The organism is Actinomadura sp. NPDC023710 (assembly GCF_040639875.1).
GTDB lineage: Bacteria > Actinomycetota > Actinomycetes > Streptosporangiales > Streptosporangiaceae > Spirillospora > Spirillospora citrea.
Window position 1 is genome coordinate 1 of record NZ_JBFAGB010000032.1, and the last position, 115,343, is coordinate 115,343.

At 70.6% G+C, this 115,343-nt stretch carries 97 protein-coding genes, 2 tRNA genes and 1 riboswitch; of the genes, 68 read left to right on the forward strand and 31 right to left on the reverse strand.

Annotation, left to right across the window (positions count from 1 at the left end; translation table 11 throughout):
- Window positions 1-94: 94 nt before the first annotated feature.
- The 10 genes from AB0H37_RS31365 to AB0H37_RS31410 form a co-directional block, all read right to left on the reverse strand.
- Window positions 95-1,756: a glycoside hydrolase family 13 protein gene (locus AB0H37_RS31365; protein ID WP_360616596.1), complete on the reverse strand. Its 1,662-nt coding sequence runs from the start codon at window positions 1,754-1,756 to the stop codon at window positions 95-97.
- A gap of 81 nt (window positions 1,757-1,837) precedes the next feature.
- Window positions 1,838-3,133, reverse strand: a complete 1,296-nt coding sequence (locus AB0H37_RS31370) for a cytochrome P450 (protein WP_360616597.1) — start codon at window positions 3,131-3,133, stop codon at window positions 1,838-1,840.
- Window positions 3,134-3,182: 49 nt separating this feature from the next.
- On the reverse strand, window positions 3,183-4,232 hold the full coding sequence (locus AB0H37_RS31375; protein ID WP_360616598.1) for a ketoacyl-ACP synthase III family protein: 1,050 nt from the start codon (window positions 4,230-4,232) through the stop codon (window positions 3,183-3,185).
- Between the two features lie 93 nt (window positions 4,233-4,325).
- Window positions 4,326-5,186 (reverse strand): methyltransferase, encoded by an 861-nt coding sequence (locus AB0H37_RS31380; RefSeq protein WP_360616599.1) that lies wholly within the window; start codon window positions 5,184-5,186, stop codon window positions 4,326-4,328.
- A gap of 219 nt (window positions 5,187-5,405) precedes the next feature.
- Window positions 5,406-6,488, reverse strand: a complete 1,083-nt coding sequence (locus AB0H37_RS31385) for a methyltransferase (protein ID WP_360616600.1) — start codon at window positions 6,486-6,488, stop codon at window positions 5,406-5,408.
- Window positions 6,489-6,611: 123 nt separating this feature from the next.
- A complete protein-coding gene (locus AB0H37_RS31390; protein WP_179837914.1) occupies window positions 6,612-6,884 on the reverse strand; it encodes an acyl carrier protein in 273 nt (90 codons plus the stop codon).
- A gap of 38 nt (window positions 6,885-6,922) precedes the next feature.
- Window positions 6,923-8,092 (reverse strand): beta-ketoacyl synthase N-terminal-like domain-containing protein, encoded by a 1,170-nt coding sequence (locus AB0H37_RS31395; RefSeq protein WP_360616601.1) that lies wholly within the window; start codon window positions 8,090-8,092, stop codon window positions 6,923-6,925.
- Complete coding sequence (locus AB0H37_RS31400; RefSeq protein ID WP_360616602.1) at window positions 8,089-9,366, reverse strand: beta-ketoacyl-[acyl-carrier-protein] synthase family protein; 1,278 nt, start codon at window positions 9,364-9,366, stop codon at window positions 8,089-8,091. The genes AB0H37_RS31395 and AB0H37_RS31400 overlap by 4 nt, the downstream gene beginning before the upstream one ends.
- A 672-nt stretch (window positions 9,367-10,038) precedes the next feature.
- Entirely contained in the window at window positions 10,039-11,916 is a 1,878-nt protein-coding gene (locus AB0H37_RS31405; protein ID WP_360616603.1) for a hypothetical protein, read from the reverse strand.
- A 129-nt stretch (window positions 11,917-12,045) separates the two neighbouring features.
- A complete protein-coding gene (locus AB0H37_RS31410; protein WP_360616604.1) occupies window positions 12,046-13,716 on the reverse strand; it encodes a prenyltransferase/squalene oxidase repeat-containing protein in 1,671 nt (556 codons plus the stop codon).
- A gap of 386 nt (window positions 13,717-14,102) precedes the next feature.
- Between AB0H37_RS31410 and AB0H37_RS31415 the strand changes: the two genes are divergently transcribed.
- The 8 genes from AB0H37_RS31415 to AB0H37_RS31450 all read left to right on the forward strand — a co-directional run bounded on the left by AB0H37_RS31415 (window position 14,103) and on the right by AB0H37_RS31450 (window position 26,313).
- Complete coding sequence (locus tag AB0H37_RS31415; RefSeq protein WP_329098134.1) at window positions 14,103-14,309, forward strand: hypothetical protein; 207 nt, start codon at window positions 14,103-14,105, stop codon at window positions 14,307-14,309.
- A 54-nt stretch (window positions 14,310-14,363) separates the two neighbouring features.
- Window positions 14,364-15,896, forward strand: coding sequence for an AarF/UbiB family protein (locus AB0H37_RS31420; RefSeq protein WP_360616605.1), 1,533 nt, complete (start codon window positions 14,364-14,366; stop codon window positions 15,894-15,896).
- A gap of 175 nt (window positions 15,897-16,071) precedes the next feature.
- On the forward strand, window positions 16,072-16,545 hold the full coding sequence (locus AB0H37_RS31425; protein ID WP_360616606.1) for a nuclear transport factor 2 family protein: 474 nt from the start codon (window positions 16,072-16,074) through the stop codon (window positions 16,543-16,545).
- A gap of 394 nt (window positions 16,546-16,939) precedes the next feature.
- Complete coding sequence (locus AB0H37_RS31430) at window positions 16,940-19,363, forward strand: cellulase family glycosylhydrolase (protein ID WP_360616607.1); 2,424 nt, start codon at window positions 16,940-16,942, stop codon at window positions 19,361-19,363.
- Window positions 19,364-19,428: 65 nt separating this feature from the next.
- Window positions 19,429-20,955 (forward strand): beta-N-acetylhexosaminidase, encoded by a 1,527-nt coding sequence (locus tag AB0H37_RS31435; protein ID WP_360616608.1) that lies wholly within the window; start codon window positions 19,429-19,431, stop codon window positions 20,953-20,955.
- Between the two features lie 245 nt (window positions 20,956-21,200).
- Entirely contained in the window at window positions 21,201-24,017 is a 2,817-nt protein-coding gene (locus AB0H37_RS31440; RefSeq protein WP_360616609.1) for a sugar-binding domain-containing protein, read from the forward strand.
- A gap of 248 nt (window positions 24,018-24,265) precedes the next feature.
- Complete coding sequence (locus AB0H37_RS31445; protein ID WP_360616610.1) at window positions 24,266-25,414, forward strand: beta-propeller fold lactonase family protein; 1,149 nt, start codon at window positions 24,266-24,268, stop codon at window positions 25,412-25,414.
- A 395-nt stretch (window positions 25,415-25,809) separates the two neighbouring features.
- A complete protein-coding gene (locus AB0H37_RS31450; RefSeq protein WP_360616611.1) occupies window positions 25,810-26,313 on the forward strand; it encodes a recombinase family protein in 504 nt (167 codons plus the stop codon).
- On the opposite strand, the gene AB0H37_RS31455 is transcribed toward AB0H37_RS31450, so the two are convergent.
- Window positions 26,295-26,380 (reverse strand) — tRNA-Leu (locus AB0H37_RS31455). The genes AB0H37_RS31450 and AB0H37_RS31455 overlap by 19 nt on opposite strands.
- A gap of 112 nt (window positions 26,381-26,492) precedes the next feature.
- Between AB0H37_RS31455 and AB0H37_RS31460 the strand changes: the two genes are divergently transcribed.
- The 3 genes from AB0H37_RS31460 to AB0H37_RS31470 all read left to right on the forward strand — a co-directional run bounded on the left by AB0H37_RS31460 (window position 26,493) and on the right by AB0H37_RS31470 (window position 30,738).
- On the forward strand, window positions 26,493-27,812 hold the full coding sequence (locus tag AB0H37_RS31460) for a M20/M25/M40 family metallo-hydrolase (protein ID WP_329098152.1): 1,320 nt from the start codon (window positions 26,493-26,495) through the stop codon (window positions 27,810-27,812).
- Window positions 27,813-27,891: 79 nt separating this feature from the next.
- Window positions 27,892-28,599 carry a hypothetical protein gene (locus AB0H37_RS31465; protein WP_360616612.1) on the forward strand — a complete coding sequence of 236 codons (708 nt, stop codon included), beginning with the start codon at window positions 27,892-27,894 and terminating at the stop codon, window positions 28,597-28,599.
- Between the two features lie 135 nt (window positions 28,600-28,734).
- Window positions 28,735-30,738, forward strand: a complete 2,004-nt coding sequence (locus AB0H37_RS31470) for a chaplin (protein ID WP_360616613.1) — start codon at window positions 28,735-28,737, stop codon at window positions 30,736-30,738.
- 212 nt (window positions 30,739-30,950) lie between these two features.
- Here the strand turns inward: AB0H37_RS31470 and AB0H37_RS31475 are convergent, their stop codons facing one another.
- Window positions 30,951-31,136, reverse strand: coding sequence for a DUF5703 family protein (locus AB0H37_RS31475; RefSeq protein ID WP_141580137.1), 186 nt, complete (start codon window positions 31,134-31,136; stop codon window positions 30,951-30,953).
- A gap of 254 nt (window positions 31,137-31,390) precedes the next feature.
- Between AB0H37_RS31475 and topA the strand changes: the two genes are divergently transcribed.
- The 9 genes from topA (at window position 31,391) to AB0H37_RS31520 (ending at window position 43,537) form a co-directional block, all read left to right on the forward strand.
- Entirely contained in the window at window positions 31,391-34,081 is a 2,691-nt protein-coding gene (topA, locus tag AB0H37_RS31480) for a type I DNA topoisomerase (protein ID WP_179837901.1), read from the forward strand.
- Window positions 34,082-34,109: 28 nt separating this feature from the next.
- Window positions 34,110-36,179 (forward strand): dTMP kinase, encoded by a 2,070-nt coding sequence (tmk, locus tag AB0H37_RS31485; RefSeq protein ID WP_360616614.1) that lies wholly within the window; start codon window positions 34,110-34,112, stop codon window positions 36,177-36,179.
- Window positions 36,180-36,198: 19 nt separating this feature from the next.
- The gene (locus tag AB0H37_RS31490; protein WP_329098161.1) at window positions 36,199-37,338 is read left to right on the forward strand and encodes a DNA polymerase III subunit delta'; all 1,140 of its coding nucleotides are present in this window, start codon (window positions 36,199-36,201) and stop codon (window positions 37,336-37,338) included.
- Window positions 37,339-37,472: 134 nt separating this feature from the next.
- On the forward strand, window positions 37,473-39,188 hold the full coding sequence (locus tag AB0H37_RS31495) for a S8 family serine peptidase (protein ID WP_360616615.1): 1,716 nt from the start codon (window positions 37,473-37,475) through the stop codon (window positions 39,186-39,188).
- Window positions 39,189-39,288: 100 nt separating this feature from the next.
- Window positions 39,289-39,768: a low molecular weight protein-tyrosine-phosphatase gene (locus AB0H37_RS31500; RefSeq protein WP_329098166.1), complete on the forward strand. Its 480-nt coding sequence runs from the start codon at window positions 39,289-39,291 to the stop codon at window positions 39,766-39,768.
- Entirely contained in the window at window positions 39,758-40,609 is an 852-nt protein-coding gene (locus tag AB0H37_RS31505) for a fructosamine kinase family protein (RefSeq protein ID WP_360616616.1), read from the forward strand. The genes AB0H37_RS31500 and AB0H37_RS31505 overlap by 11 nt, the downstream gene beginning before the upstream one ends.
- Before the next feature lie 103 nt (window positions 40,610-40,712).
- Window positions 40,713-41,696 (forward strand): hypothetical protein, encoded by a 984-nt coding sequence (locus AB0H37_RS31510; RefSeq protein WP_360616617.1) that lies wholly within the window; start codon window positions 40,713-40,715, stop codon window positions 41,694-41,696.
- A 49-nt stretch (window positions 41,697-41,745) separates the two neighbouring features.
- Window positions 41,746-42,579, forward strand: coding sequence for a regulatory iron-sulfur-containing complex subunit RicT (gene ricT, locus AB0H37_RS31515; RefSeq protein ID WP_360616654.1), 834 nt, complete (start codon window positions 41,746-41,748; stop codon window positions 42,577-42,579).
- Between the two features lie 220 nt (window positions 42,580-42,799).
- On the forward strand, window positions 42,800-43,537 hold the full coding sequence (locus AB0H37_RS31520) for a hypothetical protein (protein WP_360616618.1): 738 nt from the start codon (window positions 42,800-42,802) through the stop codon (window positions 43,535-43,537).
- A gap of 2 nt (window positions 43,538-43,539) precedes the next feature.
- Here AB0H37_RS31520 and AB0H37_RS31525 read toward each other — a convergent pair whose 3' ends face one another.
- The 4 genes from AB0H37_RS31525 to AB0H37_RS31540 all read right to left on the reverse strand — a co-directional run bounded on the left by AB0H37_RS31525 (window position 43,540) and on the right by AB0H37_RS31540 (window position 47,562).
- On the reverse strand, window positions 43,540-44,556 hold the full coding sequence (locus AB0H37_RS31525) for a hypothetical protein (protein WP_360616619.1): 1,017 nt from the start codon (window positions 44,554-44,556) through the stop codon (window positions 43,540-43,542).
- Window positions 44,557-44,572: 16 nt separating this feature from the next.
- Complete coding sequence (locus AB0H37_RS31530) at window positions 44,573-44,818, reverse strand: hypothetical protein (protein WP_360616620.1); 246 nt, start codon at window positions 44,816-44,818, stop codon at window positions 44,573-44,575.
- Between the two features lie 416 nt (window positions 44,819-45,234).
- Entirely contained in the window at window positions 45,235-46,197 is a 963-nt protein-coding gene (locus tag AB0H37_RS31535) for a hypothetical protein (RefSeq protein ID WP_360616621.1), read from the reverse strand.
- A gap of 219 nt (window positions 46,198-46,416) precedes the next feature.
- Window positions 46,417-47,562, reverse strand: a complete 1,146-nt coding sequence (locus tag AB0H37_RS31540; protein ID WP_360616622.1) for a hypothetical protein — start codon at window positions 47,560-47,562, stop codon at window positions 46,417-46,419.
- A 236-nt stretch (window positions 47,563-47,798) separates the two neighbouring features.
- Between AB0H37_RS31540 and AB0H37_RS31545 the strand changes: the two genes are divergently transcribed.
- The gene (locus AB0H37_RS31545; RefSeq protein WP_179837889.1) at window positions 47,799-48,476 is read left to right on the forward strand and encodes a S1 family peptidase; all 678 of its coding nucleotides are present in this window, start codon (window positions 47,799-47,801) and stop codon (window positions 48,474-48,476) included.
- Here AB0H37_RS31545 and AB0H37_RS31550 read toward each other — a convergent pair.
- Window positions 48,473-49,870: an MFS transporter gene (locus AB0H37_RS31550; RefSeq protein ID WP_360616623.1), complete on the reverse strand. Its 1,398-nt coding sequence runs from the start codon at window positions 49,868-49,870 to the stop codon at window positions 48,473-48,475. The genes AB0H37_RS31545 and AB0H37_RS31550 overlap by 4 nt on opposite strands.
- Window positions 49,871-50,000: 130 nt before the next feature.
- Here AB0H37_RS31550 and AB0H37_RS31555 point away from each other — a divergent pair, with 130 nt between their 5' ends.
- Complete coding sequence (locus tag AB0H37_RS31555) at window positions 50,001-50,828, forward strand: GNAT family N-acetyltransferase (protein ID WP_360616624.1); 828 nt, start codon at window positions 50,001-50,003, stop codon at window positions 50,826-50,828.
- A 2-nt stretch (window positions 50,829-50,830) separates the two neighbouring features.
- Here the strand turns inward: AB0H37_RS31555 and AB0H37_RS31560 are convergent, their stop codons facing one another.
- From AB0H37_RS31560 to AB0H37_RS31570, 3 genes are all read right to left on the reverse strand, one after another.
- Window positions 50,831-51,913: an acyl-CoA desaturase gene (locus AB0H37_RS31560; protein ID WP_360616625.1), complete on the reverse strand. Its 1,083-nt coding sequence runs from the start codon at window positions 51,911-51,913 to the stop codon at window positions 50,831-50,833.
- A 10-nt stretch (window positions 51,914-51,923) separates the two neighbouring features.
- Window positions 51,924-52,991 (reverse strand): ferredoxin reductase, encoded by a 1,068-nt coding sequence (locus AB0H37_RS31565; RefSeq protein ID WP_360616626.1) that lies wholly within the window; start codon window positions 52,989-52,991, stop codon window positions 51,924-51,926.
- A gap of 230 nt (window positions 52,992-53,221) precedes the next feature.
- Window positions 53,222-53,956 carry a DUF427 domain-containing protein gene (locus tag AB0H37_RS31570; RefSeq protein ID WP_360616627.1) on the reverse strand — a complete coding sequence of 245 codons (735 nt, stop codon included), beginning with the start codon at window positions 53,954-53,956 and terminating at the stop codon, window positions 53,222-53,224.
- Between the two features lie 93 nt (window positions 53,957-54,049).
- Here AB0H37_RS31570 and AB0H37_RS31575 point away from each other — a divergent pair, with 93 nt between their 5' ends.
- The 4 genes from AB0H37_RS31575 to AB0H37_RS31590 all read left to right on the forward strand — a co-directional run bounded on the left by AB0H37_RS31575 (window position 54,050) and on the right by AB0H37_RS31590 (window position 58,407).
- Complete coding sequence (locus AB0H37_RS31575; RefSeq protein WP_360616628.1) at window positions 54,050-55,222, forward strand: efflux RND transporter periplasmic adaptor subunit; 1,173 nt, start codon at window positions 54,050-54,052, stop codon at window positions 55,220-55,222.
- Window positions 55,219-55,938 (forward strand): ABC transporter ATP-binding protein, encoded by a 720-nt coding sequence (locus tag AB0H37_RS31580; protein WP_329098221.1) that lies wholly within the window; start codon window positions 55,219-55,221, stop codon window positions 55,936-55,938. Before AB0H37_RS31575 ends, AB0H37_RS31580 begins: the two co-directional genes overlap by 4 nt.
- An 88-nt stretch (window positions 55,939-56,026) precedes the next feature.
- Window positions 56,027-57,280 (forward strand): ABC transporter permease, encoded by a 1,254-nt coding sequence (locus AB0H37_RS31585; RefSeq protein WP_329098223.1) that lies wholly within the window; start codon window positions 56,027-56,029, stop codon window positions 57,278-57,280.
- Between the two features lie 464 nt (window positions 57,281-57,744).
- Window positions 57,745-58,407 (forward strand): hypothetical protein, encoded by a 663-nt coding sequence (locus tag AB0H37_RS31590; RefSeq protein WP_360616629.1) that lies wholly within the window; start codon window positions 57,745-57,747, stop codon window positions 58,405-58,407.
- Between the two features lie 566 nt (window positions 58,408-58,973).
- Here AB0H37_RS31590 and AB0H37_RS31595 read toward each other — a convergent pair.
- A complete protein-coding gene (locus tag AB0H37_RS31595) occupies window positions 58,974-60,461 on the reverse strand; it encodes an MDR family MFS transporter (protein WP_360616630.1) in 1,488 nt (495 codons plus the stop codon).
- Window positions 60,462-60,591: 130 nt separating this feature from the next.
- Here AB0H37_RS31595 and AB0H37_RS31600 point away from each other — a divergent pair, with 130 nt between their 5' ends.
- The 3 genes from AB0H37_RS31600 to AB0H37_RS31610 all read left to right on the forward strand — a co-directional run bounded on the left by AB0H37_RS31600 (window position 60,592) and on the right by AB0H37_RS31610 (window position 62,971).
- A complete protein-coding gene (locus tag AB0H37_RS31600; protein WP_329098229.1) occupies window positions 60,592-61,257 on the forward strand; it encodes a TetR/AcrR family transcriptional regulator in 666 nt (221 codons plus the stop codon).
- Window positions 61,258-61,349: 92 nt separating this feature from the next.
- On the forward strand, window positions 61,350-62,831 hold the full coding sequence (locus tag AB0H37_RS31605; protein WP_360616631.1) for an alpha/beta hydrolase: 1,482 nt from the start codon (window positions 61,350-61,352) through the stop codon (window positions 62,829-62,831).
- A 64-nt stretch (window positions 62,832-62,895) separates the two neighbouring features.
- Window positions 62,896-62,971, forward strand: a tRNA-Thr gene (locus AB0H37_RS31610).
- 55 nt (window positions 62,972-63,026) lie between these two features.
- Here the strand turns inward: AB0H37_RS31610 and AB0H37_RS31615 are convergent.
- Window positions 63,027-65,684 (reverse strand): LuxR C-terminal-related transcriptional regulator, encoded by a 2,658-nt coding sequence (locus AB0H37_RS31615; protein ID WP_360616632.1) that lies wholly within the window; start codon window positions 65,682-65,684, stop codon window positions 63,027-63,029.
- 106 nt (window positions 65,685-65,790) lie between these two features.
- On the opposite strand from AB0H37_RS31615, the gene AB0H37_RS31620 reads away from it, so the two are divergent.
- The 6 genes from AB0H37_RS31620 (at window position 65,791) to AB0H37_RS31645 (ending at window position 68,537) form a co-directional block, all read left to right on the forward strand.
- Window positions 65,791-66,333, forward strand: coding sequence for a cysteine dioxygenase family protein (locus tag AB0H37_RS31620; RefSeq protein WP_360616633.1), 543 nt, complete (start codon window positions 65,791-65,793; stop codon window positions 66,331-66,333).
- Between the two features lie 13 nt (window positions 66,334-66,346).
- Window positions 66,347-66,856 (forward strand): pyridoxamine 5'-phosphate oxidase family protein, encoded by a 510-nt coding sequence (locus AB0H37_RS31625; protein ID WP_329098258.1) that lies wholly within the window; start codon window positions 66,347-66,349, stop codon window positions 66,854-66,856.
- Window positions 66,857-66,867: 11 nt separating this feature from the next.
- Window positions 66,868-67,305: a VOC family protein gene (locus AB0H37_RS31630; RefSeq protein WP_360616634.1), complete on the forward strand. Its 438-nt coding sequence runs from the start codon at window positions 66,868-66,870 to the stop codon at window positions 67,303-67,305.
- Entirely contained in the window at window positions 67,302-67,481 is a 180-nt protein-coding gene (locus AB0H37_RS31635; protein ID WP_360616635.1) for a hypothetical protein, read from the forward strand. The genes AB0H37_RS31630 and AB0H37_RS31635 overlap by 4 nt, the downstream gene beginning before the upstream one ends.
- Before the next feature lie 33 nt (window positions 67,482-67,514).
- Entirely contained in the window at window positions 67,515-67,919 is a 405-nt protein-coding gene (locus tag AB0H37_RS31640) for a VOC family protein (RefSeq protein ID WP_360616636.1), read from the forward strand.
- 84 nt (window positions 67,920-68,003) lie between these two features.
- Window positions 68,004-68,537: a DinB family protein gene (locus AB0H37_RS31645; RefSeq protein WP_360616637.1), complete on the forward strand. Its 534-nt coding sequence runs from the start codon at window positions 68,004-68,006 to the stop codon at window positions 68,535-68,537.
- A gap of 159 nt (window positions 68,538-68,696) precedes the next feature.
- Here the strand turns inward: AB0H37_RS31645 and AB0H37_RS31650 are convergent, their stop codons facing one another.
- Window positions 68,697-69,071 carry a MarR family transcriptional regulator gene (locus AB0H37_RS31650; protein ID WP_179837871.1) on the reverse strand — a complete coding sequence of 125 codons (375 nt, stop codon included), beginning with the start codon at window positions 69,069-69,071 and terminating at the stop codon, window positions 68,697-68,699.
- A gap of 102 nt (window positions 69,072-69,173) precedes the next feature.
- On the opposite strand from AB0H37_RS31650, the gene AB0H37_RS31655 reads away from it, so the two are divergent.
- The gene (locus AB0H37_RS31655) at window positions 69,174-70,625 is read left to right on the forward strand and encodes an MFS transporter (RefSeq protein WP_360616638.1); all 1,452 of its coding nucleotides are present in this window, start codon (window positions 69,174-69,176) and stop codon (window positions 70,623-70,625) included.
- Between the two features lie 398 nt (window positions 70,626-71,023).
- Here AB0H37_RS31655 and AB0H37_RS31660 read toward each other — a convergent pair whose 3' ends face one another.
- Window positions 71,024-73,444: a VIT domain-containing protein gene (locus tag AB0H37_RS31660; RefSeq protein WP_360616639.1), complete on the reverse strand. Its 2,421-nt coding sequence runs from the start codon at window positions 73,442-73,444 to the stop codon at window positions 71,024-71,026.
- Window positions 73,441-74,232 (reverse strand): MerR family transcriptional regulator, encoded by a 792-nt coding sequence (locus AB0H37_RS31665; RefSeq protein ID WP_329098267.1) that lies wholly within the window; start codon window positions 74,230-74,232, stop codon window positions 73,441-73,443. The genes AB0H37_RS31660 and AB0H37_RS31665 overlap by 4 nt, the downstream gene beginning before the upstream one ends.
- A 551-nt stretch (window positions 74,233-74,783) precedes the next feature.
- Between AB0H37_RS31665 and AB0H37_RS31670 the strand changes: the two genes are divergently transcribed.
- Window positions 74,784-75,992: a sigma-70 family RNA polymerase sigma factor gene (locus tag AB0H37_RS31670; protein WP_360616640.1), complete on the forward strand. Its 1,209-nt coding sequence runs from the start codon at window positions 74,784-74,786 to the stop codon at window positions 75,990-75,992.
- A 176-nt stretch (window positions 75,993-76,168) separates the two neighbouring features.
- Window positions 76,169-77,395 (forward strand): NlpC/P60 family protein, encoded by a 1,227-nt coding sequence (locus AB0H37_RS31675; RefSeq protein ID WP_360616641.1) that lies wholly within the window; start codon window positions 76,169-76,171, stop codon window positions 77,393-77,395.
- Between the two features lie 143 nt (window positions 77,396-77,538).
- Here AB0H37_RS31675 and AB0H37_RS31680 read toward each other — a convergent pair whose 3' ends face one another.
- A complete protein-coding gene (locus AB0H37_RS31680; protein WP_179837865.1) occupies window positions 77,539-78,030 on the reverse strand; it encodes an inorganic diphosphatase in 492 nt (163 codons plus the stop codon).
- Between the two features lie 218 nt (window positions 78,031-78,248).
- On the opposite strand from AB0H37_RS31680, the gene dacB reads away from it, so the two are divergent.
- From dacB to AB0H37_RS31735, 11 genes are all read left to right on the forward strand, one after another.
- A complete protein-coding gene (gene dacB, locus AB0H37_RS31685; protein ID WP_329098272.1) occupies window positions 78,249-79,568 on the forward strand; it encodes a D-alanyl-D-alanine carboxypeptidase/D-alanyl-D-alanine-endopeptidase in 1,320 nt (439 codons plus the stop codon).
- Between the two features lie 140 nt (window positions 79,569-79,708).
- Window positions 79,709-80,818, forward strand: coding sequence for a zinc-dependent metalloprotease (locus tag AB0H37_RS31690; protein WP_329098507.1), 1,110 nt, complete (start codon window positions 79,709-79,711; stop codon window positions 80,816-80,818).
- Between the two features lie 65 nt (window positions 80,819-80,883).
- The gene (gene tilS / locus AB0H37_RS31695; protein ID WP_360616642.1) at window positions 80,884-81,879 is read left to right on the forward strand and encodes a tRNA lysidine(34) synthetase TilS; all 996 of its coding nucleotides are present in this window, start codon (window positions 80,884-80,886) and stop codon (window positions 81,877-81,879) included.
- A gap of 123 nt (window positions 81,880-82,002) precedes the next feature.
- On the forward strand, window positions 82,003-82,566 hold the full coding sequence (gene hpt / locus AB0H37_RS31700) for a hypoxanthine phosphoribosyltransferase (RefSeq protein WP_329098277.1): 564 nt from the start codon (window positions 82,003-82,005) through the stop codon (window positions 82,564-82,566).
- A 381-nt stretch (window positions 82,567-82,947) separates the two neighbouring features.
- Window positions 82,948-84,951 (forward strand): ATP-dependent zinc metalloprotease FtsH, encoded by a 2,004-nt coding sequence (ftsH, locus tag AB0H37_RS31705; protein WP_179837861.1) that lies wholly within the window; start codon window positions 82,948-82,950, stop codon window positions 84,949-84,951.
- Between the two features lie 32 nt (window positions 84,952-84,983).
- Window positions 84,984-85,589, forward strand: a complete 606-nt coding sequence (gene folE, locus AB0H37_RS31710; RefSeq protein ID WP_179839116.1) for a GTP cyclohydrolase I FolE — start codon at window positions 84,984-84,986, stop codon at window positions 85,587-85,589.
- Between the two features lie 155 nt (window positions 85,590-85,744).
- Complete coding sequence (gene folP / locus AB0H37_RS31715; RefSeq protein ID WP_229810660.1) at window positions 85,745-86,656, forward strand: dihydropteroate synthase; 912 nt, start codon at window positions 85,745-85,747, stop codon at window positions 86,654-86,656.
- Window positions 86,653-87,090: a nuclear transport factor 2 family protein gene (locus tag AB0H37_RS31720; protein ID WP_179837860.1), complete on the forward strand. Its 438-nt coding sequence runs from the start codon at window positions 86,653-86,655 to the stop codon at window positions 87,088-87,090. Before folP ends, AB0H37_RS31720 begins: the two co-directional genes overlap by 4 nt.
- Window positions 87,087-87,452, forward strand: coding sequence for a dihydroneopterin aldolase (gene folB, locus AB0H37_RS31725; RefSeq protein ID WP_329098281.1), 366 nt, complete (start codon window positions 87,087-87,089; stop codon window positions 87,450-87,452). The genes AB0H37_RS31720 and folB overlap by 4 nt, the downstream gene beginning before the upstream one ends.
- Window positions 87,449-88,036, forward strand: coding sequence for a 2-amino-4-hydroxy-6-hydroxymethyldihydropteridine diphosphokinase (gene folK / locus AB0H37_RS31730; protein ID WP_179837858.1), 588 nt, complete (start codon window positions 87,449-87,451; stop codon window positions 88,034-88,036). Before folB ends, folK begins: the two co-directional genes overlap by 4 nt.
- Window positions 88,033-88,545 carry a DUF3180 domain-containing protein gene (locus tag AB0H37_RS31735; protein ID WP_179837857.1) on the forward strand — a complete coding sequence of 171 codons (513 nt, stop codon included), beginning with the start codon at window positions 88,033-88,035 and terminating at the stop codon, window positions 88,543-88,545. The genes folK and AB0H37_RS31735 overlap by 4 nt, the downstream gene beginning before the upstream one ends.
- Before the next feature lie 68 nt (window positions 88,546-88,613).
- Here the strand turns inward: AB0H37_RS31735 and AB0H37_RS31740 are convergent, their stop codons facing one another.
- Entirely contained in the window at window positions 88,614-89,762 is a 1,149-nt protein-coding gene (locus AB0H37_RS31740) for an NADH-quinone oxidoreductase subunit D (protein ID WP_179837856.1), read from the reverse strand.
- Between the two features lie 358 nt (window positions 89,763-90,120).
- Between AB0H37_RS31740 and AB0H37_RS31745 the strand changes: the two genes are divergently transcribed.
- From AB0H37_RS31745 to AB0H37_RS31755, 3 genes are all read left to right on the forward strand, one after another.
- On the forward strand, window positions 90,121-90,501 hold the full coding sequence (locus AB0H37_RS31745) for a PH domain-containing protein (protein ID WP_360616643.1): 381 nt from the start codon (window positions 90,121-90,123) through the stop codon (window positions 90,499-90,501).
- 269 nt (window positions 90,502-90,770) lie between these two features.
- Window positions 90,771-92,027 (forward strand): PH domain-containing protein, encoded by a 1,257-nt coding sequence (locus tag AB0H37_RS31750; RefSeq protein WP_360616644.1) that lies wholly within the window; start codon window positions 90,771-90,773, stop codon window positions 92,025-92,027.
- Between the two features lie 210 nt (window positions 92,028-92,237).
- Window positions 92,238-93,446, forward strand: coding sequence for a cytochrome P450 (locus AB0H37_RS31755; protein ID WP_360616645.1), 1,209 nt, complete (start codon window positions 92,238-92,240; stop codon window positions 93,444-93,446).
- 291 nt (window positions 93,447-93,737) lie between these two features.
- Here AB0H37_RS31755 and AB0H37_RS31760 read toward each other — a convergent pair whose 3' ends face one another.
- Window positions 93,738-94,793, reverse strand: a complete 1,056-nt coding sequence (locus AB0H37_RS31760) for an SAM-dependent methyltransferase (RefSeq protein WP_360616646.1) — start codon at window positions 94,791-94,793, stop codon at window positions 93,738-93,740.
- 112 nt (window positions 94,794-94,905) lie between these two features.
- Here AB0H37_RS31760 and AB0H37_RS31765 point away from each other — a divergent pair, with 112 nt between their 5' ends.
- The 12 genes from AB0H37_RS31765 to lysX all read left to right on the forward strand — a co-directional run bounded on the left by AB0H37_RS31765 (window position 94,906) and on the right by lysX (window position 108,285).
- The gene (locus AB0H37_RS31765; protein ID WP_360616647.1) at window positions 94,906-96,075 is read left to right on the forward strand and encodes a sensor histidine kinase; all 1,170 of its coding nucleotides are present in this window, start codon (window positions 94,906-94,908) and stop codon (window positions 96,073-96,075) included.
- Window positions 96,076-96,151: 76 nt separating this feature from the next.
- Window positions 96,152-96,841, forward strand: coding sequence for a response regulator transcription factor (locus AB0H37_RS31770; RefSeq protein ID WP_329084853.1), 690 nt, complete (start codon window positions 96,152-96,154; stop codon window positions 96,839-96,841).
- Window positions 96,842-97,001: 160 nt separating this feature from the next.
- Window positions 97,002-97,325 (forward strand): chaplin family protein, encoded by a 324-nt coding sequence (locus AB0H37_RS31775; protein ID WP_179837850.1) that lies wholly within the window; start codon window positions 97,002-97,004, stop codon window positions 97,323-97,325.
- Between the two features lie 250 nt (window positions 97,326-97,575).
- A complete protein-coding gene (locus AB0H37_RS31780; protein WP_229810657.1) occupies window positions 97,576-98,349 on the forward strand; it encodes an ABC transporter ATP-binding protein in 774 nt (257 codons plus the stop codon).
- A complete protein-coding gene (locus AB0H37_RS31785; RefSeq protein ID WP_360616648.1) occupies window positions 98,349-100,844 on the forward strand; it encodes an FtsX-like permease family protein in 2,496 nt (831 codons plus the stop codon). The genes AB0H37_RS31780 and AB0H37_RS31785 overlap by 1 nt, the downstream gene beginning before the upstream one ends.
- Window positions 100,845-100,951: 107 nt before the next feature.
- The gene (locus tag AB0H37_RS31790; RefSeq protein ID WP_360616649.1) at window positions 100,952-101,977 is read left to right on the forward strand and encodes a DUF2520 domain-containing protein; all 1,026 of its coding nucleotides are present in this window, start codon (window positions 100,952-100,954) and stop codon (window positions 101,975-101,977) included.
- 105 nt (window positions 101,978-102,082) lie between these two features.
- Window positions 102,083-102,943, forward strand: coding sequence for a pantoate--beta-alanine ligase (panC, locus tag AB0H37_RS31795; RefSeq protein ID WP_329084859.1), 861 nt, complete (start codon window positions 102,083-102,085; stop codon window positions 102,941-102,943).
- Window positions 102,943-103,359, forward strand: a complete 417-nt coding sequence (gene panD / locus AB0H37_RS31800) for an aspartate 1-decarboxylase (RefSeq protein ID WP_329084862.1) — start codon at window positions 102,943-102,945, stop codon at window positions 103,357-103,359. Before panC ends, panD begins: the two co-directional genes overlap by 1 nt.
- A gap of 90 nt (window positions 103,360-103,449) precedes the next feature.
- On the forward strand, window positions 103,450-105,081 hold the full coding sequence (locus tag AB0H37_RS31805; protein WP_360616650.1) for an L-aspartate oxidase: 1,632 nt from the start codon (window positions 103,450-103,452) through the stop codon (window positions 105,079-105,081).
- Window positions 105,078-105,935 carry a carboxylating nicotinate-nucleotide diphosphorylase gene (gene nadC / locus AB0H37_RS31810; RefSeq protein WP_360616651.1) on the forward strand — a complete coding sequence of 286 codons (858 nt, stop codon included), beginning with the start codon at window positions 105,078-105,080 and terminating at the stop codon, window positions 105,933-105,935. The genes AB0H37_RS31805 and nadC overlap by 4 nt, the downstream gene beginning before the upstream one ends.
- A gap of 14 nt (window positions 105,936-105,949) precedes the next feature.
- Window positions 105,950-106,732 (forward strand): type III pantothenate kinase, encoded by a 783-nt coding sequence (locus AB0H37_RS31815; RefSeq protein WP_179837844.1) that lies wholly within the window; start codon window positions 105,950-105,952, stop codon window positions 106,730-106,732.
- Between the two features lie 98 nt (window positions 106,733-106,830).
- A complete protein-coding gene (gene lysX / locus AB0H37_RS31820; RefSeq protein ID WP_218936416.1) occupies window positions 106,831-108,285 on the forward strand; it encodes a bifunctional lysylphosphatidylglycerol synthetase/lysine--tRNA ligase LysX in 1,455 nt (484 codons plus the stop codon).
- Here lysX and AB0H37_RS31825 read toward each other — a convergent pair.
- On the reverse strand, window positions 108,272-109,498 hold the full coding sequence (locus AB0H37_RS31825) for a cytochrome P450 (protein WP_360616652.1): 1,227 nt from the start codon (window positions 109,496-109,498) through the stop codon (window positions 108,272-108,274). The two genes, lysX and AB0H37_RS31825, sit on opposite strands and share 14 nt — an antisense overlap.
- A gap of 55 nt (window positions 109,499-109,553) precedes the next feature.
- Window positions 109,554-110,675, reverse strand: a complete 1,122-nt coding sequence (locus AB0H37_RS31830; RefSeq protein ID WP_329084872.1) for a LacI family DNA-binding transcriptional regulator — start codon at window positions 110,673-110,675, stop codon at window positions 109,554-109,556.
- Window positions 110,676-111,064: 389 nt separating this feature from the next.
- Here AB0H37_RS31830 and AB0H37_RS31835 point away from each other — a divergent pair, with 389 nt between their 5' ends.
- Entirely contained in the window at window positions 111,065-111,295 is a 231-nt protein-coding gene (locus AB0H37_RS31835) for a LuxR C-terminal-related transcriptional regulator (RefSeq protein WP_021591725.1), read from the forward strand.
- 583 nt (window positions 111,296-111,878) lie between these two features.
- Here AB0H37_RS31835 and AB0H37_RS31840 read toward each other — a convergent pair.
- A complete protein-coding gene (locus AB0H37_RS31840) occupies window positions 111,879-112,874 on the reverse strand; it encodes an NlpC/P60 family protein (protein WP_329084883.1) in 996 nt (331 codons plus the stop codon).
- A gap of 3 nt (window positions 112,875-112,877) precedes the next feature.
- A riboswitch (cyclic di-AMP (ydaO/yuaA leader) is annotated at window positions 112,878-113,084 on the reverse strand.
- Between the two features lie 264 nt (window positions 113,085-113,348).
- Between AB0H37_RS31840 and AB0H37_RS31845 the strand changes: the two genes are divergently transcribed.
- Genes AB0H37_RS31845 through AB0H37_RS31855 form a run of 3 tightly spaced genes read left to right on the forward strand, consistent with a single transcriptional unit; the run spans window position 113,349 to window position 115,306 of the window.
- Window positions 113,349-113,876, forward strand: a complete 528-nt coding sequence (locus AB0H37_RS31845) for an amino-acid N-acetyltransferase (RefSeq protein ID WP_179839111.1) — start codon at window positions 113,349-113,351, stop codon at window positions 113,874-113,876.
- A 1-nt stretch (window position 113,877) separates the two neighbouring features.
- On the forward strand, window positions 113,878-114,675 hold the full coding sequence (locus AB0H37_RS31850) for an RDD family protein (RefSeq protein ID WP_360616653.1): 798 nt from the start codon (window positions 113,878-113,880) through the stop codon (window positions 114,673-114,675).
- Between the two features lie 7 nt (window positions 114,676-114,682).
- The gene (locus AB0H37_RS31855) at window positions 114,683-115,306 is read left to right on the forward strand and encodes an RDD family protein (RefSeq protein ID WP_229810654.1); all 624 of its coding nucleotides are present in this window, start codon (window positions 114,683-114,685) and stop codon (window positions 115,304-115,306) included.
- The last annotated feature ends 37 nt before the right edge of the window (window positions 115,307-115,343 follow it).

A 115,343-nucleotide genomic window follows, 5' to 3' on the forward strand; every position in this document is an offset into this window, starting at 1 on the left:
TGACCGCCCACGCACGCCGCACCGAACAACTCGCCAACACCGGCGCCCAGCTCACCACCGAACAACTCGCCACCCTCCTCCCCGAAGACATCACCTAGTCCTCCGGCGTGACGCTCCACCAGGCGGCCGTGTCGGGCGGGAGGATCGCGTTCCGTCCTGCCGTACGGATCGGCCCGCTGCTCAGCAGGAGCGAGCCGGGGGCCGAGAACGGGATGCTCTGGTCGCCGGTGTTCACCGCGCACAGCATGCGCGGGCCGCCGGAATGACCGGTGCGCTCGAATACCAGGCAACCCGGCGGCTCGTCCAGCCAGCGCAGCTCGCCGTCGCCCAGAGCCGGATGGTCGCGCCGGATCCGGAGGGCTTGGCGGTAGAGGGTCAGCATGGAAGCGTCGTCGTCCCGCTGCGCCTCCACGGTGAGCGACTTCCATTCGGCCGGCGACGGCAGCCAGCCACCGCCCGACCCGAACCCGAACGGGGGCTCGTAGCCCGACCACGGCAGTGGAACCCGGCAACCGTCCCGGCCGCCCTTGATGCTCTCCAGCTGCGGGTCGGTCAGCAGCTCGGCCGGGATGTCGAGCACCTCGGGCAGACCGAGCTCCTCTCCCTGATACACGTACGCCGAACCGGGCAACGCCAGGGTGAGCAGCGCCGCCGCTCGGGCCCGCCGCTGTCCGAGGTCGCCGTCGCCGTAGCGGGTGACATGCCGCTGGACGTCGTGGTTGGACAGCACCCAGGTGGTGGGTGCGCCGACGGAGCCGGCCGAGGCCAGGGACCTCTCGATCACCGAGCGCAGTGCACCGGCGTCCCAGTCGGTTCTCATGTAGTCGAAGTTGAAAACCTGGTGCAGCTCGTCCGGCCGTACGTAGTTGGCCAGCCGATCGAGCGAGGGCGCCCATGCCTCCGCGACCCCGATCCGCTCTCCGGGGTAGGAGTCGAGCAGCCGTCGCCAGCCTCGATGGATCTCGTGCACCCCGTCCTGGTCGAAGTACGGCACCTTGCCGCGTCCCAGCAGCCGCGACTGCGGCGCGTCACCGACGTCGGGCAGCCCTGCCGCCTTGACCATGCCGTGCGCCACGTCGATGCGGAATCCGTCGACCGCCAGGTCCAGCCAGAATCGCAGGACGTCGTCGAACTCGGCGCGCACGTCCGGGTGCTCCCAGTTCAGGTCGGGCTGCTGCGGAGCGAACAGGTGCAGGTACCACTGCCCGTCGGGCAGCCGGGTCCACGCGGGACCACCGAAGACCGACTCCCAGTCGTTGGGCGGCAGTTCGCCGGCGGCTCCTCGTCCCGGCCGGAAGACGTAGCGCTCCCGCGCCGGACCGGAGATCCCGGCGGCCAGCGCCTCCTGGAACCAGACGTGCTGGTCGGAGGTGTGGTTGGGCACGATGTCAACGATGACGCGCAGCCCCAGGCCGTGCGCGTCCTCGATCAGGTCCGCGGCGTCGGCGAGCGTGCCGAACGTCGGGTCCACCGAGCGGTAGTTCGTGACGTCGTAGCCGCCGTCGACCATCGGCGACTCGTAGAACGGCGTGATCCACAATGCGTCCACGTCGAGCGAGGCCAGATAGGGAAGCCGGTCGCGGACTCCGGCCAGGTCGCCGATGCCGTCCCCGTCGGCGTCGGCGAAGCTGCGTACATAGATCTGGTAGATGACCGCGTCACGCCACCAGCGTGTATCGCCCACCGGAGGGCTGGAGGACTCCGCAGGGCGTCGCACCCCGCGCGTCGGTGAAGGAGGTCTCGATGACAGATCCATACGAGGGACCGTCTGGAGATCCATTTGATACGCACTGGAGGTGACCGATCAACGTGATCTCCGCCGCGACCGCCTGCCCGCTCAACGATGCGAGTCTGCGTGAACGTCGATGTGGACGGGCAGTGCGCGGGGGCTGTTGGTGAACATGGAGGGGACTTGCCGGAGGTCGCCGTCGGGCACGGCGAGCCGCACCTCGGGATGGCGGCTGAACAGTTCGCACAGCGCGATGCGGGATTCGAGGCGGGCCAGAGGCGCGCCGAGGCAGTAGTGGCTCCCGGTACCGAAGGCCACCTGCTGGGAGACGACGCGGGTGATGTCGTACCGGTCGGCGGTGGAACCGTAGAGGTCGGGGTCGCGGCCGATGCCGGCGTACAGGCTGACCAGGAGCTGCCCGGGCGGAATGCTGACGCCGCCGATGGGGATCGTGTCGGTGGTGTAGCCGGCCACCAGATAGTTGATCACACCGTCCCACCGCAGGGTCTCCTCCACCACGGCGCTCCAGCCGTCGGGTGGGAGTGCTTTGGCGTGAGCCAGCTGATCGGGGTGGGTGAGCAGGGCGCGGACCGCGTTGGTGATCAGATTGAGGGTGGTCTCGTGCCCGGCGATCACCAGTGACCACAGGGTGTCGAGCAGCTGCCGGTGGAGCAGAGTGCCGCCGCCGTTGTCGCGCACGGTGATCAGGCTGCTGGTCAGATCGGTACCGGGGCGGGCGCGGCGGAGTTCGACCAGTTCGTCCAGCAGATCCAGGCGGCCCTGTTCGAGGGCGGCGGCGTCCTGCGCGGTCTTGGCATCGGTGCGGAGCAGCGTGTCGACCAGGTTCCGGAATTGCGGCCGCATGGATTCGGGGATGCCGAGCAGGTGGCAGATGACGCCCATGGGGACCGTGTAGGCGTAGTGGGCGCGCAGGTCGACGGCGCCGTCCGGGCCGCGGCGTCCGGGCAGGGCGTCCAAGGCGTGCCGGACGATGCGGGTGATGTCGGCGCTCAACCGTTCCACGCGTTTGGCGGTGAACACCGAGCTGATCATTCGGCGGTGATGCTGGTGTTCGGGGTCGTCGAGGAAGAACATGTTGGTCAGGCCGATGAACATGCCCGCCAGGGGCCAGTCGGCGGGGATGAGGCCGTCGCGGTAGGCGGCCCAGTGCCGGTGCGCGACCCGGGACACGGCGGGGTGCCGGCTGAGCCGGCTGAGCAGGTCCTGGCGGGTGACCATCCAGGCGTGCACGGTGTCGGGCAGGCCGGGTAGCACCGTTCGCACGACCGGACCGGCGGCGCGCAGCCGGGCCATCTCGGCATGCGGGTCGGCGCCGAGGGGGTCGATGGTGACGATCGGAGCCGACTGTTGCCGGTCGCTGGTCTGGGCGTCGATGTGTGTCACTGTCTGCCTCCAATGTTGTGGACCGGACGGCGTCGGACACGACGGGGCTTCACGGCGATCTCGCCTCGTGGTCGGCCCAGGTCGGGCGCTCCAGGATGTCGATCACGGCGGCCGTCCAAGTGAAGCCGGCGCCGACGCTGATGACCAGGCACCGGTCCCCGGCGCCGAGTGCGCCGGTCAGCATCAGGTGCTCCAGTCCGGCGAAGGGGTCTCCGGCGCCGAGGTGCCCGATGTGCCGACTCCACGGCCAGGTGGTGATCTCCGGCCTGAGGCCGAGTCTTCGCAGGTAGCTGCCGTTGAGCCGGTGGAGGCCCAGGTGGGGAAGGACGACGCGGTCGATGTCCGCGAGCTCGACTTCCGCTTGCGCCAGCGCCTTGGTGAGCACCGCTTCCTGGCCCGCGCACACGCGCGCCGCCACGCGTCGCATTCCGGCACTCGCGAGGAAGTCACGCTGGCATGCATCGAGGTCGACGATGGAGCGCGCGCTCAACGGAGCGGGCCCGAAGGAGTCGTCGCCGCGGTGCATGCCCTCCAGTTCTGGGTCGCTGACCGTCACCAGGCTTCGCAGCAGCCCGAATCCCCTCCGCCGGGACAGCGCGAGCGCGGTCCCGCCGTCGGCGTACACGGTTCCCGGGTCGCTTCGCCACCGGTCGAAGGCGGGCGGGCTGAACTTGTCGCCCGTGGTCACCAGCGCGGCCTCGCGGCCGGGACCGGCGATCAGGAAGGCGCGCGCCAGATCGACCGCGGCCATGCCGCCGTTGGACGCCTGGCGTATCTCCACCGCCGGGCAGTCATTCCCCACGGCGACACGTTGGACGTACGACGCCGGGGCCCACACGTCATGGCCCTGGTAGAAGAAGTTCGCATGCAGGATCAATGCGATGTCCGCGCCGTCGTAGCGCGCCCGCCGCAGCGCGATCCGAGCGGCCCTGCCCGCCATTTCCGGTGCCGCCTCGGTGCCGGCCACAGCGACCGACACCATTCCCGTGCGCTGTGCGAGTTTCTCGTCGCATTGACCGTCGGCGACGGCCTGCGCGACCGGAAGCAATGGCGGCAGCCAGGTCGCGCAGGCCGCGATGTAGATGTTTGGCTCGCTCACCGAGCACCCTCCATGCCCCTTACAGGGAGTACCGGGAAGTGCGGCCCCTGCGGATGGCCGTGCCGGTGGCCGCGGGGCCTGGGATGCCCTTCCTTACGCCGCGACGGCCTCGATGATCGAGTACTCTCCGAGCGTCTGCACGGGGAATATGTTGCTGATGCGCAGGCCCGCGCCGTTGAGTATCGCTTCGAATTCCTGGCGGGTGCGTTCCTTGCCGGTGAGGGTGCTCAACATGACCAGGTCGAGGGCCCAGCCGAAGTGAGGGTTGCCGGGTTCCGGCAGAACCGGGTCGATGATCAGTACGCGGGCGTCGTCCTTCATCGCCGACCGGCAGTTCCTCAGGATGGCGGTGGACTGCTCGTCGTCCCAGTTGTGGATGATGTGCTTGAGGACGTAGACGTTTCCGCCGACAGGGACCGACTCGAAGAAGCTCCCCTCTTCCAGGCGCCAGCGGTCGGCCGTCTGCGGCGTGTCGAGGACGTGCTCGCGCAGCGCGCTCCGGTCGTCTTGGAGAACGCCGTTCAGGTGCTGGTTCTTCTCGAGGATCTCGCGGAGCAGCGCGCCACGTCCCCCGCCGACGTCGACCACGGTTCCCGTGGCAGGAAAGTCATAGGCATCGATGATTCTTTCGATGCCCGTTTCGGAGAGTTGAACCATCGACGCGTGGAATGTCGAGGCGGCGTCGGGGGTCGCGCCCAGCCATTCGAAGAAGGGCTTGCCGTACAGCTGTTCGAAGGAACTGGATCCCGTCTCCACCGCGGCGGTCAGGTGGCCGGCCGATCTCCACATGTAGTCTTCGGAGAACATGATCACGGCGTCGCGGAGTGACCGGCTCGCGCCGGAGCGAAGGAATTCGGCCGCGGGCGTCAGGTGGTACAGGCCCTGGTCGTCTTCCCGGAAGATGTCCTGGGAGGCGAGCATGCGGAGGACCCGGCGCAGCGCCGCGGCGTTCACGCCGGTCCTCTCGGCCAGTTCGACGACCGTTCGCGGCCGGTCCAGGTGGTCGGCGACGCCGGCTCTGGCAGCGACGGCGAGGGCTGCGGTCCGGTACATCCCGACGGTCTGATCGAGGATGATCGTCGCGGCGGCGATGCTGTCCTGAGCTGGTTCCATTCCGGTCCTCCGTACTCGTCTTCTCGGATGTGCCCTGGCTCTCGGGCTGGTCTGCGCCTGTTAGGAGGCGGACGTGTCGACGACGTGTCGTCCTGCCGGCGAACCGTCGACGGGGGCCTTCTTGCGCGCCGAGATCAGGCCGTTGCAGGAAGGGGTGTCGATCGGCTCCAGTTCCGGCGCTTCGAACCCCGCTTCCAGCAGCCAGGCGTTGTACTCGGCGGCGGTGTAGTTGCGGCCCTGGGTGGCCACGAGCATGTTGAGGCTCATCAGCGCCGCATCGGCGGGCCCGGACTTGTCGTCGTCGACGAGCAGCTCGCTGATGATCGCCCGGCCGCCGGGTGCCAGCGCCCGGTGGCATTTGTTCAGGAGCCGGAGGCACTCGTCGGGCGTCCAGTCGTGCAGGATCATCGAGAGCAGAACGGTGTCGTATCCCGACGGCAACTCCTGGGTGCGGAAGTCCCCGCAGATCGTGCTGATCCGGCTGCTCAGCCCCTCCGCCTCGATCTTGGCCCGGGCCAGGTCGCACACGGGCGGCAGGTCGTAGATGGTGATCGTCAGCTGCGGGTTCGCCGAGGCGAGCTCGATGGCCCAGGCCCCGGTTCCGCCGCCGACGTCGAGCAGCGTCCGGGCGCCCGACAGGTCGATCCGCTGGGCGGCTGAGGCCGCCGAGTGCCGGGAGAGGGAGTGCATCCCGTCCTGGAACTGGGAGGTCAGCTCCGGGTCGACGATGTCGAAGGGGGTTTCCGCTTCGTGGCCGGATTGCCAGCCCATGGGGCGGTTGGTTCGTATCGCTTCGGTCAGATGGGCCCACCCGGGGTAGTTGCGTTGGTCGAGATGGGCGATCCAACCGCCGAAGTAGTACCTACCGCCCCTGACCAGGTAGGTCTCGGCGAGCGGGCTGTTGCCGTACCGGCCGTCGTCGACCTTGAGCAGTCCGAGCGAGGCCAAGGCGGTCAGCAGCGTTTCCGCGGGCCGTTCCTGCACGTCGAGCCGCCGTGCCAGGTCACTGATCGGTTGGGCGCCGGCCTCGTGCAGGATCTCGAAGAGGCCGAGTTCCTGCGCGCTGACGATGGACTTGAACGCCCAGAAGCCGGTGCAGATCTCCATCAGGTCCTTGATGGAGCCGGGTGGTTGTGTTTCCACGGTCACTGATTTCCTCTGGTTCGCGACGTCCCGTTCGGCGATGGCACTGGGTCATCGCCTCCGGGAGCCGTTGCCGGGTGTGCTCGCATGGCCGCGAGCGCCGCACGCGGGTCGGGCCCGGTGTCACCCGGCCGCGGCCGTGATGTGCTGGTTGATCAGGCTGGTGGCCTGGGTGATGCTGACCTTGAGCAGTTCGCCGAGCAGGGGATCGGGGAGCTTGACCTCGTAGCGGAGCTCGATCTGGGACATCAGGTCGGCCATCGCGATCGAGTCGTATCCGAAATCGGCGAGGCTGCGGCTGCCGGTCGTCTCGCTGTCGTGGGCGGGCGCGGGTGCGCCGTCCGTCGGCAGCATGTCGATGAGGTCCTTCTCGTTCAGCCGGGCGTCTGTTTCCATGGCCGGTGCCCTTTCTAGGCGCAGACGTGGTGTGCGGGTCAGTCCAGGGCGCCGACCACGATGGCCGAGTTGTGGCCGCCGTGGCCGCGGGCCAGGACCAGGGTGTTGCTCAGCGGGGTCTCGCGGGGACGGTCGTAGACCATGTCGATGCCCCGCGGCGGCGGAATGCTCCCCCGCCTCGCGGTCGGGGGGATGACCTGGTGGTGCAGCGCCAGAAGCGCGGTGGCGACGTCGAGGGCGGCTCCGCCGGCGCCCATCTTCCCGGTGAGGGTCTTGGGTGAGGTCACCGGCACCGGGTGGTCGGTGAAGATCTCGGTGATGGCCGCCGTCTCGATGTCGTCCAGGTAGGGGACGGTGCCGTCGGCGAAGATCACGTCGATGTCGGCGGGGTCGACCTGCGCGTCGGCGAGGGCGGCGCGGGTCGCGCGTTCCAGCCCCGAGTCGCCTGGCCGTGGTGTCACCGGGTCGAAGGAGGTTCCGTAGCCTTTGATCTGTCCGTAGGGGGCGGACAGCCGCCGTTGGGCCGTGTGCGATTCGAGGACGAGGGCGGCGCCTCCTTCTCCGATCAGCCGGCTCGCCTCCGGGCTTCGCGGGGGCTGTGCGTCCGCGTCGGCAAGGTACGCGGTCGCCACTTCCTGTCCGACCGGATCCAGGAAGGAATCGAAGGCGCCGGTCATGGCGATGTGGCCGCCCCTGCGGAGGTGGCGGCACGCCTGCGCGATGGCGTCCAGTCCACCCGCTTGCCCGCTGACCAGCGTCCAGGCGGGGCCGTGGGCGTCGTGCCGGATGGACGCCTGGCTGGAGTTGGCGGCGTAGAACCAGGCGTAGGACAGGTAGGGCTTGACGTGCCCGGGACCCAGTGTCCAGAGCTTGTGCAGTTCCTGCCCGACGTAGTCGGTGCCGCCGAAGGCATTGGCGAACACGGTGCTTCGGCCTTCGGCCGGGACATCGGACAGCACGAGCTTGGCGTCGGCCAGTGCCCAGTCCGTACCGGCCAGCGTCATCTGGGTGACCCGGGCGGTCTGGGGCAGCAACTGAGCGGGGATGTGGGCCGCCGGTTCGAAGGAGCTGGTCAGCGAGGCCTGCCGCCCGTTGGTGAGTCGGGTGGTGTCGCAGGCCAGGGCCGCTTTCCAGAAGTCGGCGTGCCCGAGACCGGTCGGGCTCAGCACACCGAGTCCCGTGACGACGATCTTCGCCGAGCTCATCATCGGCCACCTCCGGGGGCGCCCATCAAGATCGCTGTCTGGAGGCCGCCGAAACCGCTGCCGGTGCACAGCGCGATGTCGGTGCGGTGCTCGCGTCCGATCAGGGGCACGTAGTCCAGGTCGCACTTCGGATCGGGGTCGTACAGGTTGGCCGTGGGCGGGATGAGGTTGTCGCGGATGGCCATGGCGCAGGCGATCAGCTCGATCGCGCCGGCCGCACCGAGCGCGTGACCGACCATCGACTTGATCGAGCTGATCGGGACGGTGAAGGCTCGCGATCCCAGCGCCTGTTTGAGCGCCGCCGTCTCGTGTTCGTCGTTGTGCCCGGTCGCGGTTCCGTGGGCGTTGACGTAGTCGACGTCGTCCGCCGCAACCTTGGCGGTGTGCAGTGCTTCCTGGACGGCGTCGGCCAGGTCGGATCCCTCTGCCTCCAGGCCGGTCATGTGGTGCGCGTTGGCGCGGTGTCCGCAGCCGAGCATCTCGGCCAGGACCACCGCGCCCCGGTTGCGGGCACTGCCGGCCTCCTCCAGGACCAGGACGCCCGCGGCCTCGGCGACCACCATGCCGTCGCGGTTGCGGTCGAACGGGCGGCACGCCTCCGCCGGGTCGCCGTCGTAGGCGGATGTGGCCCGGATGGCGTCCATCGACGAGACCGCGACCGGTGTCAGGGGTGCTTCGCTGCCCCCGGCGATCACGACATCGGCCTGCCCGTCCTCGATCAGCTGCACGCCGTGGGACACCGCGTCCAGCCCGGAGGTGCAGCCGTTGCTCACCACGCGCACCGGCCCGCGCGCGCCCGCCTGCTGCGCGACCACCTGTGCGATCACGCTCGGCTCCGCCTCGGAAAGGGGCCGCCCCCTGCCGTCGGAGCCCCCGAGGGCCATGGCGAAGCGGTTGGTGGTGCGCCGGGCGGTCCAGTGGTCGAAGGAACTGACCCGGCCCAGGGCGCTGCCCATCGAGACCCCGATCCGGTCCTTGGGGAACCGGTCCAGGTCGAGTCCGCTGTCGGCGATCGCCTGCCGGGCCGCGACGTAGGCGAACTGGCCCGCGCGGTCCAGTCGGTGCGCCTCGGCCGGGTCGATGCCGTGTGCCTGCGGATCGAAGTCGCATTCTCCGGCGACCTTGCTACGAAACTCCGTCGCGTCGAAGCAGGATATCTTCCGAATGGCGGAGTCGCCATGAATGATCAAGTCCCAGAACGGTCCGGTGCCGATTCCCGCCGGTGTCACCGCCCCCAGTCCCGTGACGACCACGCGGCGGGGCGCCGCCCCGCTCATCGATGGCTTCCGAAATGTAGATGACGACGCACGATTTTCCCCCACTAGTTGGATGGGTCGGCAGCGCTTGTGCCGTTGTCGCGCTTGCAACAACGAGCACGCTAGCACTACGGAGAGTTGCTTTACGGATACAAACGGCTACTCGGAACGTAGTAGATCGTGTGGCGCGATTCGCTGTGAATGCCGCCGGCGGGAGCCGATGCTCGGAAAGGCGTGCCGAGAGCAGGAAGCCGCGGGGAGAACAACAGGAACGCCGAATTCGACGCGTCCTCGTTGCGGGTTCCTTCCCGGCGCGGACGTTCCTGACCGGGGCTCACTGAATTGGCGGCCCGGCCCCCGCCGCGCAAGACCCGGCCGCGGCAAAGGGGTATCGCCGATCCGGTCTCTTGCGAAGACGGTCCCTAGGGATTTCGCACCGGAGGCGGCCGTGTCCGGCCGTATGGCTGCTTCCGGGCCGCGATCAAGGGCTTCCTGCCGCCGTTGTCACCCCATCGCGTGATGGTCGGCCAGATCCTGGTGGGCCTTCCATCTCGCAGTAGCGCCGGGAGTTGCGAAACCGCCTCCGCCGTATCGAATATCCCGATGCCGACTGCGTCCGGGGCGCGCCGCTCCTGATATCTCACCCGGCGCCGGTGCTCCTGACCTGAGCGGTGCGATCTGCGACCGACCGCGTCACCGGTCGTTGTTCATCTCGGCAAGTTGCCGGCTGAGCGCGTGAACCTGCGAGGCCAGTTCACGCAGGAAACGCCGGTGATGCTTGGCCCGTTTCTTGCTGCCCTTCTTCCCGTGCCACATGGCATGAGAGGCGTCCGCAACAGCGGGGAAGAGCACCGAACGAGAATGCGCCGTCTGCTCGTGCCAACCGTCGTAGGCGCAGCCGAACTGGCAGAGGCCGGTGTTCGCCGGCGCCATGAGGTGGACGGTACGGCCAGGCACGCAGACAGTGAACGCGGTCTGGTCCTGGCGCGCTTGCGCCACCACCATCTGCACCGCGTCACCCGAAAGTGGCAGGTCGGCGTCCGCGCCGGTCTGGGTGGCGGGGGCGCCGCCTTCCCCGTGAGCGGCGCAGGCGGATTTCGCATGGCTGCACACTGCGACGGCCGCGGTCGCGATGACGTGGGTGATCCGGTCGGGCACCCCGGCCCGGTCGGTGGTGACGATGGCGGTAACGGACAGCGCGCCCGGTGCCGTGGCCGTGGTGTGCAACTGCAACTCAGCGGTATCGCCTGCGGGGAGGTCCCCGATCGCCCACTCGCCGGGGGGCCGGCCGTACGTCCCCGTCCCGGCGGCCGACACGAACTCAAGGTCCGCCGAGAATTGGACGGTGACGATGACACCGGTGGCCTGGGCGGGGCCGTGGTTGCTCACCGCCAGGTGGAAGGTGACGTCCTCGCCGACCGTGGCCGACACCGGGTCGGTGACCATGGTCGCGGCGAGTCGGCCCGCCTCCCCTTCGGCAGCCTCCCCGTCGGCCGCGGGCGCGACGGCCACGGAGGTGGGGTTGGAGGTGGAGGTCAGGTGCTCTTCGGCGTCACCACGGGCGCCGTCGTAGGTGGCGGTGGCCTGCTGGGAGATCGTTCGACCGGCACCCTCGCGCTCCACCTGGACCTGGAACTGGGCGTTGACGCCATCGGGCAGGTCGACGGTGGAGGGCAGGGTGCCGCCTTGGGCGGCGGTGGCGCCCTGGCCCAGCGGCAGGGTGAGCTGACCGGTGGTCGAGTCGTACCAGCCGTTGCCGCTGCTCTGACCCGGCCCGTTCTCGAGCTTCAGGGATCCGGGCACGTAGCTGGTCCCGGCAGGGACGGCGTCGCGCAGGATGAGGTTCTCGGCGGGGATGCCGCCGTGGTTCTTCAGGTTGACGGTATAGGTGATGGTGTCGCCGACGGCGGCGGACTCCGGCTCAGCGGCGGCGGTCACCACCACGCAGGGGGCGGTGCCGAAGACGATGTCGTCGAGGAAGTTGCCGACGGTGGGATTGCCGGTGGCGGTTCTGCCGGCCTCGAACGCGAACCGGGTCACCGTCTGTCCCGCCGGGACCTTGTAGGAGTCGGCGTGCGGCACCCATTCGGCGGTTCCGTCGGTGAAGGTCCAGGTCTTGTTCGGCCTTCTGTCCGGTCGGCCGATCTTCACCGACATCGTGTCGTCGCCCTCGCGGCCGCGGTGCCGCAGGCTCCAGTACAGCGTGGTGCCGGGTGTGGTCTCCAGGTCCTGGTACAGGGCGGAGGACTCGTTGGCGTTGAGCTCGGCGAACTGTTCGCCGCCCGCCGCGGGCACGCCCCTGCGGCTGTGCCAGATCTCGATCACGTGGTCGGAGGCCGTCGTCTGCCAGCCGGGTACCGAGCCATCACCGGGCCGGGTGGCGTCGTGCAGCATCTGGTTCCCACCGGTGATCTTCGGCTCCTCGAAGCCGCCGTTGATCAGGGCGACCTGTTGGGGCACGTCCTGCAGCGTGGGGAACTGGGGGAGCGATGACGTCGGCTGGTCACGTAGATCGGCGCCGGTCGCGGTGGGGGAGGCGACCGCGGCGGGGTCGGCATTACGAGGGGACATGAGATCCTTCCACGCTGCGGGGGGACATCGGGAAGGAGGCTAACACGGAGTAATTGATCCTTTCCGTAGCGCAACCGGAGGGCTCGGTGCGGGACGGGCTCGGGGCTCGCGCGACCGCACGGGGGGTACTCACGGGCCGACCAGCGGCTCTGTGCAGTCGGAGCCGCTGTGCTCCACGTGAATCGGGGAAAGAGAATAAGCACGGCTGGTAAGCGGGAAATGGCGGCGCAGTCGGCAGGTCACCGCCAGGATCGCCGCGTCGATGACGGCGGCGGGGGCGTAGAGGTCCTTGCCGTGCCACAACGGCGGGTGCCCCGTCCCGGCAGCGGCCAGGCGCTGCAGAGCGGCGGCGCCCCTGGCCAGCAGGTCCTGTGAGATCTGGTGCGGCGCCGCCAGCAGCGTCTGCAAGGCGTACGCGGTCTCCTCGGCGGTTCCCCTCCACACCCCCCAGGACCCGTCGGGCCGCTGGGTGGCTCGGACCCACCAGGCCGCGCGGGCGACCGCGGAGGAAGCGCCGCGGCAGCCGAAGCGGCTCAAGGCCACCGAGATGTGGGACGTGGCGTAGTAAGGCGAGGCGTGGCCCGGATCCTCCCAGCGGCCGCTCAGCTGCTGACGGCCGCACAACCAGCGTGTGATCTTGGAGATGACCGGCGCGTGACGCGGACGGTGACCGGGACGGGCCGCGGCATGGGCGCCGAACGCCTCGAGCACGTGAGCGTTGGCGACGGGCGAGCAGACCGGGTCCCCGGGCCAGCGCTGGAAATGGGTCGCGGTCTCGAAGCGCCGCAGAACCTCCACGGGGCACCGCTCGCCCAGCTCGCCGAGTTCGGCGAGGGCGTACAGCGCGGTGCTCACGGCCCCGCAGTCTCCGGTCACCTCGCGGGGCGCCTCGCCGGTCCCGCCGGTCGCCTGCCACCGCAACCGCTCCCGCAGGGAGGTCGGCACCGCGGCACCCAGTCCTGCGCGGACCAGCGTGGCCACCAGCTTGACCTGCTCGTAGCCGGTCACCGGCCACAGGCTGGGCACGGGGCCCCCGTGCACGCGCGCCACGCCGTCGAGCGCGCCCACGCACCGCCCGTCGCGTTCGTCGGCCGGCCGACGTGCCAGCCACGCCGCGGTCGCCGCCGGTGACGAGCCGATCATCCCGTCCACCGGGCTCGCGGCGGCCGTCTCGCGGGCCGGGCCGCCGGAGTCTTCCCAGAAATGGCCTGCCAGGAACGGCAGCCCCTGAGTCGAGGAGGACGAAGGCACGGCCCCCTTGGCCGCCCCGCACTCCCGGCCCTGGTGAGGGGACGGCAGCACGGCATGGCGCCCTAGTCGCCGCGGCAGGCTTCCAAGGGTGTCCGGGGTCGCGCATGGGCGCAGCGTCTTGTTGATCTCGTTGACCAGGTACGGCACGAGCAGGTCGGCTCCAAGCGTGCGAGGCCGCGGCCGGGAGGCTCTGCCGAGCAGACGCCGCGATGCTCCAAGCCCGCGGTCGGCGGCGGCCGCCAGGAGGTCGGCGGCGTCGGTCCGGGGTTCGGCCCTGATCGGCGAACGGTCCCGGGCACACGCCAGATGCAACAGTGCCTCCGTCGCGCTGAGAGTGGGCACCAGGGCGTAGAGATCGGGCCCGCCCCAGGTGCCGTCCCGGCGCTGCAGAGCCATCAGGTAGTCGATGCGCGCATGGTGCCCCCACACCCACGGCGCCAGGCGCACAAGCCGGGCGGTCTCGTAGACCGACAGGGACAGATGCACGCCCGAGCCCACGGCGGCTCGCGCCAGCAGCCGGTCGGCCGCAGCTCTGTCGGTTGCCGGCATCGGTTCCACCCCGGATGCGGCAGTGGCCGCCTTCTCGTAGCCGTCCCTGCCCGGCGCCCACCGGCTGAGCGTCGGACCCGCGACGGCGCCGGCCCGAACCACCCTGTCCAACCTGCCCATGAGCACCTTTCTGATCGGATAACGCTCTATGGCCGCCGCTGATTCAGTAGATAAGAACCAAATCGCGCCATTCGGGACGAGCGATCCCGTCCGGTCGTGGTCTTCTTTGGCGTAAGCGGGTGAAGCCTTGGCCGGGGTGTTGACAATCGCAGGGCGGCCCGATGCATACTCGCACTCGACAAGGCTCCGCCGGTAAAGGATCGGCCTGAACTGGCGATCTTTGTGGGCTCGGCGGCAAAGACCATATCAGTGCGAAAGGTGACGTCGTGGCAAGAAGGTCCGTCTTCGACGACATGATCAGACGCTCCGAAAAGTCCGGTAACAGGCACGCCAAGGCCGTGCGGAAGAGCCTCGGCGTGAAGAAAAAGAAGAAGAGTGGAAAGAAGCGGGCCAAGCGGAACGAGCGGCACATCCGCGAACTCGCCGGGCAGATCAGCGTGCTCAGCCAGCAGATCGCCGACATGAAGAAGTAGCCGGAGACGAACACCGTGCCGTCGGCTGATCGCGCCGGCGGGTAGGGAGAACGCGTGCCCGCAGGCAGGGCCAGCCGCACGATCAAGATCGCTTCCCGATCGGCCGCCAACGAGGCGACGCGCAGCCTCCGGGCGCGGCTGGCCCGGTCGCAGGCACCCGCCGACGGGCTGCGACAGCAGGAGCGGGCGAAGGCGCTACGGTCGATGCTGGAAGACTTGGGGCCGATCTACATAAAACTCGGGCAGCTACTGGCGACCAGGCCCGATATCATGCCCCAATACCTGATGGACGAGTTGGCCAATCTCAACGATCAGGCACGCATCGACCCCTTCTCGGTATTCGAGCCCGTCATCGAAGCCGAACTGGGTGGTCACTGGCGCTCGTGCTTCCAGGAGATCAACACTGAGCGGCCACTGGGCGCCGCCTCCGTCGCCCAGGTCTATCGCGCCGTGTGGAACGACGGGCGCCCCTGCGTTCTGAAGGTGCAGCGCCCCGGCACGTCTGCGGCCATGCTGGGCGACATGGCGGTGTTGCGCAAGATCGCCGGCCTCATCCACCGGGCGGCCCCGCACTTGTGCGAGGTCATCGACGTCAAGTCGATGATGGAAGTGGTGTTCACCGCGATGGAGGCCGAGGCGGACTTCACGCGCGAGGCACGCAACATGAAAGACGCGCGCAAGGCCGCGAGGCACTTCAAGCGGATCAAAGTCCCCAAGGTCATCGAGGCGACGCCTCGCGTGCTGGTGCAGACATTCGTCGACGGCACGCCGATCAACCGGTTGAAGGACGACGATCTGACGGACAAGCAACGCAAGGAGATCGCCTACCAGTTGATGGGTTTCATGTTCCGCGGCTACTTCGTCGACCGGGCCTTCCATGCCGACCCCCACCCGGGCAACATCCTTGTTGATCAGAACGGGAAGGCGCATGTGATCGACTGGGGGATGTATGGAAAGATCGATCGAAATGCCAGCCTGATTCTGCTCAAGGGACTCGTCGGAATGGCGCGCGGCGACGGGGCGGCCCTGGCGAGAGACTGGATCAAACTGGGATCGCTCACGCCGTGGAGCAACAGCACGCGTTTCGCCAACGATGTGTCGAACACGATCCCGTACTGGGCGAACGCCACCCTGGAAGAATTGAATCTCGGGGTCGCCCTGATGTCCATCGCCCGCTACTCCACCCAACGCGGGATCCAGGTCAGCCCGCTCATCTCACTGATCGGCAAGTCGATGGGGAACATCGAAGGATCAGTGCGATTCATCTACCCCAAACTCAAATTCGACAAAGCGTTGAGCAGGGTGATGAATGACATCGCTCGCGAGATCCTGGCGGACAGCCTCGGTGTCGACCACGGAATGCACATGCTCCTGGACTTCGTTTACTCGTTCAACAATTCATCCTCCCAGATGCAGTCCGTCCTCGGTGACGTGACCACCGGACAACTCGGCCTCAACGTCCGGACCAACCTGGGGGACCCCCTCGGCCCGAGGCGGAGACAGCGCCTGAAACACCATGTCTCCCTCGGTTCCACGGCCGCCGCGGCCACGGCCGAAACCCTGATCCGGCGGACTCTCGGCGGTTGAACCCAAGGCCGCCGCCGAGCGGAACCGCTCGTATGGGGTCCAGCCAGAACCGGCGTCACGTCACTCTGCTCGCATCATCAGCCCATCGCCCGCAATCCGACCACCCTTCGTACGGACACGCCGAGGACGAAGGCGTCCGCCGACGCAGGCGGACCGCCGGGAGGTAGCCAGGATCATGCCACCGACGAACCCGCCGACCGGATCGGCCGACCAACTCCGATGGCTGGTCGACCGGGCGGCGATCAGCGATCTGCTCATCGACTTCGCCCGCGCGCTCGACGACCAGGACTGGAAGAGCTACGCGGCGAACTTCGCAGAAGACGGCGTGGTCATCATCTCCCCGCTCGTCGCCAAGACCATCACCCACCGCGGACGCGAGGGCCTGGCCGAGTTCGTCGCCGGCAACCTCGGCCGATACGCCGGCACCCACCATCTCAGCACCAACCACGCGATCACACTGGACGCCGACACCGCCGACGCGCGGTCCGCCTTCGTCGCCGCACACTTGTTCGACGCGCACGACCCTCAACGACATGCCGACGGAGCCGGATGGCACTACTGGAAACTCCGCCGCACTCCAGATGGCTGGCGCATCGCGCAACTCACCCTGGAAGTTCGCTACTTCTCTGGCGAACCCCTCCTGCACTGAGGTCTTACTCATCGAGACTGAAGGCTCCCCCCGATACCGCGGACAGCTGGGGTGAGAGTACGGGTCAGGTGGACGTGTTTCTTCAGCATGTCCGCCACCCCGATCGGTGACGTCTGCCGCGTAACGCCAGGGAGATAGCCGCACGACTCGCACGGCCACTCGACCGCGCCGGAGCCGGCCTGGCCGCGGGCCGGCGACTGGTGAGCACCCGGATGTGCTGCCGTGCGTGCACGTCGCGGTCAACCGGACAGTGCCAGGTGCACCTTCGTCGAGGGCGAGCAGCTCCCTCCGGCGTGGCCATGACCGAACGGCGACTCGTCGGTTCTCCGGCAGTCCTAGCAAATATGAGGATCCTTCATGTAATTTGGCGCTTCCCCGGCGCCAGGAGGCCACCTTGGGTTCGCGACGTCTCGTGTCGACGACCGTGGGTGCCGTCCTGGTACTGGTCGTGGTGGGGGCGCTGATCGATCCGGTCGGGTACTTCGCGTTGCTGGGCATGCCCGGACGGGTGGTGCCGGCGGCGCGCTGGCAGATCGTTCCCCTGGTGGTCTACGTTCCGCTGCTGCTGGGGGGCACGGCGTGGGTCGTGTCCGCCTTCGGGCATCTGGGGCGGCGGGCGCGCTTCGCGACGGTCTGGGCGGGGTTCGTGCTCACCGCCGTGGTCGCGAAGGCCGCCATGTCGACGGCGGCGACCGCGCCGGAGCCGAACGTCGCCGACCTGCTGTGGGCGACGAGCTTCACCGTGCCCAAAGCGGCCCTGTACGCGCTGGTCCCGGCGGCGGTGACCCTTCTCGCCCGTACGGGAGACCGCGAGGACGGCGAGCCCGCGCGCCGGTCGCACTGGCCGGTCGCTGCCGTCAGCGTCTCGGTGCTGGCGGTGACCGGACCGTGGGTGGCGTCGCACTGGTCGCGGGACCTGCCGGATGGACTGCCGTCGGCGTCCCCGCAGGGTGGGGCGGCCGGGCTCCTCGCCGGACTGGTCGTCGTCTCCCTCGCGCTCGCCCGCACCCAGCGGACCTTCGCACGCCGGTCCCGCACGGCCGCCGGGGCCTTTCTCGGCGGGTGGCTTGCCGCGCTCTGGGCGGGCATCGTCCTCGGCGCCGTCCAAGTCGCCGGACTCCTGATCCTGGACGGGCCAGGTGCTCCCCTGCAGACGCCCGCCGCCCTGTGGATCAGGCTCGGCGAGGGCGCGTCCCTCGGCGTCGCGTTCGGCTGGCTGCCCGCGCTGCTGGCCCTGCCCGCCACCCGCCGGGCGTTCGGGCGGGCGGCCCCGCGCGCCTCCGCCGCGACCGCCTTGAGCATCGCGGTCGTGGTGGTGGCGACGGCCGGAGCCGTGGCCCTCGCCGGACCGGAGCCCGCACCGTCCGCCCGCAAGCCGGTCGCCGCGCAGGGGACGGAGCTGTCACCGTTGCGGGCCGTCCGCGGGGAGCGGCCCCGCATCGTCGACGGTGAGGACAGGCAGGTCCTCCTGCGCGGAGTGAACGTCAACCAGCTGGTCGACTTCTACGTGCCGCGTCCGGGAGTGCCGGCGACACTGCCGCTCAGCGAGGACGATTTCGCGCAGATGGCGGCGCTCGGCCTGAACGTGGTGCGGCTGGGGGTGTCGTGGTCACGTATCGAACCGCGCCCCGGCCGGTACGACGAGGGCTACCTGCGGCAGATCGACCAGGCCGTGGCCTGGGCGAAGCGGCACGGGCTGTACACGGTGATCGACATGCACCAGGACGGCTGGAGCAACGAGCCCACCCCGGCCGGAACCTCGTGCCCCTTCGGCACGTCCCGGATGGACGGCTACGACGGCGCGCCCGCGTGGGCGACCAAGGCCGACGGCGCACCCCGCTGCCAGTTCACCGGACGCGACATCTCGCCCGCGGGGAACCGCGCGTTCACGAACTTCTACTATGACCGCGACGGTGTCCAGGGCCGCCTGGTGAAGGTGTGGGGAATGCTCGCCGGACGCTTCGGCGGCGACCCCGCGGTGGCCGGGTTCGATCCGCTGAACGAACCCGGCTTCGGTGAGCAGGCGCCGCTGACCTCGACGCTGCTGCTCGGCCGTTTCCACGACCGTGTCCTGCGTGCGATCCGCGCCGCCGAGTCCCGCCCCCATCTGCTGTTCGTCGAGCCGAGCATCTTCTGGTCCGGCACCGGTTTCGACGCGATCCCGCGCGGCTCCTTCCGGTCCGATCCCGACGTCGTCTTCGCGCCCCATCTGTACGCCGAGTCGATCACCATGGACGCCTCGCTCGGGCTGCCCGTCATGACCTCCGTCGAGCACGGCTTCGCCCTCGCACGGCGGGCCGCCGGCGACATGCCGGTCTGGAGCGGCGAGTGGGGGTTCTGGGGCGACGCCGGCTCGGTGGCCGGCAGGCTGCGCCGCTACGCCCGCCAAGAGGACGACGGCAGGATCGGCGGAGCGTTCTGGGTGTGGAAACAGGCGTGCGGCGATCCGCAGAACGGCATCGAGCCGACAGGGAACGGCCTCAACAACCTCGACTGCGCGACGGGACGCTTCCTGCCCCCGGACGCGGTGGCCGTCCAGGAGATCTCGCGCGCCTACCCGCGCGCGGCACCCGGCGTCCTCACCTCGCTGCGCTCCCTCCCCGGTGGCCGGCCCGGCGCGAAGCCCACGGGACCGCAGAAGTTCACGCTGGCCGGAAGGACAACCGGCGGCGGCTGCGAACTGGACGTCTGGGTGCCGGGAGAAGACCGCCCCGCTCCCGCGGTCACCGGCATCGAGAAGATCGAAGCGACGAGGGCCGAGGGCGGCTGGCGGGTCACCGGCTGCGCCCGCGGCTCGTACCGGCTGACGATCGGCTGACCGCTTCACGGTGCGGGCTCGGTGAACCTCAGCAGCCGGTCGTGGCGGGTGTTAGAACTGGGTGTGTGGCGTCTGAGTTGGCTTTGATACCAGCCCCGGGGCGGGTCGAACGGACCGGAGGGTCCGGTCCTGTCAGCGGGGATGTGCGTACCGATGTCGACCCGTCACTGGGGCCGGAGGCGTACCGGCTTTCCGTGTCGGCTGACGGCGCCGAGATCGTGGGCGGTGATGAGGCGGGTGCCTTCTGGGGGCGTCAGACCTTGCGGCAGATGCTGGGCCCGGAGGCCTTTCGCCGCGCCCCCAGTGCGCGGGGACCGGTCACGGTGCCGTACGTGACCATTGAGGACCGGCCGCGTTTCGCTTGGCGGGGCTTCATGCTCGACGTCGCGCGGCACTTCCTGCCCAAGGACGATGTACTGCGCTATGTCGACCTGCTGGCCGCCCACAAGCTGAACGTGCTGCACCTGCATCTCACCGACGACCAGGGGTGGCGGGTCGAGATCCGCCGCCACCCCCGGCTCACCGAGATCGGCGCCTGGCGGCGGCGGTCTCGCCTGGGCTGGGGGGAGCCGCCGCTGTGGGACGAGCGGCCGCACGGCGGCTTCTACACCCAGGACGATCTGCGCGAGATCGTCGCCTACGCGGCGGAGCGGCACGTCACCGTCGTGCCCGAGATCGACATTCCAGGCCATTCCCAGGCCGCCATCGCCGCCTACCCCGAACTGGGGAACACCGACGTCGTCGACACCGCCGCGCTGGAGGTGGGGACCGACTGGGGCTTCAACCGCAACGTGCTGGCCCCTACTGACGCCGTGGTGCGCTTCTATCAGGATGTCCTGGAGGAAGTGCTGGCGATCTTTCCCAGCCGGGTCGTCCACATCGGCGGGGACGAATGCTTCAAGGACCAGTGGCGCGAGTCGCCCACGGCCCAGGCCCGCATCCGGGAACTCGGGCTCGAGAACGAAGACGGTCTCCAGTCGTGGATGATCCGCCACTTCGCCCGCTGGCTCGCCGCGCGGGGCCGGCGCCTCATCGGCTGGGACGAGATCCTGGAGGGCGGCCTGGCGGACGGCGCCGCCGTCATGTGCTGGCGGTGGTACTCGGGCGGGATCGCCGCCGCGCAGGCCGGCCACAGTGTGGTGATGTGTCCGCAACAAGAGGTCTACCTCGACCACGTCCAGGCCCACGGCTCCGAAGAGCCCGTGCCGTTCGGATGGGTCCACACACTTGAGGACGTCTACCGGTTCGAACCCGTACCGCCCCGGCTGTCCGGCACGCCCCACGCGGCCAACATCATCGGTGCACAGGCCAACCTGTGGACCGAGGTCGCGGAGGACCGCAGCCGGGTGGACTACCAGGCGTTCCCCCGCCTCGTCGCTTTCGCCGAAGTGGCCTGGTCGCAGCTCCCAGGCCCGGATGAACGTGATTTCGAGGACTTCGAGCGCCGGATGAACATGGCGCACTATGCCCGCCTGGACGCGCTGGGCGTCGGGTACCGCCCGCCCAGCGGACCGCACCCCTGGCAGCAACGCCCCGGCATCCCCGGACGGATGCACGACCAACCTCGCAAGACCTGGCGGATGGCGAACTGACCCCTCGGCCGGCAGGCTGCCGTTCACAGCGGCTGCATGGCAGGGGGCGTGCCGCGCTCAGGTCGGCGCGGGCCCCCGAGACCAGGCGGCTCTTGGACGCCACCGTCCTCACCGCGAAGTGGGCTTAGCACTACCCCCGTTGACGTCCTGGCCCTACGGCCTGCCGGGTGCCTCCGGTCCGAGCATGGGTTGCATCGGCCGCCGGGAAGCGCCCGGCTCCGGCCGCACGAAGGAGTGATGGACACATGAGCGGGTCCAGGACTCGAACCACGGCGTTGTGCGCCGTGCTCGCCCTCGGCGGGACGTTGGCCCCCGCGGTGCCGGCCCACGCATTCTCCGGGCACCGGCCCGCCGTGCAGAGGATCCGGTCCTCCGGGACCACGGAACTGGCCTCCGGCTGGGCGATCCGGTCCTCCGCCGACACCCGCGACACCGGCGCTGAGATCTCCAAGCCGGACTATTCGACGAAGGGCTGGCTGCCGCTGTCCCGGCCCGAGACGCTGATGGCGGGCCTGCTGGAGAACGGCCGGTACCCGGACATCTTCCACAACGACAACATGGCGAAGGTGCCGGCCAAGCAGTTCGACGTGAACTGGTGGTACCGCGAGCAGTTCACCGTCCACCCCAGGAAGGGCGGCCGCACGTCACTGGTGATGAACGGCGTCTCCGGGAAGGCCGATCTCTGGATCAACGGGAAGAAGGTCGCCGGGGGTGCGCAGTTGCAGGGCTCGTACGCGCGGCTGGAATACGACATCACGCCCTACGTCCGGGACGGGGCGAACGCCATCGCGCTCGATGTCTCCCGCAACGACGCCGACATCACCAAGTTCGACACGCCCATGCGGTACCTGACCCAGAACCAGGTCGACTGGAACCCGATGGCGCCCGACCAGAACACCGGGCTGCAGTACGCGCCGCAGATCGTCCAGGACGGGCCGGTCTCGGTGCAGAACGCGCACGTCCTGCAGGACGACGCCGCCGACCTGTCCGCCGCCGACCTGACCGTGAAGGCCGACGTGCGCAACAACACCGGGTCGACGCAGCGGGTGGTCGTGTCCGGCACGGTGACGCACGGTTCCACTCGCGTCGCCTGCAAGGCCACGGTCACGGTGCCAGCGCGCGCGACACGGGCCGTTGCGATCACCAAGGCGGACTGCCCCGGCCTGCACCTGGAACACCCCGACGTGTGGTGGCCCTACCAGATGGGCGACCAGCCGATGTACCACCTCGCGCTGGACGCGTCCGTGGGCGGGACCGTCTCCAGCGCCGCCGCCGAGGACTTCGGCATCCGGACGGTGACGTCGCGGCTCACCAAGCCCGTCCCCGGCAAGACCCACGGCAAGGACGGCTACCGACAGTTCATCGTCAACGGCAAGCCGCTGGTCATCCGTGGCGCCGGATGGTCGCCGGACCTCTTCCTGCGCTACTCCCCGTCCAATGTCTCCGACCAGATCTCCTACATCCGGAACATGGGCCTGAACGCGGTCCGGTTCGAGGGCAATTTCCCGCCCGACGACATGTTCGCCCAGCTCGACCGGGCGGGCGTCCTCGCCATGCCGGGCTGGCAGTGCTGCGCGCTCTGGGAGAGCAAGTCGTCGACCTGGTCGGACGATCTCAAGGCCAACGCCTCCAACCAGGCGGGCACGATGGCGGAGCGGCTCCGCGACCACCCGAGCGTCTTCACCTTCTTCCAGGGCAGCGACGACGCGCCCGACGCGGAGAAGGAGGCCCTCTTCCTGAAGGCGTTCGAGCGGGCCGACTTCCGGCTCCCCCAGGTCGCCGCCGCGGAGTACAGGTCGTCGCCCAAGCTGGGGCCGGCCGGCACCAAGGAGGGCGGCTACAACTATTTCCCGCCGAACGCCCTGTGGAACAACAGGCGGGAGACCGTCAACACCAACGACCCGACGCTCAGCATGACCGGTAGCGCCTGGGGGTTCGACACCGAGGTCAGCACCGGCAACACCATTCCGACGCAGGACTCGCTGAACCGCTTCCTCACCCCGGACGAGCAGAAGAAGATCTGGGACCCGGCGACCGCGCAGGGCCAGACCGCAGGCCAGGACATGTACCACACGTTCTTCTACGCCGATTACACGCGCCTGTCCCGGATGGGCGTCTACAACACCCCGCTGTGGCACCGGTACGGCCCCTGGAAGGACGCCGGCTCGTACCACAAGACCGTCCAGCTCGGTGAGTACGAGGCGACGCGCGCGCAGTTCGAGTCGTACATCGGCAACTCCACCGACAAGGCGAATCCCAGCACCGGGATCATCTACTGGATGCTGAACAAGGCGTGGCCGTCGCTGCAGTGGAGCATGTACGGCTCCGACTTCGACCAGCCGGGCGTCTACTTCGGCGCGAAGAAGGCCAACGAGCCCCTGCACGTCATGTACTCCTACGACGACGGCTCCATCAAGGTCGCCAACCTGACCGGCGCCCGCCAGGACGGCCTGCGCGCGACCGCGCAGATCATCGACCTCGACGGCAAGGTCCGCGCCACCGCCACCGCGCCCGTCGGGGCGCTGGGCAGCCAGGACGTCCGGACCGTCCTGCACCCGAAGGTCCCGTCCGGGATCTCCAAGACCTACTTCGAGAAGCTCACCCTCACCCGCGGTACCGAGGTCGTCAGCCGCAACGTGTACTGGCTGTCGACGAAGGCCGACCAGGTCGACTGGCCGAAGACGCACGCGCCCGGCCAGTACACCCCGTCCAACGGGTTCGCGGTCTTCCAGAGGGACGGCTACGCCGACCTGACCGGCCTGCGCGCCCTCAAGCCCGCCGACATCAAGGTCCAGGCCACCACCCGCCGCGAGGGCCGCGAGATGGTGACGAGCGTGACCGTCCGCAACGTCGGCCACGGCGGCACCCCGGCCCTGTTCACCCGGGCCGACCTGTTCGCCGGCGGCCAGCAGGTGCTGCCGATTCGCTGGAGCGACAACGACGTCACGCTCTGGCCCGGCGAGCAGCAGACCATCACCGCCCGCTACTCCGCCACGTCCGCCAAGCCCGACGTCCGCGTCAACGGCTTCAACGTCCCCGACCAGACCCGCCACACCGGCTGACCCGGCACGAAGGCCGGATGGGGCCCGCCCCATCCGGCCGTTGCGGTTGATTCCGTCCGGAAAACGCGCCTCCGCCCGGCGTAGTGACGGCGACCTTGGTCATTGGGTGCATGTATTTGAATTTTTAACTCATACCATGACATTTCGCCCGTTGGGTCTCCATTGGCCGGACGAGAGGACGTTTAGGCCAAGGCTGCTGCGGTACCGCGATCTCGATTGCACCAGATTTCACGGAGCAAAGGAGAGTTATGCGGCGAAAAAGGATAATTGCACTGGCCCTGGCTGCCGCCACGATGCTGGCCGGCACTGGACGGGCCACCGCGGACGGGAAGAGCCATCACCGCGAAACCGGCCGCACGCACGCGGTCTTCGTCCAGACGAACAAGCCCAGGTCCGCCGGCGGCAACACGATCCGGGTGTTCAAGCGGGCCGACAACGGGAGGCTCAGCGCGGCCGGGGAGTTCAAGACCGGTGGGAACGGCGGTGCCGTTGCCGGTGCGCCGACCGATGCGCTGGCGTCCCAAGGCTCACTCGTCTACGACGGCAGGCTGCTGTTCGCCGTGAACGCCGGCAGCAACACCGTCACCCTGTTCCGCGTCCACGGCACCAAACTCAAGCGGCTCCAGGTGACCCGGTCGGGCGGTCTGCTGCCGGTCGGCGTCGCGGTACGCCACGGCCTGGTCTACGTGCTCAACGCCGGCGGCGACGGCGCCGTGCAGGGATTCCGCCTCGAACACGACCGGCTGCACCGGATCGCCGGGGCCAACCGCTCGCTGCACCTCGGCAATCCCGCCCGGCCGAGCTTCGTGCTGTCCCCGGCCCAGGTGGGAGTCGACCCGCTCGGCCGGTTCGTGCTGGTCACCACCAAGACCAACAACACCGTACTGGCCTTCCGGGTCGGCCACGGTGGCCGACTGGCGAAAAGACCGGTCAGCACGAGGGACTCCAACGGGCCGTTTGCGTTCACCTTCGACACACAGCGCACGCTGCTCGTCGTCGGGGTCGCCACCAACACCCTGACCCGCCACCGACTCGACCGGCGCGGCTCGCTCCGCCAGATCGGCGCACCCGTGCCGAACGGGCAGCAGGCCTCGTGCTGGATCCAGCGCGTGGGGAACTTCTACTACGTCTCCAACACCGCCAGCTCCACGGTCAGCTCCTACCGCGTCAAGAACGGAAAGCTTCGCCTGCTCAACGGCAGGGCCGCGGCCATCCCTGGCGGCGGAACGATCGACATGACCGCGAGCGGCCGCTTCCTCTACGTACAGAACGCGACCGCGGGCAACGTGCAGGGCTACGCCGTGAATGACGACGGATCCCTGAGGCTGGTCACCACTGCGACTGGCCTGCCGAAGTTCGCCAACGGCATCGGAATGGAGGGAATCGCGGCATCCTGACGCCGCCTCCACCGGTCCCGGCCACATCGACCGGGACCGGCCAGGCGGTTCTCGGCCATTGCTCGGCATGCGGCGCCGGTGCGGGAGGCGTCCTCGGCGAAGGTGACATAGCCGACGTGCTGCCGGGGCCTCCGGCTGCCAATGGCCCCCGGATGTGGTGGAGATCGCCCCGGACGTCGGCGGTCTCCGTTCCCGTCAATGAGAAGGTGCGCCCTTCTTGGAAGAACCACCGCCCGGGAGAGGTGTGGCCCGTCCCGGCTGTACCGCTCTGACGTGATCATTTGGGCTTGATCGGCTATCAGCTGGTGGACGCGGGCCCGCACCCCGACCGGGCCCACGCCGCCTGGGGCGGGCGGGCTCGCCGACTTGAACCCGACCCGTAGACCGCGCCGATCGTGCAATGGATCTTCGCCCAGCGGCTGGCCGGGCACAGCATGGCGCGTATCACCCGGGCGCTCAACGCCATGCAGATTCCGCATCCGTCAGCGGCTGATCCGCGGCGGAACGCTCACCGGTCCCGGCAGGTGTGGACGCTGACCGCGGTGCGGACGATCTTGAACAATCCTCGGTACACCGGGCGGCAGGTCTGGAATCGCCGGCCGAGCGAGCATGATCTGATCGATCCGTCCAACACCTGGGCTGGGACATCGGCAAGTGCAGCGGTGGAACCTGCCCGACGGCTGGGCCATCTCCGCTCGCCCCGCGCACCCGGCCCTGGTCAGCGAAGCCGACTTCATCGCGGTCCAGGGCAACCAGACCCCGCGCGGCACCACCGCAAGGCCGGATCGCTGTTACCTACCAGCGGGGCCGCTGTGCTGCGGGATCTGCGGGCGCCGACTCCGCGAGGACCACGGAAACGCCCGGCTATGTACAAACTGTGTGTCCGAGGGGGGACTTGAACCCCCATGCCCCGTAAAGGGCACTAGCACCTCAAGCTAGCGCGTCTGCCTATTCCGCCACCCGGACCGGTCGCAGGCCGCAGCGGGGCTGCGGCGGCGGAGTTCACCATACCAAAGGTGGCGAGTCGCGGCGAAGTCGATCGGCGGGGCACCATGGGACGGTACGCAAGCGACGCGAGGTGATCATTGTGGTTCCGCAGCCGACCGCTGAGGACGAGGTCGTCCGGCTCTGCCAGGAGCTGATCCGGATCGATACCAGCAACCCGGGCGATCATTCGGGGCCGGGGGAGCGGGTGGCGGCGGAGTACGTCGCGGAGAAGCTGGAGGAGGTCGGGCTGGAGGCCCGGATCTTCGAGTCGCATCCGGGTCGGGCCAGCCTGGTCGCGCGGATCGAGGGGGAGGATCCGGGGCGTGACGCGCTGCTCCTGCACGGGCATCTCGACGTGGTGCCGGCGCGCAAGGAGGACTGGACGCGCGACCCGTTCGGCGGGGAGATCGCCGACGGGTGCGTCTGGGGGCGCGGGGCCGTGGACATGAAGGACATGGACGCGATGATCCTCGCGGTGGCGCGGCAGCGGTTGCGGGAGGGGCGCAGGCCCCCGCGGGACGTGGTGCTCGCCTTCCTGGCCGATGAGGAGGCCGGGGGGAAGTGGGGTGCGCACTGGCTGGTGCGGGAGCATCCCGAGCTGTTCGAGGGGTGCACCGAGGCCGTGGGGGAGGTCGGCGGGTTCAGCCTGACGGTGCCCGGGGACCGGCGGATGTACCTCATTGAGACGGCGGAGAAGGGCATCGCGTGGATGAACCTGACCGCCAAGGGGACGGCCGGGCACGGGTCGATGGTGCATCCGGACAACGCGGTCACGGCGGTGGCGGCGGCGGTCGCGCGGCTGGGGGCGCACGAGTTCCCGGTGCGGCTGACGAAGTCGGTGCGGGCGTTTCTGGAGCGGGCCTGCATGGCGTACGGCGTCGAGTTCGATCCGGAACATCCGGAAAAGTGCCTTGCGGAGATCGGGCCGCTCGCGCGAATGATCGGGGCGACGCTGCGGAACACGCTCAATCCGACGCGGCTGGATGCCGGATATAAGGCGAATGTGATTCCGCAGACCGCCACGGCTCAGGTGGACGGGCGCTTTCTTCCCGGGCACGAGACGGAATTCTTCTCGGTGGTGGACGAACTTCTCGGTCCGGACGTTCAGCGGGATTTCGTCCACCATGACCACGCGGTCGAGACGGACTACGAGGGCGCGCTCGTCGCGGCGATGGAAGCGGCGCTGACCTCGGAGGACGCGGGCGCGCTGCCGGTGCCGTACTGCCTGAGCGGCGGGACGGACGCCAAGGCGTTCTCCACGCTGGGCATGCGGTGCTTCGGCTTCGCGCCGCTGAAATTGCCCCCAGAGTTGGACTTTTCCGGAATGTTCCATGGGGTCGACGAGCGCGTTCCCGTGGACGGCCTGCGCTTCGGAGTCAGGGTTCTCGACAAATTCCTTGATCGCTCTTGAATTTGCCATCACCAGAGCTTTCCGTGGTGCTATCGTCGCCATTCGTTGAGGACGGATCGGTGACGGCGGAGGGTGTCCGGTGGCAGGTGGCGCGGTTCGAGTCGGGGCGGAATCCGTCCTGCCGCGCCGCGCCGCCGTGGGACGTTCCGTACGGCGCCTGCTGGTCCTCGGCGGGCTCCTGATCGCCGGCTGGCTCCTCGGGTGCGCGGCGCAGTCCGCGCACGCCGACGAGCCGCCGCCCGCGCCCGTGGCGGGGGTCGTCGAGAAGACGCCCCTGCTGGGGGACGCGGTCCAGACCGTTAGCGAGCGCCGGCCGGTGCGCGAGGTGCCCGGCGTCGCCGACCCGGTCGAGCTCGTGCACGTGGTGGCGCCGGAGCCGCGTGAAGAGAAGGCCACGCGGAATGTGTCGCCGCCTCGGCCGGATGTTCGGGTCGAGCCGGCGGCGGAGCGGGAGCCCAGGCGGGTCGTGACCGAGGTCGCGGCCGCGCCTGAGACGCACCGCCGCCCGCCGCCCGCTGTTTCCAGCCTTTCCCGGACGCGACCGAGTGCCGGCCATGGGGCCCGCCATGTCGTCGTCCAGCACCACCCCGCGCCGATGCCGGCGCCTGAGAAGCCGGGCACGCATTCGGCGACCGGCGGCTTCGCCATGACCGGTGTCGCCGCCGGGTTCCCGGCGGCCGGGACGTGGGTCCCCGCACCTCGTCGGGCATCACTGCGCCATGTCTTCGGTGCGGTGCCGCCGGCCGTCCGCACCGCCGCGGACGAGCCCTCCTTCGCGCCCGACTAGTTCCTGACCACAGTCTCCGGACGCGTGCCCCGTGCGGCTCGGGCGCGCCGATCCGGTCTCCCGCCGTGCCCTCATGCGCGGCCTTCCCCCGAGACACACGTGTCTCTTCTCCACCAACTCTCCCCTAGGAGCATCATGCGAACGTGGGCAAAAGGCACCTCGCGTGCCGTGCTGACCGCGGGCTTCGTCGCCCTCGGCGTCAGTGCCATCCCCGTCAACGCCTTCGCCGACGTCACGACCGGCAACGGCGGAGTCCTGAGCGGCAACCAGGTGAACGCGCCGATCTCCGCCCCCGTCGACGTGAGCGGCAACGGCGTCTCGCTGGTCGGCGGCAGCAAGGCGAAGTCCCGCGGCGGCGCCAAGGTCGACCAGGGCGGCAGCGGCAGCGGCCAGCGGACGTCCGGCAAGCGCGGCGTCGTGTCCGGGAACCAGGTCAACGCCCCCATCTCCCTGCCGGTGAACGCCTGCGGCAACGCCGTGGCCGTCGTCGGCGGGGCGAAGGCCGGCTGCGAGGGCGGCGCCAAGGTCAAGGGCAGCGGCAAGGGCGGCCAGACCACGGACGGGACGGACGGCGTCCTCGCGGGCAACCAGGTCAAGGCTCCGATCTCCGCGCCCGTCAACGCGTGCGGCAACGCGGTCGCCGTCGTCGGCGGGGCGCTCGCGGGCTGCGAAGGGGGCTCGAAGGTCAAGAGCGGCGGGAACACCGGATCGAGGCAGAAGACGTCCGGCGTCCGCGGCGTCGGCAGCGGCAACCAGGCCGATGTGCCGATCAGCGTGCCCGTGGACGTCTGCGGCAACGCGATCGGCAACGCGGTGGCGGCCTGCGAGGGCGGCGCCTCCGTGCGCAACGGCGGCCACCGGACGGGGCGGCAGACCACGTCCGGCGCGCGCGGGATCCTCTCGGGGAACCAGGGCAACGCCCCGATCAGCATCCCGGTGACGGCCTGCGGCAACGCCGCGGCGCTCGTCGGGGAGGCCGGTGCGCTCTGCGAGGGCGGCGCGCACGTGCGCAGCGGCTCCGGGGGCGACCAGCAGACCTCCGGGGTGCGCGGCATCCTCTCCGGGAACCAGGGCAACGCCCCGATCTCCATCCCCGCCGAGGTCTGCGGCAACGCGGCGGCCGTCGTCGGCGATGCGGCGGCGAAGTGCAACGGCCAGTCGCTCGTCAAGGGTTCGCACGGCTCCGGCGCCAAGACCTCCGGCGCCCAGGGCACCGGCTCCGGGAACCAGGCGAACGCGCCGGTCCAGGTCCCCGCGGAAGTGTGCGGCAACGCCGCCGCCGTGGTCGGCCGGGCCGCCGGCGTGTGCGACGAGCCGGGCAACGGCGGGTACGAGCCCTACTCCCGGACGGCCGGCACCGGCCCGCGCCCCGGTTCGAAGATCGACCCGCCCGCGGTCGGCGGCCTTGACGGCGTGCCCGTCCTGAACGGCGGGGCCGGTCTGGTCGGCGGCCTTCCGGCGCAGGGCGGGACCGCGGGGCGCACCCAGCGCACCGCGCTCGACGGTGACAGCGCACCGGCGGCCGTCTCCCTCCTGGACACGCAGGCCCTGCCGGGCGGCGCCGGCCTCCCCAGGGTGAACGGCCGTAGCGCGGCGACCGGCGCGCCGGTCGCGAACGGCCTCCCCGAGTTGGGGAACCCGCAGGCGCTGGGCACCGCCGCCTCGAAGCTGGGCCTGGTCGGTCTGGCCAAGGGAACCGTGCTCCAGGGCGAGCAGGCCCCGAGCGCGGTGTCGAGGTCGAAGGACCTTCCGAGCACGGGCCTGCCGAAGGTGGGCGTTCTTCCGGATGTGAACGGTGTGACGCGGGTGCTTCCCGGGACGAAGGTGCTTCCCCAGGCCCAGGGCCTGGCCGGGAAGAGCGCGCCGGTGAGGGCCGGAGCCCAGCGCGTCCGGCCGGCCGAGGGGGCGCCGGGCGCGCTCGCGCTGCCCGCGACGCCGGTCGACCTGCACGGCGTGGCCACCGCCAAGATCGCGGACGTGCCGGGCGGGATCGGCCGGATCGCCCCGGTCGCGTCCACGAAGACGATCACGCCGGGGACCAGGGCGGGCGCGACGCTGCTGGCGGCGGTCTCGGGGCTGCTGGCCGCCGCGGCCGGAACCCTGGTGCTGACCCGGCGGATCCGGGTGGGCCGCCGCTAGATCCACCAGACCGCGGGTGAGCCGGCCTCGGGCCGGTATGCGGAGGACCTTCGCCCGTCCCGGAGGCGCGGACCGGGGCGGGCGAAGCCGTGTCCACGGGCGGGTGAAGGCATGTTCACGGGCGGGTGTGGCCGTGCCTGCGGCGGACACAGTAACGTCACGTCAGGGAATCCGTACGCAGTGCTACGCTCCGGACAGGCCGCTGGGAACGGTCAGAACGTACGGACGGCGCGGATGACCTTGCGGCGCAGTTGAATACGACGGCGGCCGTCCGGGTACAGGCGCAAGCGATCGAGTTCCCACCCGCCGTGCTCCGCGTGCTCGGTCATGATCTGCCGGGCGGTGTCACGGGTGGTACCGCGCGGCAGTGACAGGACGAGGTAGGTGTACTCCGCCATCGCGACCATTATTACTTGGTCTACCGGCCGTGCGGCACCGTACCGTGGCCTCCCGGTCCGCGCGGTGCGCGGCGGCATGTCATCCTGTCGGGGGCGCGCGGCGGTGAGAATCCCGCCCCTCCGCGGGGGCGGCACGATGATCGCGAGGCGGTCGCGAGAAGGCGCGGGCACAAACACGCCGTCATGCGACGTTGTACGAAGCCGGTAGGAAGAGCCTGATTCAGAGAACCCGAGACAGCGAGGTTGGAGCGACTGTGCCAGCCAAGAACGGCACCGCGAGCAGTGGCCGGGGCAACGGCGCGGGGACGCGCCTGGTGATCGTCGAGTCGCCCGCGAAGGCGAAGACGATCGCCGGTTACCTGGGCCGCGGCTATATCGTGGAGTCCAGTATCGGCCATATCCGGGACCTGCCCGGAAGCGCCTCGGAGGTGCCGGCCAAGTACAAGGGCGAGCCGTGGGCGAAGCTCGGCGTGAACGTCGAGCACGGGTTCGAGCCGCTCTACGTGGTCAACTCCGACAAGCGCCAGCAGGTCCAGAAGCTAAAGAAGCTGCTCGCCGAGGCCGACGAGCTCTTCCTCGCGACGGACGAGGACCGGGAGGGCGAGGCGATCGCCTGGCACCTCCAGGACGTCCTGAAGCCGAAGGTCCCCGTGCACCGGATGGTCTTCAACGAGATCACCAAGGACGCGATCCAGCGCGCCGCCGCGAACCCGCGCCAGCTGAACATGCGCCTGGTGGACGCGCAGGAGACGCGCCGCATCCTGGACCGCCTCTACGGGTACGAGGTCAGCCCCGTCCTGTGGAAGAAGGTCATGCCGAAGCTGTCGGCGGGCCGCGTGCAGTCGGTGGCGACGCGGCTGGTCGTCGAGCGGGAGCGGGAGCGGATCGCGTTCGTCCCCGCCCACTACTGGGACATCGCGGCCCAGTTCGACACCGGCAAGGACGAGGAGCCGACGGCCTTCAAGGCCGGGCTCGTCTCGGTGGACGGCAGGCGCGTCGCGCAGGGCCGCGACTTCGGTTCCGACGGCGCCCTGAAGACGCGGGACGCGCTGCACCTGGACGAGGCCGCGGCGACGGCCCTCGCCGAGCGGCTCCGCGGCCGCCCGTACGAGGTCAAGTCGGTCGAGCCCAAGCCGTACACGCGCCGTCCGTACCCCCCGTTCCGCACGACGACCCTCCAGCAGGAGGCCAGCCGCAAGCTGAACTACTCCGCGAAGTACACGATGTCGGTCGCGCAGAAGCTGTACGAGAACGGCTTCATCACCTACATGCGAACCGACTCGATCACGCTCTCGGAGACGGCGATCACGGCGGCGCGGCGGCAGGCGGCTTCGCTGTTCGGCGGCGAGTACGTCCCGGACAAGCCGCGCGTCTACACGTCCAAGGTGAAGAACGCGCAGGAGGCGCACGAGGCGATCCGCCCGGCGGGCGACTCCTTCCGCACGCCCGCGGAGACGGGCCTGTCCGGCGACCAGTTCCGCCTGTACGAGCTGATCTGGAAGCGGACGATCGCGTCCCAGATGAAGGACGCCGTCGGCCAGTCGGTGTCGATCCGGGTCACCGGGGTGTCGACGCAGAACGAGCGGGCCGAATTCGGCGCGACCGGCAAGACCATCACGTTCCACGGTTTCCTCAAGGCCTACGTGGAGAGCGCCGACGACCCGTCCACGGACCGGGACGACCAGGAGCGGCGGCTGCCGAACCTGGCCGAGGGCGACCCGCTGACCGCGAGCGCGGTGGACGCCGAAGGCCACTCGACCCGCCCGCCGGCCCGCTACACCGAGGCCAGCCTGGTCAAGGAGCTGGAGGAGCGGGAGATCGGGCGGCCGTCGACCTACGCCTCGATCATCGGGACGATCCTGGCGCGCGAGTACGTGTTCAAGAAGGGCACGGCGCTCGTCCCGTCGTTCCTGGCGTTCGCCGTGGTGAACCTGCTGGAGCAGCACTTCGGCAACCTGGTCGACTACGACTTCACCGCCCACATGGAGGACGGTCTCGACGAGATCGCCCGCGGTGAGGCCGAGCGCGTCCGCTGGCTGACCCGGTTCTACTTCGGCGACTCCGGCGAGGAGGGCCTGAAGGAGCTGGTCGGCGACATCGGCGACATCGACGCCAAGGGGATCAGCTCGTTCCCGATCAAGGGCACCGACATCATGGTGCGGGTCGGCCGGTACGGGCCGTACCTCGACCGGGACGGCGAGCGCGTCAACATCCCCGAGGACATCGCGCCGGACGAGCTGACCGCCGACAAGGCCGAGGAGCTGTTCGCGCAGCCGTCGGGCGACCGGGAGCTCGGTGCCGACCCCGAGACCGGCCACACGGTCGTCGCCAAGTCGGGGCGGTTCGGTCCCTACGTCACCGAGATCCTGCCTGAGCCGGCGCCGCCGGCCGACGGCAAGAAGCGGACGAAGAAGGCCGACGCCCCCAAGCCGCGCACGTCGTCGCTGTTCAAGTCGATGTCGCTCGACACGATCACGCTCGACGACGCGCTGAAGCTGCTGTCGCTGCCGCGCACGCTGGGCGAGCTGGACGGCGAGCCGGTGACCGCGCAGAACGGCCGGTTCGGCCCGTACATCAAGAGGGGCTCCGACAGCCGGTCGCTCGGCTCGGAGGACGAGCTGTTCACGGTCACGCTGGACCGGGCGAAGGAGCTGCTGGCGCAGCCCAAGCAGCGCGGCCGCCGCGCCGCGGCCGCGGCGCCGCTGCGCGAGCTGGGCAAGGACCCGGCGAGCGGGGAGCCGGTGGTGGTCAAGGAGGGCCGGTTCGGCCCGTACGTCACCGACGGCGAGACGAACGCCAGCCTGCGCAAGGGCGACGAGATCGAGTCGATCACGATCCAGCGCGCCGCGGAACTGCTCGCGGAGCGACGGGAGAAGGTCGCCGCGGGCGGCGGGAAGAAGAAGACGGCGCCGCGCCGTCGAACCTCCGCAAAGTCCGGTTCATAGGGACATCTACGCCGATACCCTGACCGACATGACCAGAACGGGCGCACCTCGGCCGCACCCCGCAGCGCCATCGCCGCCGGGCGTTTCGTCGCTTTCGTCGATCGGGCCGTTCCGGCGGCTCCGGATCGCGCTGTCGCTGTCCAGCGCAGGCCAGTGGGTCGGCGTGCCCGCGCTGACCGCCATGGCCGCGATGCTGACGCGCGGCGACGGCGCCGCGGCGCAGGCGCAGGCGATCGGAGGCGTACTGGCGCTGATGCTGCTGCCCGCGGTGGTGCTCCCGCCGGTCGCCGGGCTGCTCGCCGCCCGCGTCGACCGCCGGCTGATGCTGATCATCGCGGACGCGCTGCGGCTGGTGGTCGTGGTGACGGTGCCGCTCGTGCACGCGCTGCCGTGGACGTTCGCCGCCGCGTTCCTCGTCTCGTGCCTGAGCCTCTTGTGGATTCCGGCGGCGCGCGCGTCCCTGCCCGCGCTGGTCCCGGACGAGGAGCTGCGGCCCGCCGCCCGCCGTGCCGCGACGCGCGTGCTCTACGGCCCGGCGCCCGCCGCCGCGCTGCTGTTCGCCGTCCTCGCGCTCGTCGCGAACGGGACGCTCGGCGCGGGTTCCCGCGCCGACCTCGCCGTGTACGTGACGGCGGGCCTGTTCCTCGTCTCCGCCGCCCTCGTGGCGATGGCCGGCGAGATCCCGGCGACCGAGCCGGTCGCGGCCGTGTCGCCGCTGAAAATGATCTTCCAGGGCCCGGGGTCGGCCGCCGCGCGCGGTCTCGGTCTCGCCATCGCGGCGGCGTCCGTCACGGCGGGCGCGGTCGTGGCCGTGGCCCGCGCCCACGCCGGCGCGCTGGGCGGCGGGGACGCCGGGTACGGCTCCGTCCTGACCGCGCTCACGGTGGGGCTCGGTTTCGGGCTGTTCCTCGGGCCGCGCGTGCTCGTCCCGTTCAGCCGCCGCCGTCTCCTCGGCCTCGCGGTGATCGCGGCCGCGCTCGCGCTGGTCGTGCTCGCCCTCGTCCAGAACCTCGTCGTCGTGGTGTTCGCGACGGCGTCCCTCGGCGTCTTCGCCGGGGCCGCGTGGTCGACCGCGAAGGCGGCGGTGCACGACCCCGAGGCGCCGGAGGACGCCCGCCCGGCGGCGTACCTGCGGTCGGTCGCGCTCATCACGGTGCTGCTCGCGTTCGCCGCCGTCCCGCTGATCGCGGCGGCGGCCGGTTCCCACCGCCTCGACCTCGGCGGCGGCGTCTACGACGCCCACGGGACCGGCGTCGCCCTGCTGGTCGCGGCCGTCCTGGCCCTGCTGGCCGGGCTGTTCGCGTACCGGCGGCTGGACGACCGGCGCGGCATCCCGCTCGTCCCCGACCTGCGCGCCGCCCTGCACGGCGAGATCTACACGCCGTCGGAGCAGGCCGCCGCGGCGCCGCAGCCCGTCCGCCGCAACCGCGGCGTGTTCATCGCGTTCGAGGGCGGCGAGGGCGCGGGCAAGACGACGCAGGCGCGGCTCGCCGCGATCTGGCTCCGCGACCACGGCTACGACGTGGTGACCACGCACGAGCCGGGCGCCACCAAGATCGGGATGCGGCTGCGCGCGATGCTGCTGGACCGCGACACCACCGGCCTGTCCGACCGCGCCGAGACCCTGCTGTACGCCGCCGACCGCGCCGACCACGTCGCCAACGTGATCAAGCCCGCGGTGGACCGCGGCGTGATCGTGGTCAGCGACCGCTACGTCGACTCGTCCCTGGCCTACCAGGGCTTCGGGCGGCAGCTGCCGGTGGAGGACATCGCCCGTGTCAACGCCTGGGCGACCGGCGGGCTCGTCCCGGACCTGACCGTCCTGCTGGAGATCCCGCCGCAGGCGGGCCTGCGGCGGCTGTCGGCCCCCGCCGACCGCATGGAGTCGGAGTCGCAGGAGTTCCACGAGCGGGTCCGCGAGGGCTTCCACGCCCTCGCCGAGGCCGCCCCGGACCGCTACCTGATCCTGGACGCGAGCCGGCCGCAGGGGGAGCTGAGCAGGGAGATCCAGTACCGCATCCGGGAGATCCTGCCCGACCCCGTCCCGCTCGGCACCGAGGACGCCACGAGCACGTTCCCGGTCATCACCGACTTCTGAGCCCGCTAGCCTCTGTTCCATGAGCGTGTGGGACGACCTGGTGGGGCAGGAGACCGTCATCGCGCAGCTGTCCTCGGCGGCTGGGCGGACGGGCGGGCTCGCGCACGCGTGGCTGTTCACCGGGCCGCCCGGGTCCGGGCGCGTGGCCGCGGCGCGGGCGTTCGCCGCCGCGTTGCAGTGCACGGAGACGCCGCGCGGGTGCGGGCACTGCGCGTCCTGCCACCAGGTGCTCCAGGGGACGCACGCGGACGTCGAGGTCGTCCGCCCGCAGGGGCTGTCGTTCGGCATCAGGGACGCCCGCGCGCTGGTGCTGCGGGCCTCGTCCTCGCCGAGCGGGAGCGGGCGGCAGATCGTGCTGTTCGAGGACGCCGACCGGGCCACCGAGGGCGCCGCGAACGCGCTGCTGAAGGCGATCGAGGAGCCGCCGCCGCGGACGGTGTGGCTGCTGTGCACGCCGTCGCCGGAGGACCTGCTCGTCACGATCAGGTCGCGCTGCCGGCTGGTGACCCTGCAGACGCCCCCGATCGAGGCGATCGCCGACTTCCTCGTCCAGCGCGACGGCGTCGAGCGCGAGACCGCCGAGGTGGTGGCGCGGGCGGCGCAGGGGCACATCAGCCGGGCGCGCCGGCTCGCCTCGGATCCGCGGATGCGGCGGGTGCGCGAGCAGGTGGTGGCGGTGCCGCGCCGGCTGACCGGGGTGAGCGCGGCGGTCGCGGCGGCGGAGACGCTCGTGAGCGCGGCGAAGGCGGAGCGGGACGCGCAGACCGCCGAACTGAACGACGGGGAGACCTCCGCCCTGCGCAAGGCGCTCGGCGAGAGCGAGAAGGGGCGGATGCCGCGCGGGACGGCGGGCGCCCTCAAGGAGCTGGAGGACCGGCAGAAGTCGCGGGCGACGCGGATCCTGCGCGACGCCCTGGACCGGACGCTGCTCGACCTCGCGTCCTACTACCGGGACGTGCTGACGCTGCAACTGGGGGCGGGCAGCGAGCTGGTCAACATCGAGCTCGGCCCCGAGCTGCGCTCGGCCGCGGGGGACGGGCGCCCGGAGGACACCCTCCGGCGCCTCGATGCGATCATGGACTGCAGGGAGCGGTTGGCGGCGAACGTCAACCCGCAGCTGGCGTTCGAGGCGCTGACTTTGGCGTTGCGGCACGGGTGATACGGATGGGGCTTACACAATTTGTCCCCATTCGTTACATTTCCGTACGCGACTCTCCATGAGCGCTCCCGTAACGTTCGCTGGCTGATTGACCGAAATCCGGTTGGTCACCCCCCACAGCCAGGAGGTCTGCCTTGCGGCGAGCCTTGATTTCCGCCGCGTGCGCCGTCACCACCGTGACGGCGCTCGCGTTCCCAGCATCCGCAGCTCCGGCCCCGGCACAGGCGAAGGGCGAGGTCTCGGAGTACGTCGTCCTCTACAAGGAGGGCGCGTCCCTCGGGCAGGCCCACCGGGCCGTTTCGGCGGCCGGCGGCAAGGTCGTGCACGAGAACCGCGACGTGGGCGTCGCGACCGTCACGTCCGAGAACCCGGAGTTCATCCACGCCGTGATGAACCAGCGGGCGCTGGACGGCGTCGCGCACAACCGGATCATCGGCGAGGCGCCCAAGGCCAAGAAGCAGGCCCCGAAGGTCGAGAAGCTGACCGGGGCCGTCCACGGCGCCAAGAACCAGGCCGTCCCCGCGGGCAAGCCGTCCAAGGACACCGAGCCCCTGGCGGAGCTGCAGTGGGACATGAAGCAGATGCACGCCACGGCGGACGGCTCCTACAAGAAGGAGCCGGGTGACCGGCGCGTGCTGGTCGGCGTCCTCGACACCGGTGTGGACGGCGACCACCCGGACATCGCGTCGAACTTCAACCGCAAGCTCAGCCGCAACTTCACCCACGACATCCCGACCGACGCCAACGGCAACGAGGTCGACGGGCCCTGCGAGTTCACGTCGTGCGTCGACCCCAACGACTGGGACGACAACGACCACGGCACGCACGTCGCGTCCACGATCGCCTCGCCCCGCAACGGCCTCGGCATGGCGGGCGTCGCGCCGAACGTGTCGATCGTGAACCTGCGCGTCGGCCAGGACTCCGGCTACTTCTTCCTCCAGCCGACCGTCGACGGCCTGACCTACGCGGCCAAGCACGGCATCGACGTCGTCAACATGTCGTACTACATCGACCCGTGGCTCTGGAACTGCGGCAACAACCCCGCGGACAGCCCCGAGGACCAGCTGGAGCAGCGCACGATCATCAAGGCGGCGCAGCGCGCCCTGGACTTCGCGCACAAGCGCGGCGTCACGCTGATCTCCGCGGCCGGCAACGACCTCGTCGACTACACCAAGACGAACGTGGACGACAGCAGCCCCGACTTCCCGTCCACCCCGGGCGAGGAGCCGCACGACCGCACGATCCCGGCGAGCTGCGTCTCGATGCCGTCCGAGGGCGAGAACGTCATCCCGATCTCGGCCACCGGCCCGAGCGGCCGCAAGTCGTACTACAGCAGCTTCGGCAACGGCTATGTCGCGGTGGCGGCGCCCGGCGGCGACAAGGTCGACAACGCCGACCAGCGTCCGGACGACAAGGGCGGCATCTGGGCGGCCTACCCCGAGCGGCTCGCCAAGGAGCGCGGCGAGCTGAACGCCGACGGCACGCCGAAGGTGCCGTACATCATCCGCAGCTGCAAGGGCGACAAGTGCGCCTACTACCAGTCGCTGCAGGGCACCTCGATGGCGTCCCCGCACGCGGTCGGCGTCGCGGCGCTCATCGTCAGCAAGTACGGGCACCGGGACCGCAGCGGCGGCCTGACCCTGGACCCGCGTCTCGTCGAGCGGGTGCTGCGCGGCACCGCGACCCCCAAGGACTGCCCGAGCCCGCGGACGGTCGAGTACGTCTGGTACACCCAGTCGAACGGCCAGTGGGTGAAGCACACCTCCACCCAGACCTGTGAAGGCTCGAAGGGCCAGAACGGGTTCTTCGGCAGCGGCATCGTGGACGCGCTGAACGCCGTCTCGCGCTGACCCCGCCTGGACCACCCCAGGACGCGACCCCCGGCTCCGGCCGGGGGTCGCGTTCTTTCCCGGGTCCTGCGGTTTCGGACCCCTCGGGCATGATGGGTGGATGCCGTACCGAGTCACCTTCGTCTGCACGGGCAACATCTGCCGCTCCCCGATGGCCGAATGGATCCTGCGCCACCACGTCGAGAAGGAGGGCCTGGACGTCGAGGTGGACAGTTCGGGCACCGGCGGGTGGCACGTCGGCGACGGCGCCGACGAGCGGACCGTCGCGGCGCTGGAGCGCGCCGGCTACCGTTCGGCGCACATCGCGCGGCAGTTCGATGCCGGCTGGTTCGACCAGTACGACATGGTCATCGCGCTGGACGAGAGCCACCTGCGGGCGCTGCGCTCGATGGCACCGAACTGGCAGGCGCGCGGGAACATCCGCCTGCTGCGCGAGTTCGACCCGGACGCGGGCGGCCACCTCGACGTCCCCGACCCCTACTACGGCGGCCGCGACGACTTCGACCTCGTTCTGTGGCAGGTGGAGGCGGCGATTCCCGGCCTGCTGAAGGAGATCCGCTCGGTGCTCGATGACCGCTGAGCGGGTGCGGCTGGAGAGGCTGCTCGGAAGCGGCGTCGAGAAGGTCCACGACCTCGGTTCCAGCCATTCCTGGACGTTGCACAGGGCTTCCCTGGCTGACGGCCGCGAGGTGTTCGTGAAGGCCGCGCAGGACCAGGCCGGCGTGTTCGCGGCGGAGGCGGCCGGGCTGCGCTGGCTGGGGGAGGCGGGCCCCGGGACGCCCGTCCCCGAGGTGGTCGCGGCGGACGACCACATGCTCGTCCTGCCGTGGCTGCACTCGGCTCCACCGTCCCGCGAGGCGGCCGAACGTCTCGGGCGGGAACTGGCCGCCCTGCACACCGGTAACCGCCCTGACGCCTACGGCGCGCCCTGGGACGGCTTCATCGCCGACCTTCCCTTGGACAACACGCTGGACGACCGCGCCTGGCCCGTCTGGTACGCCGAACGCCGTATCGAACCGTTCCTCCGCCTCGGGGCCAGGCATCTGTCGTCCGGCGACGTCCGCCTGGTGGAGCGCGTGGCGGCCGACATCGAGACGCTCGCCGGCCCGCCGGAGCCGCCGTCCCGCATCCACGGCGACCTGTGGTCGGGGAACGTCGTGTGGACGGGCGAGCGGGCGCTGCTCCTCGACCCGGCCGCGCACGGCGGGCACCGCGAGACCGACCTCGCCATGATGGCGCTGTTCGGGACGCCGCACCTCGACACCGTGCTCGGCGCCTACGATGAGGCCGCGCCCCTGGCGGACGGATGGCGTTCCCGCGTCCCGTTGCACCAGCTGCACCCGCTGCTCGTCCACGTGGCGCTGTTCGGCGGGTCGTACCGGGCGTCTCTGGTCGAGGCGGCCCGTGCTTCCCTCGGCTGAGGCGGCTCACGACTTGGTAACTCTGCGTTCATGGGTTTTTGTCGCGATCCAGATGCGGTAGAAACGACGGGCGATCCGCAGGAAAGGTTAGGTAGACACCCCCATGGACGACGGCAGGCGCGAGGACCCGGGTACCCGGCTTGGCTCGTGGAAGGGTCTCGTCCCTCTCGGCGTGGCCGCGACCGCCGCGCTGCTCATCGGAGGGGGCGTGGACATGGTGCACCGCCACCAGCGCGCCGCCGACAAGGAGCACGCGGCCAAGCCCGCCGCCAAGGCCGAGAAGACCGAACCGTCGTTCGTCGTCGGCGTCACCGAGAAGGGCGCCTCCCTCCTCGTCCGAAACGTGCGCACCGGGGCGAACGTGGGGCTGCCCATCGCCGCCCCGCAGGGCCGCCGCTTCCACCGCGTCGCCGCGCTGAAGGACGGCTCGTACGTCGTCGCCACTTCCGGCGCCCGTGACGTCACCTTCCAGCGCCTGCGCCTGGACGACGGACGTCCCAAGGACCTCAAGCCCATCCCGAAGGCCACCGTCCCCGGTGCCTCCACCGTATGGTCGGACCTCGCCGCGACCCCGGACGGCGCACAGCTCGCCTACGTCACCTACAAGGGCGCGAGCGCCCGCGTGGACGTCGTCACGCCGGAGACCGGTGTCCACAAGGTGTGGGCGACCAAGCTGCGCGCCCGCGTCGGAAGCCTCTCCTGGTCCGGCACCACGCTGTCCTTCGTCTGGAGCCCGGTCGGCTCGGCGAGGCACCAGGTCCGCACGCTCGACACCAACGGCGCCGCGGGCGATCTCAAGACCAGCAAGGCCGTCATGCCCCTGCCCAAGGGCAGCTCCAACGCCGTCATGACCCGGGACGGCACCTCCCTTATCGCGGCCATAGCGAAGAACTCCGAACTGACCCTCCAGACCTTCACGCTGCAGGGGAGCCCCACCAAGACCCTGTGGACCCAGAAGGTGAAGGGCGCACCCACGGCCCTCGACCTGGCCCACACCGGTCACGGCGTCATCGCGACCGCCGGCGACCTGTACGCGCAGGGCGTTCCGAGCGTCCCGGCAGGGGATCTCGCCGACGCCGCCTGGTGAGACCTAGAGTGGGTCGCACAAATCCGGGCGAACGGAGCGAAACGTGGGCATGATGATGGCCGTCAGCTTCACCCGTTACGGCCGCTTGTTCTACCTTGATCCGGGCCCGCACAGCCCCAAGGTCGGCGACAAGGTCCTCGTCCCCACCGACTCCGGCCCCGAGGTCGCCGAGTGCGTGTGGGCCCCGCAGTGGGTCTCCGAGGACGTCGACGGCCTCCCCGAATGCGCCGGCCCCGCCACCGACGAGCACCTCGCCCGCGACGAGGCCAACCGCCGCCGCCGCGCCGAGGGCCGCCTCATCGCCAAGCGCCTCATCCGCAAGCACGACCTCCCGATGAAGGTCATCGGCGTCGACTACCTCGACGCCGACAACATCTTCAAGATCTACTTCACCGCCCCGCACCGCGTCGACTTCCGCGCCCTCGTCCGCGACCTGGCCCGCGGCATCAAGGCCCGCGTCGAACTGCGCCAGGTCGGCCCCCGCGACGAGGCCCGCCTCCAGGGCGGCATCGGCCCCTGCGGCCGCGACCTGTGCTGCGCCACCTTCCTCAAGGACTTCGAACCCGTCTCCGTCCGCATGGCGAAGGAACAGGACCTCCCGGTCAACCCCCTCCGCATCGCCGGCGCCTGCGGCCGCCTGATGTGCTGCCTCAAGTACGAGCACCCCCTCTACGCGGAGTTCAAGGAGAAGGCGCCGCGCCTGGGGTCTCGGGTCAGCACCCCGGAGGGCGAAGGCCAGGTCATCGGCTACAACGTCCCCGGCGACCGCGTCACGGTGAAGGTGGGCTCCCGCCGCTGCTCGTGCCCCTCCGCCTCGGTCTGCTCCCCCCGCCAACAACACGACGCCCACTACTCCCCCTCGGACAACAGCGAGCCCAGCTAAGAGTTGCGGGGGCTGCCCCTCTTCCAGCGGGAGCGACCGCACATTCGCAGGGCCGATGAGGCGACTTACTCGGAACTCGTTGTGTCGAGGGCCGAGGGCGAGCGGGTTGATGTTGGCTGCGAACGTCGAACCTGGCGTGATGTGTGGAGTTGGGACTGCAGAGCATCCGGTCTTCCTAAGATCACGGTCCGATGGCTCATTGATCTGACGGGAGCGGCGCGTGACCCGGACGCGTGTTCTGCTGGGCTTGGTCGCTGTGGCGACAGGGGCCGCTCTGGCCGCTGGGGGATCAGATGCGCTCCGGAGAGGGGGCGAAGTATTTGCGCTGACTGCCCCCTTCCTGCTGTTGGCGGCCGGAGCGATAATCCTGCTGAAATCGGTCTTACCGCGAGAACAGACGATGGTGGGACCTGCGTTCTTGTTCGTAGCCGGCCTGACGTGGCTGGCCGTGACCCGGGATTGGTTCGACTCGGTAACGATGCGACCGTTCGCGTCCGCAGTGCTTGTTGCGGGAGGAGTGGCTCTGGCCATGAGTAGTGGGCGGCGTGACCTGGATGTCGATACGGGCGTAAGGCGCTGCATGGCCGTCGTCATGCCACGTGTATCTCGCTTTGCCCAGGCACCACGGAAGCTGGTCGTTCGTGCCTTGGCGGGGGATGTGGTCATCGATCTGAGCGAGGCCCGGTTGCCTCGCCAACAGGAGATGGAGATCGATCTAGCCTTGCTGTACGGCTACGTTAGGATCCTCATCCCAGATGACTGGGCCGTCGTGCGCGGGAGACTTGAGACCGCCCGGCGGATCCGGCTGGACGGGACGCTCGACCCGCCCTATGTCTACAGTCCTCCACCGGCTTCCGATGTGGACGGGCCAGGTTGGCATAGCGGGCGCGGCGGCGTGGTACTGAACATCTCCGGCATCGGCGGATCGGTCGTCCTTCGCCGGACGGCCCGCGAATAATGTCAGCCGGCCGGCGGGTCGCCGGGGTGGACGAAGAACTCCTGTCCCAATCCGGATTCGGCGAGTGACTGACGCTCCTTGAGGAAGGCGGTGAGGCGCTTGTTCAGCTTCAATTCGCCCTCGGGGGTCTCGGGAAGGGCCAAGTGCAGGGCCTTTGGAATGTCGAAGCGATGGAGGTCGAACGCGGTGGCCAGCAGGACAGCGTGCTCGGCCGACGCGCGGACGGCTCCGCGGTAGGAGACGACTGCGAACATCAAGGTCACCAAGGGTACGAGCCGCCATAGGTCAGGCCGCAGTATCAGCGGTAGGGAGACTGCTGTGGCTGAGGCAAAAGCCACGCAGAGTGTCGCGGTGGCAGCGATCAGATCGAGTTGGCGACTGATGTCTGCGCGTAAGAGCGCGGAGACTGACGGGTACATCCTCGGATAGACGGCCATGGCGTCGAGACCGTAAGGCCGCCCGGCAGCCTCCTCCCCCTGGCGGAGCACGTTACCCAGGAGGGTCGGCATCAGAAGGTCATCAGCTTCGGGATACCGGTCGAGAACCCTGTCGGCGCGAGCGCTGAGCCGTCGCCTCCGCTGCTCCCGCTGTGCGCCCACAGCGGCGGCTCGCAAGGACCGCGGTGCCTCCGCCTCCTCTTCGTCCAGGTGGTCCTGCTGGATTGAGGCCGTGTGCCTGGCCCGTCGATGCCGCTCGACTGCAAGCGCGTACAGATACTGCAGGGGCCGCGGGTTCACGTAGCCCTCCAGCATCTGTACCAGCGCAACCTGAAATGGACGCAGAAGGATGCCGATCAGGAAGAGCGTGAAGACGAAGACGATGGTCACCGCAGCGGTGTCGTTCTTACTGGGAAGGACGTCGTGAAGGTTGATTCTTCTATCGAAGTCGAAGGCGTGCGAGCGATACACCACGGCCACGAAGCTTGCGAGTAGCGTGCCTGGCAGAATGTTGACGAGGGTGAATCGCGCGCCTCCCAGCGCGTCGGCCCCGGATTTGGCGATATCAGTCAGAGCGGCCACGAGTTCGTCTCCCCGGTCACGAGTCGTCGTCCTCCCGCTTCATCTTGCTGTTGCACTCCTTGCACCGCGGCCCACCCGGCATTCTCGGCTTGGACTTGAACCGCCGCCGCTTGCCACAGCCGGGGCTCTGGCAGATGTACACGTACGAGCTCGGAGTCGGATTGCCGTAGGACCCTCGATGGTCGGACGGCCGCGTGGCGACCGTGACCACGAGCACAAGGAAGATCCCGATCGCCGGGCTGCGGTGGCGACGAGTATCCATGGGGCCTCCAAGGGAGACGCCAGAATTATCTCCTCGGTGCCAACGGCACGTCAGCCGTAGCAGGGCAGCCGATTGTGGCCAGCAGGTCACGGCGGAAGGGGCTTAAAGGCGGCGATGACCTCGGTGATGCGCGGCCCATCGATGACCTGCGGTGCGAGCACCCCCTCTACGCGGAGTTCAAGGAGAAGGCGCCGCGCCTGGGGTCTCGGGTCAGCACCCCGGAGGGCGAAGGCCAGGTCATCGGCTACAACGTCCCCGGCGACCGCGTCACGGTGAAGGTGGGCTCCCGCCGCTGCTCCAGGACCATGCCTGACCGGCCGCCTTCAAACGGACGGCCCGCACAAGGATGTGGCCCTCCCGAAACGCGGAAGGGCCACCCGTGCTTGAGGGACACCGTTCGTGTGGCGTCCCCGGATTCAGATCACTTCGACTTCCATGTGCCTTGCCAGGAAACGCGGCCTGGCACTCGGACGTGTCCGCGAGATGCCTTCCAGCCCCCCGATCATCGAGTTCCAGTTGACGCGGAACACGGTGCCAGGGGCCGTGTGAGGGCGCCGCTGACGCGCCAGGTGAACCGCGTTGCGCTCCACCTGCCGCATGCTGTTCCCCGTGATGTCGTTGAGCGTGAGTCGTACCGGCGTGCCGGTTCGCTCGCCGACCCGCGGGGACGTGGGCACGATTGCCAGGACGTACACGGATTCCGCCCAGAAGCGGTCCGTGGTGCCCAGGCGTTCGGGCGGGTTGTTCTCCAGGCCCCTGGTGGCCCACCCCCAAGGGTGGTCGAAACCGACCTGGAGCACGGCGTCGGGGCCGAAGCACTGACGCGCGAGGTGAAGCGCGTCGCGCTTCACCTGCCGCATGCTGTTCCCCGTGAGGTCCTTGAGCGTGAGGCGCACCGGCGTGCCCGTTCGCGTCTTGACCTGCGGGGACGCGGGCACGATCGCCCGGACGGACACGGATGTCGTCCAGTAGCGGTCCGTGGTGCCCAGGTGCTCGGGCGGGTCGCTCTCCAGACCATTCGTGAAAACGATCTGGAACGCGGTTTCAGGCCCGAAGCACTGTCGTGCCAGATGCGCCGCCTTGCGCTCCAATTGCCGCATGCTGTTCCCCGTGAGGTCGTTGAGCATGAGCTCGACCGGCGTGCCGGTTCGCTCGTCGACCTGGGGGGACATGGGAAAGGACGCTCGGACGTACACCGTCTCCGTGCCACCCAGGGTTTCGGACCAGTTGTTGCCCGCGACCAGGAGCACGGCGTCGGGGCCGAAGAACTGACGTGCCAGGTGAAGCGCCTTGCGCTCCACCTCCTCTTCGCCGATGCCCTTGACGTCCTTGAGCCTGAGCCATTCGGCGACAGTGCCGGGGTGCAGGATGGTGGTCATGGATCTCTCCTGACAATTCATGACGACCCGGGGGCCGTCGATCTGCTTTGTGGAGGTACTGCCGATGACCGTCCAGCAGATCCACCAACACGCACGAGAGTCGACAACTCGCCCGTTGGCCGTTCCATCTGACGGATGAACGGTCGCGGCCGGTGTCCGTCTCAGACGGACACCGGCCGCGGTATGGGCCTGGCTCGGGTTCCCGGGTCTCGGTGCGCCTCAGGGGGTGGAGAGGATGGCGCCCTTCTCGTCGTTCATTCCTGCGACGAGGATGCGTGTGCCGCCTGGCAGGCGGGTGATGGCGCGGGCCTCGAAGGAGCCGAAGCCGGATGCCCGGATCCTGGTTCTGGTCCAGGTGCCGGTGGCGGTTCGGTGGGCGAGGGCCGACTCGGTGGCGTTGACGTCGGTGGAGCCGATGAGCCAGATGTCGCCGCCCGCGTCGATGATCGGGGCGCCGATCGGGCTGAGCCGTCCCGTCTTCTCCATGAGGCTTTCGGAGGTCCAGCGGCGTCCCCCGGCGTCGCCGTGCAGGAGCAGGGACGACAGGCGAAGGTCGTCCGGGCCCAGCGGTTCGGTGCGGGTGCCGTCCATCTTGCCGGACGGGATGCCGCCGGCGCTCTCGGCCGTGATCCAGACGCCGGCGTCCGTGGCGGTGATCGTGCCGAGCCGGTACGTCGTGTCCTCGAATCCGCTTCTCTTCTCGGCCAGCAGGACGTCGTCCAGCAGGACGGGCCTCCAACCGCTGCCGTCCTGGTGGTACAGCCTGTTGTCGAAGGTGAGCGCCCAGACGTCCAGGGCGGAGTGGGCGCTGGTGCGGGCGATCCGGAAAGGCAGGCCGGCCTCCGACCATCCGTTCGCCGAACGGGTCCAGGTCGCTCCGGCGGCGCGCGGCCCGGTGCCGTAGACCCGGACGTCCCGCGGGGAGAACACCTCCATCGCCGTCACCATGAAACTCGGAAGGCGGCGGTCGATCGTCCAGCGCTCGCCGTTCCAGTGAAGGACGGTCGAGTTCCGCCCGCCGAGGGTCACCGCCCAGACGTCGGACGCCGAGGACGCCCCCGCCGCCTTGACCGCGCCGATCCGTCCGCCCGGAAGTCCGACCTTGTTCCAGGCGCGGCCGTTCCAGTGCCTGGCCGTCGGCCGCCACGCCGTGTGCTCCGAGCCGCGCCCGCCGAACGCCCACACGTTGTCCGGGCCCACCGCGACGATCTGGGGATCGACCCGCAGCGACGCGTCCGCGACCTCCACCCGCCACCGGGCGCCCCCGGCCTCCGTCCTCCAGGACGTCGGCTCTGCGGCCTGGACCCCGCACCCCGCGAGGGCGAGCAGGGCCACGGCGCTGGTTTTCGGCAAACGAATTCTCATGCGCCCTCCATTCCGAAACGGTCGCCCCATCCTGGGCGATGGAAGAACGCGGGGGATGAGCACCCGTACCTAGATGGCGCGACCTTCCGTACTCATCGCCGACCAGCGCCTTCGCGGGCTTCGTCGTGATGTTGCTATACGGTCGCGGGCAACCTTGGCACCTTCCTCCCCTTGCCGACGCCCCCGGGTTTTCGCACCATTCCGGCAAGCCGCCATTTCCCCGCAGGAGGTATTCCGTGAGACTGCGCGTCGCGACCTTGCTCGCGGGCATCGTCGCCGTCCTGGCCGCCGTCAGCCCCGGCGCGTCCGCTTCACCGAGCGACGTCCGTCCCGTCGCGGCGCCGGGCGCGGAAGGGGGCCAGGCGATCTACGGGGCCGGGGGCGTTCGCTGCACTCTCGGGTTCAACGTGCGGCAGAACGGCACGTACTTCTTCCTCACCGCGGGCGGGTGCGCTCAGGTCGGCATGGCGCTGTACGCCGACCCGGGGCTGACCGTCCGGCTCGGGACGGTCGTCTCGGTCACGAACCTCGCCGTGGCGCTCGTCCGGTACGTGGAGCCTTCCGTGGAGCGGCCCGGCAGCGTCCACCTCTACCCCGGGTCCCAGGACATCACGACGGCGGGACGGCCGGTCGTCGGCCAGCGCGTCTGCCGCAGCGGGCCCACCACGGGCGTGCGCTGCGGCAGCGTGACGGCCATCAACGTGACCGTGAACTTCCCTGAGGGGACGATCACCGGGCTCGCCAGGACGACCGTGTGCACGGAGCCCGGGGACAGTCCCGGGGCTCCGTACTTCTCGGGCGGCACCGCGGTCGGGCTGGGGATCGGCGGAGTCGGGGACTGCGCCAGCGGCGGGTCGTCCTTCTTCCAGCCGATCTCTCCGGTGCTCAGCGTCTTCGGCGTCAGCGTGTACTAGCGCCTGGGGAGGAACTGGGCGAGTGCCGCGGTGACGCCGCAGAAGGCCATGACCGGGAACAGCGACACCCGGAAGGCGTCGGCGACCTCGCCCGACGCGCCGTAGAAGACGATCCCGACGAGCGCGACGCCGAGGGCGTTGCCGACCTGCTGGGCGGTGGACAGGACGCCGGCGGCCGAGGCGGCGTGCCGGTCGGTCACGCCGGACAGGACGAGCGCCGACAGCGGCGCCAGGACGAGCCCCATGCCCGCCCCGACGAGGACCAGGCCGGGGATGAGCCAGCCGATGGCGTGCCCGATCGCGTCGAGCAGGAGGAGGCAGCCGGCCGCCTGCACCGCGGCGCCCAGAGCGAGGATCTGCCGTCCCAGGCGGGCGGCGACGGCCGTGGCGCGGGTGGACGCGGCGAAGTAGCCGGCGCCCAGGGCGACGAAGAGCAGGCCCGACTCCAGGGCGCTGAGACCGCGTCCCTGCTGGAGGTACAGGGCGAGGTACAGGAAGAAGGACGCCATCGCCAGGGTGTAGACGAGCGCCAGGCCGCTGCCGACGCGGAACGCGGGCTCGCGGAAGAGAGCGGGTGCGACGAGCGGGGCGCTGCCGCGGCGCTGGGAGAGGGCGAACCCGGCGAGCAGGACGGCCGACGCGGCGAGCGACGCCCACGTCCAGGCGGGCCAGCCCAGGCGGCGCCCCTCGATCAGGGGCAGGACGAGCGCGATGAGGCCGAGGGTGACCAGGACGGTTCCCGTGACGTCCAGGCGGGTTCCGGTGGTGCGCGGCTGGGACGGGACGGTGCGGCGGACCAGCGCCAGCGTGACGATCCCGACCGGGACGTTGATCAGGAAGATGCTGCGCCAGCCGGTGCCGAACAGATCCGCCTGGATCAGCGCACCCCCTATGAGCTGCCCGAACACGCCGCCCAAACCGAGTGCGAGGCCGTAGGCGGTGAACGCCTTGGCGCGCGCCTCCCCGGTGAACACGCCGTTGATGATCCCGAGAACCTGCGGCATCAGGAGCGCGGCCGCGATCCCCTGCACCACTCTGGCGCCGATCAGCGTGCCGGGGGACGGGGCGAGCCCGCACGCGAGCGAGGCGGCGGTGAACACGGCGAGACCGAGCGCGTACATCCGGCGGCGTCCGGCCAGGTCGCCGAGGCGGCCGCCGGTGATCAACCCGCTGCCGAGCGCCAGCCCGAACCCGGCGACGACCCACTGGATCGCGGTCGCGCCGGCGCGCAGATCGGACTGGATGTCGGGGATCGCCACGTTCACGATGAAGAAGTCGAGCGTGGTGATGAAGACGCCGGTGAGCAGGACGAGCAGGGCGCCGATGGACGCGGTGGGCGAGGGCGCGGCCTCGCGCGGGGGCCGTCCCGCCACTGGGGTCGCCGTGTGCGACATGGTTCTCCTCAAGTCGTCGTTATCCGCACCCAGACGATCTCGCTGGGGAGGTCGTGAAGGCGATGACCTGTGGGGTAATGCCGCGTAATTGGGTTGTGCGGCACGCGGGGCCGATCTAGCGTCCGGTCTCATGGATGGGGACAGGCCCGCACGGCGGCTCCACATCGACGACCTCGCCGCCTGCCAGCGGCTCGCGGAGGACCGCGACTGGGGGCGTGAAGACCGTAAGTGGCGGTTCCTGTTCTCGGTCGGCGACGTCTACGGCATCGACGACGGGGAGGGCGAACTCGCCGCGGCGACGGTGTCGACCCCATACGGCGGGGACGTCGCGGCCATCAGCATGGTGCTGGTGGCGAAACGCTACGAACGGCGTGGTCTGGGCGGCCGCATCATGCGGCACGTGATGGACAACACCGAAACGAAGAGCTTCTGCCTGACGGCCACCGAATATGGGCGCCCGCTGTACGAGCGTCTGGGATATCGCTCCGTCGGGCTCTGCACGACGTATACGGGCATGGGGAAGGGGCCCTCCAGGCGAGGCGTGTCCGTCCCCGTGGAGGCGGCGGACATGCCTGCCGTCCATGCACTCGACACCGAGGTCTTCGGCGCGGACCGTTCACGGCTGGTCGACGGACTGCCGTCGTTCTGCGAGACGTTCCATGTCGTCCGGGACGAGTCCGGCCTCCGGGGCTTCGGGGGCGTGTGGTGGAACGACTCCAGGGCCGTCGTGGGCCCCGTCACCGCGGAGGACGGCGAGACCGCGCTCGCGCTCGTCGAAGAGATCGTTCCGGCGGGGCCGATCCGCCTGGACATCGACCACCGGCATCCGGAACTGGTCGACTGGGCGCGGCGGCACGGCCTGGAGCCCGCGTTCACCACCACGGTCATGGAGTACGGCGCGCCCATCGCGAACGACCCGTCCCGCCTCCACCTCCCCGTGGCGCAGGCCCTCGGCTGACCTCAGACCGCCCCGGGCTTCGCCGCGGACGGCCTCCCGCCGGGCAGCGCATAGCGGACGATCTTCTTCCAGGTGCCCGTGACCTGCTTCGACAGCGTGCCGGTGTGGTACGGGATGTCGTACTTGTCGCACAGCGCGCGGACGCGCGGGGCGATCTCGCCGTACCGGTTGCTCGGCATGTCCGGAAACAGGTGGTGCTCGATCTGGTGGCTGAGGTTGCCGGTCATCAGGTGGAACAGCCGGCCGCCGGTGATGTTGGCCGAGCCGCACATCTGCCGGACGTACCACTCGCCCTTCGTCTCGCCGTCCAGCCGCTCCTCCTCGAACACCTCCACGTCGCCGGGGAAGTGCCCGCAGAAGATGATCATGTGTGCCCACACGTTGCGGGCCACGTTCGCGGTGGCGTTCGCGGCCAGCGTGGACAGGAACTGCGGACCGCTGAGCAGTGGGAACGCCAGGTAGTCCTTGCCCCACTGGCGGCGGATCTTGCGACCGATGGCGCGCAGCTTCTCCTTCGTGACCGCCTCGTCGGCCGTCCCCGCCCGGATCTTGTCGATCTCCAGGTCGTGCAGCGCCACCCCGTACTCGAAGAACATCGCCAGCAGCAGGTTGTAGAGCGGTTGGGCGAGGTGCGCCGGGGACCACTCCTGCTCGGGGGCGACGCGCAGGATGCCGTAGCCGACGTCGTTGTCCCTGCCGAGCACGTTCGTGAACGTGTGGTGGACGAAGTTGTGCGAGTGCTTCCACTGCTCGGCCGGCGAGACGTTGTCCCACTCCCAGGTCGTGGAATGGATCTTCGGGTCGCGCATCCAGTCCCACTGGCCGTGCATGACGTTGTGCCCGATCTCCATGTTCTCCAGGATCTTCGCGACGGCCAGCGTCGCGGTCCCGGCGATCCAGGCGGGCGGCAGCGCGGAGGCGAGCAGCAGCGCCCGGCCTCCGATCTCCAGCCCGCGCTGCCGGCGGATCACCCGCCGGATGTAGGACGCGTCGCGCTCGCCGAGACCGGACATGATCTCCTCGCGCAGCGCGTCCAGTTCGGCGGCGATCGTCTCGTAGTCCTCGGCCGTCAGATGGTCGGTCATGCCGCTCCTCTCACAGTTCGATCTCCACGGGCCCGGCGGCCGCCGAGACGCAGGTCTGGACGATCTCGCCCTCGTCGCCGTGCACCTCGCCGGTGCGCAGGTCGCGGACCTTGCCGGACGCCAGCCGCCCGACGCAGCCGCGGCAGATGCCCATCCGGCATCCGCTCGGCAGCAGCGCGCCGGCGTCCTCGCCCGCCACCAGGAGGGGCGTGCCACCGTCCGCGTCGGCCGTGACGCCGCTCCTGGTGAACGTGACGCGCCCGCCCTCGCCCCCGCCGCCGGACAGGACGGTGCGAAAGCGCTCGACGCGCAGCCTTTCCCCGATGCCGGCGGCCCGCCAGTGCGCGGCGAGGTCGTCGAGCATGTCGCCCGGCCCGCACGCCCACGCTTCGCGGTCCGCCCAGTCGGGGCAGATGTCGGGTAGGTCGGACGGCTTCAGGCGGCCGTCGGGGGCCGTGTGCCGCTCGTGCAGCCGCACCCCCGGCATCCGGCGCAGTTCCTCGCCGAAGATGACGTCCCCCGCCGTCCGGTCCGAGTGGACGAGCACGGCGTCGGACGCGCCGCCGAGATGCCGCAGCATCGCCATGACCGGCGTGATCCCGCTGCCGGCCGTCACGAACAGCAGCTTGCGGGGGACGGGCGAGGGGAGCGTGAAGTCGCCCCCGGGCGGCGACAGGCGGACGACCGTCCCGGGCCGGATCTCGTCGACCAGGTGCGCCGAGACGAACCCGTCGCGCGCGGCCTTGACGGTGACGGTGATGCGGCCGTCCGGGCGCGGCGGCGACGACAGCGAGAACGTCCGCCAGTGCCGGACGCCGCCGACGTCCACGCCGATCTTGACCCACTGGCCGGGCCGGTGGCCGTTCCACGGCTGTCCCGGCCTGATCACCAGGGTCGCGGTGGACGGGGCCTCGTGCCGGACGGCCTCGATCCGTCCGCGCGGCTCGGCCGTGGACCACAGCGGGTTGACCAGGCCGAGGTAGTCCTCCGGCAGGAGCGGGGTCGTGAGAAGCCGGGCGGCCGCCGCCATCCGGCGTCCCGCGGTGGAGCGGCGTGGGCGGCGCGTTGCGATGGTCAAGGTTCCTCCCCGAGGCGCGCTAACTTACGCTCGCGTAACCTACGGTCGCGTAGGAATCGCGGAGGATTCAAGGCCTCGGCCGCCAAAGCGACAGGCATCACACCATCGCATGATGTTCCATCCGGTGATGTGATGCCCGCTGATAAAAGGCGGTGTGGAAGTTGTCGGCCGGGCACGATTCCTCGTGCCCGGCCGATGAGCGGCCGCCCTCGGCCGATGAGGGGTCGTGCTCAGAACTTGGTCTTCGGCCGCTCCTGCAGAACCCCGTCCACGAAGATGTCGAGCTTCTCGTTGTAGAAGCAGACCAGGCCGGCGACCTTGCGGCTCTCGTCCAGCGGCGTCCGGTACGACCAGGCCAGATCCTCGTGCAGCGTGCCGTTCACCCGTATCGACCAGTATTCCGCGGTGCCCTTGTACGGGCAGTGCGTGGTGGTGTCGGTGTGTTCGAGCAGGTCCATGCGGACATGCGGCTTCGGCAGGTAGTAGCGCACCGGTAGGCCCGTCTCGAACAGCAGTCGCGGGCCGGACGACTCCGCGACCGTCACCCCGTCGACCTCGACCCGGACGTGCCGAGACGCCGCCAGCACGTCCACGCGGGTGTACGGGTCGCGGGGGTGGACGAAGACCTCCTCGTCCTCCTCGAACCAGGCGTCCATCACATCCCAGTCGAGCCGGACGAGGCCGGGCAGCTCGGTATAGCGGAGCGCGGCGCCCGGAGCCTGCGCGCCGTCCACCTTCACCGTGTGGGCGGTCGCGTCGCCCCTGCTCGGCGAACGTGTGCCCGGCCCGTCCTCGACGAGCTCGGCCTGCACGTCCGCCTCGGGGAAGTAGTAGGTCGGGTAGTAGGGGATCTCCCAGACGAGAGACGGATGTGTCGAGTCGGCCACCAGATGGCCGCCGAGGTAAGCCCTGACGCGCTTGCCGCTCTCCTCGATCCGGAGGCTGGTCTTCCGCGATGTGCCCATGCCCTGGGCAACCCCACCGGTTCGGACCCTATTTCATCTAATTCTCACCCTTGACTCACGAACGCCACATGAGTGCTCACGAGCCTCATCTGCATGAATCGGACACTCCTGGTCAACGGCGCGCTGGGCGTGCTGCTCGTCGCCGGGGCCGGAACCGCGTACCTCGCCCTCGGCGACGGAGGCGACGGCGCCGCCGCGTCCACCCGCCTCTCCCGTGTCACGCGCGGAACGGTGGTCTCGTCGGTGTCGGCGTCCGGCTCGGTGGAGAGCGCCCGGAGCCGTTCGCTGTCCTTCGGCGCCTCGGGGACGGTCGCGAAGATCTACGTCAAGGCGGGGCAGAAGGTGAGGTCGGGTGACGTCCTGGCCCGCCTCGACCAGACCGAGGCGATCGAGAACGTCGACGCCGCCAAGGCGAACCTGGCCGTCGCCGCCGACGGGGACACCGCGTCCGAGAAGGGGTACGCCAGTTACGTCCAGGCGAAGAACTCCTACAACTCCGCTCTGCGCGCGTACCAGGGGACCGTCCTGAAGGCCCCGTTCGCCGGGACGGTGACCGCCGTCAACGGGACGGTGGGCGGCGGTTCGAGTGGTTCCTCCTCGTCCTCCTCGGGCTCGGGGTCGGGTTCGGGCTCCGGGTCGGGCTCCGGGTCCTCGTCGCCGACCTCGTCCTCCACCTCGTCGGCGTCGTCGGGCTCGGGCTTCGTCGAGCTCGCCGACACCGCGCACCTCCAGATCGAGGGCGAGTTCACCGAGGCCGACACCACCAAACTGAAGACGGGCCAGGCCGCCGCGGTCACGTTCGACGCGCTCACCGGCAAGACCGCCACCGGCAAGATCACAGCGATCGGAGCGGCGCCGACGACCACCGACAACGTCGTGAAGTTCCCGGCCACGATCGCGCTGGGAGACGTCCCGTCCGGGGTCCGGCTCGGCCAGACCGCCACGGTGGAGATCACCGTCGCGCGGGCGGAGAACGTCCTCTACGTACCGAGCGCGGCGGTCCGGACGGCCGGCGGGCAGAGCACGGTCACCGTCGTGCGCAACGGCAGACAGGTCCCCACCACGGTCGGGACCGGCGTGAAGGGAGACCAGGGCACCGAGATCAGCTCGGGCCTGAACGAGGGCGACCAGGTCGCCGTGACCTCGACGTCCGGCAGCGGCAACACCAGCCAGCGCGGCTTCCCGGGCGGCGGCGGACCGGGCCTCGGCGGCTCGGGCGGCGGCGCTCCGGGCGGCGGAGCGCCGGGCGGCGGAGGCCGTCGATGACCGCGCCGGAGTCCTCCCGCATCCCGCCCGTACTCGACCTGCGCGGCGTGACCAAGGTGTACGGGACGGGCGACACGGCCGTCCACGCCCTGCGGGGCGTCTCGCTGACCGTGGAACGCGGTGACCATGTGGCGATCATGGGCGCGTCGGGCTCGGGCAAGTCGACGCTGATGAACATCATCGGCTGCCTGGACGTGCCGAGCGCCGGCCGCTGCCTCCTCGACGGCATCGACGTCGTCGGCCTCGGCGAGCGCGACCTCGCGATCCTGCGCAACCGCCGCATCGGGTTCGTCTTCCAGTCGTTCAACCTGATCCCGCGGATGACCGCGCAGGCCAACGTCGAACTGCCCCTCGCCTACGGCGGCCTCAAGGGCGCCGACCGGCGGCGCCGCGCCCTCGCCGCCCTGCGCGAGGTGGGGCTCGCCGACCGCACCCGGCACGAGCCGAACGAGCTGTCGGGCGGCCAGCAGCAGCGCGTCGCCGTCGCCCGCGCCCTGGTCACCGCGCCGACGCTGCTCCTCGCGGACGAGCCGACCGGCGCGCTCGACAGCGCCTCCACCGCCGACATCCTCGGCGTCTTCGACCGGCTCAGCCGCACCGGCCGCACCATCGTCGTGATCACCCACGAGGACGACGTCGCCGCGCACGCCAAGCGGATCGTCCGCCTCGTGGACGGCCGCATCGTCGAGGACGTCCGCCGGGAGGCCGCAAGGTGAGCCCCACCGACCTTCGCGTCGCGCGGTTCCGGCCGCGCGATCTCAGCACCCGGCCGCACGCCGCGTCCCCGGCACCGAAGGAGGCTGCGTGAGCGCCCTGGAGATCCTGCGCTTCGCGGTCCGCGGGCTGTCGGCCAACAAGCTGCGCAGCTCCCTCACCACGCTGGGCATCCTGATCGGCGTCGGCGCCGTCATCCTGCTCGTCGCGGTCGGCAACGGCTCGTCGGAGCAGATCAAGAAGAGCATCCAGCGTCTCGGCGCCGACTCCCTCACCGTCACGCCGTCCACCACGGGCCGCGGCGGCCCGGGCGGCTTCGGGGCGACCGACCAGGCCTCGGGCCCGCGCACCCAGGCCCGCGACCTCACCGCGGCGGACGCCGAAGCCCTCACCGCCGCCGGCCAGGCCCCGTCGGTCAGGACCGCTTCACCCGTCGTGACCAGCCAGTCCGTCACGGCGGGGTACGCCGGCACGAGTGCGACCATCGGCCAGTTCGTCGGGACGACCCCGTCCTACTTCGCGGCGGCGAACAAGACCCTCGCGTCCGGCGCCGCGTTCACCGCCGAGGACGTCGCCGCCGCGCGCAAGACGGTCGTGCTCGGCAGCACGGTGGCGTCCGACCTGTTCGGACGGGTGAACCCGATCGGCAAGAAGATCGACGTGGGCGGGATCCGCTTCACCGTCGCCGGCGTCCTCAAGGCGACGGGCTCCTCCTCGTCCACCTTCTCCGACCCGGACAGCATCGCCGTCGCGCCGCTCCCGGCCGTCCAGGAGACCCTCACCGGTTACGGCGCGCTCGACCAGATCATCGTCCAGGCCACCGGCAGCGACGCGGTCGGCGCCGCCGAGGCCGAGGTCACCCAGATCATCGGCCAGCGGCACGACGTGGCCTCCTCGGGCGCCGCCGACTTCACGGTCTCCAGCCAGGCGAGCGTCCAGTCGGCGGTCAGCGAGTCGAGCCGGACCTTCACCGTCCTCCTCGGCGCCGTCGCGGCGATCAGCCTCCTGGTCGGCGGCATCGGCATCACCAACATCATGCTGGTCACCGTCACCGAACGGACCCGCGAGATCGGCATCCGCAAGGCCATCGGCGCCCCGCGCGGCGCGATCCTCGGCCAGTTCATCGCGGAGGCCACCGTCCTCAGCCTCACCGGCGGCCTGCTCGGCGTCCTCGCCGGCGTCATCGGCAGCCTCTTCACCATCGCCGGCGTCAAGCCCGTCCTGGTGCCCTCGTCGATCGTCCTGGCCCTGGCCGTCTCCCTGGCGATCGGCCTGTTCTTCGGCAGCTACCCGGCCAACCGCGCCGCCAAGCTCCGCCCCATCGACGCCCTACGCCACGACTGACCAAGGACCCATGCGCCCCCAACCCGCGCCGCTACCGCCCACGCGCCCGAATGCGGCCGACGAACGCACCTCGCCATCCGCACCCGTCACCCACCCTGACGATGCGCACCCAGCCACGCCTCCCGCCCTTCCCCCTTCCGACAGGCACTCCACTCCGCCGCAGCCGCCCAGGCCGGCGAAAGCCACCAGCACCTTCCACTCCTTCAAGGCGACCGCACGTGGGCGACCTGCCCTTTTGCCCTGGCGGGCGTGCACGGACATCGCCGCCGCGAAGGAGCCGGAGAACCTCCGGAGGATCGCCGCCGACAGGTCGCCGGGGGTGCATCGCCGTTCGCCTGGCGGGCGCAGCATGCGTTCACGGGTGGGCGGGCCGGGGTGGGCGGGGCTGCCGACAGTTGGGGCGAGAGGGACAAATTGGGGCGCCGTTCGTGTGGTGACGGGGCGCTGTGAGTGAGAGGCGGGACATGCCTGAGAACCCGATGGGGGACGCGGAGCTGCTGGCGAGCTCGCCGTTCGACGACGATCTCGACACCGAGCTGGCGGCGCGGCCATCGCCAAGGTCTCTGCCAGGGCCGACGCTCTACCTCGCGGCCGGGGTCCTCCTCGTTGCCGGCTTCCTCGGCGGGGTCCAGACGCACAAATGGTCTTCGGACGGGTCCTCCGGTGCGTCCGCCGGCGGCGATGCCGGAGGGCAGGAGAGAGGACGCGCCAGGACCAACGGCTACGGCGGCCCGCCCGGCGCCTCGGCGCCACAGGGCGGCTATGGCGCCCCGGGCAACGGCGCGAACAGCGGACCGGGCAACGGGCCGGGCGGCGCACCGGGCGGCGCACCGGGCGGCGCACCGGGCGGCGCACCGGGGGGCGCGGCCAACGGGACGGGGTCCCGCCCGGGCGGCGGTTCGGGAACCGCAGGGACGGTGACCAAGGTCGTCGGCAGCACCCTGTACCTGCGCACCGCCTCCGGCGAGACCGTGAAGGTCAGGACCACCGGCACGACCAAGATCCGCATTGTCGAGGACGGCGGGCTGCGCGACCTCGGCGCGGGCACGACCGTCGTCGTCCAGGGTTCCACGGGCCAGGACGGCTCCCTTACCGCGACCACCGTGAACGAAGGCTCCGGCCGTTGACCGCCCCGACCCGCGCCAGGTTCCTGACGTGGGGATCGGCGGAGCGAAGAAGGAGGAAGATCTCGATGGGCACCACGCGCGCAATCCGGATGCTCGGCACCCTGGCCGTCGGTGGGGCGATCCTGCTGAGCACGGCCTGCGGAAGCGGCGACACCGCCGCGGGCTCGGGCAAGACGGCCGGAGCCGACCCCATGGCCTCGTTCCGCGCCTGCCTTGAGAAGCAGGGCGTCGATCTCCCAGGCGGCGGCAGAGCCCCAGGTGGAGCACCACCATCAGCCCGCGCGTCGGATCGTCCGCGCGGCGCCCCGACAACTCGTCCAAGCGGCGCCCCAGGGGGGCCACGAAGTGGACGCCCCTCCGGCGCCCCGACAGGCCGACCAGACGGACTCCCGACCGGTGGCCGCCCCTCCGGCGTTCCGACCGACCGCCCGACGAGGTCCGCGGCAGAGCAGAAAGCCATGCAGGCGTGCGCCTCCCTGGCCCCACGGCGCGGCAACGGCAGAGGGCAGGACGCCCCGCCCGCGCCCCCGCAACAGACCAGCAGAAACTGACCCAGCCGAGGCGGGTCAGGCCGGGATGGGTGGGGTTTGTTTTGGTTTGCGGGGGACGGCGAGCACGGGGACCAGGGCCGCCACCAGGAACACGGCCATCCACCAGAAGGTGTCGGTGAAGGCGTTCGCCAGGAGGGACGGTGAATCTGCCGTGTGGTGTGCGGCGGCCTCGTCCAGACTGCCGGATGCGCCCGGGATCTCGTGGCGGATCCCGATCTGGAGGACGACCGCCGTCACCGCCGTGCCGAACGAACTGCCGACGCGGACCAGGATGTTCGCGCCCGTGGTCGCGGCCGGCACCGCTTCGCGGGGGAGGCCCTGGTAGGCCATCGCCATCAGGGGCGGCGCGATCATGCCGTGGCCGAGACCGACGACCAGCATCGCGCCCATGATCGTGGTTCGTCCGGTGCCGGGGGAGAGGGTGGTGAGGGCCACGGTTCCGGCGAGCACGCAGAGGATGCCGCCGACCACGAGCCACCGTCCGCCGAAGCGGTCGCCGAGCCGCCCCGACACCGACATGGTGGCCATCGCGCCGAGCCCCATCGGTGCCAGCAGCCAGCCCGCGTCCAGGGCCGACTCCCCGCGGACGATCCCCGCGAACAACGGAACGAGGATCATCAGGCCGAACATCGCGGCGCTGTAGAGGAAGAACCCGCCGGTCGCGGCGGTGAAGGCCCGGGTGCTCAGGCGGCGCAGGTCGATGAGGGCGCCGTCGCCCCTGCGGAACGCGTGCGCCGCGAACGCCGCAACGAGGACACCGCCGGCGATCGCGGTGACGAGGAAGCGTCCACTGGTCAGGTGGGTCCCGTTGCCGGCCTCCGACAGCGCGTACACCAGGGCCGCCAGGCCGGGGGACAGGAGCAGCATGCCGATGACGTCCAGCCGGGCGTCCTTGCTGCGCTCACCGTCGCGGGGCAGCATTCGCAGGGCGGCGAGCAGCGCCAGCGCGCAGAACGGGACGTTCACGAAGAACATCCACCGCCAGCTCAGGTTGTCGACGATCACGCCGCCGAGCAGCGGGCCCAGGGCCGGGGCCAGCATCGCGGGCACCGAGACGATGCTCATCACGCGGCCCATCCGGTCGGGCCCGGCCTCCCGGACGAGCATCGTCTGCCCGACGGGCATCAGCATGCCGCCGCCGAATCCCTGCAGGACGCGGAACGCGATCAGTGAGGGCACCGACCAGGCGAGCCCGCACAGCAGCGACCCGCCGATGAACAGGCCGAGCGAGACGAGCCACATCGTCCGGGCCCCGAACCGCCGCACCGACCACGCGGTCAGCGGGATCGCCATCGAGAGGGCGAGGGTGTAGCCGGTCACGACCCACTGGATGGTCGAGAGCGAGGTGCCGAAGTCACGGCCCAGCGCGGTGATCGCGACGTTGACGATCGTGCTGTCCAGGACCGTCATGATCGCGCCGAGCACCACGACGACCGCGAGATTGCGCAGGTGCGGATCGATGGGCGCCTTCTGGACGGGCGGTGCGGTGTCTGCCGTGGTCATCCCGTTCCCCTCCGGTTTCCGTACACCGTATCGGCAACACCATACAGCGTCTCGCCCGTTCCGTACACCGTATCGATACGCCGTATCGCGTACGATCTCTGGTGTGGCGGCAACACCGAGGTCAGGCGATGTGTGGACGCGTCAGCGCGGCGGACGCCGGCCGAAGCTGACACGCGAGGCGATCGTCGAAGCGGCGATCAGGCTGGCGGACGCGGAGGGCCTGGACGCGGTGTCGATCCGCCGCATCGCGAGCGAGCTGGGCGTCCGGGCGATGAGCCTCTACACGCACATCGATGCGAAGGAAGACCTGCTCGACCTGATGTACGACGAGGTCGCCGAAGAGGTCCTGGTCCAGGGCGAGCTGCCGGGCGGCTGGCGCGAGGCGATGATGGAGATCGCCCGGAAGGAGCGCGAGGCAGGGCTGCGGCACCCCTGGATGCTGCAACTCGCGGGACGTTCCCCGCGTATCGGACCCAACGGCCTGCGCCACATCGAGCAGTCCATGGCCGCCGCCGCCCGGCTCACCGACGATCCGGACGGCATGCTGGCCATCGTCAAGACGATCGACCACTACATGCTGGGCTTCATCACGATGGAGCGGCAGGTCGCCGAGGCCGCCCCGCAACGCGTCCAGACGACCCCCTTGGAGCAGTCGTACGTACAGCTGCTGGTGGAACGGGGCGAGCTCCCTCACCTCAAACCCTTCTTGGAGACGAGCTTCTACCGCGGCGACAGCTTCGAGCTGGGTCTCAAGTGGCTGCTGGACGGCATCGAACACGAATACCGAGGGAAGTAGCCCTCGACCACCATGCCGACGTAGCGTAGGCGGCGGCGTACGTGCCGCTACGACGAGACGGGGACCGGGTGCGGGCAGCGAGACTCATCAGCGTGGCTACTGTGCTGGTCCTGGCGACGGCCACCGGCTGCGACGGCGGCGACAAGAACACGAGCCAGGCCGCGAGCGTCCCCACGGGCCTCGGTCAGTTCTACGGTCAGAAGCTGTCCTGGAAGGGCTGTGGCAACGGCTTCGAGTGCGCGACCGTACAGGTCCCCTTGGACTACACCAAGCCGTCCGGCGGGAAGGTCGGCATCTCGCTCATCAGGCTCCCTGCCGAAGACAAGTCCGAACGGATCGGTTCGCTTCTCACCAATCCCGGGGGGCCGGGCGGTTCCGGGGTCGACTTCGTTCGCCAGGCTGCCCGCACCTTCGGGAGTGACCTGCGCCGCCGTTTCGACATCGTCGGCTTCGACCCGCGTGGGGTGGCGTCCAGCGACCCCGTCCGCTGCAACACCGGACCCCAGTTGGACGAGTTCTTCGCCACCGACGCATCCCCGGACGACCCGAACGAGACCAACAAGCTGGGCAGCGAAAGCAGCGCCTTCGCACAGCGCTGCAAGGCCAAGGCCGACTCGGAGCTTCCCCACGTCGGCACGGTCAACGCCGCCCGCGACATGGACGTCCTACGCGCCGCCTTGGGCGACCAGAAGCTCACCTACTACGGCGCCTCCTACGGCACGTACCTGGGCGCCTTCTACGCCGAGCAGTTCCCCAAGAACGTCCGAGCCCTCGTTCTGGACGGCGCCGTCGACCCGAAGCTGTCGTCCACCGACCTCCTGATCGAGCAGGCCAAGGGCTTCGAAACCGCCCTCCGAGCCTTCGCCGACGACTGCGTGAAGACGGGTAGCTGCCCCTTCGGCAACACCCCGGACGCGGTCATCGGCCAGGTCTCCTCCTTCCTCACGTCCACGGACAAGAAGCCTCTGAGCAACACGCGCGACTCCCGCAAGGTCACCGAGTCCCTGGCCGTGATGGGCATCGCCCGGGCCCTTTACGTCAAGGAGTACTGGCCCGTCCTGCGCCAGGCGCTCACCCAGGCGACGCAGAAGGGCGACGGCACCCTTCTCCTGGCGCTCGCGGACGAGATGGTCGAACGCAAGGCGAACGGCACCTACAGCAACCAGACCGACGCCAACATGGCCGTCAACTGCGTCGACAAGCCCAACCCGTCGAACCTCGCCGCCTACGGCAAGGCCGCAGAGCAAGCGAAGAAGGTCGCGCCCCGCTTCGGACCGTTCGTCGTCTGGGGCGGCCTCCCGTGCGTCTACTGGCCCTCCCAGACCGAACAGGCCCCCAAGCCCATCACCGCCAAGGGCGCCACTCCCATCGTCGTCATCGGAACCATCCGCGACCCCGCAACCCCCTACAAGTGGGCCCAGAGCCTGGCCGGCCAGCTCTCCAGCGGCGTCCTCCTCACCTTCGACGGCGACGGCCACACTGCCTACCTCCAAGGCAACTCCTGCATCACCAAGGCCACCGACGACTACCTGATCAGCACCGACCCGCCCAAGAACGGGACCACCTGCCGCTGAATAACCAGTGCACGCCCACCCCCCAACACCCGGTAGACTGCTTCCCGCCGTGCCCGCACGGCACGCCGCCTTAGCTCAGTCGGCAGAGCGATTCACTCGTAATGAATAGGTCATCGGTTCGATTCCGATAGGCGGCTCCACGTCAGAGGCCCCTTCCGATCCCGGAAGGGGCCTTTTGCTGACTGCGGTGTCCAGTTAGAGGCGCGCCAGCAGGGCTTGGGTGTGGTCGCGTTCGGCCTGTGCGTCCAGGTTTTCGAACGCCGTGAGGGCGCGGGCGAGTTCGGTGCGATCGTTGTGGAGGCGCCCGCGGGCGCGGGCGAGGCAGGCTGCGGCCCAGGTGTTCTCTTCGGCGAGCGGGGTGGCCGCCGCCAGCAGGTCCGGCGCGTCGGGGAGGCGTGCCGCCGCGGCCAGTTCCGCGCCCGCCGCCCGCGCGTACACGAGGTATTTGTCCAGTGAGGCGTCGACCGCGAACGCCCTGCGTACGAGGGGTTCGGCGGTGTCGTACCGCTCGTCGTGGAGGGCGAGGCGGGCGTCGACGAACGCCGCGACCGGTGCCGTGCCGAGCATGCCGCCGGCCACCTCCGCGGCACGCGCCCGCCACAGCGCCACCGCCCCCGCCTCCTCGATCATCGCGCTGGCCAGCACCGTCATGCTCACGGCCGGCAGCATCCAGAGCGGGGCGGGGCGTCCGGCGCGTTCCCATTGGTCCAGCATTCGTTCGGCGTGGCCGATCGCGTCGTGGAAGCGGCCGGTCAGCACGAGCGGCTGGACGAGGCGGCTGGCCGTGAGGTGGGTGTCGCGCAGCAGGTCGTCGCCGATGCCCGCGCGGGCGGCGGCCAGCGCGCCGGGCAGGTCGCCGGTCATGATCGCGTAGGCGCAGGCGCGGCCGTAGGTGTTGCAGATCTCCGATGCGCAGTACGGGTCGTCGCGGTCCATGGACGGCAGCAGCGCGAGGCGTTCGCGGGTGATGCGGTCGGCCTCGCGCAGTCGTCCGGCGTGCAGTGCCGCGGTCCCGGCCGCACACAGGCCGGAGCTGATCAGGACGGGATCCGCGGTCGCCCGGGTGGCGGCGAGGGCGGTCGACGCCAGTTCGGGGTCCGGCGCGCCCCGGTCCGGGCCGGCGAGCCACGCGCGGGCCAGGGCCAGGCGCGCCGTGACCGCCGGGTCGTCGCCGGGCCCGGCCGCGACCGCCTCGTCGAGGAGGCCGCGCAGGCGCTCGTACGGGACGCCGGGCTCGAACGCCTCGGGGAACCGGCAGGCCGTCTCGACCGCGCGGGCCAGGTCGATCGCCCGGCCGCGGTCGTCGCCGGCCCGTGCCGCCTGTTCGGCGGCCTCCAGGAGCAGCTCGAACACGTGCTGGTCGGAGGTGGTGCTGACGTGCGCGCACCCGGCCCCCGCGCGCAGGTCGCGTGCCGCCGACGCGGCGCTCGTCGCGAGCGCGGCGGCGGTCCGGTGGTGGGCGAAGGACTCCAGCAGGTGGCGGCGGGCGAAGGTCAGGTGCGCCAGCGCGCTCGCCAGCCGGTGCGTCACCTCGCCCGGGCCGCCGGCCGCGGCCAGCGCGACGCGCAGGTCCGCGGCCATGGCGTCGAAGTCCTCGCGCCAGGTGGGATCGCCGATCCTGACCTCCGTGGCGGACGCCGCGTCGGCGGCCCAGCAGAGGTGCCGCGCCCGGGTCTTGTCCTCCTCGCCCGCGGCCGTCATCTGCGCCAGCGCGAACGCGCGTACGGTCTCCAGCAGGCGCCAGCGGCTGACCCGCCCGCGCACGTGCACCACGAGGCTCTTGTCGACCAGCCGGCCGAGCAGGTCCGCGACGCCCGCGCGATCCCCGCCGACGGCGGCCGCGGCGTCCATGTCGAAGGCCCCGACGAACACCCCGAGCCGCCGGAACAGCGTCTGCTCCTCCTCATCGAGCAGGTCGTAGCTCCACGACAGGACCGCGCGCAGCGAACGGTGCCGCTCGTCGCCGCCGCGTACGCCGGACAGCAGCCGCAGCGCGTCGTCGAGCGCCGTGAGCAGTCCCGTGGGGCCCAGCGACGCGCCCCGGGCCGCGGCCAGCTCGATCGCCAGCGGCATGCCGTCCAGCCGCGCGCACAGTTCCGCGACCACCGCGGGATCGGCCACGAACTGGGGGTCCGCGGCCAGCGCCCGGTCGTGGAACAGCCGCTCGGCGTCCGAGCCCAGCGGCAGCGGGGCGATCGGCACGCTGCGCTCGCTCGGTACGCCGAGGCGTTCCCGGCTGGTCACCAGGACGCGGGTGCCGGGGCAGGCGGCCAGGATCCGCTCGGCGAACTCGGCGGCCTCGTCGATCACGTGCTCGCAGTTGTCCAGGACGAGCAGCGACCGCCCGGTGCCCAGCCGCGCCGCGACCGCCTCCTCCAGTGGCTGGTGCGAGCCCTCGGTCACCCCGAGCGCGGTCGCGACCGCGCGGGCCACGAACCCGTCGCGTACCGGCACCAGGTCCACGAACGCCCCACCGGACGGGAACAGCGCCACGGCCTCCTCGGCAGCCACCGCGGCCAGCCGGGTCTTGCCCACCCCGCCCGGGCCCAGCAGCGTCACCAGCCGGGCCTGCTCGATCGCGGCCAGGACGGCGGCGCGCTCGGCCGCACGGCCCACGAACGTCGTCCCGGACACCGGCAACCCGGCCATCCGGCCCGGCTCCCGCTCCCCGGACCGGGCCAGCTCGGCCAGCGCCCACCGGTCGGCCATGCCGTACTTGCGGAGCAGCGACGACACGTGACTCTCCACCGTGCGCACGGAGATGTGCAGCCGATTCGCGATCTGCGCGTTGGACAGCCGCGCACCCAGCGCGGCCAGCACCTCGGCCTCCCGCTCAGAGATCCGCTCCGCCACCCTGGGCCCCTTTCCGTGGCAGCGTCCGTGGTGTTCTGCGGTCAGCACGGATGACCGCACGACCCCGTCGGGGCGACGCTGGAATCACCTGACAGGGGAGGACACCATGAACACCCTAACCGTGCGCCCCGCCACAGAGCTGGACGAACTCCTCACCGCCGTACGCGGCGCGGTCGCCCGCGACGCCGACTGGCGTGAGACCGCGTCGTACGTGGGCGAGGCACTGCGCGAGCACCTGCCCTCGCCCGGCTTGCTTCCCGCGGATCTGTTCGGCGGCGAACGCGGCACGTACCGCAGCCGGCGCCTGCATGTGGAGCCGGACGGCTCGTTCTCGATGGTGGCGATCGTCTGGCAGCCCGGCGCGCTGACCCGCGTCCACGACCACGTGACCTGGTGCGTGTTCGGCGTCCTGGCCGGCGTGGAGCACGAGGACCTGTACACCCTCTCCGAAGACGGCACGACCCTGATCGAGGCCGGCCACAACCCGAACACGACCGGTGAGGTCAGCGCCTTCGCCCCGCCCGGCGACATCCACCGTGTCCGTAACGTCGGCGACGAGACCGCCGTCTCCCTGCACATCTACGGCACCGACCTGAACCGCATCGGCTCCAGCGCCCGACGCTTCTACGACCTCCCGATCCAGAGCTGACAGGAGACACGACATGACCACGCCGAACGAGACCACCGAGATCCTGAACCGTCCGCTGAGCCGGGAGATGCTGGCCCGCGACATCACCCGCCTGGCCTACGTCGCCAAGGACGGCACGCCGCGGAACGTTCCCGTCGGGTTCAGCTGGAACGGCACCGAGATCGTCATGTGCACCGCGTTGAACGCCCCGAAGCTCGCCCACCTCCGCCAGAACCCGGCGGTCGCCCTGACGATCGACACCGAAGTGCACCCGCCCAAGATCCTGCTCATCCGCGGCCAGGCCGAGCTCGACGTCACCGACGGCATCCCGGACGAGTACCTCGAAATGAACAGCACCTACCAGATGACGCCGGAGCAGCGGGTCGAGTGGGAGGCAGGAGTGCGTTCGCTGTACCACGAGGGCATGGTCCGCATCGTCGTCACACCGACCTGGGCGAAACTGATCGACTTCGAGACGACCCTTCCGAGCGCCGTCGAGGAACTGATCCAGCAGCAGGCCGAACGCCAGGCGTCCGACTCCTGAGGGCAGGCGACATGACACTTCGCATGGACCACGTCAGCATCGTCGTCGCCGACCTCGAAGCCGCCGTCGCCTTCTTCGCCGAACTCGGCATGGAACTGGAGGGCAGGGCCCCGATCGAGGGCCGCTCGGCGGAGCGGGTCAACGGATTCGACGACCTCCGCGCCGAAATCGCGATGATGCGGACCGTGGACGGCCACGGCAAGCTCGAACTGACGAAGTTCCACGCGCCGGCGGCGATCAGCGCCGATCCCGACCCCGCACCGTCGAACACGCTGGGCATCCGCAGCATCATGTTCGAAGTGGACGACGTCGAGGACGCCGTCGCCCGCCTGCGCCCCCACGGCGCCGAACTCGTCGGCGAGATCGCTCGGTACGAGGACGCCTACCTGCTCTGCTACGTCCGCGGCCCCCAGGGCATCATCGTCGCGCTCGCCGAGAAACTTCGGTGAGCAGCGTGACCTGCGGCGGCCGTCCAGCACCCGGACTGCTGGACGGCCACCTCCACGCCGCAGCCGACACGGACGAGATGCGGCCCGCCGAGCCTTCCGCGCACCCCCACACCCTGCCGGATGAGGACTTTCAACACGTCTTCAAGGACGCCGCTACGCGTCCCCCGTGGGCGTAGTGCGTTTGCCCAGGTCGCATTAGTCTGCCGGGCATGCGCATGCTGCACCTCGGGCTGCGGGTCACCGACCTGGAACGCTCGCTCGCCTTCTACGCCGCGCTCGGGTACGCCAAGGTCGGCAGCGTCCCCGAAACCGGCTTCGGCAGTCTCACCATGCTCCAACTGCCTGACGATCCGTTCGTCAGCCTTGAGCTCGTGCACGATCCCGCGAGACCGGTCGAGGACACCAGCGCCGTCAACCACCTGGTCGTCCAGGTGGACGATCTCAAGGCCGCGATCGCCGATCTGGCGGCCAACGGCGTCACGGCCGAGCCGCCGGCCGAACCGGGGCCGGGGGTCCGGACATCATGGCTGACCGACCCCGACGGCTACCGGATCGAGCTCGTGCAGTGGCCGCCCGGCCATCCGCCAGGCATGACGAAAGCCGACTTCGTCTGAGACGGCACAACGGGTGTCGAGGTTCTGACCAGTGCCTCGTCTCGTGCCTGCTCCAGGGGCTGGGACCGCATTAACCTTCGGCGGATGCAGAACCGTCCAGACCAGGTCCCCGCGCTCCTCGATGGCCCAGGCGTCGAGGTGACGGATGCTCGTGAACTCCTCCTCGGATACCTGGAGTGGTATCGCGAGGCATTGATGCGCAAACTCTCCGGGGTGCCGGACGACGAGCTCCGCGCGCCGGTCGAGCCGTTGGGGTGGTCGCCGCTCGGGTTGGTGCAGCATCTCGGCTGGGTCGAACGCCGGTGGATGCGCTGGGGCTTCGCCGCCGAAGACGTTCTCGCCTACCCGCCCGGGGGCGATGCGGCCGAATGGACGATTCCTCTTGACCGGTCCACCGCACAGGTCATGGACGCTTACCGTCTGAAGGTCGCCCGGACACGCACGCTGGTGGAGGGTGCCTCGCTAGACGACAAGGCCCGCCTGGGCGGTCGCTTCCGTACGTCCGATCAAGCTCCGTCCCTCGGCAGGATCCTCTTCCACCTGCTCCAGGAGTACGCGCGCCACGTCGGTCACCTCGACGTCGCCCGCGAGCTGCTGGACGGGACGACCGGCGAGTAGCGCCGTCGGCGCGGCATTGCTCGATCGGAACCAGTCAACTGAGGTCTTCGACCCCACCACGACCACGGCGCCTCCAAGACGAGCCGACCTGACCGTTCGGGCATCCGAAGGCCGGCGAGTGGTTCTCCACTCGCATCGCGTGCGCCTGACGCACTTTGGTCAGTCGGTCAGGTGCTCGGCGAGGATCTTCAGATGGGTGTCGCGGGCCTCGGCGTGGCAGCGGCGGCCGTCGTCGGTGATCTCCACGAAGACGCCGCGGCGGTCGGCCTCGCAGAGCCCGCGCACGACGTAGCCGTGCTTCTCCAGGCGGGCGACCGTCCGGGACAGGGCGCTCTGGCTGAGGTACATGGCCGCGGCGATGTCCTGCATGCGACGCTTCTCACAGGCTTGATCGACGAGACGGTCGAGCGTCTCGTACTCGCTCATGCTCAGGCCGTGGGCGTCCTGCAGAGCGCGGTCCAGCGCGCACGCGACCGTGTTGTAGCAGGTCGCCAGCTTGCGCCAGCGGTCGACCAGAGCAGACTCCGCCTCCATGCCGCGCATCGTACCATGCGTGCGCATCAGATGCACAGGCATTAAATTCGACGGAACTTTGTGCGTGGACATTTGATGCATGTGCATGTACTGTCCTTCGACGTGACTATCACCGAGACCTCACCCGACTCCGCTGTCCGCGCGCCGGGCGCCGTGGGCGCGCAGGCCGAACAGACCTGGACCCCCCGGCTGTGGGGCGTCCTCGCCGTCCTGTGCGCCGTGTTGTTCCTCGACGGACTCGACGTCTCGATGGTGGGCGTCGCGCTGCCGTCTATCGGCGCTGAACTGGGCCTTTCGACCACGTCGCTGCAGTGGATCGTCAACGGCTACGTCCTCGGTTACGGCGGACTGCTCCTGCTCGGCGGACGCACCGCCGACCTCCTGGGCCGACGCCGCGTGTTCCTCGCCGCTCTCGCCGTGTTCGCGGTGGCGTCGCTGGTGGGCGGTCTCGTCAACGACGGCACGCTGCTGATCGCCACACGGTTCGTGAAGGGGCTGGCCGCCGCGTTCACCGCGCCGACCGCGCTGTCCATTCTGACCACCACCTTCCACGAGGGGCCGGCGCGCAACCGGGCGCTGTCGGTGTTCTCCGTTTTCGGGGCGAGCGGCTACTCGTCCGGGTTGATCCTCGGCGGGCTGCTGACCAGCTTCGGGTGGCGCTGGACGTTCCTGACGCCCGTCCCGCTCGCCGTGATCGCCCTTGTCGCCGGCATCGCGCTGATCCCGCGGGACCGGTCGGCGGCCGAGGGAGGGCACGACCTTCTCGGCGCCGTGACGCTCACCGGCGGCATGCTGCTCGCGGTCTACACCGTGGTCTCGGCGCCCGAGCGCGGCTGGCTGGACCCGGTCACGCTGGGCTCCGTCGCCGTCGCCGCGGCTCTGCTGATCGCGTTCTTCGTCACCGAGAAGAAGGTGCGCCACCCGCTGATCCGGCTCGGCATCCTGCGCATCGGCTCGATCGTCCGGGCCAACCTGAGCATCGTCGCGCTGTTCGGCTCGTACCTGAGCTTCCAGTTCATGATGACGCTCTACCTGCAGGACGTTCTGCGCTGGTCGCCGCTGAAGATGGCCATGGCCCTGCTGCCGGCCGGGCTCCTCGTGGCCTTCGGCTCACCGTTCGTCGGGCGCCTGATCGACCGGTACGGGACGCCCCGCCTGATCATCAGCTCGATGACCTCCCTGAGCCTCGGTTACGCCTGGTTCCTCGCCACGGCCGGAAACGCGCCGCACTACGCGTTCACGATCCTGCCCACGATGCTGCTGCTGGGCGGCGGGTTCGCGTTCGGCTTCAGCTCGATCATGGCGCAGGCCACGGACGGGATCGACGACTCCGAGCAGGGGCTGGCCTCCGGCCTCGTCCAGACCTCCGGCCAGGTCGGCGCCGCCCTGGTCCTGGCCGTGGTCACCGCGCTGGTCGCGGGCGGGACGGCCGCCGGCGGTGACGGCTTCGCCGAGTTCCACCCCGGAGTCAACCTGGTCAGCGGCGTCGCCGTGATCGGACTGGCCCTGAACCTGATCCCGCTCCTCCGCCGCTACCGTCCGAAGCACACCTGACCGTCCCCCGCCAACGTGGGCCGGACCGCGCCTCCCACAGCGCGGCCCGGCCCACGCCCGTGCCCAGCGCCTCTTGCCCGCACCTCCTACTCGCCAGTCAGGCCACGCTTCTTCTTCGCACCTGCCGCCCGAGGAGGGGAGGGCGGTCTGCGTCTCCTGGCGTGCGGTCGGGCATGTGCCTCTACCTCACGCTTCTCGCCCGAATAAGACGGTCTGCGTCTTCTGGCGTGCGGTCGGGCATGTGCCTCTACCTCGCGTTTCTCCTTCGGCAGGCGCAGGTGTCATCGCCACCTGCCACGTCGCCGGGGTTGTCATGCCCCGGTTCGCTCTGCTCTGTCCGCCATGTGGGTGTGCGATGCGGCGGGGGCGGCCTCCTACTGAGGGCGCCCCGCCTCGGGTCAGCTGGGGCGCTTCCAGAAGGGGCGGCGGGGTGGGGACTCGCCGGTGAAGTCGGCGAGGACCTGGAGCGCGCGGGTCCACTGGTCGTTGACGGTGGGCTGGTCGGCGGTGGGGCGGAGGCGGTGCAGGTCGTCGCGGAGCTCGGCGAGGGGCTTGGTGTCCAGGGAGAGGGTCTGCATTCGCTGGACGATCGACTCCAGGATGGGGAGGAGTTCGCTCAGCAGGTGCTGGACGCGCTCTTCGCGTGTGTCGGGGACCTGGCGGAGGCGACCCAGGACGTTGGCCAGTTCCTGCTGGAATCGCGTGAGGGGCGAGGGTACAGGGCCTGCCGCCCGCCGGGCGCGACCGGCGGGGCGACCGGCGGGGCGGCCTGAGACCGGGGGCGGCGCGCCGTAGCCGGGAGGGGCGCCCTGCGGCATGGGAGGCGGGCCGGAGGGGGCCGCCGGCATGGGCGCAGGGGACATGGGGGCCATGGGGGCTGCACCTGCCGGCGGGGCGGCGGCTTCCATGTCGGCGGCGAAGGCGGCCGGGGCCATCCGCGGGGCGGCCATCGGTGCGGCTTCCGCCCAGCCGCGGGGCATCTCCACCGGCTGGACGACCTGGTGCGGCGCCTCGCCCTCGGTCGCGACCCGGCTGTCCACGGCGACGAACGCGGTGAAGCGGCACAGGACGCCGAATCGGAGGGAGGCCGAGATGATGCGCTGTTCCAGGTCGTCGGGGCCGCCGACCGTGTACTGATCCTCCAGGTCGCGCAGGTGTGCGCGGGCCCAGATGGATCGGGCGGCCAGGTTCTCGGCGACGACGCCGGTGGCCTGCTGCGCCCAGGCCGTGCCGTCGGAGGCCGTCCCCCGCACGGACAGGGTGCCGGAGGGCGCGCCTCGGAACCGGCCCGCGATCTGGAGCGGCACGCCGGGGAACAGGGCGCCCAGCCGGGCGGGCGCCACGGTGCCGGGGACGATCTCCAGCCCGTCGGCGTGCAGGTCGAGGCCGGTGGCCAGCGGGGCGGCGATCCGGTGGTGGATGTGCTCCATCGCCTCGTCGAGGCGGTCTTCGGACTCCACCAGTTCGCAGCGGCCCCGGCCGATCGCGGCGAGGCGGTTCAGGAAGCCGGCGTTGACGGCCTGGTCGATGCCGACCGTGTGCACGCGGACGCCGTTCAGCCGTGGTTCGAGGTGGGCGAGGAGCTGGTCCTCGTTGCCGACCTGGCCGTCGGTGATGAGGACGAGGACCCGGTCGCGGTTGGGGTCGGCGAGCAGGCGGCAGCCCTCGTCGAGCGGGGTGAGCATCTCGGTGCCGCCTCGCGCGCCCAGCGCCGCGAGGTGCTCGACGGCGCGGAACCGGTTGCGGTCGGTGCCGTCGACCAGCCCGGAGCCGAGGTCGCGCGGGCGCTCGATGACGGTGTCGAAGGACAGGACGGCGAACCGGTCTTCGGCGCGGAAGGTGTCGACGATGCGCGCGGCGGCGCGGCGGGCGGCGACCATCTTCCATCCGTGCATGCTGCCGGAACGGTCGAGGACGAGCACCACGTCGCGGGGACGGGGCCTCGCCTCCCCAGAGGGCAGGACGGTGAGGCTGAACGTCCCTTCCTCGCCGGACTCGTCCGGGATGAGGGAGAGGGCCGCGCTCTCGCGAGGGGCGAAGTCGAGCCGCAGGACGAAGTCGCGGTCGAGCCGCTCGCCCGGTTGCAGGCGCACGGTCGTCCGCTCGCCGTCGCCCTCCTCGGCGACCACGTGCAGCGCCGACCGGATCTGGGTGAGCGGAAGCCCGGCCGGATCGACGTCGACCCTGAGGGCCAGGCGAACCGGGTTGGGGAAGCCGGGCAGCAGGACGGGCGGGCTGATCCGGGACGCGTCGGGCACGGCGCCGGTGTCGTCGGCCACCCCGGGGCCCGCGCGCTCACCGTCGAGCGGAGCGCCGGGGATGTAGCGGGGGGCGACGACGAGGGGGAAACGGAACGTCGCGCTGGACGCCGACTCGTGCGGCAGCGGCTGGTCGAGGGAGAGGCGGATCGTGACTCGCTCGCCCGGCAGGATGTTGCCCACCCGCATGGTGAACACGTCCGGGCGGTCTTCCTCCGCGATGGCCGCGCGTTGACCCGCGGCGATGGCGGTGTCGTAGTCCTGCCGCGCCTGCCCGCGCTCCTTCAGCCTCCCTTCGATGACCCTGTCCGCGGCCTCCATGCGCAGTGCGGTCACGGCGGCGCGGTCGGGCAGGGGGAAGATGTAGGTGGCCTCCAGCGGCACGTCGAACGGGTTGCGAAAGCCTTGGACGATCTCGATGCGGGCGGCGAGGCCGGTGAGGGACGCGTGCACGTCCACGGAGTCGAGCGGCAGGTTTCCCCTGTCGGTGCTGAGCGCGCCGAGCCCGTGGTCGGGTACCGGCGGCGCGGTCTCGGGTAGCGGCAGGATGCGCACGGTCACTGAATCCTCCGGGGTGGGTCGGCGGGCTGGAAGTCGGGGCTTTCGGCGGGGTCTCGCGCCGGGTCGAGCAGGCCGCGGCGCCGCAGTTCGTCGAGCAGTGGACGCGCGGCCGCCTCGATGGCGGCGAGGTCGTCGCCGTTCAGGTCCGGGACCTCGAGGAGCACGGTGAGGCCGGGCGCGAGGCGGACGCCTTGGACGATCGCGGGCCGGGGCTCGCCGTAGGCGCTGATGTCGACGTCGCGGCGGAATGACACATCGGGTCGCGTGCTCCAGAAGTTCCCTCTCTCGCCGCCCCCCGCCCCTTCGGGGGCTGTTGGAGGCATGCCCTGGCTCTCCGGCCTTGCCTGGGAGTCGCCGAGGGGAGCCCGATCAGCGTCCCGAGTGGCCGGGGCGTTCGAGCCGGGGCGTCCGGCTGCTCGGCCAGGTGAAGCGCCGGGGGCCGGCGGATAGGTCGAACGGGCGTCCGGCGGGTGAGGGAGAGCGGCGATGCGGGCGAGGTCGGCGTCGGTCGCGGCGGCGAGCTCGACCTGGATCTCGGCGATGGAGGCGCCCGAGGCCTGGCGGCGCTTCACCGCGACGAGCTGGAGGAGATGGCGGGGGCCGTACAGGGCGGTGCGGCCGCGGCGGCCGAGGGGCGGGTCGATCAGGCCGATCGTGGTGTACCAGCGGATCAGCCGCTCGTTGGGCAGGTCACGCACCCGGCCGCTGACCTGCGCGGACGCGTCGGCCGCGAGAGCCGCGGCGGCACGGTCCGCCAGTTCGGCGATCGTCCAGGTGTCGTCGTCCATGGCCCGATGATGACACTGTAATGATGACAGTGTCAACTTTGTTCAAGCGCAGTCCGACCTCGCGATGAACCTCCGCGAGGCAGGACGGGGTGGCCGACGACAGGACGTTGCCGTCGACCTGTCGATGGCGGGCGCCATTGCCGAGTGTCGTCTCTGGACGTAGGCGCGCCTGCCTGGAGACGAACCCGTCGTCGAATTGCCCTCTGAAGCGTCGCGGTGGCGGTATTCGCTCTTTGGGTCACTGTTCGGTTAGGCCTTGATGGCCGTGGCCGGAAGTGCGGTCTGGCCGGTCATAAAATGGTCATTCCAGACTGGAGGCCCGAAATAGCACTCAATCACCCTTGGTGATCACGTGGTCGCCCACCGGGGTTGCTTCCAGGTCATGGGAGCCGACGAACCTTGCAGTATCGCGGTCGAAGTACCACGAAGTCCATTAATTGTGGACAGACTCCCGAAATACCTAATTAAGGGGTAAGAATAATGTTCGGTATCGGCGTGTGATCTCTTGAATTTGCTGGTAAAGGTCGCCTGCAGCCTTTAACTTCTCTGGCATGAGCGACGATCTCCTGGTCGAGACGCTGCGGGAGCGCGACCCCGGCGCCCCGCCCGCGGTCTACGACGCCCATGCCGAGGGGCTCTACGCGTACTGCTGGTCCCAACTGCGGGGACGCGACGCGGCACAGGTCGCCCTGCGGGACACCTTCATCGTGGCCGAGGCGCACATCGGCAAGCTGCGCGAACCCGAGCGGTTCGGGCCATGGCTCTACGCCATCGCCCGGCTGGAGTGCGCCCGCCGCATGCCGTCCGAGCACCAGGTGCCGGACGTGCCGGTCACCGGCCACGACCAGGAGGACGTCGACCAGCGCATCACCGCATGGCGGGCGGTGCTGGCGCTGCGGCCCCTCTCCAGGGAGATCCTGGAACTGCACATCAGGCGCCAGTTGTCGGTTCCCGACCTTGCCAAAGTGTTCGGGGTGTCGCTGAGGGACGCACAGACGGCACTCGACGGCGCGCGCGGCGAGCTCGAAGCGGCGTTGACCGTGGAGATACTCGCGAACAAGGGGTCCTGCGGTTGTCCCGAGCGCGCCCTCCTCCTGCGTGAGCGGCGTGGCGATCTCACCGACGACATCAGCAGGCGGCTGGTGGAGCACGCGCGAGAGTGTGCCGCCTGTGGAGCTCTCCGTCCCCGGACCATGTCGGCCGCCCAGGTCTACGGGCTGCTACCGGACGCGTTACCCGCGCCGGAGATGCGGCTCAGGGTGATGAGTTGCTTCCTGGATCCGGAACTTGTCGGCTACAGGCTCTTCGTGGCCACTCGCGTCACCGAGTTCAGGTCCGATGGTTTTCCCGTCCAGACCGCCTTCGGACGTCCCGGACGGACGTCTCGACAAGGTCGGCGCTGGCGGTTCGGCCGCACCCGTAAGGCGTCCAAGGAGGAGGGGGCTGCCAAGCTCTGCGCACAGGTCGGTCGTGCTTTCGCCGTGCTCGTGACTGTCGCGCTCCTGTCCGCGTCCGGGGTCGCCTCCATGTACGCCGTCGGTGCCCGGCGGGAGTCCAGGGACGAGCACGCCGCCCCGCGCCCGACGGCAGTACCCGGCATCTCGCAGAGGCCCGGATCTGGGCGGCAGCCGCATCCACACGCGTCCGACACCCTCGACGCCATCCCCTTGGCCACGTTTCCCCCGGGGGCACAGATCTCGTCCGCTCCGCAGGGTCACCGCTCCCCGATTCCCAAGGCCCGGACCGCGCCGGCCAGGTAGCCCTCCGTAGGCGAACACCAGGTCGAGCGCTTCCGCCCCACCTCATCGCACGGCGTTTGTACCTGCCATTTCCCGAGTCAACTCCTCTTCGTAGCTGATCATTTGCGCTAGGCAGGAACGCGGGCGGGGAGGACGTGATCATGGCACCTGGCGCACCTGAGCTACGTCGCCGTCGCGTGACCCCGTTTCCCGCCGGTGGCAGGGCGCTGCGGTTGGTCGCGCTCACCTCCGGCGTCGCGATCGGCATGAGCGTGCTGGTGCCCGGCGCGTCCGCCCGCCCGTCCGACCCTCCCGGACCTAGCGCGAAGGACGTCGAACACAGCGAACGCGACGTCAGGGAGAAGGCGGCCGAGGTCGGGCGGACGAAGGCCATGCTCGCCCAGGCGGACGGCGAACTCGACAGGCTCGCCATCGCCGCAGAGGCCGCCGTGGAGCGTTACAACGGTGAACTGGTGCAGCTGCGGCGCGCGCAGGAGGCGTACAGGGACGTCCAGGGGAGGCTTGCCGAGGCGAACCGGAGAGTGGAGGAGGCCAGAGCCGAACTGGCGTCCTTCGCCTCGCGGGTCTACCAGGACAACACCGGCTACGACCCGATGTCCTCGGCTGTCGCGGGTGAAGGCGGGCCCCAGGGATTCATGGACCGCGCCGGCATGGTCAAGATGCTCGCCGAACGGCGAACGGCCATGTTCCGCCGGGTCGAAGCCTCCCAGACGGTCGCGGACGTGTTCCGCCGCCAGGCGAAGACCTCACTGGACGAGCAAGGCGCGGCGACGAGGCGCGCCGACGAGGCCAAACGGCTCGCACAGGACGCCGTGGCAACCCAACAGGCCGCCGTCCAGCGCATCGAGGCGGACAAGCGCCGTCTAGAACGCAAGCTTGGCAAGGCGCAGGCGAAGTCCGCGGAGGTCAAGCGCGCGCGGGAACGAGCGCTGGAGAAGGCGCAGACGCGCAAGTTCCGTTCGGACTTCCCCGTTCCGAAGGAGGCGCCGCCCGAGGCGCGCGGTGCCGTCGCGGCCGAGGCGGCGCTCAAGTGGCTCGGCACGCCCTACTCCTGGGGCGGAGGCGGCATGGACGGGCCGACATACGGCATCGCGCAGGGCGCCGGGACCGTCGGCTTCGACTGCTCAGGCCTGACCATGTACGCGTGGAACAAGGCGGGTGTGCAGCTCGACCACTGGACGGGCACCCAGTGGACGTCCGGACCGCACATTCCCATCAGCAAACTACGTGCAGGTGACCTGGTCTTCTTCGCGACCAACCGGTCCGATCCCGCCACGATCCACCACGTCGGCCTCTACCTCAGCAACGGCCGCATGGTGGAAGCGCCCTACACCGGCGCGCAGGTACGCATCGCGAGCATCCACCGGCACGACCTGGTGGGGGCCACACGTCCCGCGGGCTGACGGAAGTCCCCGAAGAAAGCGAGAACCCTTCTGTAGAAGTCCTACAGAAGGGTTCCTCGCGAGCGTCGCGTGGGCGGCAGGGAGCGGGTCGGCGCCGTCCGCGACTCCACACGGCCCGGCCGGCCGCACGGGCCGGGGACGGTTCAGTGGCCGCCCTGGTCGGAGGCGCGCTTGAAGGAACGCTCGATCTCCTGCTCGGCCTCCACGCGTCCCACCCAGCTGGCGCCCTCGACGGACTTGCCGGGCTCCAGGTCCTTGTAGACCTCGAAGAAGTGCTGGATCTCCAGCCGGTCGAACTCGGCCACGTGGTGGATGTCGCGCAGGTGCTCCATGCGGGGGTCCGTGGCGGGGACGCACAGGACCTTGTCGTCGCCGCCGGCCTCGTCGGTCATGCGGAACATGCCCACGGCGCGGCAGCGGATGAGGCAGCCGGGGAACGTCGGCTCCTGGAGCAGGACCAGGGCGTCCAGGGGGTCGCCGTCCTCGCCGAGGGTGTCCTCGACGAACCCGTAGTCGGCCGGGTACTGCGTGGAGGTGAAGAGCATGCGGTCGAGCCGGATGCGGCCGCTCTCGTGGTCCACCTCGTACTTGTTCCGCTGGCCCTTCGGGATCTCAATCGTGACGTCGAAATCCAAGATGTCCTCCGCTCCCTGCGCGCTCGCAGTGATTAGTCTTTCGGGAGCCTGTGGGCGAGGCCGGCACCACAGGTGAGTGTTCCCCTGTATAAGGATGTCGCACGTTGGTGAGTGCTGAGTGGGAGAGGGGCGGTCGCGTGCCTGGACGGGGCCGGGCCCTCGCAGTCCTGTCGTTGTCCCTCCTTAACGTTTTCGCCGTCGCCGCGGGTCTGGCAGTGGTGAAACTCACACCCGACCGGCGCCTGTCGCCGCAACCGCCCAGCGTGGCGGCGCGCGACCTGGTGCGGATCGCGCCGTCGTCCGCGGCGATCCCCGCCGCCGAGCCGGGGTCGGGGCGTCCGCCCGCCCCGTCCGCCCTGGCGGGACGGCTCTCCGCACTGATCGGGGGACCGCAGGCGAAGATCAACGCGGTGGTCGTCGACGCGGAGACCCGGCGGCCGCTGTACGAGCTGCGCGCCGGGCAGCCCGCCACCCCGGCCTCGACGACGAAGCTGGCGACGTCGGTGGCGGCGCTGGCCTCGGCCGGCCCGGCCCACCGGATCACCACCCGGGTCGTGCGCGGCACCGGCGACGGGATCATTCTGGTCGGAGGCGGGGATCCTACCCTGACGGCGCTTCCGTCGCGTCCGGGCGCCGGCCACCCGCCCTACGCGTCGCTCGCCGACCTGGCCCGCCAGACGGCCACGGCGTTGAAGGCTTCCGGCGCGGGCCAGGTCCGCGTGGACTACGACGCCTCCGCCTATCAGGGGCCTCGTAAGGCCGCCAGCTGGAAACCGAACTATCTGCCCGACGGCGAGTTGGCGCCTGTCAGCGCCTTGACCGTCGATGAGGGGCGTGTGGCGCCATCGGACCCGTCCAGCAAGACACGGGTTTCTGACCCGCCTTCTGCTGCGACGAGGGAGTTCGCGCGTCTGCTGTCCAAGAACGGGGTCAGTGCCAAGGCCGGGCGCTCGACGGTCGCGCAGAAGGAGGCCGTGCAACTCGGTGCCGTCCAGTCGCCGCCGCTGTCCGCGCTCGTGGAGCATCTGCTGACCGACAGCGACAACGACGTGGCCGAGGCGGTGGCACGACAGGTGGCCATCAAGCTGGGCCGTCCCGCGACGTTCGCCGATGCCGCGCAGGCCGTCCGGCAGGTTCTCGCCGGGCTGGGCGTGGCCGAGGGCGTCTCGGTCAACGACGGCAGTGGGTTGTCGCCCCTCAACCGCATCTCGCCTTTGGCGCTTGCCCGGATCGTCTCGCTCGCCGCCGGCGGGGACCATCCGAACCTGCGCCCGGTCATCACCGGTCTGCCGATCGCGGGGTTCTCCGGGACGTTGGGCCCGCCCCGCTACACCGTGGCGGCCAGCCAGGCGGGCGCGGGCATGGTGCGCGCCAAGACCGGCACCCTGGCGGGGGTCAGCACCCTGGCCGGACTCGCCTACGACGCGGACGGACGTCTGCTCGCCTTCGCGTTCATGGCGGGGGACGGCAAGGGACCGGTCGACCCCGGCAAGCTCGACCAGCTCGCCGCGGCCGTGGCCACCTGCGGATGCGGCTGATCTGAGGCCCCACACCCGAGCCGTGGCGCGGGTGTGGGGGCGTCCGTACGGGAGATAACCAGAACGGTTGTTCGTTGAACGACCATGCAGGGCGCTCCGGCGCCGCGTTCCGAACGTACGGTGGTGACATGAGCGCCTCAATGATCGACTGGAACCTGGCGGTCCAGGCCGGCACCCGGCTCGTCAGGCCCGGGCCGCAGGTCACCCATGCCGAGGCCCGTGAGGTCGTGAAGGAGCTGCGCGCCCTGTCGCAGATCGCTCATGGGCACGTGCGGGACTTCACCGGCATGGCGTCCGAACTCGACCCCGACCCCGCGACGATCGTGGACAGGCCCGGCTGGATCCGCGCGAACGTGGACGGTTTCCGGGTGGTGCTGGAGCCGCTCATGGAGCAGATGTCGGAGAAGGGCAACGGCGGCCCTCTCGGTGGGGCGGGCAACGTCGTCGTCCAGGCGGTCGGTTCCCGCGTCACCGGCATGCAGGTGGGCGCGATCCTGGCGTACATGGCGAGCCGTGTCCTGGGCCAGTACGAGCTGTTCCTGCCGCCGGACCCCTCCGGCCGTGCGCCGACAGGGCGGCTGACTCTGGTCGCACCCAACATCGTCCACGTGGAGCAGGAGCTCGGTGTGGAGTCGCGTGACTTCCGCCTCTGGGTCTGCTTGCACGAGGAGACGCACCGCGCCCAGTTCACCGGCGTCCCATGGCTGCGCGAGTACGTCCAGGACCAGATGACCAAGTTCCTCCTCGCGTCCGACCTCGACCCCGGCATGATGCTGGACCGCATCAGGGACGCGGCCGAGGCCGTCGCCGACGCCGTGCGCGGCGGTGACTCCAACCTCATCGACGCGATCCAGACGCCGGAGCAGCGGGAGATCCTCGACCGCCTCACCGCCGTGATGACGCTGGTCGAAGGGCACGGCGACTACGTCATGGACGCGGTGGGCCCCGAGGTCGTGCCGTCCGTGCAGCAGATCCGGTCGCGCTTCCAGGGACGGCGCTCGGGCGGTTCCAAGCTCGACAAGACGATCCGGCGCCTGCTCGGAATCGACCTGAAGATGAAGCAGTACGCGGAGGGTTCGCGGTTCGTGCGGAGGGTCGTCACCGAGGTCGGCATGAGCGGCTTCAACCAGGTCTGGCAGTCGCCGGAGACGCTCCCGACCCACGACGAGATCAAGGAACCCACCCTGTGGATGAGCAGGGTCGTCGGTACACGCGCCATTGACGCCCCGCCGGAGGCCAACGAGGCCTGACCACGGCGCGCTTGAGGCCGTACCTGCCTCGGGCGCGCGGCGCCGTGTGATGGTAGACGTTTGCCATGGGCCCTGATCCGGCTGTGGCTGCGGTACGTCTTGCGGTGCGTCGCGTGCTCGCCGACCTGCCCCAGGGGGCGATGGTGCTGGCCGCGTGCAGCGGGGGCGCCGACTCGCTGGCGCTGGCCGGGGCGTTGGCCTTCGAAGCGCCCAGGGCAGGACGTCCGGCCGGAGGCATCACCATCGACCATGGCCTGCAGAGCGGCTCGGACAAGCGGGCCGACGCGGTGGTCCGAACCATGGTCGCCCTTGGCCTCGACCCAGCGGGTTCTGTCGCGGTCACCGTCGACGGATCCGGGGGCCCAGAGAACGCGGCCCGCGACGCCCGGTACACGGCCCTGGATGATGCCGCCCTTCGATTGGGCGCTACCGCCGTCCTGCTTGGTCACACGCAAGACGACCAGGCCGAGACCGTCCTGCTAGGGCTGGCGCGTGGTTCCGGAGCCCGCTCGTTGGCCGGCATGCCCGCCGGATTCAGGCGCTCCGACGTCTTGTACCTGAGACCCTTGCTGGAGCTTGATCGCGCCACTACCCGCCGCGCCTGCAAGGCCATGGGGCTGGACGCCTGGGACGACCCCCACAACATCGACCCCGCCTACGCGCGCGTGCGGGTCCGGCACGAGGCCCTTCCCGTCCTTGAGAGAACGCTCGGACCGGGGGTGGCCGAAGCGCTGGCACGGACGGCCAGGATGCTGCGCGACGACGCCGACGCCCTCGACGAGATGGCCGCGCGCGCCTACTCGGACCTGGAGACCTCCGAAGACGGCGCCGATGTGGCCGTCCGCCTGGAAGGGCTCGAAGGGCTGCCCAGAGCCGTCCGAACGAGGGTCCTGCGGACGGCGGCGGTCAGGGCCGGCAGCCCACCGGGTACGCTCGCGGCGGTCCATATCGATGCAGTGGATCGGCTGGTCACGGCCTGGCACGGCCAGCGGCACGTGGATCTGCCCGGGGGGCTGCGCGCCGTCCGGAGGTCTGGGAAGCTGCTGTTCGGCCCGGTTTGACGTCGCGGCGTGTGCGGATCGTCACGCGTCGCGTCCGCCGCGCACGGCCCGAACGGCGCGCGGCGGTGTCCGTCCGACGTCCGTCCCACCGGACGGGCGAGGTCTGAGCTATGAGGTGGGGTTGTGGACGAGAAGGACCTGGGCAACGACCTGGCGAAGGTGCTGATCCCCGAGGACGACCTGCAGGCGAAGGTGCGCGAGCTCGCCGCGCAGATCGACGCCGACTACGCGGGCAGGGACCTGCTGCTCGTCGGGGTCCTCAAGGGCGCCGTCATGATCATGGCCGACCTGGCACGGGCGCTGCACTCGCCCGCCTCCATGGACTGGATGGCCGTGTCGTCCTACGGCTCGGGCACCAAGTCGTCCGGCGTCGTCCGCATCCTCAAGGACCTCGACACCGACATCCTCGACCGGCACGTCCTGATCGTGGAGGACATCGTCGACTCGGGCCTGACGCTGTCGTGGCTGGTGAGCAACCTGCGCTCGCGCAACCCGGCCTCGCTGGAGATCTGCGCGCTGCTGCGCAAGCCGGAGGCCGTCACGACCGACATCGACGTGAAGTACATCGGCTTCGACATCCCCAACGAGTTCGTCATCGGCTATGGGCTCGACTATGCGGAGCGGTACCGGAACCTGCCCTTCGTCGGAACCCTGGCCCCGCACGTGTACGGCGGGGACGGATCCTGAGCGTCCCGGAGGAGGTCAGGGGGACGGCGGGGAGGGCCTGATCGCCCCGGACGCGCCCACACTGCTCGGAGGCGCATCAACGTCCCAGGGAACAAGCGACCGTGACGAATCGTTGCAAAGGTCGTTGACGGGTATAGGCAAGGGATGTGGGAGAACGGCGTCGGCTGCGTCTCCTGCGCCTGCGGTGTACCGTCGGTGTCCCGGACCTCGGGTTCGGGAAGCCATATGTGGGAAGCCGCCACGGTGGGACCGGAGCCCCGGGCGACGGGCCTTCCCGTTGGTCGCATTGTTGGTCGCAGTGGCGTCCGTCCCCAGGGACGGGCGAGGATCGCACACAGACGTTGGTCAGGAGGGACGGGCCCCTACGGGGTAACCGGATAAATGGACGTGAAGCGCTATTTTCGCGGGCCGCTGCTGTGGATCCTGCTGTTCGGCCTCTTGGTCGCCCTGGTCATGTGGGGCGTCAACCCCGGCCGTTCGTTCGAGAAGGTTGACACCTCCAAGGTCGTCCAGGAGATCAACGCGGGCCAGGTGAAGTCCGCGAAGATCATTGACAAGGACCAGCGGATCGAGCTGACGCTCACCAACGGCAAGCAGCAGCAGTCCTCCTGGGTCGAGGGCCAGGGGCTGCAACTGCAGCAGCAACTGCAGAACCAGGCCAACGCCGGCAAGCTGCCCGGCGGCTACAACGTTGATGTCCCGAAGCAGAGCTTCTTCCTGAACCTGCTGTTCAGCCTGCTGCCCATCGTGGTCATCGTGCTGATCTTCCTGTTCATCATGAACCAGATGCAGGGCGGCGGCTCGCGGGTGATGAACTTCGGCAAGTCCAAGGCCAAGCTCATCACCAAGGACACCCCGAAGACCACCTTCGCCGACGTGGCCGGGGCCGACGAGGCCCTGGAGGAACTGGAAGAGATCAAGGACTTCCTGCAGAACCCGGCGAAGTTCCAGTCCATCGGAGCCAAGATTCCGAAGGGCGTGCTGCTGTACGGCCCGCCCGGCACCGGCAAGACGCTGCTGGCGCGCGCCGTCGCCGGCGAGGCGGGCGTGCCGTTCTACTCGATCTCCGGCTCCGACTTCGTCGAGATGTTCGTCGGCGTGGGCGCGTCCCGGGTCCGCGACCTGTTCGAGCAGGCCAAGACCAACGCCCCCTCGATCATCTTCATCGACGAGATCGACGCCGTCGGCCGGCACCGCGGCGCGGGCCTCGGCGGCGGCCACGACGAGCGCGAGCAGACCCTCAACCAGCTGCTGGTCGAGATGGACGGCTTCGACGTCAAGGGCGGCGTGATCCTGATCGCCGCGACCAACCGTCCCGACATCCTCGACCCGGCGCTGCTGCGCCCCGGCCGCTTCGACCGCCAGGTCACCGTGGACCGTCCCGACCTGGAGGGCCGCAAGGGGATCCTGCGCGTGCACGGGCGCGGCAAGCCGTTCGCGCAGGACGTCGACCTCGACGTGATCGCGCGCCGCACCCCGGGCTTCACCGGCGCCGACCTGGCCAACGTGATCAACGAGGCGGCGCTGCTCACCGCGCGCTTCGATCGCAAGCTGATCGACATGGACACCCTGGAGGAGTCCATCGACCGCGTCATGGCCGGGCCGGAGCGCAAGACCCGGGTGATGTCGGAGAAGGAAAAGAAGATCATCGCCTACCACGAGGGCGGGCACGCCCTGGTGGCGCACGCGCTGCCGAACTCCGACCCGGTGCACAAGGTGACGATCCTTCCGCGCGGGCGGGCCCTCGGCTACACCATGACCCTCCCGATGGAGGACAAGTTCCTCACGACCCGTTCGGAGATGACCGACCAGCTCGCCATGCTCCTGGGCGGGCGCACCGCCGAGGAACTGGTCTTCCACGAGCCGACGACCGGCGCGGCCAACGACATCGAGAAGGCCAGCTCCATCGCCCGCAACATGGTGACCGAGTACGGCATGAGCGAGCGCCTCGGCGCGCGCAAGTTCGGCACCGGGCAGGGCGAGGTCTTCCTCGGCCGCGACATGGGCCACGAGCGCGACTACTCCGAGGACATCGCCTCCGCGATCGACGACGAGGTCCGGCGCTACATCGAGGGCGCGCACGACACCGCCTGGGAGATCCTCGTCGAGTACCGGGACGTCCTGGACGAGCTCGTCGTCAACCTGATGGAGAAGGAGACGCTGTCCAAGAACCAGGTGCTGGAGATCTTCGCGCCGATCCAGAAGCGGCCGCACCAGAACTCCTACACCGGCTACGGCAAGCGCCTCCCGTCCGACCGTCCGCCGGTGCTGTCGCCCAAGGAGCTGGCCCTGCTCGGCCCGCAGGACGTCACCGACCTGACCAAGAACAACGGCCAGAGCGGCGTCACCTCTGAGGCCGTCGACCCGGCCCCGGGCGAGAGCTGACGACCTTGGCGATCCCGTACGACGAGGCGCCGATCGAGAACGACCCGCCGGGCGAGACACTGCACGGCGGGCGTTTCGACCACGCGCGCATCGAGAGGGCCGTCCGCGAGATCCTGATCGGCATCGGGGAAGACCCTGACCGCAACGGTCTGCGCGACACCCCCGCCAGGGTGGCGCGCGCGTACGCCGAGCAGTTCGCGGGCCTGCGCCAGCAGCCCGAGGACGCGTTGACCACGGTGTTCGACGCCGACCATGAGGAAATGGTCCTGGTGAAGGACATCGAGGTGTACTCCGTGTGCGAGCACCACCTGGTGCCCTTCCACGGGGTCGCGCACGTGGGCTACACGCCCAACAAGAAGGGCCAGATCACCGGTCTGTCGAAGCTGGCCCGGCTGGTGGACGTGTACGCCCGCCGGCCGCAGGTGCAGGAGCGCCTGACCAGCCAGGTGGCCGACGCGATGATGAGGGTGCTGGAGCCCCGCGGCGCCATCGTGGTGATCGAGGCCGAGCACCTGTGCATGACGATGCGCGGGGTGCGGAAGCCGGGCGCGAAGACGGTGACGTCGGCGGTGCGCGGCGACTTCCGGGATCATGCCGAGACGCGTTCCGAGGCGATGAGCCTGATTCTCGGCCGCTGACAGTCTCTCGGGTCTCCCGGGTTCGTCCGAACGTCTGAACGGGCCTCAGCGTCAAGCTGAGGCCCGTTCTGCTGCTCCCGGAGGGTATGCCGGACGGATGTGGCGGTTGAAGCGCCGCTGCGGCCGGTCGATTCGAAGGCATAGGGTTGGGTGACATGACCAGTGCCGCCGTTCCGGGGCTGCCCGAGCCAGGGCGCTGCCTCGTCATGGGCGTGGTCAACGTGACCCCCGACTCCTTCTCCGACGGGGGCGCCTGGTTCGACCCGGAGAAGGCGATCCGCCACGGGCTCGATCTCGTGGGCGAGGGCGCCGACATCGTGGACGTGGGCGGCGAGTCGACCCGCCCTGGCGCGCAGCGCGTGTCCCAGGAAGAGGAACTGCGCCGCGTGGTTCCCGTCATAGAGGCGCTCGTGGCCGAGCACGTCCCCGTGAGCGTCGACACCATGCGCGCCGAGGTCGCCGAGGCCGCGGTCGACGCGGGCGCGCGGCTGGTGAACGACGTGAGCGGCGGCCTGGCCGACCCGGACATGCCGCGCGTCGTGGCCGCCGCGGGCGTCCCCTACGTGGTGATGCACTGGCGCGGCCACAGCCATGACATGTACAACCGCGCGATCTACACGGACGTGGTCCGTGAAGTGCGCGACGAACTCCTGCACAGGGTCGACGCCGTGCTGGGGGAGGGCGTCGACCCGTCGATGGTGGTGCTCGACCCTGGGCTGGGCTTCGCCAAGAACCCGGAGACGGGGCACAACTGGTCGCTGCTCGCCCATCTGGACGCGTTCACCGGGCTCGGCTACCCCGTCCTGGTGGGAGCGTCCCGCAAAGGGTTTCTGACGCGGCTCCTTGCGGAACCGGACGGGACGCGCCGTCCGTTCGGCGATTGCGATGACGCGACCGTGGCCATCACGTCTCTCGTGGCGGCCGCCGGGGCATGGTGCGTGAGAGTGCACAGGGTCCGGCCCAACGCGGACGCGGTACGAGTGGCGGCCGCGATGCGCGCGGCGCGTCCGGTCGATCAGGACAGCATCACCCAGGACAGCAAAGACGATGGGAGTCCCCGCCTATGAGCCGTGCCGTGAACCGCGCCGACGTGGACGAGGTCCATGCCGAGTTCTATGCCGCGTTCGAGGCCGGTGACTTCGACCGCATGTCGGCGGTCTGGGCGGACGGCCAGTACGCCGAGGGCGTCTCCTGCGTGCACCCCGGCTGGACGATGCTGCGGGGACGTGAGGCGGTCCTGCGCTCGTGGGCGCTCATCATGGCCAACACGTCCTACATCCAGTTCGTGCTCACCGACGTGGAAACGGACGTGTACGGCGACCACGCCGTGGTGACGTGTAAGGAGAACGTCCTGACCGCCGATGAGGACACCGAAGCGGGGTTCCTCGCCGGCGGAAGCATCGTGGCGACGAATGTGTTCGTACGGGCGGGCGGAGAGTGGCGGCTTCTGCTTCACCACGGGTCTCCCGTCCTCAACGTCGTGGATGCAGAGGAAGAATGACTCTCGACCGCATCGAGTTGCGCGGGCTTCGGGCACGGGGCCGCCACGGATGCCTGCCCGCCGAGCGCGACCTGGGCCAGGAGTTCGTCGTGGACGCCGTCCTCGGCCTCGACACGCGCCCCGCCGCGGAAGGCGACGACCTTTCGCGTACCGTCGACTACGGAGCGCTCGCCGGACGGCTGGTCGCCGCCGTGGAGGGGGAGCCCCTGAACCTCCTCGAAACGCTGGCCGACCGGCTGGCGAAGATATGTCTGGAAGATCGGACGGTGTCCGAGGTCGAGATCACCGTCCACAAGCCGAGCGCCCCGATCCCGCACCCTTTCGCGGACGTCGCCGTGAAGATCACGAGGAGTCGCCCATGACAGCGTCCGACCGCATGCCCGACCGCACCGCCACCGGGGGGCACATGCTGGTCCAGCACCGTGTCGTGTTCTCGATCGGCAGCAACCTCGGGGACCGCCTGGACAACATCCAGGAGGCGGTCGACGCCCTGTTCGACGCACCGGGGCTGAACTTCGTGGCGTTCTCCCGGGTCTACGAGACCGCCCCCTACGCGCCGCCAGGGGAGAGCATCCCCGAGCAGGGCGACTTCCTGAACATCGTGCTCATCGCCGACACGCGCCTGCCTCCGGAGAACCTGCTGGAGCGGGTTCTGAACATCGAGAACTCGATGCGCCGCGAGCGCGTGGTCCGCTGGGGTCCGCGCACCCTCGACATCGACATCGTGACTTTCGGGGACATCACGTCCGACGACCCCGATCTGACGCTCCCGCACCCGCGCGCGCACGAGCGCGCGTTCGTCCTCGTCCCGTGGTCCGACATCGAGCCGGACGTGCTGCTGACCGGGCACGGCCGCGTGGGAGACCTGGCCGAGGCCAGGCAGGCGGAGGGCGGCCCGTCGATCTGCCGCCGGCGTGACGACCTGGCTCTGCAGCAGCCTGCATGAAGCCGTCCCGCCCGCTGTTCCTCGTCGCCCTCGTGGTCGTCATCGGGGTGATCACCTGGGCGGTGCTGCGTTCCGCCTACCTGTCGTTGCCCCCGCTGCCGTGGACGGCGGTGCCGACGCTGCTGCTGCTCGCCCTCGGTGAGGCGTTCACCGGGCTGAACGTGTTGCGCCGCATCCGCCGCAAGCCTTCCAGCGGACGCGGGGCGGACGCCTCCCGCAAGCCGAGGCAGAAGCCGCTGGATCCCCTCGCGGTGGCGCGCCTGGCGGCCCTGGGGAAGGCCAGCGCGCATTCCGCGGCGGTCATCGCGGGCGTGTTCGGCGGCTTCGCCGTCAGCCTCGCCTCCTCGCTCGACAAGTCGACCCCCCGGCACGACTTCTTCGTGAGCGGCGGCACGTTCCTCGCGGCCGGCGTGCTCGTGGCGGCGGCGATCTTCCTGGAGTACGCGTGCCGGGTCCCCAAGGGGCCGGACGAGGAGCGCCGCGACCACCCCGGCGCGTCCCGAGCCTGAGGGAGCGCCGCGGCGGGCCGGAACCGGCGCCGCGTTGCTCGTCGGGTCGGGTCGCCCGCCTCGTCGCGCTACTTGTCGATGTCGCCGACGACGAAGAACATCGAGCCGAGAATGGCGATCATGTCGGCGACCAGGTTGCCGGGCAGCAGCTCCGCGAGCACCTGGACGTTGTTGTACGACGCTGACCGCAGCTTCATCCGCCACGGGGTCTTCTCGCCGCGCGACACCAGGTAGTAGCCGTTGATGCCGAGCGGGTTCTCCGTCCAGGCGTAGGTGTGTCCCTCGGGGACCTTCAGGACCTTCGGCAGCCGCTGGTTGATCGGGCCGGGCGGTAGCTCGGCGAGACGGTCCAGGCAGGCGTCCGCAAGGTCGAGGGACGCGTGCACCTGGTCGAGCAGGCACTCGAAGCGGGCCAGGCAGTCGCCCTCTGACCGGGTGACCACGCGGACGTCCAGCTCGCCGTACGCGAGGTAGGGCTCGTCCCGGCGCAGGTCGAAATCCACGCCGGACGCGCGCGCGATGGGCCCGGACACCCCGTACTGCAGGATCTGTTCTCGAGTGAGGGCGCCGACCCCCCTGGTGCGGGCCCGGAAGATCTCGTTGCCCATGATGAGGTCGTCGATGTCGCTCATGCGGGCACGGACCTCGGAGACCGCCGCCCGCGCGCGCGCCGTCCAACCGGCGGGAAGCTCGTCCTTCAGCCCGCCGACGCGGTTGAACATGTAGTGCATGCGCCCACCGGAGATCTCCTCCATGACCCGCTGCAGGACCTCGCGCTCGCGGAACGCGTAGAAGATCGGGGTGATGGCGCCCACTTCCAGCGGGTAGGAGCCAAGGAACATCAGGTGGTTGAGGACCCGGTTCAGCTCTGCCAGCAGGGTCCTCGCCCATACCGCGCGGACGGGGACCTCCATGCCGAGCATGCGTTCGACGGCGAGGACGACGCCGAGTTCGCTGGAGAACGCCGACAGCCAGTCGTGCCGGTTCGCCAGGACGATGATCTGCCGGAAGTCGCGGACCTCGAACAGCTTCTCGGCTCCCCGGTGCATGTAGCCGACGATGGGTTCGGCGGCCGAGATGCGTTCACCGTCCAAGGTGAGCTTCAGCCGCAGCACACCGTGCGTGGACGGGTGCTGGGGGCCGATGTTCAGGGTCATGTCCTCGGTGGCGAGCTCCTTCGCGCCCGCACCGATCCCGACGATCCGTTCGGTGGTCATGGTCGCGCCTCCGCCACTCCGATCACCGCTTCATGGTCCCATGGCGAGCGGTAGTCGTTATCCGATTGACTAGGGGGCAATGAACGCGAGCCACGGCGAACCGCCATTCGATCCCGCCGCGCATCCTGGACAGCAGGGCGCGGTGCGTCCGCCCGCGCCGTCCGGTCCGGGCCACGGCGGTCAGCCCCCTGGTCAGGGACAGGTAGGGGCACCCTACCCGCCGCACCAGGGACAGCCCGTCTACCAGGCGGATCAGGCCTTCGCGCCTGGGGCCGGCCTCCGCTGGTCGCCCATTTCCCGACGCCATGCCTGGCACAGGCTCCTCACCGCGGTCCTGTGGGCGATTCCCGTGGGTGGTGTGGGCGCTTTCATCGTCTGGAGGAACGGCACCGTGGTCGCGGCGTCCATGTGGGTGGCCGCCGTTGTGCTCGGGGTCATCCTCACCTGGGTGGTCGCGGAACTGGACCGCAGGGCCTACGGCTACGCCGAGCGCGGCGACGATCTCATCGTGACCCATGGTGTCCTCGTCCGGCGCCTCATCGTGGTCCCGTATGGGCGGATGCAGTTCGTGGACGTCACTGCGGGGCTTCTGGAGCGGTGGATGGGTGTCGCCACCGTCCGGATGCACACCGCCGCCGCGGCGACGGACGCAACGATTCCGGGACTGCCCACCGCGGAGGCCGCGCTCCTGCGCGACCGTCTCGCGCAGAAGGGCGAGGAATGGGGCATGGGCCTATGAGCGGCCCTTACGGCCCCTATGGCCCGCCTGGACGGCCTGGCCCCTCCGGCCCGCCCGGGCCGCCTGGACCGTCCGGACCACCCGGCCCGCCTGGGCAGCCGGGCCCTTACGGTCGCCCTGCGGGACCGTCGTACCAGCCGCCCCGGCCCGGGTATGGCCCGCCTCGTCCGCCGTATGCGTATGGTCCGCCGCAGCCGCAACGTCCCCCGGTCCGGTTCTCGGAGGGCACGCACAGGCTCCACTGGGCGACGGCCCCACTGCGCGCGTTCGTGTTCCTCATCATCTACTTCGTCCTCCTCGGCTTCCCCCTGCTGCTGACGCAGACGGACAATGGCATCACCTTGGCGCTCACGCCGGAGGTGATCCTGCGGTTCATCATCGTGACCATCCCCATGGGACTGGTCGCAGTGGGAACCGGCCTGTGGACCTGGCTCGCACTGCGCTTCCGTGTCGACAACGACGACCTCGTCGTCGAGACCGGCATCCTGCGTAAGAACGCGCGCCGCATCCCGCTTTCGCGCATCCAGGCCATAGACGTCGTGCGTCCGCTGGTAACGCGGGTGTTCGCGCTTTCTGAAGTGCGCGTGGAGCTGGCAGGGGGCGAGCAGAGCGAAATCGCTCTCCGCTACCTGGGGCGGCAGTCGGCACAACAGTTGCGTGCCGAACTCCTCGCCCGCGCCGCCGGGCTCCCGGGCCAGACCCCGGAAGCGCCCGAACGGCACCTGTGGCGCGTCCCGTTCGGCTCCCTGCTCGGGTCGCTCGTCGTGCGACTGCCCGTCCTGGGGACGGTGCTGCTCTTCCTCGCGTCCCTCATCTTCCTCGTGATGTACGCCGAGGGCGGCATCCTGGCCATCACCATCCCGGTCCTGCTCGGCCTCATCCGAGCCGTGATCGCGCCGCTGGTCATGTACGCCAACTTCACGGTCGCGATGTCGCCAGACGGGATCCGCCTGCGCTACGGCCTGCTGGAGACCCGGATGCAGACGCTGCCGCCGGGCCGCGTCCAGGCCGTCAGCATCGTCGAACCGTTGATCTGGCGCAGCCTGGGCTGGGCCCGCGTCGACGTCACCGTGGCCGGATACGCGGGCGAGCGCCAGGCGCTCTCGTCGACCCTGCTCCCCGTCGCGCCCCGCCACGTCGCCCTGCACCTCGTCTCGCAGGTCTTCCCCGGGACGCAGGTGGACGCGGTCACCCTCGTCCCCGCGTCCTCCAAGACCGTGTCGATGGAGCACGCGGAAGGCGCCGGCACCGACGACGTGGTCTTCGTGGCCCGGCACGGATGGCCCTGCCGCCGCACGGACGTGATCGCCCACGCGCGCGCGCAGAGCGTCAGGCTGACCGTGAACCCCTTCCAGCGTCTGCTGGGCCTGGCCACCGTCCACGTGGACGCGCCTCCGGGGCCGGTCCAGGTGGCGGCGGCGGACCGCGAACTGGGCGAGGCTCGCGCGATCGTCGAGTCCACCGCGCGCCGAGCCCTCGCCGCCCGCCGCGCCGGGGGCGGCGACCCCACCCACTGGGCCCGCTGACGACTTATCCCCAGAATCGCGTTCTACTTCCGCGCCCCTCGGCGTCCCTCGACGATGGAACACGTCGGCCCGCCCGAGGGGGGAGGGCGGGCCGACCCCGCCGAGAAGGGAACGCGATCATGTGTAAAGAGGCTGCCGCGGCGGCGCCGAAGGAGCCCGGCGCCCACGGCTCCGCTCCAAATAACCGCAAAGGGCGCATATCGTCGGGACATGAGCGACCTGGCCTACGATCCCTGGTCCACCGCATTCGTGGCGGACCCGTATCCGGTGTTCGAGCGGCTCCGCGCCGAGCGGCCGGTGTTCTTCCACGAGCCCACCGGCCAGTGGGTGATCAGCCGGTACGAGGACGTCGACGCGCTGCTGCGCGACCGGCGTCTCGGGAGGTCGTACCTCCACACCGCGAGCCACGAGGAGTTCGGGCAGGAGCCGGAGCCCGACTTCCTCCAGCCCTTCTGGGACCTGATCCGCGCCGGGATGCTGGACGTGGAACCGCCCACCCACACGCGGTTGCGGCGTCTGGTGTCCAAGGCGTTCACGGCGCGCATGGTGGAGGGCCTGCGCCCGATGATCCGGCGCCTCGCCGAGGAGCTCGCGTCGGGGCTCGCGGACCGGGGCGGCGGCGACCTGCTGGCCGAGATCGCCGAGCCGCTGCCGGTGAACGTGATCGCCGAGATGCTGGGCGTCCCCGTCGAGGACCGGCACCTCCTGCGCCCCTGGTCGGCCGACATCTGCGGCATGTACGAGCTGAACCCGCCCGAGGACGTCCAGCGGACCGCCGTCCGCGCGGCCGTGGAGTTCTCCGACTACCTGCGCAAGCTGGCCCGCGCCCGGCGGGCCGAGCCGGGCGACGACCTCATCACCGCGCTGGCCCACGTCGTGGACGAGGGCGACCGGCTCACCGAGGACGAGCTGATTGGCACCTGCGTCCTGCTCCTCAACGCCGGCCACGAGGCCACGGTGAACGCGACGGGCAACGGCTGGTGGACGCTGTTCCGCAACCCCGGCCAGCTGGAACGTCTCCGCTCCGCCCCGTCGCTCGTGCCCACCGCGGTCGAGGAGCTGCTGCGCTACGACACGCCGGCGCCCATGTTCGAACGCTGGGTGCTGGAGGACATCAGGGTCGCCGGCGTCGACATCCCCCGCGGCGCCGAGGTCGCCCTCCAGTTCGCGTCCGCCAACCGCGACCCGGAGGTGTTCGCCGACCCGAACCGGCTCGATCTGGGGCGCGACCCGAACCCCCACATCACCTTCGGCCTCGGCATCCACTACTGCCTGGGCGCGCCCCTGGCCCGCATCGAGCTCACCGAGTCGTTCGGCGCGCTGCTGCGCGCGGCCCCCGCCCTGCACCTCACCACCGAACCAGAGTGGAAGTCCGGCTACGTCCTACGCGGCCTGACCGCCCTCCAAGTGGAGCGCTAACAGCTCCGCGTCACTCCACGTGGAGCGGTAGCCGGTTCGCGTCACTCCACGTGGAGCGGGTAGCCGGTCCGCGTCACTCCACGTGGAGCGGTAGCCGGTTCGCGTCGGTGGGGTGGGATCGAGACGTTGCTCGGCCGGTCTTGCGTTTACCCGGAGCCGGGTGCGGGCGTGGCTCGTTCTGCGGAGGCTGACCCAGAGGAGCAGACCCAGAGGAGCTGACGCTCCGCCCGCAACGCGACCCTGGGGTCGGGGATGCTGTGCGCGGCTCCCGGCCTGCGACTTCCTGCTGAGTCAGTGGAGGTTCGGGTTCAGGTGGTCTTGCAGGGGCGGCTGGTCGGTTCGGGTTAAGGGGACGGGGATGGGGATGTCGATGGTTTGGGTGAGCCAGCCGAAGCCGCCCAGGCCGGTGGGGTCGGTCAGTTCGGCGTCCTCGCCGGCGTGGCAGAGGGCGGCCACGTAGGCGCGGGGGTCCTGGTGGGCCAGGTCGAGGGGTGGGCGGGTTCCCGAGAGCCCCAGGGCGCGCAGGGCCTCGCGCTGGGTCGTCAGGAGGCTGGACGTCGCTCCCGCGCGTCGTCCGGCGACCAGGCAGGCATCGAGCGCGACATGGGCGGTGACGTCGCATGATCCGTCCGGGACGGCGGGGACGGTCGCGCCGTCGCGGTAGCCGGTCAGCGACCCGTAGACCGGGCGGGACTCGCGGGAGTGCGAGTAGTCGACGGCGAGCGCGAGACCGGCGGACAGGCGGCCGATCACGGAGGACCAGGCGGCGCAGCGCGGATGCCCGATCTCGGCGCGGTCGCCCGGTTCGGCCAGCGGCCACCACTGCTCCATCCAGCCGCGGTCCTCGTCGGACGGCGGCGGCCCCGGTCGCTCGGTGCCGCTGAACGGGTCGACCAGGACGGTCCGGATGCCCTCGGGAGTGCGTTCCACCACGTCCAGCGGCACGTTGTCGAGCCACTCGTTCGCGACGGCCAGGCCGGTGATGCGGCCGGGCAGGTCGGGGCGCCAGACGATCCGGGACGGGACGTCGGCGGGACGCGGTGCCAGCTCCACCGCCGTCGGGACGAGCCGGGCGTCAAGGTCTGGCGGCACGCAGGCCAGGATGTTGCCCAGCAGGCGGCCGGACCCGGCGCCGATGTCGATCACGTCCAGCCGGTCGGGGTGGCCGAGCAGGGCGTCGACCTCGACCAGCAGGCGGGCGATGGCGGCGGCGAACCGCGGCGAGGCGTGCACCGAGGTGCGGAAGTGCTCGGCGGGGCGTTCGCGCCGGTAGAAACCGTCCTCCCCGTAGAGGGCCCGCTCCATCGCGGCGCGCCACGTCAGCCATCCGGAAACCAGCGACTCCACGAGTGCGACGTTACCGTGAGTGGCGGGGTCCGGATGGGCCATCCCTGCGGCGGACACGGGTCCGACCTACGGCTGATCCCGGAGTGACCTGCCGGTACGTACGCTGGCGGGCATGGTGGCGAGCGCATGGGAGTGGCTGCGGGGCAAGAAGCCGCTCGTCGACGCCTTCTTCGCGCTGCCGGTCCTGTTCTTCTCGGTGCCGTCCCTGTTGGTGGGGCCGAGCGGGATCGGCACGGGCCACTACGTGCTGCTGACCGTCGCGCTGACCGGGCCGCTGGTGCTGCGCCGGACGTTCCCCCGGACGGTCTTCGCCGTCATCGCGCTGGTCTCCTGCGTCCAGTGCGTGCTGGGGCAGATCCCGGTTCCGGCGAACGTGGCGGTCCTGATGGGGCTCTACACGGTCACGGCCGGGTGCACGTTCCGCTGGGGGCTCGCGGCGGCGCTGATCGGCGAGGTGGGCTCGGTCATGGCGACCTACCGCTACCCGACCGGTGCCGACGACCGGAAGTTCTCCTTCGTCATGATGACGGTGCTGGTGGCGGGCGTGTACGTCCTCGGGCTGCACATGCGCACGCGCCGGGCGTACCTGCGTTCGGTGGAGGAGCGGGCCGAGCGCCTGGAGCGCGAGCGCGACAACGAGGTCAAGGTGGCGATGGCGGCCGAGCGCGCCCGCATCGCCCGCGAGCTGCACGACGTGGTGGCCCACAACGTCAGCGTGATCGTCGTGCAGGCGGACGGCGCTTCCTTCGCCATCGACACCGACGTGGGGCGGGCCCGGCAGGCGCTCGACACGATCTCCTCGACGGGACGGCTGGCGTTGGCGGAGATGCGAAGGCTCCTCGGCGTGCTGCGCGAGAACGACGACGCCGGGACGTACGCGCCGCAGCCGGGCGTGGCCCAACTGGACGAGCTGGTCGAACAGGTCCGCGCGGCCGGGCTGGCGGTGCAGTTCGAGGTGGACGGGACCCCTGCGGCCATGTCGGAGGGGCGCCAGCTCACGGTCTATCGGATCGTCCAGGAGGCGCTGACCAACACGCTGAAGCATGGTGGCCCGCGGGTGAGTGTGTCGGTACGGCTGTGCTACTCCGGCGACGCGTTGGAGATCCGGGTGGTCGACGACGGTCGCGGTGCGGCGGCGCCCGACGACGGCCGCGGCCACGGGCTGGCGGGGATGCGCGAACGCGTCGCCGTGTACGGCGGCACGGTCGCCGTCGGCCCGCGCGCCGGGGGCGGTTTCGCGGTGGCCGCGATCCTCCCGGTTCGCGAGGAGGTCGCCGCGTGACCGGACGCGGCGAGCGGGATCAGGGCTTGCGGCGCCCCTCGCCGGGCGTGCGGGGAGTGGCGGACAGGGAGGTGGCATGACGGACGTGGCGGCGCCCATCCGGGTGGTGCTCGTGGACGATCAGGAGCTGGTGCGGGCCGGGTTCCGGATGGTGCTGGACGCGCAGCCCGACATCGAGGTCGCCGGCGAGGCCGGGGACGGGCTGCAGGCACTGGAGCTCCTGCGGGGCACGCGGGCGGATGTGGTGCTGATGGACGTCCGGATGCCGCGGATGGACGGGATCGAGGCGACGCGCCAGGTGGTGGCGCGGTCCGGGCCGAAGGTCGTCATCCTGACCACGTTCGACCTGGACGAGTACGCGTTCGCCGCGATCAAGGCGGGCGCGGGCGGGTTCCTGCTGAAGGACGCGGGGCCGGCGCAGCTCATCGAGGCGATCAAGGCGGTGCACTCGGGGGACGCGGTCGTGGCGCCGAGCACCACCAAGCGGCTGCTGGACCGGTTCGCGGTGCATCTGCCGGACGCCGAGCAGAAGGCGATCGGGGCGCTGGAGAGCCTGACCGACCGGGAGAACGAGGTGCTGCGGCTCGTCGCGCGCGGGATGTCGAACGCGGAGATCGCCGGACGGCTCTACGTCTCGGAGGCCACGGTGAAGACCCACATGGGGCGGATCCTGATGAAGCTCGGCCTGCGCGACCGGGTGCAGGCGGTCGTGTTCGCTTACGAGACAGGTCTGGTGAAAAGCGGTCAAAACGGCCCATCCGCGTGACGCCTTGGGCTCCTCGTGATCATCATTTGGCGCCATCCTGGGACGCGCATTCGATCTTCCTTACCGTAGCCGGGTAACTACCGTACGCGACGCCGTCTCAGTGGGCGGCGTCGGCACTGTCACCTCGGGCACTGCTAAGCCCACGTACGGGAGGACTCTCGTGTTCAAGAAGCTTGCCGCCACCGGCATCCTCGGCTTCGCCATCGCCGGCTCCGCGCTCGCGGCGGCGCCCGCGTACGCCGCCACCTACGGTGGCGGGGATGACCACGGCAAGGGCCACCATGGCAAGGGTCACCATGGCAAGGGCCACGACGAGAACTGGTTCAGTCACAACAAGACCAGCGACAACTTCGGGATCCTGAACGGGACCCAGGTGATCGCGCCGATCTCGGTTCCCGTGGACGTCTGCGGCAACGCCGTCGCCGTCCTCGGTGGTGCGAGCGCCCACTGCAAGGGCGGCTCGTCCGTCAACTACGGGCACTGACACGGCACACGGCGGGCCACCGCCCGTCGTCGAGGCGCCGGAGACCGACGCTGTCTCCGGCGCCTTCGCGTGCCCGCGCCCCGAACGGGCGGGGTCGGCGGGTGGGGGGACGGCCGTGTACGACTCAGGTCGTACGCGGGCGGGCCGGATAGCCGTGAGAGTGAGGCGGAGCGTGGCCGCCGGGTCGATGGCAGGGACGGCGCGGATTCCTAGCGTGGAGCGCGTCCATCCGCGACCCGAAGGAGTCACCGTGACCAGCACGTTCGCCGAGCCGCCCGGGGGATCCCCCGCCGCCGGGGCACCGCCGGCCGTCATCGCCGAGGGCGTGTCCAAGGTGTACGGGTCCGGCGACGCGGCCGTCCACGCGCTCCGCGGGGTCGGCGTCGGGTTCGCCAGGGGCGCGTTCACCGCGATCATGGGGCCGTCCGGATCGGGGAAGTCGACGCTGATGCACTGCCTGGCCGGCCTCGACACCGTCACCGGCGGGCGGATCGTCCTCGGCGACGCCGAGATCACCGGGATGGGCGACCGGCAGCTGACGATGCTGCGCCGCGACCGCGTCGGGTTCGTGTTCCAGGCGTTCAACCTGCTGCCCACGCTCACCGCCGAGCAGAACATCCTGCTGCCCCTGGAGCTGGCCGGGCGCAAGCCCGACCGGGCCTGGTTCGAGCGGGTCGTCGACACCCTGGGCCTGCGGGACCGGCTCGGGCACCGGCCGAGCGAGCTGTCGGGCGGCCAGCAGCAGCGGGTGGCGTGCGCCCGCGCGATCGTCGCCCGGCCCGAGGTGATCTTCGCGGACGAGCCGACCGGCAACCTCGACTCCCGCGCGGGCGCCGAGGTCCTGGGGTTCCTGCGCTCCTCGGTCCGCGAGATGGGGCAGACGATCGTGATGGTCACCCACGACCCGGTGGCCGCCTCGTACGCCGACCGGGTGGTGTTCCTGCGGGACGGGGAGATCGTGTCGGAGCTCTTCCAGCCGACCCCGGACGCCGTCCTGGACCGGTTGAAGGGCCTGGGGGCGTGATGCTGCGGACGACTCTCGCGGGCCTGCGCGCCCACAAGCTGCGGCTGCTGCTCACGGCGGCGGCCATCACCCTCGGCGTCGGCTTCATCTCCGGGACGTTCGTCCTGACGGACACGCTGGACAAGGGCGTCTCCAAGACGTTCGCCAAGTCGGCCGACAAGGTCGACTACGCGGTGCTGCCCAAGAGCGACGACTCCGACAAGGGCGTCCCCCCGGCACTGCTCGGCAGGGTGAAGGCGCTCCCCGGCGTCAAGGACGTCCAGGGCGCCGTGAAGGGCGACGCCGCTCTCGTGGGCAAGGACGGCAAGGCGGTGGGCGACTTCCCGACGGTCGGGATGTCCGTGCCGTCCGGACGCCTGCTGCGCTACGACGTCGACAAGGGGCGTCCCCCGTCCGGCGGGGGTGAGGCCGTCCTCGACACGCGGCTCGCCAAGCGGGAGGGCTACTCCGTCGGGAACGCGGTGACGGTCCTGGATCACGGGTCCCGCCCGCACCGGTTCACGGTCGTCGGACTGGTCGACTTCGGCATCGACCAGGAGGCGAGCTTCCGGGGCGCCGTGGGCTTCGACCCGGCGACCGCGATGCGGATGACCGGCGAGAAGACCTACCGCGAGCTCGACGTGGCGGGCGGGTCCGGGGACGCCGTCAAGGCCGCCGCGGGCGGCGCCTACCGCGTGTACACGGGCGAGGAGCTCGGCGCGCGGCTGGCCAGGGCGGCCGGTGCCGACACCAAGATCATCAGGACCGGTCTGCTGATCTTCGGGCTGGTCGCGATGCTGGTGTCCGCCCTGGTGATCTACAACACGTTCTCGATCCTGATCGCCCAGCGGATGCGGGAGATGGCGCTGCTGCGCTGCGTCGGCGCGACCCGCCGGCAGGTGTTCGGGGGCGTGGTGCTGGAGTCCGCCGTCGTGGGCCTGGTGGGCTCCCTGCTCGGCCTCCTCGCCGGGGTCGGCCTCGGCGAGGGCGCGCTGGTCGTGGTCAGCAGGCTGAACGAGCGCGTGGCCGTCGCCGGACCGTCCCTCGCGGTCCGGACGATCGTGATCGGGCTGGCCGTCGGGATCGTGGTGACGGTCCTGTCCGCGCTGCTGCCCGCCCGCGCGGCCACCCGGGTGTCGCCGGTCGCCGCGCTGCGCGCCGACCTGGAGCCGGGCGCCGGACGGTTCAGGCTCGGCGTGGTGCGCACCGTCCTCGCCGTCCTGCTGGGCGCCGCGGGCCTGGCCATCGGCGGTCTCGGCTCGCTCGGCATGGAGAAGGGCGAGACCGCGATGTACGCGGTCGCGTTCGCCGGCGGCGTGTTCTTCCTCGGCGTGATCGCGGCGATGCCGGCGCTCGTCCGTCCGCTCGGACGGGTCGCGGGCGCGGTCCCGGCACGGCTCGGCGGCGTCCCGGGACGGCTGGCCGTGGCGAACGCGCAGCGCGCTCCCCGCCGCACCGCGACCACGACGATCGCGCTGACCGTCGGCGTCGGGCTGATGAGCCTGTTCGCGGTGGTCGCGGCGAGCGGCAAGGCGACGGCCGCGCACCAGTTGGAGGAGCAGTTCCCCGTCCAGTTCCAGATCCGGCCGCAGAGCTTCGAGGGGACCCTCCCGCACGCGCTCGCCGAGACGCTGCGCACCCGGCCCGAGGTCGCCGGCGTGGTCGAGACCCGGCGCAAGGAGACCCGCGTCGGCGGCGACGACGGCGACATCTCGACGATCACCACCTCGGCGCTCGGAAGGATCCTCAAGCCGGAGGTCGAGCAGGGGTCGCTGGACGCCGCCCTGAAGCCGGGCACGGCGATGGTGGACGAGGAGACGGCCAAGACGTCCGGCCGCGCCCTCGGCGACACGGTGCAGGTCCGGACGGCGAACGGCACCGTCCCGGTGAAGATCACCGCCGTCTACGCGGTGGGTGCGGGCCTCGACGGGATCATCGTCCCGGAGCCGGACTTCACCCGGTACTTCGGCGTCCTGGACCCGTCGGGGATCTACGTCAAGACCCGCGACGGCGTCCCCGCCGCACAGGCCCGCCGGGCCGTGGACGACGCCGCGCGCCCCTACCCGGCCGCGAAGGTCGCCTCGTCCGCCGAGTTCGAGGAGACGCTGACCAAGGCCATCGACATGGTCCTGATGATCTTCGGTGGGCTGCTCGGGCTGGCGATCGTCATCGCGCTGTTCGGCATCGCGAACACGCTGACCCTGTCGGTCGTGGAGCGCACCCGCGAGTCCGCGCTGCTGCGCGCCCTCGGCCTCACCAAGCGCCAGCTCCGCCGGATGCTGTCGGTGGAGGCGCTCGTCATGGCCGTGATCGGCGCGGCCACCGGGGTCGTGCTCGGGGTGGGCTTCGGCTGGGCCGCGACGAACGCGATGGCGAGCGACTCGATCTTCTCGCTGCCCTACCTGCAGGTCATCGGGTTCGTGGTCCTCGCGGGCGCGGCCGGAATGGTCGCGGCCGTGCTGCCCGCGCGGCGCGCCGCGAAGACGTCCATCGTGGAGTCCCTCGCGCATGACTGAATGGGGGGCGGGGTGACGATCGTCACCCACCGGACCGCGCGGCGGGGTCCCGCGGGTACCCTGGGGCGCGCACGTCCGGTACCTACCTGAGGACTGGAACGAAACCGATGGACCCACAGGTCACGCCCCCTTCCGGCACGCCCGGAAACGGGCCGGGCTCCAGTGGGGGGACGACCCCCCGCACCCCCCGCAAGAACGAGCCGGGCTCCGGTGGGGGGGCGACCCCCCACACCCCCCGCAAGAACGAGCCGGAGACCCCGGAGGACCGGCCCGCGCGGCTCGCGGTCGGCGTCGTCGGCGCCGGCCGCGTCGGCACGGCGCTCGGCGCCGCGCTGTCGCGCGCGGGCCACCGCGTCGTCGCCGCGACCGCCGTGTCGGAGCGGTCGCGGACCCGCGTCGAGGAACGCCTTCCCGGAGCCGGCGTCGCCGCCCCGCAGGACGTGGTCGCCGCCGCCGACCTGGTGCTGCTGACCGTGCCGGACGACGAGCTGCCCGAGCTCGCCGCCGGGCTCGTCTCCGCGGGCGTCCCGGTCACGGGCAAGCTCGTCCTGCACACCAGCGGCCGCTACGGCACCGCCGTCCTGGACCCGCTCACCCGCGCCGGCGCGCTGCCGCTGGCCCTGCACCCCGTGATGACCTTCACCGGACGCCCGGACGACGTGAACCGGCTCACCGGCATCTCGTTCGGCGTCACCTCGCCCGACCCGCTGCGCCCCGTCGCCGAGGCCCTCGTCCTGGAGATGGGCGGCGAACCCGTCTGGATCACCGAGGAGGCGCGCCCGCTCTACCACGCGGCGCTCGCCGGAGGCGCGAACCACCTGGTCACCCTGGTCGTGGAGGCCATGGACCTGCTGCGCGGCGTCGGCGTGGCCGAACCCGGCCGGATGCTCGGCCCGCTCCTCGGCGCCGCCCTCGACAACGGGCTGCGGCTCGGCATCGACGGGCTCACCGGGCCCGTCGCGCGCGGGGACGCCGGGACGGTGGCCGACCACGTCGCGGAGCTGGGCAAGGTGTCGGCGGAGAGCCGCCGCGCCTACATCGCGCTGGCCCGCCTCACCGCCGACCGCGCGCTCGGCGCCGGACTGCTCAAACCCGAGGACGCCGAACGGCTCCTCGAAGCGCTGGCCGACTGACAGCGCCGACCGACCGAACAGGAAGGGAACGGCATTGGCTTCTGGCGTTTCCGGCGAGCACGGCCCCGGCCGGCGCCCGCCGTCGCGTGAGAGGACGGACGCGTCGTGACACCGATCGTCGCGCGCACGCGCGAGGAACTGGCGCAGGCCCGGTCCAAGGCCGGCGGCACGCTGGCGCTCGTCCCGACCATGGGCGCCCTGCACGACGGGCACCTGTCGCTGATGCGGCAGGCCCGCCGCAGCGCGGACGCGGTCGCGGTCAGCGTCTTCGTCAACCCGCTCCAGTTCGGGCCGGGCGAGGACTTCGACCGCTACCCCCGCACGTTCGCCGCCGACCTGGAAGCCTGCGCCTCCGAGGGCGTGGACTTCGTGTTCGCTCCGGCGCGCGAGGTCATGTACCCGGACGAGCCGCAGGTCACGGTCAGGTCGGGGCCCATGGGCGAGGTCGCCGAGGGGGCCGCGCGGCCCGGCCACTTCGACGGGATGCTCACCGTCGTGCTGAAGCTGCTCAACCTCGTCCGCCCCGACGTGGCGGTCTTCGGGGAGAAGGACGCCCAGCAGCTCGCGATGATCCGGCGGATGGTCGCCGACCTGAACGTCCCCGTGGAGGTGGTCGGCGCGCCGACCGTGCGCGAGCCGGACGGGCTGGCGCTGTCGAGCCGCAACCGCTACCTGTCCGGGCCCGAACGCCGGACCGCGCTCGCCCTGTCGCGCGCCCTGCGGGCCGGGGCCGACGCCTCCGCCTCCGGCCCGGACGCCGTGCTGGCGGCCGCGCGCACCGTCCTTTCCGAGGCCGAGGCCGCCGACCCGCCCCTCGTCCTGGACTACCTGGTGCTCGTCGACCCGTCGACCTTCACCGAGATCACCGGACCGCCCGCCGGCCGGGCCGTCCTCGCCGTCGCGGGCCGCGTCGGCGCCACCCACCTCATCGACAACGTTCCCCTCCAGTTCGGCAAGGAGCACTGATGTTCCGGACGATGTTCAAGTCGAAGATCCACCGCGCCACGGTGACCCAGGCGGACCTGCACTACGTCGGCTCGCTGACCATCGACCAGGACCTGATGGACGCCGCCGACCTGCTGCCCGGCGAGCAGGTCTCGATCGTGGACATCGACAACGGCGCCCGCCTGGAGACCTACCTGATCGCCGGCGAGCGCGGCTCCGGCGTCATCGGGATCAACGGCGCGGCCGCCCGCCTCGTGCAGCCCGGCGACCTGGTCATCATCATCAGCTACGCGCAGATGACCGACGCCGAGGCCCGCGAGTTCGTCCCCGCCGTCGTGCACGTCGACCGCTCCAACAAGATCATTTCGTTGGGCTCCGACCCCGCCGAGCCCGTGCCCGGCACCAGCACCACCCGGGGCGACCTGATCCGCGGCTGACCTGCGGCGGGGCCGGAAGGCCGGGGCCGGGTGCTCGGACGATCCGCGGTTAGGGTCATAATGACGAGAACCGACCCCGGAGGAGGGCTCGTGATCCCTTCCGTTCTGCACGCCCCCGCGCCTGGCTGGACCACCGACGCCGACGTCGTCGTCATCGGGTCCGGCATCGCCGGCCTGGTCGCCGCGCTGCGCTGCCGTCCCCACGGCCGGGTGCTGCTCGTCACCAAGGCCCTCCTGGACGCCGGGTCGACCCGGTGGGCGCAGGGCGGCATCGCGGCCGCGCTCGCGGCCGACGACACGCCCGAGGAGCACCTGGCCGACACCCTCACCGCGGGCGTCGGCATCTGCGACGAGGACGCCGTCCGGGCGCTCGTCACCGAGGGCCCGGGCGCCGTCCGCGGCCTGATCGACCTCGGCGCCGCCTTCGACCGCTCCGGCGGCGACATCGCCCTCACCCGCGAGGGCGGCCACCACCGGCGCCGCATCGCGCACGCGGGCGGGGACGCCACCGGCGCCGAGATCAGCCGCGCCCTCCTCGCCGAGCTCAAGGAATCGGGCGTCGAGGTGATCGAGCACGCGCTGGTCCTCGACCTGCTGAAGGACGCCACGGGACGCGCCGCGGGCGTCACCCTGCACGTCATGGGCGAGGGGCAGCCGGGCGGCGTCGGCGCCGTCCGCGCCCGCGCCGTCGTGCTCGCCACCGGCGGGCTCGGCCAGGTGTTCTCCGCCACGACCAACCCCGAGGTGTCCACGGGCGACGGCGTCGCGCTCGCGCTGCGCGCCGGGGCCGAGGTCACCGACCTGGAATTCGTCCAGTTCCACCCGACCGTGCTGTGGCTCGGCGAGGGCGCGACGGGGCAGCAGCCGCTGATCTCCGAGGCCGTCCGCGGCGAGGGCGCGCACCTGGTCGACCACGCCGGCGTGCGCTTCATGACCGGGCGCCACGAGCTCGCCGAGCTGGCCCCCCGCGACGTCGTCGCCAAGGGGATCATCAACCGGATGCGGGAGACCGGCGCGTCCCACATGCTGCTCGACGGCCGCCACTTCGGCGCGGCGATGTGGGAGACCCGGTTCCCGACCATTCTGGCCGCGTGCCGCCACCACGGCATCGACCCGGTGACCGAGCCCATCCCCGTCGTGCCCGCCGCCCACCATGCCAGCGGAGGCGTCCGCACGGACCTGCACGGCCGCACGTCCGTCCCCGGCCTGTACGCCTGCGGCGAGGTCGCCTGCACGGGCGTCCACGGCGCGAACCGCCTCGCCTCCAACTCCCTCCTGGAAGGCCTCGTGTTCGCCGCCAGAATCGCCGAAACCCTTCCCGGGGACCTCCCCGCTCCGCTCGCGCACACCGCCACCCCACCCGAACCCGAACAGGGCGGGTTGCTGGAGCCGGGGTTGCGGGAGGAGGTTCAGCGGATCATGACCTCCCATGTGGGGGTGCTGCGGCAGGCCGAGGGGCTGGAGGCCGCGGTGCGGGAACTGGAGGAACTCGGGCGCGGGCGCGCGGAGCCCGGGGTGGAGGCCTGGGAGGTCACCAACCTGTACACCGTCGCGTCGGCGATCGCGGCGGCGGCGCGGCTGCGGGAGGAGACGCGCGGGAGCCACTGGCGGGCGGACTTCCCCGAGCGCGCGGACCGGACGTGGCGCGGCCACCTCGTCACCCGCCTGGCGGGGAACGCCCTGACGACCACCTACGCACCTCTGGAAGGGAAGCGCTCATGACACCGGAACTCTCGCAGGGACTGACCGCCGCCGGGCTGGATCCACAGGCTGTGGAAAACCTTGTCCGCACGGCGCTGGCCGAGGACGGCGAGGTCGACGTCACCAGCACCCCGATCTTCGCGCCGCAGGACACCGCGAGCGGGGAGCTGAAGGCGCGCGAGGAGGGTGTCGTCGCGGGCGTTCCGGTGGCGTGCGTCGTCTTCGAGCTGCTGGACGTCGCCTACGAGGCGAAGGTCGAGGACGGCGACCGGGTCGCGCCCGGGCAGGTCCTCGTCGCGGTCGGCGGTTCTACCAGGGCGATCCTGAGGGCGGAGAGGACGGCACTGAACCTCCTCACGCACCTGTCCGGAATCGCGACCGCCACGCGCCGGTGGATGGACGCCATGGAGGGCACCAAGGCGAAGGTCCGCGACACCCGCAAGACCCTTCCCGGCCTGCGGGCCCTGCAGAAGTACGCCGTGCACTGCGGAGGCGGCGTCAACCACCGGATGGGCCTGCACGACGCCGCGCTCATCAAGGACAACCACATCTCGGCGGCCGGCGGGGTCACCAAGGCGTACGAGGCGATCCGCGCCGTGTACCCGTCCCTGCACGTCCAGGTGGAATGCGACACCCTCGCGCAGGTCGAAGAGGCTCTGGCGGTGGGCGCCACGAGCATCCTGCTCGATAACATGACCGACGCCGAAATGACCGAGGCGGTGCGGCTCGTGGCAGGGCGGGCGGAACTCGAGGCCAGCGGTGGCCTTACCCTGGAGCGGGCCCGAGACGTCGCCGTGACCGGGGTGGACTACCTTGCGGTCGGCGCGCTGACGCACTCGGCGCACGTGTTCGACATCGGCCTTGACTTCACCTGAACAGCGGGGACCTGATGCTGCTGACCATCGACGTCGGTAACACCCAGACCGTTCTCGGTCTCTTCGAGGGCGACGAGGTGATCGAGCACTGGAGGATCAACACCGATCCGCGGCGCACCGCCGACGAGATCGCGGTGGTCCTGCAGGGACTCGTCCAGCAGAGCCCGCTGCTGGCCGAGACCGACATCAGCGGCATCGCGCTGTGCTCCACGGTCCCCTCCGTCCTGCACGAGATGCGGGAGATGTGCCGCCGCTACTACGGCGACGTGACCGCGGTGATCGTGGAGCCCGGCGTCAAGACCGGCGTCCCCGTCCGGATGGACAACCCGAAGGAGGTCGGCGCCGACCGCATCGTGAACGCGCTCGCCGCCGTCCACACCCACGGCGGGCCCGCGATCGTGGTCGACTTCGGCACCGCCACCACCTTCGACGCCGTCTCCGCCAAGGGCGAGTACGTGGGCGGCGCGATCGCCCCCGGCATCGAGATCTCGATCGACGCGCTGTCGTCCCGCGGCGCGCAGCTCCACAAGATCGAGCTGGTCCGGCCGCGCAACGTGATCGCCAAGAACACGGTCGAGGCGCTGCAGTCCGGGATCATCTTCGGCTTCGCCGGCCAGGTGGACGGCATCGTCGAGCGCATGTCGGAGGAGCTCGCCGAGGACCCGCAGGAGGTCACGGTCATCGCCACCGGCGGCCTCGCCCCCCTCGTCCTGGAGGAGTCCCGCTGCATCGACGAGTTCGAGCCGTGGCTCACCCTCATCGGTCTCCGGCTCATCTACGAGCGCAACACGCCGTGACGGGCCGGTGATCGCGCCGAAGTCGTTCGCCCCGCACCGGACGGGCTGGATAGCCTTGCGATGTGAGTGACGAGACCTTCGACGAGCTCCCGGAGCAGATGCGCGTGCGCCGGGAGAAGCTCGACCGGCTCCGCGAGAGCGGGATCGACCCCTACCCGGTGACCTTCCCGCGTACGGCGACGACCGCCGAGATCCGCGCGAAACACACCGGCCTGGAGCCGGGCACCGAGACGGGCGAGAAGGCCGGCGTCACCGGTCGCGTCATGCTGGTCCGCAACACCGGGAAGCTGTGCTTCGCCACCATCCGGGACGCCGGCGGCGACATCCAGGTCATGCTGTCGCTGGCCAAGGTCGGGCAGGAGCAGCTCGACTTCTGGAAGCGGGAGGTCGACCTCGGCGACCACGTCGGCGTCGAGGGCGAGATCATCACCTCCCGCCGCGGCGAACTGTCGATCATGGCGGACCGGTTCGCGATCACGTCCAAGTGCCTGCGGCCGCTGCCGGAGAAGCACGCCGGCCTGACCGACCCGGAGGCGCGGGTCCGGCAGCGCTACGTCGACCTGATCGTCAACGACGAGGCGCGGCGGATGGCGCGGCTGCGCAGCGCGACCGTCCGCGCGGTCCGCGACTTCTGGCACGAGGAGGGCTACCTCGAGGTCGAGACGCCCATGCTCCAGCCGGTCCACGGCGGAGCCGCGGCGCGCCCGTTCCGGACGCACATCAACGCCTACGACATGGACCTCTACCTGCGCATCGCGATCGAGCTGTACCTCAAGCGGCTCGTCGTCGGCGGCATCGAGAAGGTCTTCGAGATCAACCGCAACTTCCGCAACGAGGGCGCGGACTCCACGCACAACCCCGAGTTCACGATGATCGAGGCCTACGGGACCTACCTCGACTACAACGACATGGCCGACCTGACCCAGCGGATGTACAAGAAGGCGGTCGTCGCCGCCCTCGACACCACCGTGGTCGTCCATGACGGCGTCGAGATCGACCTCGGCCTCGCGGAATGGCCGCGGATCACCCTGTACGGGGCGGTGTCGGAGGCCCTCGGCGAGGAGATCACGCCGCACACGCCGATCGAGTCGGTGCGCAAGCTCGCGGACGCCCGTGACATCTCGTGGGACCCCAAATGGGGGCAGGGCAAGCTCGTCCAGGAACTCTTCGAGGAGCTGGTCGAGCACACCCTCGTCCAGCCCACGTTCGTCATGGACTACCCGGTCGAGACGTCCCCGCTGACCCGACAGCACCGCGAGGAGCCGCTGCTCACCGAGAAGTGGGATCTCATCGGGTTCGGCACGGAGCTCGGCACCGCCTACTCCGAGCTGGTCGACCCGATCGAGCAGCGCCGCCGCCTCACCGAGCAGTCGCTGCTCGCCGCGGGCGGCGACCCCGAGGCCATGCAGCTGGACGAGGACTTCCTGCGCGCCCTGGAGTACGCGATGCCCCCCACGGGGGGGATGGGCGCCGGCATCGACCGCATGATCATGGCGTTCACCGGCAAGGGGATCCGCGACACGATCCTGTTCCCGCTGGTCAAGCCCGAATGACGACCGGAAGCTCGCGCAGCCCGCGCAGCACGAGGTTGTCGCGGTAGACGACGTCGTCGGCCGCGAGGGCCACGTCGCGCTCGAACAGTTTGCCGAGCGCGACGCGGCCCTCCAGCCGGGCCAGCGGCGCGCCGAGGCAGAAGTGGACGCCGTGCCCGAACGCCAGGTGCCTCGGCGTGTCGCGTCCCTCGGCGTAGCGGAGCAGGTCCAGCCGGTCGGGCTCGTCGAAGACCGCCGGGTCGCGGTTGGCGGCGCCCGTCAGCAGGAGGACGAGCTTCCCGCGCTCGATGAGCGTGCCGTCCAGGTCGACGTCCTCCAGCGCCGACCGCAGGGTCAGCTGCACCGGCGGGTCGAAGCGCAGCAGCTCCTCCACCGCCGCCTGGGCGTTCTCCGGCCGCTCCCGGAACAGCCGCGACTGCGCGGGATCGCGGAGCAGCGCCAGCGCGCCGTTCCCGATGAGGTTCACGGTCGTCTCGTGGCCCGCCACGAGCAGCAGGATGCACGTCGCCAGCAGTTCCTGCTCCGACAGGGCGTCTCCGCCGTCGGAGACGCCCACAAGGGCGCTCAGCAGGTCCTCGCGCGGCTCGGCCCGGCGCTCGGCGGCCAGCTCCCGGAAGTACTCCCCGAACTCCTCGCGCGCCGCGTCCCGCTGGGCGATCTCTGCCTCCGGCAGCAGGAAGTCGGGGTCCAGCCCGCGCGCGAGGCTGTCCGACCAGCCCTTGAACAGGTCGCGGTCCTCGGCGGGGACACCGAGCATCTCGCTGATCACGATGACGGGCAGCGGGTAGGCCAGCGTCGCGATCAGGTCGACCTCGCCGGAGACGGGCTCCAGCAGCGCGTCGACGACCTCCTCGACCCGGGGCCGCAGCCGCTCCACGAGGCGGGGTGTGAACGCCTTGCTGACGAGCCGGCGCAGCCGCGTGTGGTCGGGCGGGTCCATGGTCAGGAACGACCGGTGCCGCGCCTGCACCTCGCGCCACACGCCGCCGCCCGACGGACGGTGCCCGAACCGCGGGTCGCGCAGGACCCGCTCGCACAGCTCGTAGGACGCGGTGACGCGCAGGCCGACGTCCGTCCGATGCAGGCTCCGCCCGCCGGCTCCGAGCGTCCGGTAGTGGGCGTACGGGTCGGCGCGGAACGCCGGGTCGCCCGGATCGAAGCCGAGTACCGCCGTCGCCCCGGCCTGCACCGTCCGGCCCGTCGTGTCCTCCATGCCTTCAGCGGACCCGAATCCGAGACGAGATGTCAACAGCGCCGGCCGCGTGGCGCTAGGCGCTTTCCCGAATCACCAGGTCGGGCCGCTGGACGACCTGGCGGTGCTGGTGGGACTTGCCCTCGCCGATCTCGGCCATCGCCAGCTCGGCGGCCTCCCAGCCGAGCGCGCGGCGCGGCTGGCGGACGGTGGTGAGCGGCACGGCGGCGCTCGCCGCGAGCTCGATGTCGTCGTAGCCGATCACGGCGATGTCCTCGGGGACGCGGACGCCGAGCCGGGTCAGCTCGTTGATCAGGCCGATCGCGAGCAGGTCGTTGGCGCAGAACACGCCGTCGGGAACCGGTGACATGGCCATGATCTGGTGTGCCGCGGCCCGTCCCTCCGTGGGGCTCAGGGCGTCCTTGACCAGGACCGGGGGCTTGCCGAGGCCCGCCTCGACGATCGTGCGGGCGGCCCCGTCGCGGCGTTCCACGCACGGCTGCGGCTCGGGGGTCCCGGTCACGAACGCGATGCGGTTCCGTCCGATGCCGAGCAGGTACGCGGCGGCGGCCTCGCCGCCCGCCACATGGTCGACCCGGGCGGAGCACACGTCGGAGGCGTCGCGGTCGATCAGCACCACGCTCATGCCCGCGGCGCGCAGCCGGGAGATGTCGCGGGGGCCGATCCCGACCGGGATGACCAGGACCCCGGCGGCGTGCTGGTCGGCGAGCAGTTCCAGCAGGCGGATCTCTTTGTCGGCGGAGTGGTCGCTGGACAGCCAGAGGGCGTCGTGGCCCGCCGCGTTGAGCGCGGCCTCGGCGCCCCGAGCGACATCGGTCGCGTACGGGTTGGCGAGGTCCTCGACGAGGACGCCGAACGCCCGGCGCGGCTGGTCGCCGAACTCGCCCGCGGTCCGTTCGGGGCCCGTGCGGAGCCGGCGCGCGGACTCGTTGCGGACGAATCCGAGCTCCTCGATCGCCGCGCGGACGCGGTCACGGGTAGCTTCGGCCACGAGGTCTGGCCGGTTTAGGACATTCGAAACGGTCCCAACTGAGACTCCAGCACGCCTCGCGACCTCACGAATACTGGTCTGTGGCAACTCGCTCCTCGTCCCGCTCCATGGGCGTTTTCCCAGGTAGTGGAGTTTGGCATGGCGGGGCACCGAATGCACGGTCACACATGGTGAGCGAACGGGCACGCAGCGCTCTTGACCGGCGCTTGACGGGCCGGATCCGGCCGCCTAGCGTTCCGAGCCGAAGCGTAGCTTGAAACGATTCACGATCTTCGTTCACTGCGAGGACCGGTGGTTTCGGCGAGAAGGGGCGGGCGGATGGCTGGCGATCACATCCCGTCTCCCTCGGCAGGCCAACGAGTGAATCGTCACCCGGAGTTCCCCCGTACACCCCCGCAATCGGCCATGCGGCCACCTCCGGCCAAGCGCGTGAGACAGAAAAGGAATCCGATGATCTAAGTCCGGAAGGGTCCGGACCCGGCAACCCAACGCGCGTACAGATCGAGGTCCAACCCGTGCCTGTGCAGCGGACGGCTGCATCCCCGCGGTCATCACCACGGACGAGGGAGGACGGAGTGGAAACAGCCACACTCGCACGTCGTGGCACCGACGATTTCGGGCTGAGCGAGGAAGAGATCCGGTTGCTCGCCCAGATCGCCAGCGGTGTCACCGCCGATGTGGCGGCACGCAAGCTGGAACTGAGCGCTCGGACCTTGCGGCGCCGGCTGCGGACGATCTGCGACCGGCTGGAGGTCAACACCCCTATCGAGGCCGTGGTGTGGGCGGCCCGGAGGCAGCTCATCTAGCGATGCACCCCCCGACGCTCGCCAGGGGACGGCGAGCGTCATCCGGAGAAACGGCGGCTCATCCGAATTCCGTCCGACCCCGCAGCGGCGGCGCCCGCGTCCTGGCAGGTAGGTCCCTGCAGAAGGCGTCGCCGCGGACGGCGTTCGGGCCTGACAGGCCCACCCGGCCCGCCTCGATCTCCGGCGAGCCCGGCCCCGCGACGGCTCTGGCCGGCGCGCCCCGGCACGATCAGTTCAGCATGGTGAACGGCACCGCGAACCCGGTCGGCGTGACGGGTCGGCTCCGACAGCACTGACCGACCTCGCGACGGGCCTGATCGACGCACCTCGGCCGACCAGGGCGGCGCGGTCGGCCCCCACGATGGTCGATCGGCTTCACAGAGTCGACGGGTGCGGTGGCGGGGTTCTAGAGCCTGTCTCGAAGTGGCCTCGGGCACGCGCGCGAACGCGTGACCTGCCCGGTGCGGCGAAGCCGGAGGCGAGCGAAACCGGGCAGATCGCGAAGCGATGCCGCGTTCGCCCAGGTCCGGTCACGTAGCGAGCCGCCAGGCGAGCGAAGTGGGCCGGGACTTCGAAACACGGCCTAGGCGACCCGGACGCCGCCCGCGAAGGGGCGTCCGTTCATGGAGGCGATCTTCACGACGTCTCCGGTGTGCGGGGCGTGCAGCATCTTGTCGCCGCCGACGTAGATCCCCATGTGGTGCAGGTCGGAGTAGAAGAAGACGAGGTCGCCCGGCTGAAGATCGCCGCGCGACACGTGCGTGCCGGCGTTCCACTGGCTGCCGGTGTAGTGCGGCAGGTTGATGCCTACCTGCCTGTAGGCCCACATCGTCAGGCCGGAGCAGTCGAAGGTGGTCGGGCCGGCGGCGCCCCACACGTACGGGCGGCCGATCTTGCCCATCGCGTAGCGGAGCGCCTGCGCGGCCTTGCCGGTGCCGATGACGGGGAGCTTGGCGAGCTGGGTGGGGTCCTTGTCGACGAGCTTGCCGCGGATCTTCTCGTAGGAGTCGGTGATCTTCGTACGCTGCGAGTCGAGCTGCGTCTTCAGGGCCTTCACCTGCTTGGCGCGGGCCTCGGCCGACTTGCGGGCCCGCTGAGCGGACTGCATGGCCTGCATCAGCCCGAGCACCTGGGTGCTGTCCTGCTTGGCGAAGTAGTGGAGGGTCGCGGCCTGGTCGAGGATGGACTGCGGGTCCTGGGAGGCGACGAACGAGACCGCGGGGTCGGAGCCGCCCTGCATGTAGCTCGTCGCCGCGAGGGATCCGACCTTCTGGCGGAGCGCCTCCAGCGTCTTCTCCTGGCGCTTGGCGTTCTCCGTGGCGACCTTGGCGGCGCGCTGCGACTGCGCGAGCCTGACCTTCAGCCCGTTGTACTGCTCGGTGAGCTGTTCCAGCTGGTCGGCGAGCTTGAGCGCCTTCGTCCTCAGCTCCTTGGCGGAGGGCTCGGGGTCGGCGTGCGCGACGGCGATCGCATGCGGGGCGATCGCGTGCGGAGCGGCCGAAACGACGGCGAGCGCGCCGACCATGATGGCCGCGCGCCCACGGAAGTGTGAAAGGGAAGCATGCCGCGATCGCTTCACGAATACTCCTCTCCTCAGCCGCCTACCGGGTTAGCTGACGGGTTCGGGCCGGAGCGGCCCGTCCGCGTCCGTGGGCGAACCGATCGCCCGCGACTGCGGATTCACCCCTCACGGTGGTCGCTCAGGGCGATTCCCCGAAACGCTCCGAAAGTGGGTCCCCGGCTCCCCGGGCAGCTGGTTGCGACCCGTGGGACTCGGCGGTGCGGCCTCCGTCCTACGGTGGGCCGACGTCAGCGATGGACACTAACGGACCCCGCATTGGATGCCAACCAGAACATGCGAATTCGCAGGTCGCGCTGCGCGGTGAACGAGGGAATCGCCGGATGGGTCGCCTTCCGTGCGCTGTGTTCTGCCTCACTTTCGACGCCCCCTCGGCAGTGCCTAGTCTCTTTTATCTAGTCACTTGCGCGCGGTGCCCGGCACGGGCGGACGGAGGGCGTCGCCCGGCGAGCACGCGGCGTTCGATAATCTCGCCTGCTTGTGGAAGTCGTGATCCGGCGTGCACGTACCGCCGACGTCCAGGAGATCCGCAGGCTCGTCGACCTGTACGCCGGGTCGGGGCGTCGCCTGCTGAAGAAGACGACGGTCAAGCTGTACGAGGACGTCCAGGAGTTCTGGGTCGCCGAGGACGTCCAGCACGGGACGCCGGGGCCGCTCGTCGGCTGCGGCGCCCTCCACGTCATGTGGGAGGACCTCGCGGAAGTCCGTTCGGTCGCCGTGGACAAAGGATGCGGGGGACGGGGAATCGGGCACCGGATCGTGACCCGCCTCCTGGAGAACGCGCGTGAACTCGGCGTGCGAAGGGTGTTCTGCCTTACCTTCGAGGTGGAGTTCTTCGCCCGCCACGGCTTCCAGCAGATCCTGGGGACTCCGGTGGCGCCAGAGGTGTACGAAGAACTTCTCCGCTCCTACGACGAAGGCGTGGCAGAGTTCTTGAACCTCGACCGGGTCAAGCCGAATACGTTGGGCAACACCCGGATGTTGCTTCGCCTGGAGGACTGAGATGAGCGATTCCCCCCACGGCGGGCGGCCTTACCAGCCCCGGCAGGGGCAGGGTTCCTACGGCCCGCCGCCTCCGTACCAAGGTTCTCAGTGGCAGCAACCACAGCAGCGGTCGTCCCAGCAGCAGTGGGAACAGCAGTCCCAGCAGCAATGGCAGCCGCAACAGGAGCAGTGGAACCAGCAGCCCGCCTACGACGACTACGGCTCCTACGACGACGCCGGTGACCCGGTGCTGGCGCCGATCCACCGTAGGGCGGGAGCGCGAATCATCGACAACGCGCTCGTCGCGGTCTTCGGGTTCGCGCTCGTCCTCCCGGTGACGATCGGCGCATTCGGTCTGGGCAAGCCCGGCAGCAAGACGGAAGACGAGGGGGGTGTGTGGAACTGGCCCATCATCTTCACCCTCTTCTGCGTCCTGTCCGTGCTGCCGTTCATCTACGAGGCCGTGCAGTTGTCCATGTGGGGACGGACGCTGGGGAAGCGCGTCCTGGGCCTGGGCGTCGTTCAGGCGCGGCCCGCGGGCACCCCCATCACCACGACGCAGGCCGTCTGGCGGGCCGGGATCACCCACGTCGGTTACCAGCTCGGCGTCTTTTTCTTCCTCGTCCTGGCGGTGATGGTGTGGGACTACGCCGCGTACGGGATGGTGCTGGTCTGGGCGGGCGCGCTGATGGCCTACCTGTGGGCGATCTGGGACCAGCCCCTGCATCAGTCGCTGCACGATCGCTTCGCCGGCACACTCGTCATCGACGAGCGGGTCGGATATGACGATTCCGAGTACTCCGAGTACGCGGGCTAAGGGCACGATGGCGGCACCGCTCGCCGAGCCGGGGCAGAGGCTCCTGGCGCGCGTCGTGGACACGCTCGTCGTCGGCGTCCCCGTCGTTCTGGTCGTGCGCGAACTGGTGTCCGGGCACACGGCGGACGTCATGGCTCCGTCCGCCGTGGCCGGATGCATGCTGCTGTACGAAGCGATCCAGCTCGCCCTCTGGGGCCGGACGCTGGGCAAGCGCGTCGCGGGCATCGAGGTGGTCGCGGCGACGGCTCAGGAGGCGCCTGAAGCGGCGCCACGGGGGGCTGGGGGAGCGGACGAGAACGCCGGGCTCGGCGACGTGTCGGCCCTCCCCGTGTCCGTGCCCGGATTCGTGCCCGTGGCCGCTCCTGAGCCCGAGGAGACCGCGGCTCCGCCGGGGGCGGAGGCCGTAGGCGCGTCCACGCGTCCGGACGTTCTGCGCTGCGTTCTGCGGGCCGCCGTCTATTCGGTGCCGATCGGGCTGCGTCCGATTCCCGTTCTGGGTCTGCTCGCGAGCATCTTCTGGGTCGCGAACGCGGGGGCCGTGTTCGAGGGCGTTCGACGCCAGGCTGTTCATGACAGGCTCGCGGGGACGCTCGTGGTAAAACGCCCGCGGCCCGAATCCTCGGCCTTCTGAGGCCCTCTCCGCCGCACCGGGAGGTGCTCGCGGGGCC

Coding starts and splice junctions, on each gene's coding strand:
- AB0H37_RS31365 (WP_360616596.1), bottom strand. CDS start 1,756: ATGGATCTGTCATCGAGACCTCCTTCACCGACGCGCGGGGTGCGACGC.
- AB0H37_RS31390 (WP_179837914.1), bottom strand. CDS start 6,884: ATGGAAACAGACGCCCGGCTGAACGAGAAGGACCTCATCGACATGCTG.
- AB0H37_RS31395 (WP_360616601.1), bottom strand. CDS start 8,092: ATGATGAGCTCGGCGAAGATCGTCGTCACGGGACTCGGTGTGCTGAGC.
- AB0H37_RS31400 (WP_360616602.1), bottom strand. CDS start 9,366: ATGAGCGGGGCGGCGCCCCGCCGCGTGGTCGTCACGGGACTGGGGGCG.
- AB0H37_RS31405 (WP_360616603.1), bottom strand. CDS start 11,916: ATGTCCCCTCGTAATGCCGACCCCGCCGCGGTCGCCTCCCCCACCGCG.
- AB0H37_RS31410 (WP_360616604.1), bottom strand. CDS start 13,716: ATGCCGGCAACCGACAGAGCTGCGGCCGACCGGCTGCTGGCGCGAGCC.
- AB0H37_RS31425 (WP_360616606.1), top strand. CDS start 16,072: ATGCCACCGACGAACCCGCCGACCGGATCGGCCGACCAACTCCGATGG.
- AB0H37_RS31440 (WP_360616609.1), top strand. CDS start 21,201: ATGAGCGGGTCCAGGACTCGAACCACGGCGTTGTGCGCCGTGCTCGCC.
- AB0H37_RS31445 (WP_360616610.1), top strand. CDS start 24,266: ATGCGGCGAAAAAGGATAATTGCACTGGCCCTGGCTGCCGCCACGATG.
- AB0H37_RS31470 (WP_360616613.1), top strand. CDS start 28,735: ATGCGAACGTGGGCAAAAGGCACCTCGCGTGCCGTGCTGACCGCGGGC.
- AB0H37_RS31475 (WP_141580137.1), bottom strand. CDS start 31,136: ATGGCGGAGTACACCTACCTCGTCCTGTCACTGCCGCGCGGTACCACC.
- tmk (WP_360616614.1), top strand. CDS start 34,110: ATGACCAGAACGGGCGCACCTCGGCCGCACCCCGCAGCGCCATCGCCG.
- AB0H37_RS31490 (WP_329098161.1), top strand. CDS start 36,199: ATGAGCGTGTGGGACGACCTGGTGGGGCAGGAGACCGTCATCGCGCAG.
- AB0H37_RS31500 (WP_329098166.1), top strand. CDS start 39,289: ATGCCGTACCGAGTCACCTTCGTCTGCACGGGCAACATCTGCCGCTCC.
- AB0H37_RS31505 (WP_360616616.1), top strand. CDS start 39,758: ATGACCGCTGAGCGGGTGCGGCTGGAGAGGCTGCTCGGAAGCGGCGTC.
- AB0H37_RS31510 (WP_360616617.1), top strand. CDS start 40,713: ATGGACGACGGCAGGCGCGAGGACCCGGGTACCCGGCTTGGCTCGTGG.
- ricT (WP_360616654.1), top strand. CDS start 41,746: ATGATGATGGCCGTCAGCTTCACCCGTTACGGCCGCTTGTTCTACCTT.
- AB0H37_RS31530 (WP_360616620.1), bottom strand. CDS start 44,818: ATGGATACTCGTCGCCACCGCAGCCCGGCGATCGGGATCTTCCTTGTG.
- AB0H37_RS31535 (WP_360616621.1), bottom strand. CDS start 46,197: ATGACCACCATCCTGCACCCCGGCACTGTCGCCGAATGGCTCAGGCTC.
- AB0H37_RS31540 (WP_360616622.1), bottom strand. CDS start 47,562: ATGAGAATTCGTTTGCCGAAAACCAGCGCCGTGGCCCTGCTCGCCCTC.
- AB0H37_RS31550 (WP_360616623.1), bottom strand. CDS start 49,870: ATGTCGCACACGGCGACCCCAGTGGCGGGACGGCCCCCGCGCGAGGCC.
- AB0H37_RS31555 (WP_360616624.1), top strand. CDS start 50,001: ATGGATGGGGACAGGCCCGCACGGCGGCTCCACATCGACGACCTCGCC.
- AB0H37_RS31560 (WP_360616625.1), bottom strand. CDS start 51,913: ATGACCGACCATCTGACGGCCGAGGACTACGAGACGATCGCCGCCGAA.
- AB0H37_RS31570 (WP_360616627.1), bottom strand. CDS start 53,956: ATGGGCACATCGCGGAAGACCAGCCTCCGGATCGAGGAGAGCGGCAAG.
- AB0H37_RS31575 (WP_360616628.1), top strand. CDS start 54,050: ATGAATCGGACACTCCTGGTCAACGGCGCGCTGGGCGTGCTGCTCGTC.
- AB0H37_RS31580 (WP_329098221.1), top strand. CDS start 55,219: ATGACCGCGCCGGAGTCCTCCCGCATCCCGCCCGTACTCGACCTGCGC.
- AB0H37_RS31590 (WP_360616629.1), top strand. CDS start 57,745: ATGCCTGAGAACCCGATGGGGGACGCGGAGCTGCTGGCGAGCTCGCCG.
- AB0H37_RS31595 (WP_360616630.1), bottom strand. CDS start 60,461: ATGACCACGGCAGACACCGCACCGCCCGTCCAGAAGGCGCCCATCGAT.
- AB0H37_RS31620 (WP_360616633.1), top strand. CDS start 65,791: ATGAACACCCTAACCGTGCGCCCCGCCACAGAGCTGGACGAACTCCTC.
- AB0H37_RS31625 (WP_329098258.1), top strand. CDS start 66,347: ATGACCACGCCGAACGAGACCACCGAGATCCTGAACCGTCCGCTGAGC.
- AB0H37_RS31630 (WP_360616634.1), top strand. CDS start 66,868: ATGACACTTCGCATGGACCACGTCAGCATCGTCGTCGCCGACCTCGAA.
- AB0H37_RS31640 (WP_360616636.1), top strand. CDS start 67,515: ATGCGCATGCTGCACCTCGGGCTGCGGGTCACCGACCTGGAACGCTCG.
- AB0H37_RS31645 (WP_360616637.1), top strand. CDS start 68,004: ATGCAGAACCGTCCAGACCAGGTCCCCGCGCTCCTCGATGGCCCAGGC.
- AB0H37_RS31650 (WP_179837871.1), bottom strand. CDS start 69,071: ATGGAGGCGGAGTCTGCTCTGGTCGACCGCTGGCGCAAGCTGGCGACC.
- AB0H37_RS31665 (WP_329098267.1), bottom strand. CDS start 74,232: ATGGACGACGACACCTGGACGATCGCCGAACTGGCGGACCGTGCCGCC.
- AB0H37_RS31670 (WP_360616640.1), top strand. CDS start 74,784: ATGAGCGACGATCTCCTGGTCGAGACGCTGCGGGAGCGCGACCCCGGC.
- AB0H37_RS31690 (WP_329098507.1), top strand. CDS start 79,709: ATGATCGACTGGAACCTGGCGGTCCAGGCCGGCACCCGGCTCGTCAGG.
- tilS (WP_360616642.1), top strand. CDS start 80,884: ATGGGCCCTGATCCGGCTGTGGCTGCGGTACGTCTTGCGGTGCGTCGC.
- ftsH (WP_179837861.1), top strand. CDS start 82,948: ATGGACGTGAAGCGCTATTTTCGCGGGCCGCTGCTGTGGATCCTGCTG.
- folP (WP_229810660.1), top strand. CDS start 85,745: ATGACCAGTGCCGCCGTTCCGGGGCTGCCCGAGCCAGGGCGCTGCCTC.
- AB0H37_RS31720 (WP_179837860.1), top strand. CDS start 86,653: ATGAGCCGTGCCGTGAACCGCGCCGACGTGGACGAGGTCCATGCCGAG.
- folB (WP_329098281.1), top strand. CDS start 87,087: ATGACTCTCGACCGCATCGAGTTGCGCGGGCTTCGGGCACGGGGCCGC.
- folK (WP_179837858.1), top strand. CDS start 87,449: ATGACAGCGTCCGACCGCATGCCCGACCGCACCGCCACCGGGGGGCAC.
- AB0H37_RS31735 (WP_179837857.1), top strand. CDS start 88,033: ATGAAGCCGTCCCGCCCGCTGTTCCTCGTCGCCCTCGTGGTCGTCATC.
- AB0H37_RS31740 (WP_179837856.1), bottom strand. CDS start 89,762: ATGACCACCGAACGGATCGTCGGGATCGGTGCGGGCGCGAAGGAGCTC.
- AB0H37_RS31755 (WP_360616645.1), top strand. CDS start 92,238: ATGAGCGACCTGGCCTACGATCCCTGGTCCACCGCATTCGTGGCGGAC.
- AB0H37_RS31765 (WP_360616647.1), top strand. CDS start 94,906: ATGGTGGCGAGCGCATGGGAGTGGCTGCGGGGCAAGAAGCCGCTCGTC.
- AB0H37_RS31770 (WP_329084853.1), top strand. CDS start 96,152: ATGACGGACGTGGCGGCGCCCATCCGGGTGGTGCTCGTGGACGATCAG.
- AB0H37_RS31785 (WP_360616648.1), top strand. CDS start 98,349: ATGCTGCGGACGACTCTCGCGGGCCTGCGCGCCCACAAGCTGCGGCTG.
- AB0H37_RS31790 (WP_360616649.1), top strand. CDS start 100,952: ATGGACCCACAGGTCACGCCCCCTTCCGGCACGCCCGGAAACGGGCCG.
- panD (WP_329084862.1), top strand. CDS start 102,943: ATGTTCCGGACGATGTTCAAGTCGAAGATCCACCGCGCCACGGTGACC.
- nadC (WP_360616651.1), top strand. CDS start 105,078: ATGACACCGGAACTCTCGCAGGGACTGACCGCCGCCGGGCTGGATCCA.
- AB0H37_RS31815 (WP_179837844.1), top strand. CDS start 105,950: ATGCTGCTGACCATCGACGTCGGTAACACCCAGACCGTTCTCGGTCTC.
- lysX (WP_218936416.1), top strand. CDS start 106,831: ATGCGCGTGCGCCGGGAGAAGCTCGACCGGCTCCGCGAGAGCGGGATC.
- AB0H37_RS31825 (WP_360616652.1), bottom strand. CDS start 109,498: ATGGAGGACACGACGGGCCGGACGGTGCAGGCCGGGGCGACGGCGGTA.
- AB0H37_RS31850 (WP_360616653.1), top strand. CDS start 113,878: ATGAGCGATTCCCCCCACGGCGGGCGGCCTTACCAGCCCCGGCAGGGG.
- AB0H37_RS31855 (WP_229810654.1), top strand. CDS start 114,683: ATGGCGGCACCGCTCGCCGAGCCGGGGCAGAGGCTCCTGGCGCGCGTC.